The following is a 115,343-nucleotide window of genomic DNA, read 5'->3' on the forward strand; positions in this document are numbered from 1 at the left end:
CATCGTCCCGCGCACCACCGCGTGTCGGGGCTGAAACCGTGCGGAGCGAACTCCGGAGCTACGCGGTGAGCGCCTTCGACGCCTCGTAGAGCGCGATCGAGGCCGCGACGGAGGCGTTGAGGCTCTCCGTGGTCGCGGCGATCGGGATGGACGCGACCTGGTCGCAGGTCTCGCGCACCAGGCGGGACAGGCCCTCGCCCTCGGCGCCGACCAAGATCACGAGCGGGCCGTCGAGCAGGCTGGACTCGTGCAGCGAGACGTCGCCGTCACCCGCGAGACCCAGCACGAAGAGCCCGGCCTTCTTGTACTCCTCGAGCGTGCGGACCATGTTGGTGGCACGCGCGACGGGGATGCGCGAGGCGGCGCCAGCGGACACCTTCCACGCGGCCACGGTCATGCCGGCCGCGCGGCGCTCCGGGATGAGCACGCCGGACGCGCCGAACGCGGCCGCGGAACGCACGATCGCGCCCAGGTTGCGCGGGTCCTGGATGCCGTCGAGCGCGATGATGCGCACCGGCGAAGGGGCCTCGAGCAGGTCGGACGGGTGCGCGTACTCGTACGGCGGCACCTCGAGCGCGACGCCCTGGTGCGGCGAGCCGTCCGCGAGCGCGTCGAGCGTGGCCTTGGTGACCTCGCGGACCGCGACGCCCTGCTCGACGGCGAGGGAGACGATCTCGGTGACGCGGTCGTCCGCGTCGATCCGGTTGAACACGCTCAGCAGCGTCGCGCTCATGCCCTCGCGCAGCGCCTCGAGCACGCTGTTGCGGCCCACCACCAGGTCGACGGCGCGCGAGGTGCGGTCGCGCGGGGTGGTCCGTCCGGCGGTCGGGGGCCGCTTGGCGGCCTCCTTCTCGGCGCGCGCCTTGGCCTTGTACGCCTTGTGGTTGGGCCGCTCCTCCGCCTTGGGCGTAGGACCCTTGCCCTCGAGCGCCTTGCGGCCGTGGCCGCCGGTGCCGACCTTCGCGCCCTTCTTGGATCCCGCAGTTCGGGTCGCGCCGCGGCGCTTCGAGTTACCAGCCATGGCTACAAGGGTACGGGGCGCGCGGCGCCGCGCGCGTCCCGGGCGTCTCACCGTGCACCTCTCCACCCGAGACGATGCGAAAGTCGCCTCCCGCGGACGTGTGCCCGTTCACATCGGGGCACCTGTGTGGATCAGTGCCGAATCGGTGTGGAGAGGTGCCCGTGGGGCGGGCTCAGGAGTCCGCGGCGAGCGACCAGCGGGCGCCGTCGGCGGCGTCCGCGATGACGATCCCCGCGCCGGCCAGCCGGTCGCGGATCGCGTCCGCCGTGCCCCAGTCCTTCGCGGCCCGGGCGGCGGCGCGCGCCTCGATATCCGCCTTGACCAGGAAGTCGAGCGCGCCCATCGCGGAGCTCGAGGCCCCGGCCCTCTCCCCCGCCCACTCGGGCGCGGCGGGGTCCAGCCCCAGGACGTCGAGCATCGCCCGGGCGGCCAGGAGCGCGGAGGCGACCGCGGCATCGTCCCCCGCGGTGAGCGCGGCGTTGCCGGCCCGCACCGTCTCGTGGATCACCGCGAGGGCGCGCGGGACGCCCAGGTCGTCGTCCATGGCCTCGACGAACGCGTCGGGCAGCGCCGCGGCCGCGACGTCCGCGGAGGACACCGCGCCCACCTTCTCCGACGCGCGCGCCACGAAGCTCTGGAAGCGCGCCCACTGCGCGGACGCCTCGTCGAGCGTGGACGGCGAGTACTCGAGCATCGAGCGGTAGTGGACGGCGGCGAGCGCGAGGCGCAGGGCGGCGGGCTCGTGCGCGGCGAGCACCTCGGAGACCAGCAGGCCGTTGCCGAGCGACTTCGACATCTTCGCGCCGGACTGCGTCACCCACGCGGAGTGCATCCACAGGTGAGCGAAGCCGTAGCCGGCGGCGCGGGACTGCGCCTGCTCGTTCTCGTGGTGCGGGAAGCGCAGGTCGAGGCCGCCGCCGTGGATGTCGAACTCGTCGCCCAGGTAGCGCTGCGACATCGCCGAGCACTCGATGTGCCAGCCCGGACGCCCCGGACCCCACGGGGAGTCCCAGGACGCGGTGTCGGGCTCGCCGTCCTTGCGGGCCTTCCACAGCGCGAAGTCGTGAGGGTCGCGCTTGTCCTCGGTGGGCGAGTCCGTGGCCGGCGAGAGGTCGTCGAGCGCCTGGCGCGTGAGCGTGCCGTAGTCCGCGTAGGAGCGCACGTCGAAGTACACCGAGCCGGCCTTCTCATATGCGTGGCCGGCGTCGATGAGGCGCGAGATGATCGCGACGATCTCCGGGATGTGCCCCGTCGCGCGCGGCTCCGCGGCCGGCGGCTTCACGCCCACCGCGGCGTACGCGGCCTGGAACTCGCGCTCGTGCTTGAGGGCCCAGGCCCACCACTCCCAGCCGGCGTCGGCGGCCTTCGCGAGGGTCTTGTCGTCGATGTCGGTGACGTTGCGCACCAGGGTCACCTGGTAGCCGGAGCGCTCGAGCCAGCGCTGCAGCACGTCGAACGCGACGGCGCTGCGCAGGTGGCCCACGTGCGGCGCGCTCTGCACCGTGGGACCGCACAGGTAGATGCCCACCTTGCCGGGGGTGAGCGGCGTGAAGGCGCGCTCGTCGCGGGTGGCGGTGTCGTACAGGTGCAGGGTCACGCGCCCAGGCTACCGGTCGGGTGCCTGGAGGGACGATGCGGTGGTCCCGTTCGCGCCGTGGCGCGCGCGGCCGCGGTGTCAGCCCGCGACGATGAGCGCCGTTGCGATGGCCGCGATGCCCTCGCCGCGGCCCGTGAGCCCGAGCCCGTCGGTGGTGGTGCCGGCCACCGTCACGGGCGCCCCGCACGCGGCGGACAGCGCCGCCTCCGCCTCCGCGCGCCGGGGCGCGAGCTTGGGCCGGTTGCCGATCACCTGGACGCCCACGTTCCCGATCTCGAAGCCCGCCTCACGCACCAGCCGCGCCGACTCCGCGAGCAGCGCGACCCCGGCGGCGCCCGCCCACTCGGGACGCGAGGTCCCGAAGTTCGAGCCCAGGTCTCCCAGGCCCGCGGCGGACAGCAGCGCGTCGCAGGCGGCGTGCGCCGCGACGTCCGCGTCCGAGTGCCCCTCGAGGCCCGGCTCGCCCGGCCACTCCAGCCCCGCGACCATGAGGGGGCGGTCGCCGCCGAACGCGTGCACGTCCACGCCGATGCCGGTCCGGGGCAGGTTCACACGGTCTCCTCTGCGGGCGCGGACCGAACCGCGATGTGCTCGGCCAGCGCGAGGTCGCCGGCGTGGGTGATCTTGACGCCCCACTCGTGCCCGTCGATGGCGACCACGCGGTAGCCGAGGGCACGCGCGAGGGTGGCGTCGTCGGTCGCCTCGGCGCCGCCGCGCGCGTGCGCGTCGAGCAGCACGGACGCGCGGAACGCCTGCGGGGTCTGGACGATGCGGAACCCGGCACGGTCGACCGGGTCGCCGAGCGCGCCGTCGGGGCCGGGCGCGGTCACGAGGGTGTCGACCACCGGGACCACGGGGATGGCGCCGTCCGCGCCGTCCTCCACCGCCGCGGCGACCGCCCGCATGGTGGCCTCGGGCTGGAAGGCCCGCGCGGCATCGTGCACCAGGACCACGTCGTCGGGTGCCGGCGCGAGGGCCGCGAGGCCCGCCGACACGGACCCCTGGCGCGTGTCCGCGCCGGGGACGATGCTCGCGTCGAGTCCCTCGAGCGCCTCACGGAAGGCGTCGAGATGGGTGGGCGGCGCCGTCACCACCACGCGCGAGGCGACCCCCAGCGCGCGCCGCACGGCGTGCGTCACCAGGGGTTCGCCCGCGACGCGCACGAGCGCCTTGGGAAGGTCGGAACCCAGCCGGGTCCCGTAGCCGGCGGCCGTGACCACGGCCGCGACGGTCACGAGGCGAGGACCTCGTCGAGACGGGCCTCGGCGGCCTGCTCGTCGCACTTCTCGGCGAGCGCGAGCTCCGAGACGAGGATCTGGCGCGCCTTGTGCAGCATGCGCTTCTCGCCGGCGGACAGGCCCTTGTCGGTGTCGCGGCGGGACAGGTCGCGGACCACCTCGGCCACGCGGATCACGTCGCCGGATGCGAGCTTCTCGACGTTGGCCTTGTAGCGGCGCGACCAGTTGGTGGGCTCCTCGATGTAGGGCTCGCGCAGCACGCCGAACACCTTCTCGAGACCCGCCTGGTCGACGACGTCGCGGACACCCACCAGGTCGACGTTCTCGGCCGGCACCTCGATGGTCAGGTCACCCTGCGCTACCTTGAGCTTGAGGTAGGTCTTCTCCTCGCCGCGGATGATGCGCTTCTTGATGTCCTGGATCTGGGCCGCCCCATGGTGGGGGTAGACGACGGTCTCGCCAACGACGAAGTTCATGGTGGAGTAATCCCCTTCTCGACGGAACTCCATTCTACCATTTGGCATTTCCCCAATAACAGGCGCATTCCGCCTGGCAGTGGGCCGATGGTCCCCGAAACGGCGTTTTGGCAGCATTCTGTGCCACAAATGGGGCGCGGGCGCGTCGCCGCGGCGCCCGGCACGCGGTGGCCGCGCGACACGCCGAGCCACTATCCTTTCGGTGACTGTCACCCCGGAAAGGTCCCGCCGTGAAGCACCCCGTTCGCGTCCTCTCGCTCGCCGCCGCCGTCGCCCTCGCGACGGCCGGCTGCTCCGCCGTCAACCCGATCACCACGCAGCAGGCGTACGACGCCTCGGACGGCATGAGCGTGGAGGTGGGCGACGTCAAGGGCCTCAACCTCCTGGTCATCACCGAGGGCGAGGGCGAGCCGGCCGTGCTCATCGGCTCGCTGCACAACTACGGCGAGGAGCCCATCGAGGTCTCCGTGGGGCTCGGCACCGGCGAGGCCGTCGCCGTCGAGGTGCCCGCTGGCACGTCCGTCCAGCTGGGCGGCGAGGAGGACGAGACGCACGTCACCGGCACGTCGAGCGCGGCGCCCGGCGGCCTGCAGGACGTGGTCCTCATGTCCGAGCAGGCCGGCACCATCACCGAGACCGTGCCCGTCCTCGACGGCACGCTGCCCGAGTACGAGCCGGAGCTCGACTCGCTGTAACGCGGCGCCGCCGTGCACCCCTCCACACGCGACGTGCACCTCTCCACACAACTGAACCGGAGCATCGTCCCCTACCAGGCATGATGCGAAGAAGCGGGGCCGATGCACACGCACCGGCCCCGCTTCTGTGTGGAGAGGTGATCCCCCGGGTTCAGCCGAAGCGGCCCGAGATGTAGTCCTCGGTGGCCTTCTCCGACGGCGTGGAGAACATGGTCGGGGTGTCGTTCATCTCGATGAGCTTGCCCGGCTTGCCGGTGCCCGCGATGTTGAAGAACGCGGTGCGGTCGGAGACGCGCGCGGCCTGCTGCATGTTGTGGGTCACGATCACGATCGTGTACTGCGACTTGAGCTCCTGGATGAGGTCCTCGATCGCGAGGGTCGAGATGGGGTCCAGGGCGGAGCAGGGCTCGTCCATGAGGAGCACGTCCGGCTTGATCGCGATCGCGCGCGCGATGCACAGGCGCTGCTGCTGCCCGCCGGAGAGCGAGGAGCCGGGCTTGTCGAGGCGGTCCTTGACCTCCTCCCACAGGTTCGCGCCGCGCAGCGAGGACTCGACCAGGTCGTCGGCGTCCGCGCGGGAGATGCGCTTGTTGTTGAGCTTGACGCCCGCGAGCACGTTCTCCGCGATCGACATCGTGGGGAACGGGTTGGGGCGCTGGAACACCATGCCCACGTGGCGGCGGACCGTCACGGGGTCGACGGCGTCGGCGTAGAGGTTGACGCCGTCCATGAGGACCTCGCCCTCGACGCGCGCGCCGGGGATGACCTCGTGCATGCGGTTGAGCGTGCGGAGGAACGTCGACTTGCCGCAGCCGGACGGGCCGATGAACGCCGTCACCGACTTGGGCTCGATCGCGAGCGACACGTCCTCGACCGCAAGGAAGTTGCTGTAGTAGACGTTGAGGTTGTTGACGTCGATGCGCTTGGACACTGAGGCTCCGGTTCTGGCTAGCGGCCGGTCTTGGGGGAGAAGAAGCGTGCGATCAGGCGGGCGATCAGGTTGAGCGCCATCACGATCAGGATGAGGACCAGGGCGGCACCCCACGCGCGGTACTGCGTGATCTCGCCGATGCAGGTCGCGGTGTTGCAGGGCAGGACGCCCTTCTCGTACTCCGAGATGATGTACACCGGGAGCGACATCATGCGGCCGTCGAAGAGGTTGAAGTTCATCGAGTCGGTGACGCCCACCGCGACGAGCAGCGGGGCCGTCTCGCCGATCACGCGGGCGATCGCGAGGGTGACGCCGGTGGTGATGCCCGCGATCGCGGTGCGGACCACCACCTTGAGGACCGTGAGCCACTTGGGCACGCCGAGCGCGTAGGAGGCCTCGCGCAGCTCGTTGGGCACCAGGCGCAGCATCTCCTCCGAGGAGCGGACCACCACGGGGATCATGAGGACCGACAGCGCGATCGCACCCACGATGCCCAGCTTGGTGCCCGGGCCCGCGATGACCGCGAACAGCGAGTAGGCGAACAGACCGGCGACGATCGACGGGATGCCCGTCATGACGTCCACGAAGAACGTGATCGCCTTCTTGAGCCAGCCGCTGCCGTACTCGACCAGGTAGATCGAGGTGAGCAGGCCGATCGGCACGGAGATCACGGTGGCCGCGATGGTCATGAGGACGGTGCCCCAGATCGCGTGGAGGATGCCGCCGAACGCCGGCTCCGCGCCGAACACGCCGCGCATGGACTGCTGGAGGAACTCGAGGTTGAAGCCCGCGTCGAGGCCCTCGGCGTCCGAGATGAAGAAGCGGTCGAGGCCGTTGACCACCACGGTGACGGCGAGCCAGACCAGCGGGATCACCGCGAGCGCGAAGGCGCCGTAGATCACCGCGGTCATGCCCGCGTTCTTGAGGCGGCGCGATCGGGACAGGCCCATCATGGGGGCCGTGGACGTGAGGGTCGTCGTGGCGGTCATCAGTTGGCTCCGGAGAATTCGCTGCGACGGCTGACCACCCAGCGGGCGAGCATGTTGACGAGCAGGGTGATCACGAACAGCGCCAGACCCATCGCGATGAGCGAGTTCACGCCGAGCGCGTTGGCCTCGGGGAACTGCAGCGCGATGTAGGCCGCGATCGTGTTGTGCTGGTTGGGCTGCAGGATGTACGGCGAGAACGTGAGCCCGGGGCTGATGATCATCAGCACGGCCATGGTCTCGCCGAGCGCGCGGCCCAGTCCCAGCATGGTCGCGCCGATCATGCCGGAACGGCCGAACGGGAACACCGCCATGCGGATCATCTCCCAGCGGGTGGCGCCCATCGCGAGGGCGGCCTCCTCGTGCAGCTTGGGGGTCTGCAGGAACACCTCGCGCGACACGGCGGAGATGATCGGGATGATCATGATCGCGAGCACGATGCCCGCGGACAGCGCCACGCGGCCGGTGAAGACCTCGCCGGACTCCGGCGGCGCGAAGATCGGGATCCAGCCCAGGTAGTCCGCGAGGAACTGGTAGAAGGGCTGGAGGAACGGCACCAGCACCGCGACGCCCCACAGGCCGTAGACCACGGAGGGCACGGCCGCGAGCAGGTCGATGAGGTAGCCGAGGCCCTGCGCGAGGCGGCGCGGGGCGAAGTGCGAGATGAACAGCGCGATGCCGATCGCGACCGGGGTGCCCAGCAGCAGCGCGATCACCGAGATGAGGATGGTCCCGTAGACCAGGTACCCGACGATCTCGAGGAGGCTCTGCCCGTCCTCCGGCTTGATGAAGGAGACCGCGTCACCGAGCTCCGCGGCCGGCATCGACACCGCGGGCCACGCCTCCATGAGGAGGAACGTCGCGACGGCGGCGAGGGTGATGAGGATGAGCGAGCCCGCACCGGTCGACACCCACTTGAACGCGTGGTTCGCGGCTGCGCCGGGGTGGGTGCCGTAGTCGCTCGGCGGCGTGGTCTCTGGCGACTGCTCTGTGGTCGTCACGCGAAGGTCTCCCTTGGTTGCGGCCCCATCGTAATGGGCAAGGTGGTGGGCTCACCCGTCGAGGGCGAGCCCACCACCATCAGGTCCTACGAGCGGGTCAGCCCGCCGCGATCTCGTCGAGGATCGACTCGACGTGAGCGGACACGTCCGCGGGCAGCGGGGCCGAACCGGCGGCCTCGGCGGCAGCGGCCTGGCCCTCCTCCGACGCGACGTACTTCTCGAACGCGGTGACGAGCGCACGCTCGGTCTCGTCGTCGTACTGCTGGCAGACGATGTGGTACGAGACCAGGGTCAGCGGGTATGCGGTGGAGTCGGTGGTGGTGCGGTCGATCGCGTACGCGAGGTCGTTCTCACCGTTGGCCGTGTCCGACAGCGGCGACGCGGCGATGATGTTCGCGGCGGCCTCCGGGGAGAAGGGCACGTACTCCTCGCCCACCTTGAGGGCGACGGTGCCGAGGTCGCCGGCGCGCGAGGCGTCCGCGTAGCCGATGGCGCCATCGGTCGAGGTGACGGTGTCGACCACGGCGGAGGTGCCGTCGGCACCCACCGACTGGCTCGCGGCGGTCGAGAACTCCTTGGTGGCCTCGTACGGCCACGCGCCACCCGAGGTCTGCTCGAGGTAGTCGGTGAAGTTCTCCGAGGTGCCGGACGAGTCCGAACGGAACACGACGGTGATGTTCGACGACGGGAGCTCGACGCCCTCGTTCTGCGACGCGATGGCCTCGTCGTCCCAGGTGGTGATCTTGCCGTCGAAGATGTTCGCGATGGTCTCGGCGTCGAGGTTGAGGCTGTCCACGCCCTCGAGGTTGAAGATGACCGCGACGGGCGAGATGTACATGGGCAGGTGGATCGCGCCGGCGTCGCCGTCGCAACGCTCGACGGCGGCGGCGTACTCCGCCTCCTCGAGCAGGCCGTCGGAGCCGGCGAAGGGCACGGCGCCCGCGAGGAACTGCTCGATTCCGCCGCCCGAGCCGACCGGGTCGTAGCCCACGGTCACGTCGGCGTTGAGGGACTGGAAGCCCGCGCGCCAGGCGTCCATCGCGGACTCCTGCGACGAGGCACCGGCGGCCTGGAGGTTGCCCGACAGCTCGACGGCGGTCTCGGAGGTGGCCGCGGCCGAGGCGGTCGCGTCGTCGGCGGCGGGCTCGTTCGAGGCCGAGCAGGCGGCCAGCGACAGCGAGAGCGCTGCGGCGGTCAGGACGACGCCGCTACGGGTGAAAGCCTTCACTTCTGAATCCTCACGTTCATGGGACCCCGGCGGAGCGCCGGGCAGGGCCGGCTGATTGCCGGATGACCTTCACCGTAGGCACGTCAGGTAACGAGGTGCCGGGGGGATTCTGAACTGCGGGTGAACATCCGGTGAACCGGGGCGCTTGTGACCGGATCGTGACGATCCTGGGGTTCGCGCGGGCGCGGCGCGAGGCTTCGTCGGGGCCCGCGCGTTCCGTTGATACGGGAGTGCGGATCCGCGGCGACTTCTCTGCACGGGGCTATCAGCGGAGCGCCGCGGCGCAGTCACGCGGGTTCCGAGCCCGAGGTTTGTCTCGTTCCGTGCTCACCGCGCCGGCACACGTCGCGATGCTCGCGGTTTTCATGCACTCTGGGCGCCTCCGCGCCTCCACGCGCGTACTCGGATGGCTGCGCGGCGGCCGCTGCGAAAGCGTCGTGCCTGGTGGTAGCCCTGCGTGATGAAGCGCGGACCGTCCGCGGCGCCCACGACCCTGCCGAAGTTGCATGAAAACGGCGAGCGCCGCGACCCACACATGCTGGCGTCCGGGCGAGGCGCGCCCGCGCGTTCCGTTGAGACGGGAGTACGGATCCGCGGCGGCTTCTCTGCACGGGCTATCAACGGAGCGTCGCGGGACGATGCCCCGGCCGGTTCGGGCGCCGCCGCGGGACGATGCCCGGGCCGAGTCGGGTGGAGGCGCGCACCCCGTCGCGGCGCGCCTACCCCTCGAAGCTGTACCCGACCCCGCGGACGGTGAGGATGAGCTCGGGCTCGGACGGGTCGGCCTCGACGCGGGACCGGATCCGCTTGATGTGCACGTCCAGCGTCTTGGTGTCACCGAAGTAGTCCGAGCCCCACACGCGGTCGATGATGACCTGGCGAGGCAGCACCCGCCCGGCGTTCTGTGCGAGCAGGTGAAGGAGCGCGAACTCCTTGGGCGGCAGCGACTGGGTCTCGCCGTCGCGGGTGAGCTGCAGCCGCTCGGGGTCCAGGGTGATCCCGGCGACGGTGAGCCGCTCGGGCTCGTCGATGATGTCGCGCTGCCCCGCCGCGTACCTGCGCAGCACGGACCGGATGCGCGCGACCAGCTCGCGGCCGGAGTAGGGCTTGGTGACGTAGTCGTCGGCGCCGAGCTCGAGCCCGATGATCCTGTCGACCTGGTCGTCCTTCGCGGTGACCATGATGACCGGCACGTCGGAGCGCTCGCGCACCGCCTTGAACACCTCGGGGCCGGACATGCCGGGCAGCATGAGGTCGAGCAGGATCAGGTCCGCGCCGTCGCGGATGAACGCGTCGAGGCCGGCGGTGCCGGTGGCCGCGAGGGCGACGGTGAAGCCCTCCCGCTCGAGCAGGAACTGCAGCGAGTCGCGGTACGACTCCTCGTCCTCGACGACGAGGATGCGCGCCTCGGTCATGATGCCTCCTGGTGAACTGCCAGCTTGAAGGTGAAGGTGGACCCCACACCGGGCTCGGACCATAGCGCGACCGAGCCCGCATGCTGCAGGGCGATGTGCTTGACGATGCTGAGGCCCAGACCCGTGCCGCCCGTGTCGCGGGCGCGCGCCGGGTCCGCGCGGTAGAAGCGTTCGAAGATCCGCTCGGCGTCCGCGGAGTCGATGCCGATGCCGCGGTCGATCACGGCGACGGACGCGACGCCGTCGCGCGCGTCCACCGACACGGTGACCGGGCTGCCCTCGTCGGAGTACTGGACGGCGTTGTCGACGAGGTTGCGGAACGCCATCACCAGCAGGTCGCGGTCGCCGTAGACGGAGGGATGCGCGCGCACGTCGGTCACCAGGCGGATCCCCTTGGCCTCGGCCATCACGCGCGCGGCCTCGACCGCCTCGTGCACCACGCCGTCGAGGTGCAGCTCCTCCTGGTCGGCCACGGAGCCGCCGGACTGGAGGCGCGTGATCTCGATGATCTCCTGGATGAGCTTGGTGAGGCGGCGGGCCTCCTTGCGCATCTTCTTGGAGAACTTCCTCACCATCTCCGGGTCGTCGTACGCCTCCTCGATGGTCTCCGCGAGGAGGCTGATCGCGCCGATCGGCGTCTTGAGCTCGTGGGACACGTTGACCGCGAACTCGCGGCGCGACTGCTCCGCGGCACGCGACTCCGTGTTGTCGTTGACCAGCGCGAGGCACAGCTCGTCGTCGACGGGGGTGACGCGGGCGTGCACGAACCGGGGCGTCCGGAGCACACCGCGCTGCACCGCGATCTCCGACTCGATCGCCTCGCCGCGACGCCACGCCTCCTCGGCGAGGTCCGCGAGGTCGGAGTTGAGCGCGCCGTCGGGCCGCGAGACCCCCAGCGCGGCCGCCATCTGATTGCTGAACGCGCTGCGTCGGTCACGCCGGATCACCACGGCGCCGGCCTGCAGCACACCCATGAGCTGCCTGGTCCGGTGCGGGACCAGGGTGTTCTCCTGGATGACCTCCTGGGTCCGGAAGTACTGCAACGCGGCGGTGACGCCGACGCCGATCACCAGGCCTACCAGGGCGGCGATCCATACCTCGGGGCTCATGGCGCCACAGTATCCACCGCCCCCGGAGTTCACCCAATGTTCACGGCGACCACCGATTGTTCACCTGCCCGCCCGGGTGACGCGCGCATCGTCCCTCCGCCCGATGCCAGACTGGAGCCCTTGAGTCTGTAAGGAGAGTCATGCGCACCCTGTTCAACGCCGAGATGGCGGTCCTGGCCGAGGACCTCGTCGCGATGGCCCGCCACGTCGAGTCCGCGATCACCAAGGCCTCGGAGGCCATCCTCACCGGCAACCTCGAGCTGGCCCAGAGCGTCATCGCCGACGACGAGGCCCTCGACGAGCTCGAGACCCAGGTCGACGAGCGCTGCGTCCTGCTGATCGCCCAGCAGCAGCCCGTGGGCCTCGACCTCCGCACCATCATCTCCGCGCTACGCATCTCCGCGTCGCTCGAGCGCATGGGCGACCTCGCCGAGCACATCGCGAAGGACGTCCGCCGCTCGTACCCCGAGTCCGCGATCCCCGACTCGCACCGCGCGATCATCGAGCAGATGTGCTCCGCGGCCACCGAGGCCGCCGGCGAGATCATCCGCCTCCTCGAGACGCGCGACCTCAACGTCGCCGCCGCGATCGTGGAGGACGACGACCGCCTCGACGCCCTCCACGAGCGTGCCTACAAGAGCCTCGTGGACGGCACCTACACGGGCTCCGCGCAGAACACCCTCGACGTCGCGCTGCTGTCGCGCTACTTCGAGCGTTTCGGCGACCACGCGGTGGGGATCTCCCGCCGCATCGTCTACCTGGTCACCGGCGACCACTCGGGCTCCGACGCCAAGATCTGACGCGTCCCGGACATAGCCGAAGCCCCCGACCGGACGGTCGGGGGCTTCGTCGTTCAGGGGGACGATGCGCGGGCCGGGCCTCGTACGAGGCGCAACCGGCGCATCGTCCCGGCTGCTACTTCTTCTTGCCCTGGTTGGCGACGGCCTGGATGGCGGCCGCGGCTGCCTCCGGGTCGAGGTAGGTGCCGCCGGGGTTGGTGGGCTTCAGGGTCTCCTCGTCGAGGTGGTAGACCAGCGGGATGCCCGTGGGGATGTTGACGCCCACGATCGCGTCGTCCGCGATGTCGTCGAGGTGCTTGACGATCGCGCGCAGCGAGTTACCGTGCGCGGCGACCATGACGGTCTTGCCGGCCTTGAGGTCGGGGACCACGGCCTCCTCCCAGTACGGGAGGGCGCGCTCGAGGACGTCCTTGAGGCACTCGGTCTTCGGGATCGGCTCGCCGGCGTAGCGCGGGTCGCCCTCCTGGGTCCACGGGTTGTCGGCGCTGATCTCCGGCGGCGGCACGTCGTACGAACGGCGCCAGATCATGAACTTCTCCTCGCCGAACTGCTCGAGGGTCTCGGCCTTGTTCTTGCCCTGGAGGTCGCCGTAGTGACGCTCGTTGAGGCGCCAGTTGCGCTTCACGGGGATCCAGTGGCGGTCCGCGGCGTCGAGCGCGAGGTTCGCGGTCATGATCGCGCGGCGCAGGAGCGACGTGTGGAGCACGTCGGGCAGGATGCCCTCCTCCTTGAGCAGCTCACCGCCGCGCGTGGCCTCGCCCGTGCCCTTCTCGTTGAGCGGGACGTCGACCCAGCCGGTGAACAGGTTCTTCTCGTTCCACTCGCTCTCGCCGTGGCGGAGCAGGATCAGTGTGTAGGTCATGCGGTCAGCCTAGTAGGGGCGGGCGGCGGTGCGCGTGGCCAACGTCCCGCCCCCTCCCGAGTTCGCTCCGCACGGTTTCACGATCGACACGCGGGCCATCTCGGCCGATTCCGGGCGACACGCCGCTGCGCGCCGAGCGAGACCGTGCGGAGCGAACCAGGGGGCGGGGACCTCGGTCCCGGTGACGCATACCCCCACGGGTACACACTTCAAACGTGGCTGAACTGACCCCCGCCGCGCTGCTCCAGGCCGCCGCCGACCCGGTCCGCTGGGCCGTGCTCGAGCGCCTCGCCGCGGGGCCGCGTTGCGTGTGCGACCTCCAGGAGCACGCCGACGTCTCGAGCACCCTGCTCAGCTACCACCTCAAGGTGCTGCGCGAGGCCGGGCTCGTCACCTCGTCGCGCCGCGGCCGCTGGATCGACTACGCCCTGGCGACCGACGCATCGTCCCGGCTCGCCGCCGCCCTCCCGGTCTCCCGCGCCCTGGTGGAGGCGACGCCGTGACCGTCATGGAGCGCGTTCACACGGCCACGCCCATGCAGCGGCGGGCCGGGCTGGCCGTCGCGGCCGTCGCATGGTGGGTGCTGTACGCGGTCAACCTGCCGTTCTGGGACTGGCTGCTCGGCGACGTCGCGGGGCTCGACCTCTCGACTCGGCTGGGCTCCGGCATCCACTTCTTCCTCTACGACACCACCAAGATCCTGCTGCTGCTCACGGGGATCATCTTCGTCGTGACGGTGCTGCGGTCGTTCATGTCGGTCGAGCGCACGCGCGCGATCCTGGGCGGCAAGCGCGCCGGGGTCGGCAACGTGGTCGCGGCGTCGCTGGGCGTGGTGACGCCGTTCTGCTCGTGCTCGGCGGTGCCGGCGTTCATCGGCTTCGTGGCCGCGGGCGTGCCGGTCGGGGTGACCATGAGCTTCCTCATCGCGAGCCCCCTGGTCAACGAGGTCGCGATCGCGCTGCTGCTGGGCCTGTTCGGGTGGGGGCCGACGCTCCTCTATGTGGCCGCCGGGCTGGTGATCGCGGTGGTCGCGGGGTTCGTGATCGGGAGGCTGCGGCCGGAGACGTGGGTCGAGCCGTTCGTGTTCGAGACCACCCTGGGCGGGGAGGCCGTGGACCCGGGCTACGCCCTCACGTGGAACGACCGCATCCAGATGGGCCTCGAGGAGGTCCGCGACATCCTCAAGAAGATCTGGCCGTACCTCCTGGTAGGCATCGGGATCGGCGCCGCGATCCACGGCTGGGCGCCCGAGCGGTGGTTCGCCGACCACGCCGGCGCCGACAACCTGCTCGCCGTGCCGCTCGCCGTGCTGCTCGGCGTACCGCTGTACTCCAACGCCGCCGGGATCCTGCCGATGGTCGAGGCGCTGTCCGACAAGGGCCTGCCCATAGGCACGCTGCTCGCGTTCATGATGGCGACCGTCGCGCTCAGCCTGCCCGAGACCATCCTGCTGCGCCGCGTCCTCAAGCCGCGCCTCATCGCGATCTTCATCGCCGTGGTGACCGTGGGGATCATCGCGGTCGGCTACCTCTTCAACGCAGTGCTGCCTGCTTGAGTCCCCCGTACCGGAAGGAACCCGCCATGCACATCAAGATCCTCGGCCCCGGATGCGCGAACTGCGCCACCCTCGAGCGCGTGACGCGCGAGGCCGCCGGCGCGCTGGGCCTCGACGCGACCTTCGAGAAGGTCACCGACTACGGCGCCATCGCCGGCTACGGCGTGATGCGCACGCCGGGCCTCGTGGTCGACGAGAAGCTGCTGATGTCGGGCCGCGTGCCCACGGCCGCGACGGTCAAGGAGATGCTCGCACCGCTCGCCTGACGCGCCCGCCCGATTCGCTGCGCACGGTTCCACGCGCGACACCCCGGCAACCACGGGCCGGATTCGGCGACACGCCGAGTCTCACCCAGTGAAACCGTGCGGAGCGAACTGGCGGGGCGGGTCAGACCTCGATCACGCAGGCCGGGCTCTCGATCTCGCCCTCCGCGTACGGAAGGTCGACCACGTCGCCGATGCCCTGCTCCGCCGGGAGCCCCAGCACGTCCGCGAGCGCGAAGGAGCGGGCGCGATGGCCGCGCTCCTCCCCCACCACCAGCCGGTCGCCCAGGACCGCGAAGTAGCGGGGCCAATGCCCGGCGTCGAACGCGCCGCGGTACGTGAGCTCACCCTCCGGGGCGACGTCGAACACGCTGATGACGTCCGCGCCGCGCACGCTCACCAGCAGCACGTCGCCGGCCCCGCGCGAGGCGCCCGGCACCAGCAGCACGTGCGCGTCCTGCAGCTCGGCGCTGCGCGGCGCCGCGAGGGTCGACGGGGCCTCCGCGATCACCTCGGCGGTCGCGGACTCGGGATCCCAGCGCAGCGTCCGCAGGACGTGGTCCAGCTCGCACGTCACGTAGAGCAGGTGCCCCCGCACGGCCACGTGACGCGGCCCGGCGCCGGGCGGCAGGATCGCGGCGATGCCGTCGGGGTCGAGCAGCCCGTCGGCGAGCACCTGGTACCGGCGCAGCTCGTCGGTCCCGAGGTCCGCGACGAGCACGTGCCGCCCGCCCGGTGCGAACAGCGCCGAGTGCGCGTGCGGGCCCTCCTGGCGGTCCTCCACCGGGCCCGAGCCCGCGTGCCCGAGCAGCTGGGCCGGCGCATCGTCCCTGGGTAGCCCGTCCATCCCGAGCGGGACGACCGCGAGGTCGCCGCTCGAGTAGTGGCTGACGTAGAGCGTGAGCGCGTCGGGCGCGAGGAGCAGGTGGCAGGCGTCCGCGCCACCGGTCGCCAGGGTCGCGACGATGCGCGGCGCGTCCGGGCGTCTCACGTCGAGCACCACCACCTGGCTCGCGGGCAGCTCGCACGCGACGTACACCAGCGGCAGCGTCGGGTGCGCGACCAGGAAGGAGGGCGCGGGCAGCTCGAGGACCCGCTCCGCGTGCGGCGACTCAGGCACCGCCGACCGGAAGATCCCCTCGCCCAGCCCCGCCGGCGTGCCGAGCCCGGCCGCCGGATACGTGCCCCAGAGGAGCGTCACTGTGCGGCGTCGTAGGCCTCGCGGACCTTGGCCGGGATGCGGCCGCGCTCGGGGACGTCCACGCCGTTCTCCTTCGCCCAGGTGCGGATCGCCGCGGCGTCGCCGCCGGACGATGCACGGGTCGCCTTGCGCGCGGCGGCCTTGCGGGTCGCGGTGCGGCGGCCGGCGGAGATCCACGGCGCGAGCGCGTCGCGGAGGGCGGAGGCGTTGGCCTCGTTGAGGTCGACCTCGTACGACGAGCCGTCGAGCGAGAATGCGACCGTCTCCGTCGCGACGGAGCCGTCGATGTCATCGACCAGAACGACCTGAACCTTCTGCGCCACTGCATTTCCTTTCACGGGAGGTGAGGCGATATTCGCATTGCATTGTCATGCGCGTCAATTCGCCTCGCGGAACCGTGGAAAATGCCACACCCGAGGAAAGTCGGGAATTATCGGTCGCGAGTTTGCCCGAGAGCTCTCTGCGCGCCGATAACCGCGGCTACCCTAGGCCTGGCGAGGCTCCTGCGAGGAGCCCGCGGGAGCATCGTCCCTGGTGTCCGGCGTGCCGGCCTGCTCCGCCGCAGCCCTCGCGTCCTCCTCGGCGAGAGCGGCACGCTCATTTCTGTCCGCACGGATCACGGAACGCATCGCGAACCAGAAGATCGCGCCCACGCCGATCGACGGGATGATGCCGATCGCGACGGCCTGCCAGGTCTCCACGCCCGCTCCCTTAGTCGTCGGTGGGCTTGACGAGCGGGAACAGGATGGTCTCGCGGATGCCGAGCCCGGTGAGCGCCATCAGCAGGCGGTCGATGCCCATGCCCATGCCGCCGCTCGGGGGCATCGCGTACTCCATCGCGGTGAGGAAGTCCTCGTCGAGGCGCATGGCCTCGTCGTCGCCCTGGGCGGCCATGCGGGCCTGCTGCTCGAAGCGCTCGCGCTGGATGACGGGGTCGACCAGCTCGGAGTAGCCCGTGGCGAGCTCGAAGCCGCGCACGTAGAGGTCCCACTTCTCGACCACGCCGTCGATCGAGCGGTGGTCGCGGGTGAGCGGCGAGGTCTCGACCGGGAAGTCGCGGACGAACGTGGGCGCCGTGAGCGTGTCTCCCACGTGGTGCTCCCACAGCTCCTCGATCAGCTTGCCGTGGTTGACGCGCTTGGGGTCGACGGAGACCTCGAAGCGATCGCACAGCTGCTGGAGGTACGCGACCGAGGTCTCGGGCGTGATCTCCTCGCCGATCGCCTCCGACAGCGAGCCGTACATGGTGATGTTCGCCCACTCGCCGCCGAGGTCGTACTCGGTGCCGTCCGCGAGCGTCACCACCTGGGTGCCGAACACGTCCTGCGCCGCGCCCTGGACCAGGTCCTGCGTGAGGCGGCCGATGGTGGTGTAGTCGCCGTACGCCTCGTACGCCTCGAGCATGGAGAACTCGGGGCTGTGCGAGCTGTCCGCGCCCTCGTTGCGGAAGTTGCGGTTGATCTCGAAGACCTTCTCGATGCCGCCCACGGCCGCGCGCTTGAGGAACAGCTCGGGCGCGATGCGCATGTAGAGGTCGATGTCGTACGCGTTCATGTGGGTGATGAACGGGCGCGCGGCGGCGCCGCCGGGCTGGGTCTGGAGCATCGGGGTCTCGACCTCGATGAAGCCGCGCGAGTGCAGGCTGTCGCGCAGGCTGCGCATCATTGTCGCGCGGTTGCGGGCGGTCTCGCGGGCGAGCGGGCGGGCGATGAGGTCGACGTAGCGCTGGCGCACGCGGGTGTCCTCGGCGAGGTCCTTGTGCAGCGTCGGGAGGGGGCGGAGCGCCTTGGCGGCGACGGCCCAGTCGCTCGCGAAGACGGAGACCTCGCCGCGGCGCGACTTGATCGCGCGGCCCTGGGCGAACAGGTGGTCGCCCAGGTCGACGTCGGCCTTGAACGACGCGAGGGACTCCTCGCCCACCTCGGCGAGGCTGAGCATGATCTGCAGGCGCTCGCCCGCGCCGTCCTGGATCGAGGCGAAGCAGAGCTTGCCCGTGTTGCGGATGAACACCACGCGGCCGGCGACGCCGACCACATCCTGCGTCTCCTCGCCGTCCTCGAGGTGCGCGTACTGCGCCTTGACGTCCGCGATCTCGTGCGTCTTGGGCACGGTGACGGGGTACGCGCCGCGGCCGTCCGCGATGAGGCGGTCGCGCTTCTCGCGGCGCACGCGCATCTGCTCGGGGACGTCGTCCGTGGCGGTCGCGGGGTCGGCGGGGGCGGGCGCGGCGGTCTGCTCAGTCACGGTGAAGATTCTACGTGGGGTGCTGCGGGGGACGGTCCCCGTTAGCTGGGCACGGTCCGAGCGGCGACACTCCGCCGCGGAGGGACGATGCGCGGGTTCAGCCCCGCGTGTCGCCCGCCCGACCGTGCGGAACGGATGGGGGCTGGGCGGGTCAGGCCAGGTCGAGCCCGAGGTCCACGATCGGGCTCGAGTGCGTGAGCGCGCCCACGGACATGAAGTCGACGCCCGTCGCGGCGACGTCGCGCACGTTCGCGAGGGTGAGGCCGCCGGTCGCCTCGAGCCACACCTTGCCGGTGCCTGGCTCCCCCTGCTCGCCCGCACGGACCCGCGCGACCAGCGCGCGCATCGTCTCCGGCGGCATGTTGTCGAGCATGAGGAACCGCGCTCCCGCGGCGATCGCCTCGGCGGCCTGGGCCGCGTCCTCGACCTCTACCTGGACGGGCACGTCGGGGAAGCGCGCCTGGATTCGGGCGATCGCGTCGCCCACCGACCCCGCCGCCACGATGTGGTTGTCCTTCACCATCGCGCAGTCGAACAGGCCCATCCGCTTGTTGACGCCTCCACCCATCCGGACGGCGTACTTCTCGAGCGCGCGCAGACCGGGCGTGGTCTTGCGGGTGTCGAGCACGCGCGCGCCGGTGCCCTCGAGCGCGTCGGCCCAGCGGCGCGTGTGGGTGGCGACGCCGGAGGCGCGCGACATGAGGTTGAGGAGCGTGCGCTCGGCGATGAGGACCACGTGGCCGGGGCCCGCGAACCGCGCGATGACCGCGCCGGCCTCAAGCCGATCCCCGTCGGCCGCCTCCAGGGTGACCGTCGGAGCGGCGAGGCCGAGGCGCTCGGCGACCTGGCGCATCGTCTCCTGGATCGCGCCGATACCTGCGAGGACGCAGTCCTCGCGGGTGGCGACTACGCCGGACACCTCGACGTCGGCGGGGATGGTGGACTGCGTGGTGACGTCGCGGCCGGGGGCGGTGCCCAGGTCCTCGTCGAGCGCGAGGGAGACGATGCGCGCGAGGGCTGTCGCGTCGAGCGGCGCCTCCTGCGGCAGCTCCTCGGGATGCGGCGGGCGGGGCGCGTCGGGCGCAGCGGCGGTAGCGGCGGCGGTCATGGGGCCATTCTGCCTGCCGGGACCCGGGGCCTGGCCCGCATATACCCCCTCGGGGTATCCTGGCCGCTGATCGTCACCCACCCGGAGGAGCACGCGATGACCGAGATTCACCTGAGCGCCGAGGACATGGACCCCGTCGTCAAGCGCCTGCGCCGCGCGCACGGCCAGCTCGCGGGCGTGCTGAAGATGATCGAGGACGGCCGCGACTGCGCCGACGTCGTCACCCAGCTCGCCGCCGTCTCCAAGGCGATCGACCGCGCCGGCTTCACCATGATCGCGACGGGACTCGAGCAGTGCGTCCGCGCCGACGAGGACACCACCGAGGCCAAGGAGCGCCTCCAGAAGATGTTCATGTCGCTGGCCTGAGCCGGCTCTCCGGCGGCACCCCGCCGCCGGACCCGGACGGGCCTCGCAGGAGGCCCGTCACCCGTGCATCGTCCCCGCGAGATGTGATTCGGGACCAAGGTCGGAATATACCCCCGGGGGTATCTGTTAGCCTGGTTCCCGAAACTTCGACGGAAGGACCTCACATGCGCATCCTGGTGATCGGTGGAGTGGCAGGCGGCATGAGCGCCGCGGCCCGCGCGCGCCGCCTCGACGAGCACGCGGAGATCATCGTGCTCGAGAAGGGCAAGTACGTCTCGTTCGCGAACTGCGGCCTGCCCTATCACGTGAGCGGCGAGATCGAGCAGGACTCGTACCTGCTGCTGCACACGCCGGAGACCCTCCGCGCGTCGCTCGACCTCGACGTCCGCACCGAGCACGAGGTCATCGGAATCGACCGCACCGCGCAGACCGTCCTGGTCGCGACCCCCGCCGGCACCGAGACGCTGTCCTACGACGCGCTGGTGCTCTCCCCCGGTGCTGATGCGATCGTCCCGCCGATCCCCGGCATGGACCTGCCCGAGGTCACCCACCTGCGCACCGTCGACGAGGCGCGCTCGCTCGCTGCCCGCACCGCCACCGCGAAGCGCGCGGTCGTGATGGGCGCCGGGTTCATCGGCCTCGAGACCGCCGAGGCGTTCCGCCACCGCGGCCTCGACGTCACCCTGGTCGAGCTGGCCCCGCAGGTGCTCCCGCCGCTCGCGCCCGAGATGAGCGCGCTCGTCGAGAAGGAGCTGCGCGCGAACGGCGTGGACGTGCGCACGGGCGTCGCGGCGACCGGCGTGCGCGCCGGCTCCGCCGGGGACGATGCCGCGGTCACCGTCTCGCTCGGCGACGGCACCGAGGTGGCGGCGGACATCGTGGTGGTGTCCGTGGGCGTGCGGCCGAACTCGTCGCTCGCGGCCGAGGCGGGCCTCGAGGTGACCGACCGCGGCGCGATCGTGGTCGACGAGCTCCAGCGCACCTCGGACGCGCACATCTGGGCCGCGGGGGACGCGATCGCCGTGCGCCACGGCGTCACCGGCCAGGTGGGCCCGGTGCCGCTCGCCGGCCCCGCGAACCGTCAGGGCCGCCGCGCGGCGGACTCGATCATGGGTCGCACCGACAAGGCACAGCCGGTGCTCGGGACCGCCATCGTGCGCGCGTTCGGGCTGACGGCCGCCATGACGGGCGCGTCGCCGCGCATGCTGGACGCGGCCGGCATCGAGTACTTCGTGGTCCACACGCACCCCGGCAACCACGCGGGCTACTTCCCCGGCTCGCAGATCCTGCACCTCATGGGCGTGTTCTCTCCCACCGGGGAGCTGCTGGGTGCCCAGGCCGTGGGCCCGGACGGCGCCGACAAGCGCATCGACGTGCTCGCCACGGCGCTGCGGGCGGGCTTCTCTGCCGACGACATCGCGGAGCTCGAGCTCGCATACGCACCCCCCTTCGGGTCCGCCAAGGACCCCATCAACATGCTGGGCTTCGCCGCGCAGAACGTCATCAACGGCACCACCACCCTGTGGACGGCCGCAGACCTCCCGTGGGTCGTGGACAACGCGCTGCTCCTCGACGTGCGCAGCGAGCGCGAGTACGCCGGCGGCCACCTGCCGACGGCGGTCAACCTGCCGCACACTCACCTGCGCGAGTACATCGAGGGTGTGAAGCAGCTCGCGGCCGGGCGGCCGATCCGCGTGATCTGCGCCTCGGGCGTGCGCTCGTACTACGCGCACCGCGTCCTGAGCCAGCACGGCTTCGACTCGGCGACGTTCGACGGCGGCATGTTCACGCTGGTCGAGGCCGTCCCGGGCGTCGAGCTCGCGACGGGTGCGTTCCAGCCCGCCTGATCCGGAGCGCCGGCCCGGCGAGAACGGCGAGCGCGCGCGACCGCGCCAGTGGTGCGCGCACGCTCGCCGTTTTCATGCACTTTCGCGAGCCTGGTGACGCGCGACCGGCCCGCATACGGACGCCATTCGACCCGATCGGCGCCACATCTAGCAGGAAGATCGGGACAAGCTCCCATCTGGCACCCGATTCAGCACGCCAGCGCGCCGAACGGGCGCTCCCCACTCGCCGGAACCGATCGCGCCCTTCGCGAGAGTGCATGAAAACGACGAGGGTGGCGGTACGAGCCTCCGCACCCCGAGCGATGCGGGCGTCTCCGGCGTCGCGCGCAACACGGGTCGGTGTGTGCAGCGCGCGCGGTCGACGCCGGCCCGGCGCGGGTGGAGCATGGCTCCCATGAGCGACGTCACCTCCGCCGACGGCACCCGGATCGGACACGAGAGCCTCGGCACCGGCCCTGCGATCGTGGTCGTCGACGGGGCCATGTGCTTCCGCGACTCCGGGCCGGCGCGCGGCATCGCGGCCGCCCTCGCGACCCACCTCACCGTCCACGTGTACGACCGTCGCGGACGGGGCGCGAGCGGCGACACCGCACCCTTCGCCGTCGAGCGCGAGATCGAGGACATCGCCGCCGTGATCGACGCGGCGGGCGGGACCGCGGCGCTCCTCGGGATGTCGTCCGGCGGCGCCCTCGCGGCTCGCGCCGCCGCGGCGCTGGGCGACGCGGTGACGCATCTGATCGCCTACGAGCCTCCATTCATGCCGCCGCCGGCACGCGACGGAGCGGCGGCGTACACCGCCGCGCTCACCGCGGCGCTCGAGCGGGGCGATCGCGATGGCGCGCTGGCCGCGTTCTTCGCGCGGGTGGGCGTCCCCGACGCCGCCGTGGAGACGATGCGCCGGTCGCCCGGGTGGGAGGGCAACCTGGCGATCGCGCCGACCTTGGCGTACGACGATGCGGCGATGGGCGACTCGTCGGTTCCGGACGACCTCGCGGCCATTGGCGCACCCACGCTCGCGCTGGCCGGTTCGGCGACGCCCGACTTCCTGCAGTGGGGCGCGCGCGAGCTCGCCGCGACCGTCCCCGGCGCGACGTTTGCGCTGGTGGAGGGCCAGGGCCACGCGGTGGATCCCGACGCGCTCGCGCCCCACGTGGTCGGCCTCGTCGGGTAGCGGCCTACTCCCCCAGCTCGAGCGGCGCCTGCGCGAACTCCAGCGTGCCGTCCGGTGAAAGCCGCGCGGCCAGGTGGACCGCCCACTCGGGATCGGTCTCGGGGAAGTCCGAGCGCTGGTGGCCACCGCGGGACTCCTCGCGCAGCAGCGCGGCCTCGACCAGCACGGAGGCCGCCGCGACGATGTTCGTGGTCTCCCACTCCGCCACCTGAGGCACCACGGCCGTCACCGGGTCCGTGTGGAAGCGGGCGCGGATGCGATCCAACCGGGCCACCGCATCGTCCAGGGTGTCGCCGTCGCGAACCGGCCCCGCGCCCTCGTGGGCGATGGCCTGGACTCGCGGGCGCATCGTCGCCGGTACCAGGGCTGACTCGCCCGACCGCTCGACGGGCTCGAGCTGGGTGAGGACCCCGTCCGCCACCATCTCCGCGGCGTCGCGCGCCGCGCGGCGCGCGAACACGAGCCCCTCGAGCAGCGAGTTCGAGGCGAGGCGGTTGGCGCCATGGACGCCCGTGCACGCGGCCTCGCCGATGGCGTAGAGGCCGCGCTGCGTCGAGCGCCCGTGGAGGTCCGTGAGGATGCCGCCGGAGTGGAAGTGCTGCGCGGGCGCGACGGGGATGAGGTCGCGCGACATGTCCAGGCCGTGGCCCTCGAGGGAGCGCCAGATGGATGGGAAGCGGCGCTCGAGGAAGTCCCGGTCGAGGTGGCGGCAGTCGAGGAAGACGGAGTCGGACTCGTCCTCGCGCATCACGTCGACGATGGTGCGGCTCACCACGTCGCGGGGCGCGAGCTCGGCGAGCTCGTGGCGGCCCACCATGAACCGCTCGCCCGCGCCGTTGAGAAGGTAGGCCCCCTCGCCGCGGACCGCCTCCGAGATGAGCGGCAGCTGGCCGCGCGCGTTCGCGCCCTGCCACAGCACCGTCGGGTGGAACTGCACGAACTCGACGTCCGCGACCGCGGCGCCCGCGCGCAGCGCCGCCGCGAGGCCGTCGCCGGTCGACGAGGCGGGGTTGGTCGAGGAGCGGAACACCTGGCCGATGCCGCCCGTCGCGAACACCACGGCCTTCGCGAGCGCCGCGCCCACGCCGTCGCGCGAGCCCTCACCGATCACGTGGATGGTCGCGCCGCAGACGGGGCCCGGGCGGCCCTCCGCGTCGGGCGCGCCCGTGAGGAGGTCGACCACCATGGCGTGCTCGATGACCTCGATGCCGGGGTCGTTGCGGATCGCCTCGAGCTGCTCGACCAGGGCGCGGGAGACCTCGGCGCCGGTGGCGTCGCCGCCCGCGTGCACGATCCTGTCGCGGTGGTGGCCGCCCTCGCGCGTGAGGGTGAGGTCGCCGTCGGGGCCGGTGTCGAACTGCGCGCCGCGGCGCAGGAGCTTGCGGATCGAGTGGGGGCCCTCGGTCACGAGGACCCGGACGGCCTCCTCGGAGCACAGCCCCACGCCGGCGACCAGCGTGTCCTCGAGGTGCTCCTCGGGAGTGTCCTCGGGGTCCAGCGCCGCCGCGATGCCGCCCTGCGCCCACACCGTGCTGCCCGAGGACAGCAGCCCCTTGGTCACCACGAGCACGCGGTCCACCTTCTCGCGCAGGTCGAGCGCGGTGGTGAGGCCAGCGATGCCGGAGCCCACCACGATGACGTCGGTCTCGATGGTCCAGCCGGGCTGAGGCGCGGCCAGGCTGCGCACGAAGGCGGTCATGAACGCCAGGCTACCGGCGCGGATGCGGGACCCCGACCGGGACCCCGACCGTGCGGAATGGATTGGGGGTGGGGCTCAGCGCGCCGGGAACGCGTCCCAGCCGCGCTCGTGGAACGCGTGCACGGGCAGGCCGGACGGCTCGAGCCCGTCGGCGCCCGCGGGGACCAGCCCCGGCTCGTCGGACAGCTCGACCACGCGGTTGGCGGCGTCGACGAACACGACGTGGGGCTCGAAGGTCCGGGCCTCGGCGTCGGCGAGCATGCCGTAGCCGATGATGATGACCAGGTCCCCCTGGTGCACCAGGTGCGCCGCCGCGCCGTTGATGCACAGCACCCCCGAGCCGCGCTCCCCCGGGATCGCGTACGTGGTGAGCCGTGCGCCGTTGGTGATGTCGACGATGTCCACCTGCTGGCCCGGCAGCAGGTCCGCCGCCTCCATGAGGTCGACGTCGATGGTGACGGAGCCCACGTAGTGCAGGTCCGCCTGGGTGACGGTCGCGCGATGGATCTTGGAGATCATCATCGGGCGCTGGAGCGAGGTCATGAGGGATCCTTCCGACGCGGTGGCACGGGGCGGGCGGGGGCAGGCGGGCCGGGTGTCAGCCGAGCAGGGGCCCGATCCGCGTCACCACGTTGTCGATGAGCCGCGTCTCTCCCACGTGGGCGGCCACGGCGATCACTGCCTCTCCACGGTAGTCCCCGTCGAGCCCCTCGGCGGTGACGGGATCGAGCGCCGCGAGGTAGTCGAGCTTCACGCCTGGCTCGCGGGCGAGCGCCGCCTGGGCCGCGGACACGGCCTCGTCGAGGTCGGCACCTGCCCGGGCCGCGGCATCGGCCGCCATGACGGCCTCCGAGAGGATGAGCGCCTGTGCGCGCTGCGGCGCGGTGAGGAACACGTTGCGGGAGGACAGCGCGAGCCCGTCGGCGTCGCGCACCGTGGGAACGGCGACCACCTCGACCCCCATGGTGAGGTCGCGCACCATGGTGCGCACGGCGATGAGCTGCTGCGCGTCCTTCTGCCCGAAGAACGCGAGGTCGGGCTGCGTGAGATGCATGAGCTTGCACACCACGGTGAGCACGCCGTCGAGGTGACCGGGACGATGCGCCCCCTCGAACACCTCGCCGATGCGTCCCGCGTTGACCGTCACCACCGGCGGCCCGCCCGGATAGACCTCCTCGACGCCGGGCGCGAAGACCACGTCGACGCCCAGTGGCTCGAGGAGCGCGCAGTCCTCGTCCAGCGTGCGGGGGTAGGTGTCGAGGTCCTCGGCGTCGTCGAACTGGAGGGGGTTGACGAAGATGGTGACCACCACCTCGTCGGCGGCCTCGCGCGCGGCGCGCACCAGCGCGAGGTGGCCCTCGTGCAGCGCGCCCATGGTCATGACCACGGCACGCGAGGGCCTGTCCCCGGAGCGCCGGGCCGGCCGCACCGCCGGTCCCCGCAGCTCGCTCGCGGTGTGGACTACACGCATCAGTCCCCCATCCCTTCCGTGCCGAGCGTCGCGATGAGGTCGGCGTACTGCGCGGGCCCGATCCGGCCGCCGCTGAGTGCCAGGTCGGCCGTCGCGCGCGCCATGGCACGATACGCGAACAGCGCCTCGGGCTGCCCCTCCAGCGCGCGCAGGTGGGCCGCGACGGTGCCCGCGTCGCCGCGCACCACCGGCCCGGTGAGGGTCGACACGGCGCCGGGCGCGTCGCGCAGCGCGCCATCCACGGACGCGTGGATGAGCGGCCCCAGCACCCGTGCGGGCTCCTCGATCCCGATCCGCGACAGCACCTGGCTGGCCTGCGCGACCGCGGTCACCACGTGGTTCGCACCGTGCACCAGGGCCGCGTGATAGAGCGGCCGGTCCCACTCCTCGACCACCACGGGCTCGCCGCCCATCTCCACCACGAGCGCCTGCGCGATGGGCAGCATCCCGGGCGGCGCGGTGACGGCGAACACGGCGTCGATCAGGCGCGACCGGTCGAGCGACGTGCCGGTGAATGTCATGGCGGGGTGGATCGCCAGGGGGACGATGCCCGGGGTAGCGGTCTCGGACAGCACCTGGATCCCGTGGCGCCCGGACGTGTGGACCACCAGCTGCCCGGGCCTCCAGGCCTCGACCTTGGACAGGCCCGTGGCGACGGGCCCGATCGCGTCGTCCGGGACGGTGAGCAGCACCAGCTCGGCGGCGCGGACCACCTCGTCGGGGTCGGCGATGGGCACGCCCGGCAGCAGCGCCTCGATGCGGGCGACCGTCGCGTCGGACACGCCGGACGCGGCGACCACGTCGTGGCCCGCCTCCCGCAGCGCCGCCGCGAGCACGGCGCCCACGCGCCCCGCCCCCACCACGCCGATCCGGAGCCTGCCCGGCCGGCGCGTGTTGCCGTTGACCGCGTGACCGCGGACGTCATCCATGAGTCGCCTCCTGCTCGAGCCCGACCGCGCTCATCCACTGCTCCGGGGTCTGCCGGCGCCGGCCCTCCCGCGCCCGCTGGGCCTGGGCGTCCAGCAGGGCCACCGCATCGTCCACCGCGAGGTGCGCCGCGACGGGCTGCACCGGTCCCTGCGTCGAGTGCACCACCACGTTCGCGAGGCCCAGCGCGCGGCGCAGCGGGCCCTGCGTGAGGCCCAGGGACTGGGTGCGCTCGTGCGGGACCACGAACAGCTCCTTCTCCCAGCGGCCGCGGCGGATCAGCAGCGCGCGGTCGGTGGCGCGGACGCCGCGGAACCGCCACTGGAGCGGGTCGACGCGACGCGCGCGCTCGGGGCTGGTGGTGAAGCCGCCCTCGTCGCCACGACCGTGCAGCGCATGGCCGAGCGTGCCGGACGGGTCCGGGTCCCCCAGGTCGGGCAGCACCAGCCACACCGCGAGCAGCGCCTCCTCGCGCGTCGCGACGGGATGCAGCACGGACACGGACTCCTGGTCCTCGCCGTAGCCCGCGACGTTGATGGTGATGCGCCACCAGTCCTGACCGCGCCACCACCAGGGCTGATGCAGGCGGATCGCGGCGACGCGGCCCGGCGGGACGGTCTGCTTGCGGGTCTCCGTGAGGCCGTGGCGCAGGCGCAGCCCGTCCGCGGAGATGCCCGCCGTGAACCCGAAGCCGCCGTTGAGCCGCGTCCAGAAGTAGCCGAGCAGTCCCGCGAGCGCCGTCACGATCGCCACCACGCTGGTGCCCAGCACGGCGGCCACCGCGCCCCACACGTCATAGTCGAAGCCGAGCACCGCGATCAGCGCGACCACCGGCGTCGCGAGGAGGACAAGCGTCGGGGTGGACAGCGCGATCGAGCCGAGCAGCCGGCCCGCGGGGAGGCGGTAGACCTCGCGCTCCTCGGCGGCGGCCACGGCCGTGCGGGGACGCTCCAGCGGGTGGCCGATCAGGCCGGGGGACGATGCCGGGGCGACGTCCTCGCCCGGGGTGACCGGGGCATCGTCCCCGGTATCCGCGGTGCCGCGCACGCCGGCGGCGAGCGCGAGGATCTCGTTGCGGAGGGCCTCGGCGTCGCCGAGGCGGAGGAACTTGAGCTCGACGCCGGACTTCTGGCCGCCGGCGACCTGGATGGTGATGGCGGCGAAGCCGAAGACCCGGGCGAGGAGCGGCTGGACCACGTCGACGGCCTGGAGGCGGTCCAGTCGGGCCTGGCGCTGCTGGCGGGTGACGATCCCCTGGCGGAGGTAGACCGCATCGTCGCCGATGCGGAACTCGGTGCGGCGCCACTGCCAGTACGAGACCGTGATGGTGAGCGCGAACGCGAGGGTCGCCGCCGCGACCAGGCCCAGCAGCGGGAACTGGTCGAAGAAGGAGAACTCCTCGTCGCCGCCGTCGACCCAGTCGGGCAGGTACTGGTGGATCCAGTACGCGAGCAGCAGGCCCAGGATCGCCCAGCCGCCCAGGAACGGCGAGACCGGGTGCAGGCGCGTCCACTCGCGAGGGGCCTGATAGATGTGGCTGTTCATGGGTGTTCTTGGCCGGGTCAGAGGCCGGCGAGGCGGGCCTCGCCGCGCGTGGTGAGGCGGTCGCGGAGGCGGGCGGCCTCGTCCGCGGGGACGCCGGCGATCGACGCGTCGGTGCCGGGGCTGGCGGTGTGGAGCTGGACCGTCGCGATGCCGAGCGCGCGGTCGATCGGGCCGGCTTTCACGTCGACGAACTGCATGCGGCCGTACGGCACCACCGTGACGGAGCGGAACATGCGGCCCTTCTTCACCATGAGGTCGTCGGTGGTCTCGGCCCAGGCGTGGGCGGTGACCTGGCGGACGACGATCCAGCTCGCCCACGCGCCCGCGACGGCCAGGGCGGCCGGGGCCGTCCAGACCCAGGCGGCTTGGGTGAGGAGCGCAGTGATCGCGGTCGCGAGGATGAGGACGCCGAGCGTGATCCACAGCGTGATGAGGCGTGCCGTGATGAGACGGGGAGACACGGAGATCCACGCGGCGTTGTCGTACCAGCTCATGGTGTCCAGTCTGCCAGTGGTGGGTGTGGGTGCCGGCGCGGCACCCCGCGCTGCGCTCCGCTGCCCCGGCGCTCCGCCGCCCTCACGCGCTATGGGGAACTCAGCGACGGTTCGATGGGATTGCGTGCTGCTGCGGGGAACTGATTGGCGGTTGAGCTCGCCGAGCGTGCGAGCGCGGGCGTGCGACGGCGGTCCGGCGCCATCCGCGGCCGATCGTCGCTGAGTTCCCCCAGGCAACTCCGGACCGCGCGAAAGCGTCAGCCAGTTCCCCATAGCGTGTGCGGACGGGGGCGGGCGCGGCCGGCGCGCCAGCTACGGCGTGGTCTGCGGGGCCTGCTTGCCTTCCTCAGAGGAGGAGTCGTCCTTGCACCAGTGCTCGGCGATGAGCGCAGCCACCACCATCGCCAGCCCGCCCAGCGCGGCGATGAGCGCGGAGATCGCGACCTCGCGGCGCGGCGCGTGCGACCACTCGAGCGCGATCGCGAGGCCGTAGCCGGCGAACGCGCCCGCGAGGATCGTGCCCGTGTAGGCGCAGGCCTGCGCGAACACCGCGGTCCGGGCCGCGCGCAGGCCGCTGAGCCCCGGGTTCTTGCCGCGCCGGTACTGGCGCACGCCCCAGCCGAGCCACAGCGCGACCAGCCCCACGCCCACCGCGATCGCGGCGACCGTCCACGGCACCGCCATGGGCGAGGCGCCCGAGTTCACCGCGGTGAGCGACACGCCCCAGGCGACCGCGCCCACGATCACCGCGAGCACGCCCAGCCTGGCGCGGTTCAGCGGCTCCATCGCGACTCCCGGTGCGGCACGGTCACTGCTGCGCGGGCCACTGCGCCTGGACCAGCTCCACGCCCTCGGTGCCGACGGCCGTCGCGAGCGACTCGACGGTCCCGGCGCCGGGCACGTCGTAGTGCGGCGCGAGGGTCGCCCACGGCTGCAGCACGAACGCACGCTCGGTGGCGCGCGGGTGCGGCACCACCAGGTCCTCGGCCGCGAAGGCGCGGTCGCCGTACGCGAGGATGTCGAGGTCGAGCGTGCGGGGGCCGTTCTCGACGTGACGCTCGCGGCCGTGCAGCACCTCGATGCCCTGGCACGCGGCGAGCAGCTCGCGCGGCGCCATCGCGGTCATGATCTCGACCACCGCGTTGAGGAAGTCGTCCTGGTCGGGGCCGCCCACGGGACGGGTCCTGAACAGGGAGGATGCGCGCTGGACCATGATGCCGGGGATGCGGTGCAACTCCCACAGCGCCTCACGGAAGGTGGTGTCGACGTCGCCGACGTTGCCGCCGAGCGCGAGGTACGCGACCACGGGCTGGACGGGAGGGTTGTCGGCCGGGTCGTCGGAGTGGACGCGCGGCGCGAACGGGTCGCCCGACAGCCCCGCCGAGGAGCCGATCCGCTTGTCCGCCCACAGCGCCCCCGACCGCAGGTCGCGGCGGATCTTCACCATGACGTCGCGGAACTCGACGTGCAGCGGCGCCTGCGGCTTGTGCACCACCACGTCGACGCAGTGGACGCCCTCCATCTCGAGGATCGCGCGCGCGATGTGCTCCGCGACGGTCTCGAGGAGGTCGTTGGGGTCGCCACCCAGCACCTCGGCGGCGCGGTCGGCGATGTCGGAGTAGTTGACGGTCTTGGCGAGGTCGTCCTTCGAGGCGGCGCTGCGCGTGGACACGTGCGCGACCACGTCCGCGAGGAACAGCTGCCCGGACTCCTTCTCGGGCTGGTACACGCCGTGGAAGGCGGTCACGCGGATCCCCTGGACGATGATCTGGTCGAGCTCGACCCCATCCTTGAGGTACGGGCTGATCGTGGGCGTCGTCATGCCTGTCATCCTTCCGTTCGTGCGGCGTTCTCCCAAGCCGACACGACGCGCAGGGCGTCGACGGCGGCGCGGGCGTCGTGGACCCGCACCGCCCACGCGCCATGCGCGGCGGCGAGGGTGGTGACGGCGGTGGTGGCGGCCTCGCGGGCGGTCGGGTCCGCGGCGTCGACGCCCGGGCGGGCGATCGCGGCGCCGAGGAACCGCTTGCGGCTCGCGCCCACGAGGACGCGGCGGCCGGCGGACCAGTCGCCCATGCGGGCGAGGAGCGGCCAGTTGGATTCGGTCACCTTGGAGAAGCCCAGGCCCGGATCGAGGACGATGCGGTCCTCGCCCACGCCTGCGGCCACCAGGGCGTCGACGCGCGCCTCGAGCTCGCGGCCCACCTCCGCGACCACGTCCCCGTAGGCGTCGAGCCGGTCCATCTCCGTGGAATGGGCGCGCCAATGCATGGCGATGAACTCGCAGGCGAGGTCGGCGACCGTCCCGGCCATGGCATCGTCCGCCAGGCCGCCGGAGACGTCGTTGACGATGCTCGCGCCGGCCTCGACGGCGGCGCGCGCGGTCGAGGCGTGCATGGTGTCGATACTGGTCGCGACGCCGGCCTCGCTGAGGGTGCGGATGACGGGCACCACGCGGCGCTGCTCCTCGTCGGGGCTGACGCGGGCGGCGCCGGGGCGGGTGGACTCGCCGCCCACGTCGACCAGGTCCGCACCGTCGTGCGCGAGCTGGACGCCGCGGGCGATCGCGACGTCGAGGTCGGCGTACAGGCCGCCGTCGCTGAAGGAGTCGGGCGTGACGTTGAGGATGCCCATGACGAGCGTCACGACGCCTCCCTCTACTTGCCGACGATGAGGCTCATGGCCTCCGCGCGGGTCGCGCCGTCGCGCATGATGCCGCGCACGGCGGAGGTGACGGTGCGGGAGCCGGGCTTGCGGACGCCGCGCATGGACATGCAGAGGTGCTCGGCCTCGACCACGACGATGACGCCGCGCGCGCCCAGCTCGACGACCAGCGCGTCCGCGACCTGCGTGGTGAGGCGCTCCTGCACCTGGGGGCGCTTGGCGAACACGTCGACCAGGCGGGCCAGCTTGGACAGGCCGGTGATGCGGCCGTCCGTGCCGGGGATGTAGGCGACGTGCGCGACGCCGTGGAACGGGACGAGGTGGTGCTCGCACATCGAGTACAGCTCGATGTCCTTGACCAGGATCATCTCCTCGTGACCCAGCTCGAAGACGGCGCTGAGGACGTCGGCGGGGTCCTGGTGGAGGCCTCCGAAGAACTCCTCGTAGGCGCGCGCCACCCGGCTGGGGGTGTCGCGCAGGCCGTCGCGGTCGGGGTCCTCGCCCACGGCGGCCAGGATCTCCCTGACCGCCGCCTCGATGCGGGGCTTGTCGACGGTCACGGTCAGCTGTCCCCGCGGTCCAGGACGTCGGGCTCGACCAGGTCGGGCGCGGGGACGTGGTCACCCGGGTCCGCCGGGGTGACCCCGGCATCGTCCCCCTGCTCGCCGGTCTCGCCGGCGGGCTTCTCGATGGCGCCACCCTTGACCTCCGCCGGGGCGGCGGTGATCCAGGCGCCGGAGATCCACTCGTCGCGGTTGGCGATCTTCTCGACGGGCTCGAAGATCGAGGCGAGCTCGTTCTCGCCGAGCGTCTCCTTCTCGAGGAGCGCCTCCGCGAGGGTGTCGAGGATGCCGCGGTTCTGGGTGAGCGCGAGGGTGGCCTCGGCCATGGCGTTGTCCATGAGCGCGCGGACCTCCTGGTCGACCGTCGAGGCGACGGACTCGGAGAACTCGCGGCCGTGGCCCATGTCGCGGCCCAGGAACACCTCGCCGGAGCTGCCGGTGAGGCGCACGGAGCCGATCTTGGTCGACATGCCGTACTCGGTGACCATCTGCTTGGCGATCTCGGTGGCCTGCGAGATGTCGTTGGACGCGCCGGTGGAGGGGTCGCCGAAGACGAGCTCCTCCGCGATGCGGCCGCCCATCGCGTACGCGAGGTTGTCGAGCAGCTGGTTGCGGGTCTTGGAGTAGCGGTCCTCCTGCGGCATCACCATCGTGTAGCCGAGCGCGCGTCCACGCGGGAGGATCGTCACCTTGGTGACCGGGTCCGTGTGGCGCATCGCCGCTGCTACCAGGGCGTGTCCGCCCTCGTGGTAGGCGGTGACGCGCTTGTCGTGGTCGTTCATCACGCGGGTGCGCTTCTGGGGGCCGGCGATGACCCGGTCGATCGCCTCGTCCATCTCGTCGGAGCCGATCTGCTGCTTCTCGCGCCGTGCCGTCAGCAGGGCCGCCTCGTTGAGGACGTTCGCGAGGTCCGCGCCGGTGAAGCCGGGGGTGCGGCGCGCGAGGGCGTCGAGGTCCACCTCGGGGCTGATGGGCTTGCCCTTGGCGTGCACCTCGAGGACCTTGACGCGGCCCTTGAGGTCGGGCGCGTCGACGCCCACCTGGCGGTCGAAGCGGCCGGGGCGCAAGAGCGCGGGGTCGAGGATGTCGGGCCGGTTGGTCGCCGCGATCATGATGATGTTGGTGTGGGCGTCGAAGCCGTCCATCTCGACGAGCATCTGGTTGAGCGTCTGCTCGCGCTCGTCGTGACCGCCGCCCAGGCCGGCGCCGCGGTGGCGGCCCACCGCATCGATCTCGTCGACGAAGATGATGGCCGGGCTGTTCTTCTTGGCCTGCTCGAAGAGGTCGCGTACGCGGGACGCGCCCACGCCGACGAACATCTCGACGAAGTCCGAGCCGGAGATGCTGAAGAAGGGCACGCCCGCCTCGCCCGCGACGGCGCGCGCGAGCAGCGTCTTGCCGGTTCCGGGCGGGCCGTACAGCAGGACGCCCTTGGGGATCTTGGCGCCCACGGCCTGGAACTTGGCGGGGTTCTCGAGGAACTCCTCGATCTCCTTGAGCTCCTCGACGGCCTCGTCGACGCCGGCGACGTCCTCGAACTTCACGGTCGGGGTGTCGGGGGTGACCAGCGAGGCCTTCGACTTGCCGAAGCTCATGAGGCGCCCGCCGCCACCGCCCTGCATGTTCGACATGAGGAACCAGAAGAGGCCCACGAGCAGGAGGATCGGGAGGAACGTGAACGCGAGGGTGGCCCAGATGGAGGTCTGCGGCACCTCGGAGTTGTAGCCCTGCGCGGGGTCCGCGGCCTTGACCGCGTTGACCACCTCTTCGCCCTGGGGCTGCACGTAGAAGAACTCGACCCGGCCGTTGTAGTCGGCCCACTCCGAGGGGGTGCCGTCGGGGAAGTCGGCGGAGTCGATGAGCGTGATCTCGACGCGCTGATCCCCGTCGACGATCTTCACCTGCTCGGCGACCTGCTTGTCGAGCATCTCGAGACCGACGGACGTGTCCACCTTCTCGACCCGCGGCGACAGCAGGCCGGACACCATCCAGCCCACCAGGAGCGCGGCCAGGACGTAGAAGAGGATGAGGCGGAGGTTGAGGACGTTCTTCATCGTGTCCCCGACTCTACGCGGTGGGTCAGACAGTGAGTAAAGGTTTCGCTCAGGGCTTGGTGCACATGTGGGTAACGCATTAGCGGGGGCTGCAGTTGCGCCTCCCCGCGTGCACCTATCCACACCGTTTTCGCACTGATCCACCAGGCAGCCTCGATATGCGGCCTCGGATGACCGTTTCATCGGCCCATCGGGAATCCATGTGTGGATGGGCACACGGTGGGGGGACGATGCGGCGGTCACCTGGGCAGGCCGAGCGTCTCCTTCACCGCGGCGACGATCAGGGCGCGATCGCCCATCACGTCCGAGTAGGTGAACCTGAGGAACGGGTATCCACCCCGGGTCGCCACGTTGTTGCGCCGCAGATCCTCGCGCCATGCCTGCGGGTTGTCGTGGAACTCGGCGCCGTCGGTCTCGACGATGAGAGCGCGGTTCACCATGAGGTCCACATGGCCGAGGCCCGGGATCTTCACCTGCGACTCGACGTGGAATCCCTCGTCCGCCAAGGCGACCCGCGTCAGGGTCTCGAGGTGCGACTGGGCGCCACCGTCGCATCGTGCCGCGATCCAGTCGCGACGGGCAGGGTCCGTGTGCACCCACGTCTCGAGCATCTGCTCGGTCATGAGCTCGCGGTGCAGCGCGGCGTCGACCGCGACGATCTGCTGCAGCCGGCCCGCGCACAGCCCCAACAGGTCGAGGGCTCGGGAGACGTCGTTGCCGAGCGAGCCCTCATCATGCCGATGGAGCACCACGCCCTTGATGGGGCGCCTGTCGTTGGCGCGCCGCGCGCGATCGCGAGGGATCGATAGGTGGCTGCGTCGGTCGTCCTCGATCACCGGGAGCTCGAGTGCGCGACACGCGCTGAGGCAGGAGAGGTGAGCGCGGTACGCGGCGCGAAGGATCGCGTCGACCGTCGCATCGGGCAGCGCGTAGACGCCGTACCGCGGTCGGGCGACTCGGCCGTCGCGAACCGCGCGCAACAGCCGACCTCGTGTGACGCCCAAGTTCTTCAGGTCCTCGGGGCGCGCGGCACCACCCAGGTCGTCGATGGCGCGGACAGGATCCATGCGATCCAGGCTGAACGCGACGCCCGGCACGCGCATCGACGTCGGGCAGATCTGTGGAGCAGCGGCATGCTGCCCGACGGTGGGGACATCACCTTCGCCGGGAACGCCGCGTGCCTATCCACACACGGTCCCCCGAATGGCCCGCGAAACGAGCATCTGGTGCGCGTTGCGGCCGGTCTTGGTGGATAGGCGCCAAACCTGTGTGGATAGGCGCTCGGGAGGCGGGGGTCAGCCGCCGTAGACCTCGGGCTTCAGCACTGCCACGAACGGCAGCGTGCGGTAGTTCTCCGCGAAGTCGAGGCCGTAGCCGACCACGAAGTCCGGCGGGATGTCGAAGCCGATGTACTTGACCGGCACGTCGACCACCGCGGCCGCGGGCTTGCGCAGCAGCGCCGCCACCTCCACCGAGGCGGCCCCACGGGTCCGCAGGTTCCCCAGCAGCCACGACAGCGTGACGCCCGAGTCGATGATGTCCTCGACGATCAGCACGTGGCGACCGGTCAGGTCCGCGTCGAGGTCCTTGAGGATCCGCACCACGCCCGAGGACTTGGTGCCGCTCCCATAAGACGAGACAGCCATCCAGTCCATCTGCACCTGCGGCGGCATGCGGCGCGCGAGGTCGGCCATCACCATGACCGCGCCCTTGAGCACGCCCACCAAAAGCAGGTCCTTGCCCTCGTAGTCGGCGCGGATGGCGGCGGCCATCTCGTCGAGCTTGCGCCCGATCGCGTTCTCCGAGACGAGCACCTCCGAGAAGTCGCTCATGTCGTACTGGAAGCTCACGCTCGGCTCTCCTCGGGAGTTCGGGCCGTCAGGACGGGGTGGGGGCATCGGGATGGCTGATGACCAGCCTGCCATATTCACGCCTGGCCTCGTAGCCGCCGGGGAGCGAGATCGCGCCCTGGCCCTTCCACGAGGTCACCAGCGAATCCAAGGCCGCCACATGAGTAGCGGTGAGCGGTCCGGCGCCGCGGTTCTCGGCCAGCATCTTGAGCATGCGGGTCCGGATCGCGTCGGGCAGGGCGGCGAGCATGTCGCAGCGCCACTCGTCCTCGCGCACCGTCGAGACCGAGGACCCCATCGCGGAGCGCGCCTGCCGGTCGAGCTCGTCCGCGTCCGCCTGCAGCAGCGCCGCCGACCGCGCCAGCCCCGACACCACGCCCGGCCCCAGCACCTCCACCAAGGACGGCATCACGCGGGTCCGCAGCGCGGACCGCCGGGGCCCATCCTCGGAGAAGTTCGTAGGGTCGTGCCACGGGTCCAGCCCCAGCGCCTGGCACGCCGCCACGGTGTCCTTGCGCCGCACCGTGAGGAACGGGCGCACGATCCGCCCGCGCCGCGCGGGGATCCCCGACAGCGCCCGCGCCCCGGAGCCCCGCGCGAGCGCCAAGAGAACCGTCTCCGCCTGGTCATCCATCGTGTGACCCGTCACCAGCAGCGGCGCGAGCCCACCCTCGGCGTCCATGCGCGCCTCGAGCGCCGCGTATCGTGCCTCGCGCGCCGCGGCCTCCATGCCGCCCGCGCGCCCGACCGTCACCCTCTCGACAAACACCGTCGAGAGACCGGCCCGCTTGACCTCCAGAGCAGCCCGCTCCGCCACCACCGCGGAGTCCGGCTGCAGCCCGTGGTCCACGATGATCGCGCCCGCGAACAGCCCCTGCTTCCGGGCGACAAAAGAAACGGCCGCGGCGAGCGCCAGCGAGTCCGGCCCGCCCGAGACGGCGACCCACACGCGCGTCCCGAGCTCCAGATCGCCGAGCGCGTCGCGCACCGCGACCCTGCACGCGGCTACGGCGGGATGGGGTCCCGTCAACGGATTGCCCTCATCCCTCACAGCCGCATTCTGCCAGCGCGCCGAGGAAGTCGTCGAACGCGCCGATGGGCCCCTCCTGCCCGTACCCCATGCCGTCCGCGAGGATCGCGACCGCGAGCGGCCGGCCATCCGCGGTCATCAGCACGCCCGCGATCGCGGTCACCCCGGTGAGCGATCCGGTCTTCGCGCGCCAGTACCCGGCCGGCGGCAGCCCCTCGTATCGGGTCTCCACCGTCCCCTCGAGCCCGGCGAGCGGCAGCCAGTCGAGCAGACCCGCCAGCGACGGCTCGTCGCGGGCGGCCAGCAGCGCGCTCGTCATGGTCGCGGGCGAGATGAGGTTGCGGTCGGAGAAGCCGGCGCCGTCGTACAGCTCCAGCCCGTCCACCGTGACCCCCAGGGCCTCCAACGCCGCGGTGATCGCGCGCGCCTCCCCCGCCGGGGTCGCCCGCTCGCCGCTCGCGAGCGCGAGGTTCCGCGCCACCTGCTCGGCGACCGTGTTGTCCGACACGGAGAGAAGGTGCCGCGCGACCTCCGCCAGCGGCGCGGATCGCACCGCGGCGACCTCGACCGCCCGCGCACGGGACGATGCCCGGGTCGCCTCTCCCTGCACCGTCACGCCCCGCTCCTCGAGACGTTCCAGGAAGAGACCCCCGGCATGCAGCGACGGGTCTGCGGCCCGGGCCACGTAGTTGCCCTCGGTCAGGCGGGCGCCGTTGACCGCGAGACCCGACACGGGACCGGCGTAGCCCAGGTTGAACGCGTACTCGGGCCATTCCTTGGGCCACGCGGGGCCCGGGAACGCGGTGTCGTCCACGCGCAGCTTCACGGCCCCGCCGCCGGTCACATCCGGACCAAGAGCCGACACCACCTCGTCGGCGAGGTCGCCCAGCCCGGCCCAGCCGTTCGCGGCGTCCTCCGCGGAGGCGACGTCGCCGTGGTGGCCCTGGTCCGCGGCGAGCATGACGTCGCCGCCGGCGACCAGCGTGAGGATGCGCGAGGTCGCGTCCCACGTCACGGTGGTCGAGGTGGTGGAGTCGGCACCCATCTGGGAGACGGCCGCGACGGCGGTGATGAGCTTGGTGGTGGAGGCCGGGGTCTGCGGGTCCGCGGCGTCGAGGTCCGCGTAGACGGTGCCGTCCAGGTAGTCGACCACCGAGATGTTGGTCGACGTGCCGGTGCGCGAGTCCTCGCGCACCGCCTCCGCGAGCGCCTGGACCTCCGTCGCCGACGGCCGGGGCGCGTCGGCGGACAACCCGGCCGCCGCATCGTCCCCCTGCACTGGCGCGGGCGCGACCGGGGATGCCGTGATGAAGGGGGCCTGGGGGATCTCGGCGGGCTGCGCGGTGAGGAAGCCGGGGACCACGTCCTGCGCGTCGAGGTAGAGGTAGCCCCCGCCCAGCGCCAGCACGCCGACGCCTACCCCTGCGATGATTCCGCGCACCCACGACCTCCGAACATGCGCCAGACTAGTACCGTTCCTCACCAGGACCTCTGACCTATCGCTTAAGGACGCCAGGCATGGAATTCGACGTCACCATCGAGATCCCGAAGGGCTCGCGCAACAAGTACGAGGTGGATCACCACACCGGCCGCATCGTGCTGGACCGCATGCTGTTCACCTCGACGCGCTACCCGGATGATTATGGCTTCATCGACGGCACGCTCGGCGAGGACGGCGACCCGCTGGACGCCCTGGTGCTGCTCGAGGAGCCCACGTTCCCCGGCTGCCAGATCCGCTGCCGCGCGCTCGGCATGTTCCGCATGCGCGACGAGGCCGGCGGTGACGACAAGGTCCTGTGCGTGCCGGTCGGCGACCAGCGTCAGACGTGGCGCCAGGAGCTCACCGACGTCTCCGACTTCCACCGCCTCGAGGTCCAGCACTTCTTCGAGGTCTACAAGGACCTCGAGCCCGGCAAGTCCGTCGAGGGCGCCAAGTGGGTGTCGCGCGAGGAGGCCGAGGAGGAGATCCGCTCCTCGTTCGAGCGCGCCAAGGGCACCCCGTTCGCGCACATGAACCCGCTGTACCCGCCGCAGGAGCACTAGAGGTTCTGCGGCCACCTCGCCAGTCTCCACACGGTTTCTGCAGCTGCCGGCCCGCTGGTCGGGCGTTACGTCGCGAGTTGCAGCGGAATGGACGATGCGGCGGCTGGGTGTGTGGAACCTGGCGGCTCAGTGCCTGGGCGGACGGGTTTCCCCCGCTCACCGCGCGAGCACGACGCCCGGAATCCCGTCCCACGCGGTGTCGGTGGTGAGCACGTCGCGACCCAGCCGCTGTCCCAGCGCGAGGCACAGCCGGTCGCCCAGCGACAGCCCGGACCCGGCGCGCCACAGCCGCGCGGCCGCCTCACCGTCCGGCCCAGACACGGGCTCGATGTGGAGACCGTAGCTGAGCAGGAGCTCTCGGGCGAGCGGCCAATCGGCTCCGGCCTGGCCGACCTTCTGCGCCACCTCGGACCAGTTCGCCGCACCACAGACGCCGTCCTCGAGACGCGCCGCGACCATCGCCGCCCCCGGCTCTCCCTTGAGGAAGGCGAGCAACGCGCTCGCGTCGAACACCGTCACGCGGAAACGTCCTCGCGTGCCGCGGACGCCCGGCGCTCGGCCATGAGCTCGCCCACCACGTCATGTCCCGCGAGCTGCGACCGGATGGCAGCCAACGCGGCCTCCTGCGACAGGATGAGCAGCCCATCCTGCTCGCGAGCGCCCTCGAGGGCAATGAGCGTGGTCCCCTCCGACCAGCCGAACCGCTGACGCACGTCGGACGGCACCACGGTACGGCCCTTGTCGCCGATGCGGATCACGTGAGTGGTACTCATGTAGGCAGTTTCCCACCGCTCACCATCGATTGCCACTGCCTGTGGAGCGCGGGCAGCACGGTGCCGTGGCGCGCGCCGCCCCGTCCGCCGCGCTCCACACGGATTCTGCACCTGCGGGCCGGGTTGGTCGGGCGTTGCGGCGCGAGTTGCAGCGGAATGGACGATGCGGCGGCTGGGTGTGTGGAGTCTGGCAGGTGGGCGCATGGCTGGGGATGGCGCGATGGATGTCCCCAGCCCGCTCCCACGTGAGCGTTGTCCACGGATCGGTGCCACGCGGCTCACCCGCATGGAACTGCCGGACACGCTGTCCGCATGGACCCGGTCATCGAACTGACGAAGCGAGGCGGCGCGGCACGCCGCAAGGACCTGCTCGCGAAAGGCGTCACCCGCGCGCTGCTGAGCGCGGCGGTAGCGGAGGGCGCGGTGAGGCGCCCCATGTACGGCATCTACGCGCTTCCCGATGCCTCGACCGCGCAGATCCTCCGCGCTGCCTACCGCGCCGACCTCGCGTGCATGAGCCTGTGCGTGGACGCAGGCTTGCCCACTATGGACGGCGACACCCGCACCCACCTCTGGGTGCCCCGCAACCGCGCGCGCCGGGCGGACGACAGGCGCCCCGTCAACGGCGTCGTCATCCATCGCCACGACCACGTCGCGACCACCGCCGACGAGAGGCTCGCGGTGGGACTCGACCTCATGGGCCTGTGCCACGACCGCATGGCGCAGATCGTCGCGATCGATGCGGCGCTCCGGCTCGGCAAGCTCACACCTGCACGCATCGAGGCCTTCACCCACACAGACAGGGATCGGCTCCGCTGGCTGCTCGCGCATTGTGACGGGCTATCACAGTCGATCCTCGAGACCATCGCTCGGGTCACCCTCGTCGCGGCAGGGTTCCGCGTGGTCTCGCAGGCCAAGGTCCCGGGCATCGGACACGTCGATCTGCTGGTGGAGGGGAGGGTGATCGTGGAGCTCGACGGCAAGGAGCACCACGACAAGCCTGGCGCCTGGGAGGAGGACATCCGCCGCAACAACGCCGCCGCGGCCGCCGGGCTCCATGACCTTCACTTCACCTATGCCACGGTGATGTACGACCGGCCCGCGATGGTCCGGATGGTCCGCCAGGCGCTGGAACGCTGAGCGGCCGCGAGCCCGCGCGCAACCGCCGCGCCGCCTGCTCCCCTTGAGCCACCCGCGCCAGGTTCCACACAGGATCCCGGCTCAGCCCGGATTCACATGCAACTCGCGCCGCATCGCCCGACCAGCACGAGCGCAGTTGCAGAATCCGTGTGGAGCGCGGTCAGCGGCGGGCGCGGGGATGCTGATCAGAGGCCCGCTCGCGCCGCCTGCTCCCCTTGAGCCACCCGCGCCAGGTTCCACACAGGATCCCGGCTCAGCCCGGATTCACATGCAACTCGCGCCGCATCGCCCGACCAGCACGAGCGCAGTTGCAGAATCCGTGTGGAGCGCGGTCAGGGAGCCGCGCTCACGGCCTCCCGATGAAGGGCATCATGTTGCCCGTCATCCAGGCGTACAGCGGGCGGATGCCGGCCGGCTTGGAGTAGTTGACCGCCTCCATGACCTGCCCGTTGCCGATGTAGATCGCCACGTGGAAGATCGTCGACGGGTCCGAGGTGTCCGTCGCGTAGAACACCAGGTCGCCCTCGCGGATCTGCGAGTAGGACAGGTGCGTGGTCGCGAGGTACTGGCTGCGCGAGGACCGCGTGATCCACTGCCCCGCCACCGACCAGCTCTCCGACGTCACGCCCGAGCAGTCGTACTTGGGGCCCGAGCCGCCCAGCAGGTACTCGCGCCCGACCAGCGTGACCGAGTGCTGCGCCGCCGTCACGCCCTGCGCCGCCGTCGAGTTCCAGCTGGTGCCGGGCGTCTCGGGCTTCGGGGTCGACGTGGTGGTCGGCTTGGGGGTGGAGGTCTTGGTGGGCGTCGGCTCCGGCTCGGACGTCTTGGTCGCGGTCGGCTTCGGCGTCGAGGTCTTCGTGGGCTTGGGCGTCGAGGTGGACGATGCGCTGGGCTTGGGGGTCGACGTCGGACGGGGCCGCGAGGCCTCCTCCGCGGCGGCGGCCTCCTCGGCCGCCTTCTGGCGCGCCTCGGCCTCGGCCTGCGCGGCGGCGGCACGCTCGGCCTCGAGGCCGGCCTGGCGCTGCTCCTCGAGCGCCACCGTCACACCCCGCAGCTCGGCCAGGCGCGACACCGCGTCCGCCCGCGTCTCGTTCGCGACGGCGACGGCCTCGTCGGCGTGGTCGCGGGCGTCCTGCGCCTCGGCGTACGCGGACTTGGCCTCCTCCGCGGCGGCAGCGGCGGACGTCGCGGCCTCGTCGGCGTAGGTGCGCATGGTCGACGCGACCAGCTCGGCGGCCTTGACGCGCTGCACCCACATGTCGGCCTCGTCGGAGCCGCGGTCGAACGCCTCGGTGCGGGCGATGACGTCGTCGACGGTCTCGGCGCCCACCACGGCGCCGATCTGGCTCATCGAGCCCGAGTCCCGGTAGGCGGCCTGCGCGACGGACGCGAGGTTCCCGCGCGCCTCGGCGAGCTCCTTCCCCGCCTCGGCGGCGCGCTCGTTGGCGGCGTCCAACGTCTCCTCGGCGGCGTCCGACGCGTCCTGCGCGTCCGAGTAGTCCTCGCCCGCGAGCAGCGCGTTGGCCTCGGCCTTGTCGCGCGCCTCCGCGAGGGCGGCGATCGCGTTGTCGAGCTCGTCGATGCCGGCGGCGAGGTCGTTGGCGGCCGCGCGGGCCTCATCGATCTCGGCCTGGCCCGGGTAGTCCTCCGCACGCGCGTGGTTGGTGGGCCCCGCCACCACCACGGCGCCCGCCACCGCGAACATCGCCGCGAGCGCGAGCATGCGCTTCAGCCCTACCGTCACGTCTACCGCCCTTGTCACATCAGTTCACATCTGTCACACGAGTCACGTCCGCCCCGATACTAGGCGGAACCCCCCGCATACGTGAAGCCCCCTGTGCCGCATCTCACGCCGGCGCATGGGGACCTCTCCCCCTGACATCGGCGCGCGTACACGCGGACTTGACCCCCGCATCGTCCACCCTGGACAAACCGGGTCTTCCGCCCATCCCGCACCGTGACTACTCTGGCCGCGAGGGGGCAGGCATGGCGCGCAAACGCTCGGGGGGACAGGGCTGGCTCGCCCGCGATCATCGCGGGATCTCCGGCTGGGGGCTGCTGGTGGCCGCGTTGGTGGTCATCGGGATCGGCGGCGCGTACGCGTACGCCCAGGCACAACCGGCCGCCACGGCCGCGCCGGGAGCGAGCACCTCGCCGGTGCCGAGCTTCAGCGCGCCGTCGCACGTCGCGCCGATCGCGCTGTTCATCGGCGACTCGTACACGGCGGGCGTGGGCGCGACCGAGGAGAAGGACCGCTGGTCCACGCTCGTGTCGCAGGAGATGGGCTGGCGCGAGGTCAACTACGGCCGCTCCGGCACCGGCTACGCGGCCACCGCGGGCCTCACCGGCTGCGGGCGGACGTTCTGCGGCGACTACCGCGCGTCCATCTCGGAGGCGGTGGGCGACCAGGTGCGGCCCGACATCGTGGTGATCTCCGGCGGCTACAACGACGGCTCGCGCTGGAACGACAACGTCGACCAGACCATCGCCGCGATCGACTCGACGTTCCTGGCGGCGCGGCAGGCGTACCCGGAGGCGGAGATCATCGCGATCGGCCCGCCGTGGCTCGACATCGAGGCGGAGTGGAAGACCGAGTTCGACATGGCCGTCTCCGCCGCGTCCGGCGTGGTCGACGGCACGTTCATCTCGCTGGTCCGCCCGCCCGTGCTCGACGACCCGGCGATGGCGCTCGGCGACGGCGCGCACGTCAACGACCTGGGACACCAGGCCATCGCCGACTGGGTGATCGACCAGCTGTCATAGGGACGATGCGGCGGTCGGGTCTCCCGGCGTCGCGCCTCGCGCGCACGCGCGCCCTCTAGGCTGAGCGCCATGGATGACGACGGCATCGAGACCGACGCGCTCGCCGCTGACCAGGGGCCCGGCCCCGGCGCGCCGATCCCCGCGAGCGCCGCGTGGCGCGAGGGCGACCACCCGGGACGCCGCATCTTCTTCGCGCTGGGCGACCTGTCGCTCGAGGCCGACCCCATGGGCACGCTTCCCGACGTGGTGCTGGCCTACGAGACCTGGGGCACGCTGAACAAGGCGAAGGACAACGCCGTCTACGTCGCGCACGCGCTCACGGGCGACAGCCACGTGTTCGGGCCCGCGGAGCCGGGCCACCACACCGGCGGCTGGTGGAACGCGATGGTCGGGCCGGGCAAGCCGATCGATCCGGAGCGCCACTTCATCGTCTCCGCGAACGTGGTGGGCGGGTGCCAGGGGTCCACCGGGCCGGCGTCCGCGCACCCCGAAGACGGGCGGCCGTGGGGCTCGCGCTTCCCCTACGTCACCATGCGCGACATGGCGCGCGCCGAGATCGCCCTCATGGACCACCTCGAGATCGACCGCTGGCGGCTCATGACGGGGCCGAGCATGGGCGGCATGCGCGCGCTCGAGTGGATCGCGATGGCGCCGGAGCGCGTGGGCGCGATCGCGCCGGTGGGCTCGACGGGCGCGACCACGGCGGACCAGATCGCCTGGTCGACGGCGCAGCTCGCCGCCATCCAGGCGGACCCGAAGTTCCGTGGCGGCGACTACTACGACGCCGCCGACGGCGACGGCCCGCACGTGGGCATGGGCATCGCGCGCATGATCGCGCACACCACCTACCGTTCCGCCGGCGAGCTCAACGAGCGCTTCAACCGCTCCTACCAGGGGGATTCCGACCCGCTCGGCAAGGGCGGGCTGTTCGCCGTGCAGTCCTACCTTGAGCACCACGCGCGCAAGCTCGCGCGCCGGTTCGACGCCAACACGTACGTGCGGCTCGCGCAGGCGATCCAGTCGCACGACGTGGGCCGCGACCGCGGCGGCGTCGAGACCGCGCTGGCCCGCTACACGGACCCGGCGCTGGTGATCGCGATCGACTCGGACCGCCTGTACCCGATGGCGAACTCGCAGCGCCTCGACGCGGCGCTGTCCGGCTCGAACGGCATCAAGGTGGTCCACTCCCCCGTGGGCCACGACGGCTTCCTGGTCGAGGCCGCCCAGATGATCGCCTTCATGGACGAGTTCGAGCGCTCGCTGTAGCGCCTCCCGAGTTCGCTCCGCACGGTTTCAGTTCCGACACGCCGCCCAGCACGGACGATGCGCGGGCCGGCCCCGCGTGTCGCAGTCCAGACCGTGCGGAGCGAACCTGGACGGCGGCCCACCCAATACACCCCATTTGCGTGACATGTCCCCCACGCCGGGACTACCGTGCTGGAAGGACCGCGACACGGCTGGAGGGGGCGTGCCATGGGGGGACGGGATAAGGTCGTCGACTCGCTGCGCGGAATCGCGTGCATCCTGCTGGTGACGTTGCATGTGGCGCAGAACCGGTTCGGTGAGGCCGATTGGCTCGAGTGGTACGGCGACACCTTCATCTACATCCGGATGCCGCTGTTCGCGTTCCTGTCGGGAGTGGTCTACGCGTGGCGCCCGCTCACGGACGCCGCGAAGTACGGCACCTACATGGGCAAGAAGGTCCGCCGGCTGCTGATCCCGTACGTGATCTTCGTGCCGCTGATCGGGCTCGCGCAGGTGCTGCTCGGCTTCGGCACCCCGCCGCCCGACGCGATCTACAACTGGTTCCTGTACTCGCTGCCGCCGTACTGGTTCCTGCTCGCGACGTTCTGGGTCTACGCGGTGGTCGCGCTCGCCGACTCGTACAAGCTTCTCGACACCAAGCTCAAGGTCGGGATCCTGTTCGGGGCGCTGCTCGCGGTCAACCTCATCTTCAACATGCAGGACGCGTCGGGCTTCCTGCAGTTCACCAGCGCCGTCTACCTGGGGCTCTTCTTCGTGGCCGGGCTCGCGGCGACGCGCTTCGGCTGGAAGAACATCGGGCTCACGGGCGCGTGGATCACCGCCGGCCTCACCGTGGTGCTGTTCGTCTACACGCAGTTCGCGGTGCTGGGCGTGTGGGAGGCCGCGGAGAACCAGCGCCAGGATCCCTTCGGCATCCTGCTGGGCATCAGCTTCCCGCTGGCGTTCATCGCGTTCGGCTTCAAGAACGACTTCCTCGCCTGGGTGGGCGGCTACTCGTACGGCATCTTCCTGCTGCACCCGTTCGCGGTCGCCGCGACGGCCGGCGTGCTCAAGGCGATCGGCATCAATCCGCTCATCCCGTCGCTGATCCTCATGACCGCGGCCGGCCTGTTCGGCTCGATCCTGGGCGTGATCCTGCTGCGCAAGGTCTCCGTCGGGCGCATCATGCTGGGCGAGCGCGGCAAGAAGCCCGCCGTCCCGGCGAAGGTGCCCGAGGCCGCGTAGGCGCTGCCCCGCCCGCCACCCAGTGACCGGCCGGACGCCTATCCACACGCCCCGGCCCCGATCGACGCACAGGCGAACGCTTACGTGCAGATTCGGCGCCTCCTGGTGGATCAGCGCCAAATCCGTGTGGATAGGCGCGAGGGGGGGGGCACCGCGAGCCAGCCTCACCCCAGCTCCTGGATCACCCTCTCCGCAATGGCCGCGTGCCCGTCGTCGTTCACATGCTGCCCATCACCCGCGTCGAAGCTCTCATCCAGCACGCGGGGCTCGAGCAGCGAGATGTACTCGGCCCCGACGGCCTCGGCCGCGTCGCGCACCGCCTGGTTGAAGTCCCGCTGCCAGGAGTCCTCGGAGAATGGCCACGAGGGTCCGACCGCCACGATCCGCGCGTCGGGGAACCGCTCAGCGGCTGCCTCGAACGTCCCCGCGATCGCCTCGGCGACGGCACCCGAGTCCGCGCCCCACGCGTCGGTGTCGCTCTGCCCGCCGGCGATCACCACCACGTCCGGCTCGACCCCGTCGCGCGCCGCCTCCGCGATCATGTCCGAATAGGGCGGGCAGTCGTCGAGACCGCAGCTGTCGAACGTGCCGGAGGTGGCGTACCCCGTGCCGCCGCGGCCGTAGTTGGCCTCCTCCCAGCCCTCGTCGACGGCGACCAGCGAGGTCCACCGCTTGGACTCCGGCGCCGCGCCCACGCCCACCGTGTACGAGTCGCCGATGAACAGCGCCACCTGCACGGACGCCGTCGGCGACGGCGTCGCCACGCCTACCGCCGTGAGGTCCTCGGTGGAATCGGCGCGGACGGGGGCCCCGGCATCGTCCCCCCGCGCGCTGAGGGCGACCGCCACCACCCCGGCGACCGCCAGCACCACCAACAGCGCCCCCCACACCGGAAGCCCCGCCCATTCGCGCGTGAAGAACGCGCCCACGCGGCTCATTGGATCCCCTCGATCACGCGCTGGGCGATGAGGCGGTGGCCCTCGTCGTTGACGTGGACGCCGTCGCCGGCGTCGTAGAGGCGGAACTTCACGGCCCGGGGCGCCATGAGGGAGACGAACTCGCCGTCGACGGATTCGGCCGCCTCCTGCACGGCGTCGTCGAAGTCGAACTTCCAGTGGCCGTAGGGCTGGCCCGGCAGGTGGGGCCCGACGGCGATGATCCGGGCGTGCGGGAACGTCGCGCGCGCGGCCTGGTAGGTGGCGTCGACGTCGGCGATGACGGCGTCGGAGTCCTGCCACCACAGGCCCGCGTCGTTCTGGCCGCCGGAGATGACCACCACGTCGGGCTCGACGCCGTCGGCGGCGGCCTGCTCGATGGTGCCGGCGAACTTGTCGCAGAACTCCTCGCCGCAGCCCTTGAACCCCGAGGTCGACGAGTAGCCCGTGCCGCCGAGCCCGTAGTTGAGCTCCTCCCAGCCCTGGTCGGCGGCGACCAGTGTGCTCCAGCGCGTCGCATCGGAGGAGGCGCCGGTGCCCGCCGTGTACGAGTCGCCGATGAACAGCGCCCGCACCGCCGTGTCAACGGGGCTCGCGGAGGCGGAGGCCGCGGCGCGGGAGCTCGCCGCCGAGTTCGCCAGCCACAGCGCGGCCACCGCGGCCAGGACCAGGGCGAACGCGATCGCGGCCCACACCGGCAGCCCGGCCCACGTGCGCGTGAGCCAGGACTCCCTGCGTCCGCCGAGTCCGGCCATGGCGTCCCCCTCGCCCCCGCGGCCAGCCTACAAAGCGGATGGGGCTATGCAAATGTCCGATACGTGACAATTTCGTAAGGAATGCCAGGCAGGGGGACGATGCTCGGGTTGCGTGGCGCTCCCCGTGGCACTCCCAGCGGGGTGAGGCCTACGCCACCTTCCAGCCGGCGCTCCACCGGTGCGTGGTGAGATAGCCCTCCCGCACGCCGGTCTTGCGGAGCTTCAGGGTCTTCCCGTGGTCCGCCGCGGTGATGGTGTACGACCAGCGGGTGGCGCCCTTGATCTTCACGCCGTTGCGGAACCACTGGTACCTGTACTTGTCGGGGGTGGGGCTCCAGAAGCCGTAGGAGGCGGCCTCACGCACCGTCGGCTGACCCGTGAAGATGTTCCTCATCCCCCACTCGAGCTCGGGCCGGCCCGCGATCATGAAGGTCTTCGGGATGTACTTCGACGCGCTCTTCCGGTTGACGGTCTTGAAGCCGTCCTTGCGCGCGGTCACCTTGACGGAGATGTTGGAGCCTTCGTCGTCCCGCGTCAGCTCGTACTTGCGCTTGGTCGCATACAGGATCGTCGACGAGCCGCGGTACCACTGGTAGCTCAGCGTGACGCCCGCGGGCCACTCCCCGGCCGCGGCGCGGAGAATCGCGCCCTCCGTCCGCCCGCCGCGGATGACCGGCGTCGGGGTCTTCGCGAGCTCCTTGAGGACATACGTCTCGGCGCTGGTGCGGGTGACGGTCGTGTATCCGTCGCGCGAGCCGGTGACCGTGACGCTGAAGCGGTGACCGCGGTCTTCCTTGACCAGCGTCCGCGTCCTCTGCGTGGCACCCGCGATCGCGACGCCGTCGCGGAACCACTGGTACCGGAGGCTCGCCTCGGGGAACCAGCCGCCCGGCCTGGCGGTCAGGACGTACCCCGACCGCGGCGTCCCCTTGATCACCGGGGTCGGCGTGGTGGTGAACACGTACGGGATGTAGACGGCGTCGCTCACCGTGGTCGCGGGCGCGTAGCCCTCGGCGGTGCCGGTCACCTGGACGGAGATCTCCGTGCCGCGGTCGTGCGGCCACAGGTGGAGCGTGGACGTGGAGGGGCCTCCCATCGGCTCGCCGTCGCGCAGCCACTGGTAGGTGAGCGTGGCCGCGGGTGTCCACTCCGCGACCTCCGCGGACAGGTAGGAACCCGAGATCGGATCGCCGGTGACGACCGGCGTGGCGGTTGCGGCGAAGTCCGGCAGCGGCTCTTCGGCCGCGGCGGGCTGCGCCGCCACCACGCCGAGCGCGACGGCCACCGCCGCCACGAATCCGACCAACCGTCGCGACCTCGTCGCCACCATGCCCACCGCCCCCTTCGCGTGGGTCACACCATGTCAGAACGCGTGCATGCCTGCAAATAAGCCACTGCGCGGCACACCTGACACTGGCGACGGAGGTCGATCCGGCGCGCCGCCGCTTCGGCACGATGCCCGGGTTCAGCCCCGCGCGTCGCTGCGAGTTCCGTTCCGGGTGCGGCGAGCGGGAAGGGACTGCGGCGGAGCGTCCCTCAACAGTCCGTCACCTCGGGAGACCTGGATGCCACGACTGCTGCATAGATCGACGTTGCCGACGGCGACGTCCCTTGCTCCCACTTCAGGGACCGTGCCGCAGGCGACGCGTCGCCCCGTCGCCCCCGCGCCATGGGTGGCCAAATATCCCAGCGTGCCCGCGGGACACCAAAGCGAAGCGCCGTGTGGTTTCAACCTGAGGGCTTAAGAGAGCCAGATTCTGCCACACAGGGCAATAATGGGCCTCGTGGCTCAGAGTATCCAAGAGCAGGTACTTCAAGCATTTTCGCACCACTCGATCGGTGCGCCCCAGGTGTTCGAGCCCGACCAGTACACGAAGGGCAGCGCGACGCGGGAACCATGCGATCTGGTCTGGACTGGCCGCGACGTCATCTTCTTGTTTACGATGCGAGATTCGACGCGCAGTTTCGAGAAATCCAATGACCACAATCTCCGCCAACTCGATGGATGGATGCGCGTCTGGAGCGACTCGCTCCGGCTTCTCGGCTCGAATGAATGGCGGACCTTCAACTTCGCCCCAACAGACTTTCGCCGAGTCGTACTCGTTTCCGTTGTTGGGGGTGCGAACGCAGGTGCGGAAGCAATCGTCGTGCCACCGTCACAGCGCCGACTCGCGTCAGGAGCGGTGACCTCGATTCGCGCCACCGTGCCGGACTCGGGACTTATCAAGCTAGCAAGGCGCGGCGGCACAGCGCTGGACCTGCTCGCAATTATCGATGCCGTCCGTGCATCAGGACGTCGATGGGCGGCGCACGAGTTTGAGGACGCTATCGAGCGCGCGCATACGTCTGCGTTTGCCATCGCCGAGGCATCCGCGCCGAGGCCGCCGGACTATGACCTCTACCTCAGCATGCTCGAGCAAATTGCGCGCGGGCTCCGCACGCAGCGGCTCACGACGAATGGTTCAGATCTTGATGTCGCCCACGGGCTCGCAGCGTTAGGAGACATCAATTGGCAGCAGACCGCGCGGCTCGCACTCTCCGCGACCGAGGTGTATCGAATGGTTCGCGATGTTCCGCAAGGCGAATACGGCCCCATGCTAGGAATCGTCGAGCAGAAGTTGCCGCCCTATCGGTTCCTGCTCGGAGCGTTTGATCTCGGCAAGCGCGAGGCGTCGGAGGCCTTCAGCCAGGCGATTATCGACACCGTCAACCGCGTCCGCACCGAGACACCCGAAACCCCCGCGATCGCCCTTACCTGGGGGATGACCGGCAGGCCCGTCGTCGCATTTGACACGAGCATGATCATCGCGGAAGCCCAGACCTCGCGGTCCAACGCCTTGCGCTACGTAGTCGCAATCGAACACGCCGCAACCTAGCCATCCTGGTGTCAGGTGCGGGCTACGCCCTGTTGCCGGACAACCTCGCCGAGCACACAGGTCGGGGGCGCGCGAGTTGCGCAATCTCCCGCCGTCCCCCTACAGTCACACCCATGTTCCGTCGAATGTGCCGCTGACCAGCGCACGTTCGGCGTGCCCCCGCACGGGGGCTGCCTGCGAGTGAGGCCTTGAGAGCCCCCGCAGCACTCACCGCGCGTGTCGCACCGCATCCCTGAGGGCTGCGGGCGGTCGGCGCGCTTGCACGCCCGACGGCCGGTGCCACCCGACTCCGGGATGCGGATCCGAGTCCCACCAACGACAAAGATCCAGACACCCAGGAGCCATCATGACCAACCCCGCCTACGCCTTCGAGACCCTCCAGATCCACGCCGGCCAGACCCCCGACGCGGAGACCGGCGCCCGCGCCCTCCCCATCTACCAGACCACGTCCTTCGTCTTCGAGGACACCCACCAGGCCGCGGCCCGCTTCGCGCTCGGCGAGCTCGGCCCGATCTACACCCGCCTGGGCAACCCCACCACCGAGGCCGTCGAGAACCGCATCGCCGCGCTCGAGGGCGGCGTCGGCGCCCTCCTCGTCGCATCCGGATCCGCCGCGAACACCCTCGCGATCCAGAACCTCGCGCAGGCCGGCGACCACATCGTCGCTAGCCCCTCCCTCTACGGCGGCTCGTACAACCTGTTCCAGCACACGCTCCCCCGCTTCGGCATCGAGGTCACCTTCGTCGACAACCCCGACGACCCCGCCGCCTGGGCCCGAGCAATCAAGCCCAATACCAAGGCCTTCTTCGGCGAGTCCATCTCCAACCCCAAGCAGGACCTCCTCGACATCGAGGCCGTCGCCGCAGTAGCCCACGGACACGGCATCCCCCTCATCGTCGACAACACCGTCGCCAGCCCGTACCTCATCAACCCCATCGCCTGGGGCGCGGACATCGTCACCCACTCCGCCACCAAGTACCTGGGCGGGCATGGCACCGCGATCGGCGGCGTGATCGTCGACGCGGGCACGTTCGACTACGCGCAGCACCCTGACCGCTTCCCCGCCTTCAACTCCCCCGACCCGAGCTACAACGGCCTCGTCTACGCCCGCGACCTCGGCGTCGACAGCCCCCTGGGCGCCAACCTCGCCTACATCCTCAAGGCCCGCGTCCAGCTGCTGCGCGACACAGGTGCGTCGATCAGCCCGTTCAACGCGTTCCTCATCGCCCAGGGCATCGAGACCCTCAGCCTCCGCGTCGAGCGCCACGTCGAGAACGCGAAGAAGGTCGCCGACTTCCTCGAGGGCCACCCCCAGGTCGAGTCCGTCGCCTACAGCGGCCTGAGCAGCAGCCCGTGGCACCACCTCCAGCGCAAGTACGCCCCCAAGGGCGGCGGCGCGGTCCTCGCCTTCGACATTCGCGGCGGCAAGGAGGCGGGCCAGGCGTTCGTCGACGCGCTCGAGCTGCACTCCCTGGTGGCGAACATCGGCGACGTCCGCTCGCTCGCCATCCACCCCGCCACCACCACGCATTCGCAGCTCACGGAGTCGCAGCAGCGCGACGCCGGCGTCACCCCCGGCCTGGTCCGCCTCTCGGTGGGCATCGAGCACATCGATGACATCCTGGGCGACCTCGGCACCGGCTTCGAGGCCGCGGCGGCCACGGCCGCCACGCGGGACGATGCGGCGGTCGCCTCGTGAGCGACCACGTCGAGACCACCTGGGATCCGGTGGGCCGGACGCCGAAGCCGATCCCGGCATCGTCCGCCTGGCGCCCGGGCGACCACCCCGGGAACCGGAGGTTCGTGGACCTGGGGTGGCTGCCGCTCGAGGCGGACCCGCGCGGCGGCATCGACGTCACGCTCGCGTACGAGACGTGGGGCACCCTCAACGCCGACGGCACCAACGCCATTTACGTGGCGCACGCCTTCACGGGCGACAGCCACGTCGCGGGCGAGCGCGAAGAGGGCCATCTCACGGGCGGCTGGTGGAACGGGCTCGTCGGGCCGGGCAAGCCGATCGACACGAACCGGTACTTCGTGGTGAGCGCGAACGTGCTGGGTGGATGCCAGGGCTCCACGGGGCCCGCGCACCCGCACCCGGAGGACGGGCGGCCGTGGGGCTCGCAGTTCCCGTACGTCACGCTGCACGACATGGTGGTCGCCGAGGCCCGCCTCGCCGACCACCTCGGGATCGACGCGTGGGCGCTCGTGATCGGGCCGTCGATGGGCGGGATGCGTGCGGTCGAGTGGGCGGCGAGCTTCCCGGAGCGGGTACGCGCGATCGGGGCGATCGGCGCGACGGCCGCCACCACCGCGGACCAGATCGCGTGGCACGCGACGCAGGGCGCGGCCATCCGGCTGGACCCGCACTTCCGCGACGGCGACTACTACGACGCCGCGCCGGGCGAGGGCCCGCACACGGGGCTCGGGATCGCGCGGGCGATCGCGCACACCACCTACCGTTCGGGGCCGGAGCTCAACGCGCGGTTCGGCCGGGACGCGCAGGACGGCGACGTGCTGCGGCCGGAGGGGATCTTCGCTGTGGAGTCCTACCTGGACCATCACGCGGACAAGCTCGCGCGCCGCTTCGACGCGAACACGTACCTGCGGCTGCTGCACGCGATCAACACGCACGACGTGGGCCGCGGACGCGGCGGCGTCGAGGCCGCGCTCGCGCGCTACGACGGCGAGGCTTTGGTGGTCGCGATCGACTCCGACCGGCTCTACCCGCTCGCCGACTCGGAGCGGCTCGCGGCGGCGCTCCCCCGCTGCGAGGGCGTCACGCTGCTCCACTCGGAGGTGGGGCACGACGGCTTCCTGGTCGAGGGATCAGGGTTGGACGATGCGGTGCGCGTCATCCTCGCGAAGGTAGAGGAGGGCGTGAGGGTGGGCCGATAGCCGCCGGGGGTGGCGCGGCTCCCGTCGCGGGACGAGAGCCGCGCGGCCGTCAGCGAGTCTGCGTGCCGTTGGAGATGAGGTTGACTCCGCCCGACTTCGCCGTGAGCGTGTAGTCGACCTTGGTCGCCTTCGCGACATCGGTCTTCACCGCGAACTTGAGGTTCGTCGTGGACCGGTGATCGTTGTCGAGCGGACCCGTGTAGTGGTACTTGACCACCCAGTAGTCGCCAACGAGGACGCCGACCTGGTCCGCGACCCAGCCCGCTCCAATGCCCGAGGCGAAAGACTTGTTCGAGCTGTAGGGCATGACGGCGCCGTCGGATTCGGCATACGGGATGCGGAACTCGACCACGAGGTCGGTGATCGCGGGACCCACCGGCCAGTAGGGACCGGTCCATGCCTGGGACACGTCGAACATCCACGCGTCGACCTTGGGCTTGTTGTCGTACCACTCCTGGAATCGGATGGCCGACCCGTTGGCGAAGCTGGCCGAGTTGGCGGCAAGAGCAGCGCTTTGGACCGTCGTGGTCGCTGGTAGCACAGTGGATCCTGCGGACGACCCCCGGCCGGTTGCCGAGACGGAGGCCGCAGAGAGATCGCTGGTCTTCGGCACGGTGACCGTCAGCGCGTTCGTGCTGGGCGAGCTCGACGAGACTCCGGCGAGCTGCCAGGCGAACGTGAAGACGGTGTTGGATCCATCCGCGGCCTTGCCCGAGTACCCCCAACCCGCGCCGGACGCGATGGTGGGAGCAGCGCCGGTCACGCGCGCTGTCGGCAGCGAGAACTCGAGGGTGACGCCGCTCACGGGCGCTCCAGCGCCGGACGTGGTCGAACCGCCGTACACGACCGTGCCCTCCACCACGAAGTCGTTGGCATTGATCGCGGCTTTCACTCCGGCGAGCGCGAGGGTGCTCGCGGGCAATTCCTCCTCACCGGTCGAGGCAGCGGCCGGCGGCGAGGCCGTCGCGACCAGGATGGCGGGCGTGGTCCATGCGATGCCTTGGATGACGCGGCGGCGTGACAGGGCGCCGGAGGGCGCGCTGGTGTGCTCGATGGTCATGGGGGGCGACCTGTCTTCCTCAACGGGGCGGTACCCCTCAGCGAGTACCGCGGAAGGTCAGATTACAGTGTCATTCCTGCGCCTCGAAGCACTCGCACGTGCCAACGCGCCGCAACCAACGCACCACCTAGGCGGTGAAGTCGCCGCCTATCGTGACCGAACGCTCGAGCGTCGAGCCGTTCGGCACGCCCGTCAGCACCACGACGACATCATCGGCATCAGCGATCGCCACGTGCCCGGTGAAGTTGAGAGTGATGGACCCCGAGACTGTGCCGGACGCCTTGAGCGTCGTCGTGTGGACCTTGTTGCTGTCCTTGGAGTCGGAGATCTGGGTGTAGTTCGCAGCGGCAACCGACGCGTTGCCGTTGTTGGCGGCCTTCCACGTCACCACAAGCTGCGAGTTCGCGGCCAAAGTGACATCCGCCGGGAGCGTGATCTTCAAGGAGTTCTGCGTGAACGACTTCGTCGAAAGGTTGAGGACGTTGGGGTCGCCAGCACGCGTCAGCGGCTTCTGGGCGAAGTTGACCGTTGCCCCCTCCGCAGTAGCCGTGGCGCCCGACTTCGCCGACCCTGTGAGCGTCGCCGTCACCGGATAGGGAGTGTCACCAGCGGGCGCGAAAACCGCGGTCAGCGCCAGCGACGGAGTCGCCGGTGCGATCGCAGCCGCATACGTGGCCGTGTAGAGCCAATTGGTGCCGGAATCGACCGGTCCCGAGAGCACCCAGCCGTTCAGGGTCGAACTCACGAGCGCACCCACCTTTGCCTTCGGCAGGGTGATGAACACCTCCACGCTGCTCAGAGACTGGCCGGTCGTCGGCGCTTCGTTTGCCGCGATGAGAGTGAGCGCGCTGTTCACCGTCGACGACGCCTCGAACTTTGAACCGGTGAACGTGGGGACACCCAACTCGGGTGAGTTGTTGGCGCCTGCAGGCGCCGACGTCGCCAACAACACCGCGGGCGTCGCCCACGCGGCCCCCTGCACAATGCGGCGCCGTGAAACACCAGCCGCGTGGTAAGTGTTGGTCGACTCGACAGTCATGAAGTACCCCTCAGCAATCATGAAGGCGCCCCTCAGTGGACGCGTTTGCCCTGAGGGTAGCGGCACTCGCCGCCATTGACCACAGAGTTCACACGGAAGTTACTCAACGCGCAGGATTCATGCGGCGTTCATCGCGGCGTAGGTGAGCATCACCACCACCACCGCAATCGAGGCGATGATCGCCCAGCCCGGCATCCCGCCGTGCTCGCGCAGCAGCCAATTGCGGTGCCCCATCGGCGTATAGGAGCGATGACGCCGTCTTGCCATGAGTGACCCCCCAGTGACCCAAACGCTGTTATGGAGGCTAGCGAGGGTCTGGCGATCTGTGAAGAGGCGCGCTGGTCAGTCTGCAGAGACAAGCCACAACTCCACGAGCGCTGCCACAAACGCCTCGACGTCAGCCGCGATCGTGTCGGCCTCAACGCCATACGCCTCGGCAACGTCGACCACAATCGCTTCCAAGTCCCGCATCCCATCGATCCGCACCCAGATCTCCAATGAAGAACCCTCGAAAAGGTGCGGCACCTGCTGCGACTCAATGCGTGCGAGGTTCAGTACCACGGCATAGTCATCGTGGACCACCTCGGCAATCCCTGGCGCCCGGGTGAGCGTGCCGGTCATCGCGGGTCTCCGTCGAGAATCGACGCGTCGGTCACGCCGCGACGCGCCAGCACGCGGCCCCAGAGAGCGCGAGGTGTGGCGCGCACACCCCGGACGATGCGCGCCCACCGCCCGCGGATCGCCGCGCCTCGGCCCGCGGGCACCTCGGGATGGACCCGTCGAAACTCGGACTCGCGTGGCCACATCATGCGGACGACCATGCCGGGCTTCGCGCGCCAGTTCGCGCGACTGATGAGGACCAGCCACTGAGCTGTCGTTTCACCACGACCGCCCACGCGCGCCCGCCATGCGTCAAGCGCGGGATCGGCGCCATGAGGCGTCACCGGAGGAAGCGCCACGCACAGACGGTCCAGCACTGGCCGCGCAGTGTCCGCCGCCCCACCCGTAATCGCAAGCGCCACCACATCCGCGCGAGCGATGTCATTGAGCCGAGGCAACACCTCATCCACCAGACGGCGGATCTCAGCGACGTGCCGCGGCGTCTGCGAGGGCGTCCTGAGCGCGTGGAGAGCCGCGATGAGGATCGCGCCGGAGCGGTCGACCATGTCGACCTCGACGTCCGCAAGCGCCAAGGGCTGTCGGCGCTGCCACAACTCGTCGAAGACGTGCTGCGGGGCAGCGAGAAATCCGGGGAACTGGACGTGCGCGTCGATGTCACACGGCCAGCCGTCGTGGATCAGTGTCACCGAGTGGATCGCCGTGGGGCCCATTCCGTCACCGGCCGGTCGCTCGTGCCAGCCGCACCCCCGAAGCGCGTCGACGTACGCGTCGAATCCGTCTGGAGACACCATCACGTCGGCGTCGGCGCTGACGCGTTCCGCTCGCAGGCCATGGGCTGCAGCGCTCGGCCCCTTGATGACCAGCGCGCGAATGCCCGCACGCCTCGCGACGTCGACCGCGAGCGCGTGCGCGAGCGGCACGGCATCCGCGATCGCGAGCGCGGCGTTCACTCGGACGCGTCCACCGTCATCACGCCCCGCGAAACGAGCACCGTGATGATGTCGCGAGCCATGTCGCCCGCGTCGATCCCCTCGGGTTCACCGAACTCCACCACCAGGCGGCGGCTCAGTTCGCCCACGGCGATTCCGCGGCGTGCTGCGAGCACGGCCTCGGTGGCAACAGGCGACAGGAGGGTGACGTCGTTGCCGGCCAGCACCAGCATCTCGCCGCCCCGCTCGAGGGCGTCGTCCCACGCGGACCGGACCACCGCCTCGTCCGGCAGCCGGTACGGATCCAAGGCCGAGTCCACGGCCACGTCGCTCACCGCGCCCCCTCGAACAGCGACGGCATGAGAGGAAGCAGGTCACGCGACTCGGCGTACCGAATGCGCACGAGCCCGCCTATCGACTCGACCAGGTCGGCAAGCGTGTGGAGCTGCTGCGGCAAGCGCGAGAGGTACGACACCTGTTCTGCCAAGCGCGCAAGTCCGTGCAGCAGCGGCAAATCCTCGACCACGGGCGTCGACCCGACGGAGGAGTCTCGCTCGACCAGCGCCAGGCGCACCAGGCGCAGCCGCCCCGGGGGCGGCGCCATCAGGTCGAGCGACTCGGGCCCCCACTGCTCCTTGGTGGGGCTGACGCCGTCGAGCACCGAGAGCGGCTTGGGATACGGTAGCACCGTGCGACCCACGTCAATCGCGAGGGTCTCGTCGGTGACGTAGCCGTAGTGCGCGCCCAGGGTGCGCGACAAGGTGGTCTTGCCGGTGCCGGAGGGGGCGATGAACCCCACCACGTCGCCGTCCGGTGACGCGATCCCGGCGGCGTGCAGCATCACGAGCGAGCCGACGCGCTGCTCGATCGCTCGCACCGTGACCGCCGAGGACAGGTAGTGGAGCGCGCGATCCACATCCGGGTAGGCGAGCACACCGCGCGCACGCGCCTCGGCCAGCACCGCGGGGTCGCTGTCCACCATGACGTCCACCCGGGCATCCGCGTCGCCCGCAGGGACAACGCAACGTCCCCAGGCCCGGTGACCGGCGGCGGCGAGCGCGTCGCGCTCGGATCCGTCGCAATGGATCGCGACAGTCACGCCGAACGCGTCCACCAGGCACGTCGCAACGTCGTCCGCCGCGCGGGGGGCGGCGGCCTGTGCCGGAGCCATCGCGGCCCACAGATCGGCGATCCAGACGGTGGCCTCGTTGATGCGCGCGCCCACCGCGCGAGCGCGGTCCTCGAGCCGCTCCCACAGCGGCAGCTCCCAGTCGGTCGGCAGCTCACGCCGCTTGCGGGTGCGCTCCAGGATCGCGGCGTGCTCGCGCAGCGGCGCGATCAAGCTCAGGCCGTCGTAGAGGTGCGCGAACTCGGACATGGTGAAGGACCGCCCGAGCGCGCGCGGGTAGCGGCGGACAAGCTCGTCCCGCTCGACGCCGGTACCGACCACGAAGAGGTCGGCCGCCTCGACCATTGCGTCGCTGAGCGAGCGCGCGGTGAAGCCCTGGATGCTGCCGCCCTGCTCGAGGATGACGTCTCGAGCGAGGTCCTGCATGGTCGCGCCGTCTTCCGCGTTGAGACCGGCGGAGGTGATGCGGATGCGGTCGGCCCCCACGCCGCGCGCCCACAGGTGCTTGCGGAGAAGGCGCTCCCCCACCACCGAGCGGCCGGTGTTTGTGGCATCGACGATCAGGACGCGGAACGCGACCCCCGACTCCCAGGGCATGTCAGGCGCGCGGTCGCTCGGCGGGCGTGTCGGACCCGATGACGTCGTCCCACGGGACTGCGCCACCGGCGCGCGGCGCCGTTGCGGGGGACGATGCGCCGGTGTCGTTCTTGCCTCGCTTGCGGTCGCCCTCGGTCGAGTAGTCGTAGGCGTACGCGTACGCGTCCTTGTAGGCACCCTTGCGCGGCATGGCGTCGACGATGATGCCGAGCGCGCGGCCGTTGACGCGGTCGAGGTTCTGCAGCGCACGGTCGAGGACGTCGATGGTCGTGCGTCCCGAGGATGCGACGACGAGCGCGCCGTCGGTGCGCGCGGTGAGCACAGCGGCATCAGTGACGGGGATGAGCGGCGGCGTGTCGATGAGGATGAGCGCGTCCTGCGGGAAGCTATGGAGCAGTTTGTGCATCGCGTCCGAGGCAAGGAGCTCCGACGGGTTCGGCGGGATCGCGCCGGAGGCCAGCACGTAGAAGTGGTCGGTGTCGCCGTAGGGCTGGAGCACGTCTTGGGCGCGCGCACGCCCCACGAGAACGTCCGTCAGGCCTGCATCTCCGACGAGACCAAGGTTCTTCGCCACCGTGGGCCGACGGAGGTCGGCGTCGATCAAGACCGCGTCGCGACCCGACTCGGCGACGGCCTCGGCGAGCTTGATGATGGTGGTCGACTTGCCATCGCCGGGAAGCGAAGAAGTGACGACAATCACTCGCGGCGGGTTGTCGACGTCCATGAACTGGAGGTTCGTGCGAACCTGGCGGATGGCCTCGGTCATCGCGAAATCGGACTTCGCGTTCGCGACGCCTTTCTTGGCGATCGCGTCGTCGTACGGCAAGGCGCCCAGCACCGGGATGTCGAACTCGCGCTCGACATCCTCAGGCTTTCGCAGCCGGCGGTCGAGCGTGGACTTGATGAGCGCGTAGCCCACGCCGAGCGCCAGACCGACCAGTAGTCCAAGCGCCACCGCGAGTTTGACGTTCGGGCTGGACGGGGCGCCAGGAAGCACAGCACTGTCGAGAGTTTGAAGGCCAACCACGGACTGGGCGTCACCGTCCCCGGCGCCCGAGTTCTCGATGTCTGCGACGGCCTTCGTCATACCGGCGATCCACGCCTCGACGAGGTCGCGGGCCTCCTCGGGGCTGGAGCCGTTGGCTGCAACGCGAAGGACCGCGGTATCGAGGGGGTTCGACACCGTCACCCGCGCGACGAGTCCGTCGGGGCTCGACGCAAGGCCCAGTTCGTCGATCGCGTACGCGGCGACCTTGCGAGACTTGGCAATGTCGAGATAGCTCTTGACCCGAGACTTGGCGTAGTTGTCGCCAACTAGCGCGCTACCAAGGTCTTCACTCGCTCCCGTCGTGATAATGGCCGAGCCTGTCGCGGTGTAGACCTTGGGTTGCGTGAGCGTCCAACCGAATGCGGCAGCGCCGCCGAGGACGGTGATGAGCACGATCACCACCCAATGCGCGCGGAACACACGCATGTAGTCCTGGAGTTCCATTCGAGCCCTCAAATCGTTGGCGGTCGCACGCAATTCTACGGATCGCGACCATCACCAGGATTCAACTCGCGCGGACTGTGCGGGCGATCTCGCGACAGCACGTCAGGACTGCCCCCCCAGATGGGTCACGACCTCGACCTGTCCGACGGTGCAGCAAGGGCCGCGCTGGCGGATCCGTTCGGTGACGCAGAGGTTGTTGATCGCCTCGGCGCGGGCATTGTCGTGAGAGTCGCCCACGGTCCACGTCGACCGCCTCGCCCCAATTTCCGCGACCCAGCGGGTGTAGATCAGCGACTGGTAGTGTCAACTGCTCTTTCGGCAAACGAAGGCCTACTACGCTGACCGCGAATCACCCCAAGCGGTACCTGCTGGACGGGCAAACTGAGCGGAAGGAGTCTGACCCGCTTCCGTGGACACCTGATCTGAGGCGATGATCGTCTTGGAAGGGAGTTCCACGAATGCCCGCACCGAAGTCGCCGGAGTTCCGGCGTCGAGCATTGGACCTTGTCGCGCAGGGTGAACCCGTCGCGGCGACCGCCCGCAATCTCGGGATCAGCGAGTCGTGTCTGCGTCGTTGGATATCGCAGGACGAGATCGACCGTGGCGACCGCGAAGGCCTGACCAGCGCCGAGAAGCGCGAGCTGGTCGAGCTGCGTCGCAAGAACCGGGTCCTGGAAACCGAGATCGAGATCCTTGGGGCGTCGCCTCGGCGTACTTCGCACGCGAGAACATCCTCCCAAAATAGGGTTCCGGCTCGTCCACGAGCTTGCCGCCGACGGCTTCGACGTCGCGGTGGCGTGCCGGATCCTGAAGGTCTCCCGTACCGGGTACTACGCCTGGCGGACCCGCCCGCCGTCGGCGCGCGCCGTCGCCGACGACGCGCTCACGACCACGATCGCGCGCATCCATCTGGACTCCCGCGGCACCTACGGCGCACCCCGGGTCCACGCTGAGCTGCGGCTCGGACTGGGGGTCCGGGTGGGCCGCAAGCGCGTCGCCCGCCTCATGAGACAAGCCGATTTGCAGGGCGTATGCCACCGCAGGAAGCGTCGAGGCTGGAAGCCGGCCCCGGCCCCGCACGACGACCTCGTCAAACGCCAGTTCCATGCCGACCGCCCCAACCGGCTGTGGTTCTGCGACATCACGCAGCACCGCGCGAAGGACGGCTGGGTCTACTGCGCCGGCGTCATCGACGCCTACTCCCGACGGATCGTGGGCTGGTCGATCTCGGACCGCATCACCGCGGACATCGTCGTCGACGCCCTCGACATGGCCCGCTGGCAACGCCGACCTCAACCAGGCACGATCGTCCACGCCGACCGAGGCGCGCAGTACACGTCGTGGGTATTCGGGCATCGACTGCGCCAGGCCGGGCTGCTGGGATCGATGGGGCGCGTGGCCTCGAGCGTGGACAACGCCCTGATCGAGTCGTTCTGGTCGACCATGCAACGCGAGCTGCTCGACCGCCACGACTGGGAGTCGCGCACCGAGCTCGCATCCGCGATGTTCGAATGGATCGAGGGCTTCTACAACCCCCGCCGCCGGCACACCTCGCTCGGCGACCTCAGCCCCGTCGAGTACGAAGCCCTTCACACCCGTGCCGCCATCGCGGCATGATCAACACACCACCCGTGTCCACGAGACCGGGTCAGGCTCCGAACGAGAACTCAGCCGATTCAGACTCCCCTACTCCACCGACCGAATCGCCTCGTCCCACGAGGTTGCGAAGCTCAAAGCAGCACCCGAGCCCCCGAGCCAGGTTCGTGCGTACCGCGAGAGCTTCTGGTTCGCGTTGTCAACAGCTACCACGTGACGCCCCATTTGCAGCGCGATAAGCATGGCGTGGAGGCGGTCAGTTACCACGACCTCACCCAGCGCGAGCATGCGAATCCCCCGGCGCAGACGCAGGGCAGCGATGCGCTCCCACCGCGCGGGCGATGGATTGAGCTGACGCTGGCCGGCCGGGCCGAGCCCCGCCGCGCGTTTCCGTGCCCACGTCGTTGCCCTCAGCACGGGACGGTCGACGGGCCAATCAAGCGCACCTGCCCCAAAACGGGCCGCAGACTCGTCATCCGCACGCCCCAACACCACAAATCGCGCGCGCGGCGCCGGTGCGTCAATCCGACCGAGAAAGTGAACCGCGTCGGGCGCCAACAGCAATCGTCCGCTCACGAGTTCTCGAACCGCGCTGAACGACTCCTCGTCGCGCACAGCGATCCGTGCCGCGGTCCGTGCACCCAACCCAGCCTCGAAATTCCTTCGGGCGTGTTCGTCTTCGAAGAACACGGACTGTGGACACTGTATTAGCACCTGGTCGTCGGGCATTTCACGCGCGAGTCTAAACCTGTTGTCCTCATGGTGGGCGTAGCGGCCGCCGATGTTCCCACCGCCATTGATCGCAACAGCTCGCACCTCCAAGCGCGAGATACCGCGCGGCAACGTCCCGATTGAATACGCAGAGCCAATATCAATACCGGCTTCGCGCGCAAAAGTCGCTTGACCCAAGAAGATCGCCGAATCGCCAACGTTGGGATAGTCTGGCACGTCAGCAAAAGACAAACTTGAGATACCCTCAAAGAGCTCGGAGAATCGCTCCATCGCGATGCGATGCATGGTTTCGGTGTACGGCACGATGTATAACTCCTCTAAATGCGGGTGTCAATCAGGTTGCACTGAGCAACAACAAGATCGCGAACCGGATGGATTGCCCCTGGCGACGCACTACCAACACCGGTCCCGCACCTCGATCAGCAATGCCGCGACGGGATCATACCCCAATAGTCGCTGTCGGCGGCCATGCCGTCGACAGCGCGCCTAATGTATGATCACCCGCCAGTCGAAAGCACGCTAGACGGGAGCGCGCCCGCTGTCGACCCTGAAGCCCTCTCCCATGCATCCGTGCGGAGAACGAACGGGCGTCCGAGGCCTAATACGTAGGGTTAGAGTGTGCGCGGTCGGTAGCCATCAACACAATCGGACCTAGTCTGATCCGTTGCAGGGCGCGCAACCCTTCGCTGAGCAGCGTTAGCCCGAGGTCTCGCGGGACTCAGAGTCGTCGCAATAGACTCTTGACTTGATTCAGCAATTCCCACAATGGCGCCCGTCGCACAAATGACCGGAGCGCACGTTCAAGCTCTCGGTCCGAAGTGCCGCTCGTTTCGAGCGCGAGTAGGTTCTCGCGCGCGAACATGGCGACACGATTGCCTGAACGGAGGCGACGGAGACTCGAAGCGTCGATCACCTGCGGGAGTGTCCTACAATGATCCAGCGCGCCTGCAGCACGAAGGCTAATCATCGTGCGTACGCACTTCTCGCATTCGCCGCAGTTGTACAGACCCCCCCGGTTCTCCCAGCAGATGCGCAGGTGGTCCAGAGCGACCTGACTAACTGCAATTGACGAGACCTTTTCCGGACGCGTCCTGTCCTCGCCGTCGTGAAGGAATTCCAACTCCGAAGAGGACCATAGGGGGTCCAAATCCGGATGCGTGCCCCAAGGAAACAGCTCTGTGACGTGGTGCGATGCCGGTATCAGCACCTCGCGGAAATGGTCTGCGAGCAGGTGGCCCACTGCTGCAAGAGCGGCGCCGTGATACTGGTCTCCCCAAGCGACATACGGGTCCGAGAGTTCCCGAACATTCGTGCGGACAACGACGAGTTTCATCCCGAGTGCGGCTGCGGCCGCCCGTACTTCATGAAGCGCCCTGTCAGCCAGGTCAACATCCGCGAGCGGGATATCGAATCCGTGAACGAAAATCAGGTGCGTGATTACATCAGCATGGGCCAGGACCGAGTAGAAGGAATCCACTCCACCGCTGAAGAAGCAACCAACACCCGCGCTCGGCACCGCAGGAGAGCCTGTCGTGGCGCTAATGTCGACCCGCGACAGATCGCTGAACCAGTGTTCAAGCAGTTCTTGAGCGCGTTGCGCGTTCGCAAGCGCAACGCCGTCAAAATCGCCCTGAAGCACTAGCGACGATCCGACGCGCATCGCGATCGGAAGTGCAGCTGGTAGAGCCGGCGCTGAAGACGGCTTCAGCGGCACGTCGGCTTCGAACCAGAGTGTCACCGCATCGTCGGGCCCGAACACGACGTCGAACTCGAGTCGATTTGGCCCGCGTAGGCGCGCTGCAGACACTGAAACCTCGCGCGTCGTGGGCTGCGACGGCATAGAAACCATGCGGAGAGCGTACTAGACGGGGCGACGAGCCCTCGCCACCCGTTCGGGTACCGTTGCCTCCCGTGACCCACCATGATCCACACGGCGTAAGACCCGCCCACGCCGACGTCAAGGCGCGAGCACTACGCGGCGCGAAGTGGACCGTCCTCGACAAGTGGGGCTCGCGCTTCTTCTCCTTCATCGTCTTCGCCGTGCTTGCATACTTGCTGACGCCTGAAGCGTTCGGAGTGGTCGCAGCAGCGCAGGCGGTAATTGTTCTCGTTCAGACCATCACTGAACAAGGCATCGGCGCAACCGTAATAGTTCAAGACCGGGACGACTCCGTTTCACGAAGCACCGCTTTTTGGATGTCGCTCGCATCCGGCGTGCTTGGCGCGGCCATACTCTGGGTCTCCGCGCCACTCGTCGCGGAGATCATGCACTCGCCGCAGCTTGAGTCAGTACTTCCTGTAATCTCCGGTTACTTCATCGTGCGAGCACTCGGCACTGTGCCGGATGCTCTGTTGCTACGTCGCCTGCAATTCAAGGGTTTGGCAATCCGCACCATCGTCGCAACTACGCTCTCGGGTGCTATCGCCATTGCGCTGGCTTTCCTTGGATTCGGAGTTTGGGCGCTGGTTGCCCAGGTCCTCGTCCAAGCCACCGCGTCGACCACCATGGTCTGGATCGCTTCGCGGTTTCGGCCCCGTCTTCAATTCGACTTTCACTCGAGTCGCGACGTACTCCGTTTCAGTTGGAAGGTGCTTGTCGTCGACCTGCTTTCCACAGGCGTAGGACAAGGAGACAAATTTGTCGTCGGTGCCGTGCTCGGCCCTGTCGCGCTCGGCTATTACACAATAGCCGCCCGCATCCTTAACGTTGTCGTAGACGCATTTACCGGAGTCATGTCTTCGATGGCGGTCCCAGTATTCGCGCGACTCAAAAAGGATCCCGAATATACCGCCAGAACTCTCACCCGAGTGACGACCCTATCATTGGCTGCAACGGTTCCAGCATTTGGGTTGCTCTTCTTGCTCGCTCCAGTCCTGGTTCCCACGGCATTCGGCGCCCAATGGACCCCCAGCGTGCCGGTCCTTCAGGCGCTGTGCATTGGAAGTATCGTTAGTTCAATTACATACTTTGATCGTGGTGTGCTGTACGCAGCCGATCGGGCGGACCTTGAGATCATCGCGGTTGGCGTACTTGCCGTTGGCACGGTGCTCGCCGCCTATGTGGGCGCACAGTACGGCCTCGTCGCGGTCGCTATTGCGGTCACAGCGCGTATGTTCCTAACGTTGCCACTGCGGCTATGGTTGCTGAAGATCGCGATCGGACTGAGGTTGCGCACATACGTCTGGAGCTGGAAGGCGCCGGTCGCAGGCGCGGTCGCCCTTTTCTTCACGGCCGCGGTGCTGTCACAACTCTTGCGCGATTCACGCGAACCCGTTGAAGTTCTAGTGACTTCGGCCGGGGCTCTCCTCGCCTACAGTGTGTGCATTGCATTGCTCGACCGCAAGCTGATCCACATGCTTCGTGGGCTTGCCGCTCGTAGCTAGGGTACCGCGCGGCGAAGACACGCACTCAGTCTGCACGGCAACTGCGTGACGACCTGCGCATCCCCGAGGTCGCCCGCCTGCATGCCGAGAACTGCGGCGTGTTGACGGCGCTCTCTGAAATTCCCCAGTTCTGCTCTCTGAATGGGACTGCCCCGGCTTTGGTTGACATCTGAACTTTGAGGATTCGTCCTCACTGGAAGGATGTCCCTGTGACCAAGCCCTACCCCCAAGAGTTTCGCGATGACGTCGTGGCGGTCGCCCGCCGCGCCCAGGCACCGCTGAGCCAGATCGCCTGACTTGGCTCACGCGCCGGCCGTCGGCGATGGCGCATCCGGTGTACCTGGGGTGATGGTCGGCGCTTAGTGCGTTTTCACGCACTAAGGGGATGGCGTCTAGGGTCTCGGTGTGGCGTTCATCAGGCGGGTGCGGACCGCGTCGGGAGCGACGGCGGTCCAGATCGCCGAGTACGCCGGCGGGCGGCAGCGGATTGTGCGTCATGTCGGGTCGGCGCATACGGAAGCCGAGCTGGGGATCTTGCTTGAGCAGGCCGGCCAGCTGCTCGGCGATCCCGATCAGGGCGCGCTCGAGTTCGACGTCACCCCCACCCCGCTGGTCGCGGACCTCGTGAGTCCGCGACGCGACGACCTTGTTGACGTGGAGCCGCGCAGCACGGCGGCGCGTCGTGATGGGTCTGGTCGGGTCGTCGGCACCGACTCGCGGCTCTTGTTCGACGTCCTGGCCCGCGTGTACGCGTCCTTGGGGTTCGACGCCGTCGACGACGACGTGTTCCGCGACCTGGTGATCTCGCGGATCGTGGAGCCGACCTCGCTGCTCGATACCGGGCGCGTGCTCACGGACTTGGGGCGTACACCGGCGTCGTACGCGACGATGAAGCGCACCCTAGGTAGGTCGATGGCGGGCGGCTACTGCAACACAATCGCCGCCGCCTGCTTCACCCACGCGATGAACGCCGGCGACATCTCGCTGGTCTTGTATGACGTCACGACGTTGTACTTCGAGGCAGAGAAGGAGGACAGCCTGCGCAAGGTCGGCTACTCGAAAGAGCGTCGCGTCGACCCACAGGTCGTCGTCGGACTCCTCGTCGACCGCAACGGCTTCCCGCTCGAGATCGGATGCTTCGAAGGCAACAAGGCCGAGACCCTCACCCTGGTGCCGATCGTGCGCCAGTTCCAACAGCGCCACGGCCTGGCGGAGATCGTCATCGTCGCCGACGCGGGCATGCTGTCCGCGACGAACCTACGCGAGCTCGACGACGCAGGGCTGAACTTCATCGTCGGGTCCCGCGTCACGAAGGCACCAGTGGACCTGGAGTCCCACTTCCGGTGGCATGGCGACGCCTTCGTTGACGGGCAGGTCATCGACACCATCACCCCACGCACCGGGCATGCTCGCAAGGACGGCGCGTCGAACCCGCTGGTCAAGGCCGAACCCATCTGGAACGCCGACCACCATGAACGCTCGTGGCGGGCCGTGTGGGCGTACTCCGCCAAGCGCGCCGTGCGCGACAACCGCACCCTGACCCTGCAAGAGCAGCGGGCCCGTGACGTCGTGTCCGGTGACAAGGCCGCACGTACGCCCCGCTTCGTGAAGACGACCAACGGTGCACGCCGGCTCGACGAGGCATCACTGGCAAGGGCGCGACGGTTGGTCGGACTCAAGGGCTACGTCACCAACATCCCCGCCACTCCCATGCCCGCCCGTGAGGTCATGACCAGCTACCACGCACTATGGAACGTCGAACAGTCGTTCCGGATGTCGAAGACCGACCTACGCGCCCGGCCCATGTTCCACCACACCCGCGACGCGATCGAGGCACACCTGACCATCGTGTTCACCGCCCTGGCCGTCAGCCGCGAGATCCAAGCCCGCACCGGACTCGCGATCCGCAACGTCATCCGTCAGCTACGGCCGCTACGGTCCGCGACCATCGCGATCAACGGCACCGAACAGACCTTCACACCCGAGATCCCCGAAGCCGAGCAAGCCATCCTCTGAATCGGCCTGCGTTTCGTTCCGTCCTATCGACAAGGATGGAACCCATGACTCGTTACACCCCGGAGATGCGTGAGCGCGCGCTGAGGATGCTCGCGGAGGCGATCCCGGATCACCCGAACTTGTGGAGCGCGATGCGGCACGTCGCCGGGCTGCTGGGCATGAGCCCCGAGACGCTCCGCGTGTGGCATCGCCGCCTCGAGGTCGACGCCGGCGTCAAGCCGGGCGTCCCTAGCGACGCGGCCGAGGAGATCAAGCGGCTTAAGCGTGAGAACGCCGAGCTGCGCAAGGCCAACGAGATCCTCAAGGCTGCGAGCGTGTTTTTCGCCAAGGAGCTCGACCGCCCCTGACCGACATGATCCGGTTCATCGACGAACACCGCGATCAGTTCGGGGTCGAGCTCATCTGCCGCGTCCTCAGACGGGCAGTCCAGGGCTTCCTCACCTCGCGCGGCTACCGCGCGGCGAAGACGCGCACGCCGTCCGCGAGGCAGCTGCGTGACGACCTGCTCATCCCCGAGGTCGCGCGCCTGCACGCGGAGAACTACGGCGTGTACGGCAGGCGCAAGATGCACGCGCTTATGCGTCGGCAAGGGTGGGACATCGGCCGCGACCAGACTGAACGCCTCATGCGCGCAGCCGGCGTGCGTGGTGTGAAGAAGTCCAAGCGGACCTTCACGACCAAGTCCGATCCGAAGGCGGTGTTGCCGCGGGACCTCGTCAACCGCCACTTCGCGGCCGACGCACCACGACGGCTGTGGGTCGCGGACATCACCTACGTCGCGACGTGGTCCAGCTTCGCCTACGTCGCATTCGTCACCGACGTCTTCTCCCGTCGGATCGTGGGCTGGAACGTCGCGTCGACCCTCAAGGCCGAGATCCTGCCCTTGCAGGCCCTCGACATGGCCGCGTGGGACGCCGGCGGCGACCTCACCGGTCTGACGCACCACTCGGACCACGGCTCGAACTACATGGCAATGGTCTACACCGACCGCGTCGTCGAATTCAGTGCGAAGCCGTCGACGGGAACCGTCGGCGACAGCTACGACAACGCCCGCGCCGAGGCGATCAACAACCTCTACAAGACCGAGCTGATCCGCCAGCGCGGACCGTGGAGGACGGCTGAGCAGGTCGAGCTCGCCACCCTCGAGTACGTGTGGTGGTGGAACAACCAGCGCCTGCACGGCGAGCTCGGGATGCGCACACCGCTCGAGGTCGAAGAGGCCTACTACGCTGGCCTCGAATCACCCCAACCGGTACCTGCCGGACAGGGAAACTCAGCGGAACGAAACTCAGGCCGATTCAGTTGCAGAAGAACGTCCTCAACACCAGGCGCTGGGATACCCGCGAGGAGCTGCGCCTCGAGATGGTTCGCTGGATCGAGACCAAGTACAACCGACGCCGCCGACAGCGCGGCCTTGGCAAACTCACCCCCGTCGAGCTTGAGATGATCTACACGACCGCAATCGCGGCCTGACGACTACAACCCCCGATCGTCAACCGAACTCGGGGCAGTCCCCGCTAACCTACCCGCGCGACCTGGGGAACTTCGCCGAGCAACTCTGGGGAAATTCGGCGAGCGCCGTCAGTGTAAGGGGGCTCTTCGCAGTTGACGGTCCCGCGACACACTCATGCACTCCTGCCCAGGCGCCGCGCCACGTAGCGAGCTTGGCTAGCACTGAGGCGCTGCGCGCTTTCGAGGATCCCGCGCCGTACGCGTTCCCGGTCGACCGCTCTCAAAGAAGCGAAAGCGCCGTCGGCCGACGACTCCGACGCGCCGACCGCATCTACCTCGATACCTAGTTCGTGCGCCACGGCATGCCGGTAGCTCTCCATGAGTGCATCATCAACTGACGCTCGCAACCACTCTTTGTCGCGGCTCGTCTGAGAGGCGTGAATTCGATAGAGAATCCCCGGAAGCGCCAGTTGCTGAATGCTATGGCCGTGGGCCACGAGCCGAAGCCAAAGCTCGTAGTCCTCCGCGATCGTGTCGGCGTAGCCGCCTACGTCCGCAAGAGCCGCCCGTCGGCCCGTCATAGTCGGATGGACAAGGACGTTGGTCGCCAGAAGATGAAGCGGCACCGCTTCGCGCGAAAGTGGTATCGGCGCTGCCATTCCGATCGGCAATCCTCGTCGATCTATGTGGATTGCAGACGAGAAGACTATCGCCGGCGCGTCGCCTTCAAATGCCGAGAGCTGCTGACGAAAGCGATGCGGCATGCACACGTCATCAGCATCCATCCTGCCAACGAACTCGCTGTCAGTAGTACTCATCAGGCGCTGAAGTGCACCAGCGACGCCCAAGCCCTGTGATTCCCGGCGCAATGAAAGACGCGGATCAGTGATTGTCGCGAGAACCTGCGGCGTCTCGTCGGTGCTTGCGTCGTCGAGTATCGCGAGCTCCGAGTCTTTCGGAAGTGCCGCAAGCGTCGATTTCACAGCGCGCGAAACGTAGGGTGCGGCATTGTGGACTGGCATCAGCACGGTCAGCCTCGGCAAGTCAAGAACCTCCTCGTATTTGAGCGCTCGGTGCGCCTGATGCTGTGTACTCCCTCGAGAGGCAACGGCACAGTCCAGAAGTGAACGTCTGGCATTGGACCTGTTGATCGCCACTTGATTGATGGCAAGCCCTGCGGGCGGCCTGGCCATACTGCTGCGCAACCACCACTAGCTACTGGTCCGGTTGCGCCGATGTCTTGCAGTACGCACGTTTCGCGCACTAGCGTGCGCAAGACGACGGCTAGCCTGTTGCCCGTGACCGAGGTCGAGCGAACGCGAGACCAGGGAACTCGCGTACGCCAATCCCGCGAGGGCGACTATCGCTAGGACGAACCGTGCTACTGACCTAGTGTTGTACTGAAGCGATAGGGCAAAGGACATGTAGTAAAGCATGAGCAGGAGGTTCGGCACCATCCGGCTCCCCCGGGCTGCAACTACGTTCACAAGTGCGTAGGTGCTAAGAGTCGCGGCAACCACCGCAACCAACAGCAGCCAGATAGAAAGGGAGGAGAGCTCTCCAACTGCGTTGAATGGAATGAAGTAATGAACGCGGAGTTCGGGGCTTCTAGCCGCCCAAGCGGCCGCGGACGACGGCAATGGATTCATGCTCAGCCACAGGTCCGACCAGGCAAATTCATGCAAGTCGGCGACATAGCCCGTCAGAGGTACAGCGAAGACCAGATTGCCCAGGACCAGCGAGCCGCTTGACGACCAGTCGACCACCGAACCCGTGACCACTGCGGTGACATACGGACCCAGCCCGTGAGATCCTGCGGCGGCTTCGCGTAGCGACACGACTAGCGCAAGCGCCAGAAAACTTGCCAAGGCTGCGCTGACGACTCGCGTAACCGAGGCGCGGCCGCGCACAGAATAGCCAATGGCTAGCGCCATCAGCGGCAATAGCGCGAGTTGCCGACTTGCCATTGCGAATGTAGCCAGAACCTGCACAGCAATGAGGACGCTAGCCAAGAATCGCGCCGCGCCACGGGTCGTCTCCGCCACGAGTACCGAGATGGCGAATCCTGACGGGAGGAGGAATCCTGCGTACGCGGCCAGAGCAGGGATAGCTGGCTGCGGGATGTACGTGCTTCGCGACAAGAGATTTTCAGCGCCATAAACGAGAACGCCAGCCAGCGTTAGCAGCGATGCGCCAATTAGAAGTCCTAGCGCAGCCGATCCGCTAATGACTAGATCTCCACCTTCTCGCCACCGAAACGCCTTACCGCCCGGTCGGGCACGGCTGACAATCGCGCTTGTCGCGATCGCTGCCCCGCCAGCCAGCCAGAACACGATCACTGACCGGCCAATGTCCGCGCTCTGCCAAACAATCGCCGACGGGCCATCGGACGCGTTCTCTGCAAACGACTCATATCCCACAATGGCTACCGTGCCGAGCAGGACCGCCGCGAGGCCAGGCACCGCCACTAGCGCGGCAATGTTGTCTCGCCGAACCATTGAGACAAATATCGAGACCGCGGCAATGAGCACAATGGCGCCAATGAGTTGGAGTTCGATAATCGTTAGCACCTGCTACCAGCCGACGTCGAATCAAGTTCCCGCGCGCTTGGAACTTCATCCGCGCTACGGCGCTTCGTTCCCCTCCAGACGCCTGCACCCGCCTCGGAGTAGCGATGCCCGCGTTTTTGCCGTGTCTCGTGCCTCACCTCGCGCGTGCCTCGGCGATCGCAGTGGCGTAAGTGTCAATCAACACATCGGTGGTTGCTGCCGGGCTCCACTCTGACTCGTAGAGTATGCGTGCCCGGGCGCCCATCGCTTCTGCGGACGCCACATCTGCAAGAATCGTCATCATTGCCTCAGCAACATCGGCGACTACGGGCTTCACGACCAGCGCCGAGTCAGTAGCCCGCAAGGTCCCCTCGAGACCGCAGTCTTCCGTGATGATCATGGGAGTGCCCAGCGCAGCACCCTCGATGACTACCATGGGCGCGATTTCGCCAACGGATGGCAGCACCATGGCCGAACTGCTCGCTAGTAGTGCCATCACATCGTCCCGCTGAAGCGCGCCGCGTATGTCAAAAGCTTGCTCATGGCCAGATTCGGCGATGAGTCGCTCTACCGCGCGCAGTGAGCCCTGATCCGGCCCCGCGATTACAAACCGAACATTGGGTTGACCGCGCAGAACTTCCAGGCCAGCTCTCACAAACACTTCGGGCTGCTTGCGCTGCTCAAGCCTGCTCACGAAAACGAAAGTGGGCATACCCTGCGGATTCCTCGTAGGCAAACCGTCTGCGCTTACGGAATTGGTGACGTGTTGCATGGTCGATCGCGCTACACCGTAGTCCGCCAATTCCGATCTTTCGACGTCAGTGAGCGTGAGCCAACTACCGATCGAATCGAGATATGCGTCGCGATTGAGCTTGTCGAACATTCGAGTGGACAATGACCGCGGGGGGCCGATCATACCGTGACACTGCGCGACGATCGGAACGCCCAGACGATTGAGCGTACGTACGGCTGTTGTAGTGAGGTAGTCCCTTGACAGGTGGACATGTGCGACATCTACATCTGCTGCCAAGCCTTCAATCGTGGCACGCACACCAGGTGAGTAGAGACCCCGCAGGCCGGCTCCGGGAAAGAGAGTGCGTGCGTGCAATAGAACGGCTTCCGCGTGAAGCTGCTCGGCATCCGGGACCCGGCCGAGCCAACTGCCCACAAGTTCAACGGAATATCCAAGTTCCCGTAGCGCCCTTGTCTGGCCAAGCGCTACCGTCCATACGCCGCCCGAGACCGCGTCCGGTCCGGCGAGACCTCCGACCTGAAGAATCCGCACGACCTAACCTTCGGCGCCGACGTGTGCCACTACTTGGGTCGACCGCAGACGAGTCTGCTCGCGATACTTGACTCCGATCTGCCAGTAATAGCCAGAAAGCGCGATCGCGTAGTCACGCCCAGCCCGTCCATCAAGGAACCCGAGCCGAATGACATAGGAGTAGACGAAGAAGACGAGCGGCTTCGCAGGAACTCGAGCCCAGACACGTCCCAGTGTGGAGCGGTTGGCTGCTACATGCTCACCCGTACCGGGCGTCGCAAGCAGGTGCGCCTCCCATTCCGCGTAGCGATTGTGGCGGTCAAACCACGTGCCGACGGGGTCCTTGTCATCGTGGCTCAGTCGCCCGCGCAGCCGTCCGATTGGCTTCTCGGACTGCGGCTGATAGTGGCCTTCGACCTCGCGGATCCCGGGCGCGTCAAGATCGTCAACCTCGGGGAATCGGCAAACACGCGTATCCAACAGGGATCGCTTGACCACCCGATGTCCGTGATCAAGGAAGCGACCGGCAAACTTGTAGTGAAGTACGAGATCGTAGGCGCCAAATGTGCCTGCTTGAAGTTCATCGGTTCGCGCGTGGAGCTCGTCAATCAGTTCAGCCGTCGGCGACTCATCAGCGTCGAGCAGAAGCACCCAGTTGTTGCGCGCGCCGCTGTTCTCTAGCGCCCACTGCTTCTTCTTCGGATACGTCCCGTCCCAGGAGAACTGGACGACCTTCGCGCCGAACTCTTGTGCAATAGCAGCGGTATCGTCGACGGAGTGCGAGTCAACTACAATAACTTCGTCGAAGTTTTCAAGGCGGCGAAGGCACTCCGCGATTCCCTCGGCTTCGTTCTTTGTGAGGACGATTGCAGAGATAGGCAATCTGATCAAAATACTCCCCCATTTGCTGCTTCGCTGAATTCGAGTGCAGTGCAGGACTGATCGCTAGTTTGCTCCAACCGGCACGGAGCACCAACGCCGCGGACTGGCGCTGACGACGGCCTTGTACCCGACAGTCACACTCCGGGCAATTGTACGGCCTCCATCGTGCGCGTCGGACGCAGTGGCCCGGATGCGGCGAACGCCACCATCGTCCGCGCGCAGATTCGATCATCCGGCATCCTGACAGCGCGTGCCCGAAACTGCCGCCAAATCATCGTCCGCTCAGCAACGACGCATTAGCCGCTCCTCCCCGACGCACGACCCGACCGCCTCGCGCCTTGCACTAACCTTCGTGTATACGAGATACGAGAATGAGCAGTCCGTCCCAACTAGCCGGTCCCGATACCTTCGAGCTATCTCGTCCGCAACCAACTTGGGGGAATAGACCATGCCGAAGAAAGCCTTCATCACAGGCATCACGGGCCAGGACGGCTCGTACCTAGCCGAACTGCTGCTCAGCAAGGGCTATGAGGTCCACGGCCTCATCCGCCGTGCGTCGACATTCAACACGCACCGGATCGACCACCTGTACGTGGACCCGCACGACCCGTCCGCGAAGCTATTCCTCCACTACGGCGACCTCTCCGATGGCGCACGCATGGTCACGCTCCTCGCGGAGATCAACCCCGACGAGGTCTACAACCTCGCGGCCCAGTCGCACGTTCGCGTGAGCTTCGATGAGCCCGAGCACACCGCCGACACCACCGGCACGGGCACCATCCGCCTCCTCGAGGCCGTGCGCCTCTCGGGAATCAAGACTCGCTTCTACCAGGCATCCACCTCGGAACTCTACGGCGCGACGCCGCCGCCGCAGAGCGAGACGACGCCCTTCTACCCGCGCTCGCCGTATGCCGCCGCGAAGCTCTATAGCTACTGGATCACCAAGAACTACCGCGAGGCGTACGACATGTTCGCGGTCAACGGGATCCTCTTCAACCACGAATCCCCGCGCCGCGGCGAGACCTTCGTGACGCGCAAGATCACACGCGCCGTGGCGCGTATTCAGGCCGGCGTCCAGAAGGACATCTACCTGGGCAACCTCGACTCGATCCGCGACTGGGGCTACGCAGCCGAGTACGTCGAGGGCATGTGGCGCATGCTGCAGGTCGATGAGCCCGAGGACTTCGTGCTCGCCACCGGAGTCGGCTACACGATCAAGGACTTTCTCGAGACGGCCTTCGGTCACGCGGGCCTCGACTGGCAGGAGTTCGTGAAGTTCGACGAGCGCTACCTGCGCCCCACCGAGGTCGACGCCCTCATCGGTGATCCGTCGAAGGCCGCCGACAAGCTCGGCTGGGTCCCGACGATCGACGGCAAGGAGCTGGGCAAGCTCATGGTCGACGCAGACATCGAGGCCCTCGAAAAGGGTGCCGAGTGGCGCGACACCGTCAACCTCGCCTCGTGGACCACGAACGACTCCCTCCAGGGGCTCAAGTGACCGCGGTCGACGGCGTCGAGTACTCACCGGCACCGCTCGACCGCGACGCGACGTTCTACGTTGCTGGCCATCGCGGCCTGGTGGGTTCGGCGATCGTCCGGCGGCTTGAGAGCGCGGGCTTCACGAACATCGTGGGCCGTTCCTCGTCTGAGCTCGACCTCAAGGACCGCGACGCGACCTTCGCCTTCTTCGCCCAGACCAAGCCCACCTACGTGGTGCTGGCTGCAGCGAAGGTCGGCGGGATCATGGCCAACAGCACCTATCCGGTGGACTTCCTGTCCGACAACATCCGCATCCAGACCAACGTGATCGACGCCGCGCTAGCACACGACGTCGAGCGGTTGCTCTTCCTGGGGTCGAGCTGCATCTACCCGAAGTTCGCACCGCAGCCCATCCCCGAGGACAGCCTGCTCACCGGTCACCTGGAGCCCACCAACGACGCATACGCGATCGCGAAGATTGCCGGCATCCTCCACATCCAGGCCGCACGCCGTCAGTACGGCAAGGCGTGGATCTCGGCGATGCCGACCAACCTCTACGGCCCGAACGACAACTTCTCCCCGCAGGGCTCTCACGTGCTCCCGGCGCTCATCCGCCGTTACGACGAGGCCGCGAAGTCGGGTGCGGCCGCCGTGACAAACTGGGGCACGGGTTCGCCGCGCCGCGAGTTCCTGCACTCCGATGACATGGCCGACGCCTGCCTCCACCTGCTCGAACACTACGACGGTCCGTCGCAGGTCAACGTGGGCACCGGCAGCGACCTCGCCATCAAGGAGATCGCGGAGACCATCGCGAGCGTCACGGGGTTCGAAGGCAGCACCGAGTGGGACACCACGAAGCCCGATGGCACCCCGCAGAAGTTGCTCGACGTCTCGCACCTCGCGGAACTCGGGTGGAGCGCGCAGATCTCCCTCGAGGAGGGCCTGCGCCGCACCCACGAGTGGTACCAGGAGAACGCCGCGCATCTGCGCGGCTGACCTCGAGGCGAACGGGGGCTGGCGCATCTGAACGATGCGCCAGCCCCCGTTCGCGATATCAGTACGCTCCGCGACCGAACAGCACTGCGCCGACCGTACGCATCACGATGACGAGATCGCCCGCAAGGCTCCAGTTCTCGGTGTAGTACAGATCGAGCCGCACGCTCTCGTCCCACGATAGATCGCTGCGTCCGCTGACCTGCCACAGGCCCGTGATGCCCGGTTTGACCAGTTGCCGCCGCGCGACCCGTGCGTCCTCCCACTGGTCTACCTCCGACTGCAGCGGCGGGCGCGGTCCTACGATCGACATGTCGCCCTTAAGCACGTTGATGAGCTGGGGCACCTCGTCGATGCTGAAGCGACGCAGCACCTTGCCGATGGATGTTACGCGAGGGTCGTCCTTCATCTTGAAGAGGACCTCGTTGCCCTCAGCGCGCTGCTGCTCGCGTAGGGCGTCCAGCCGCTGTTCGGCGTCGACGTACATCGACCGGAACTTCAGCATGGCGAACGGTCGGTGATCGCGCCCAATGCGTTCCTGGCGGAAGAACACGGGTCCAGGACTGGTGACCTTGACGAGCGCCGCGACCACGAGCATGGGGATCGACCCCAGAGCAAGTAGGGCCAGCGCGGTGAGCCGGTCGCTGATCGACTTGAGGTAGTACTTGCCACCCTCGAACCGGGGGATATCGACGTGGAGCAAGGGCAGTCCCTCAACAGGACTCATGTAGACGCGAGGTCCGGCAACGTCGACCATCGCGGGGGCAACGATGAGGCCGATGCCCGTGCCTTCGAGCTCCCACCCGAGCTGACGAGACTCACGCAGCGACATCGCATCCGTCCCAGAGAGCAGCACGTACTCGGCGTTTTCGCGCTTGGCGACCTCCGCCGCTTCCTCCAATGATCCGAGGAGTGGCACGTCGTGCAGATCCTCGTCGACGAACCGGTGTCCCGTGGGGAGGCACGCGCCGATCACGCTGTAGCCCGCACGCCGCGAGCGCCGGATACGGCGGATCATCTGCTGCGACGTGAGCATCGGTCCGACCACAATCACCTGGGCCAGCAGTTCGCCACGATCCCGTTGGGCGTGCATCCACGACCTCCAGGCGGCGCGGTAGACCAGCAACGCAACGGTGCCCACAGGGATCGCGAAGAGCAGGTATCCCCGGCTCACCTGCCACTGCGTGAGGAACCCAACGATGGCTACCACCGTGAACGTGTGCCACGATGCCGCGAGGACGCGCTGGAACTCTTGCGGCCCGTGGCCCAGGATCAGCGCTTCACGCGACCGCGTCCATCCGAGAGCGAGCACCCACAGTGCGCTCACGACCACGGTGACCTGCCAATATGCGGGCGTGTCGCGGCCAGTCACCGACACGAAGGGATCCCAGCCGAACCGCGCTGCATGCGCGCCGACCATGACGAGAGTCACCACAACGACATCCGTCAAGAAGAGCCGGGACTCGTATTTGCGTGCCCAGCCGCGTGCTCCGAACATCCTCTGCGTTGAGGCACGTCGAAGCGCCTCGCCCCCCATGGCCGTCATGTGCGCAAGGGTACCTGGATGGGGTCTTGGCTCGATACAAGGGTCAGGTCGCCACGCTCTCGCATGGCAAAATTAGTCGGCGTGGGGGACGCTCCCTTGCACGCGCGCGACAAGAACCCCGGGGAGACACGTGGAGCTACAGGACTATCTCAGGATCCTTCGGAAGAACTGGATTCTCATCCTGCTGCTGACCGTTCTCGGGGCGGGCGCTGGCCTTGCCTATTCGATGGTGGCGACTCCGACCTACGCGGCTTCCTCCAAGGTCTTCGTGTCCACCTCGGGAGGGTCGACAGTGTCGGATCTCGCGACGGGCAACACGTTCGCTCAGCAGCGCGTGAAGACCTACGCGGACCTCATCAACACGGCAGCCGTGCTCCAGCCGACCATCGACGCCCTCAGCATCGATATGAGCGTCGCGCAACTGCGAGGCAAGATCTCCGCGACGTCACCCCTCAACACCTCGGTGATCGACATCTCGGTCTCCGACTCCGACCCGGTCTTCGCGGCCTCGCTCGCCACGGAGGCCGCGAACCAGCTCATCAGCGTCGTCGAGGATATTGAGACGACCGACAGCGCGGACGGGTCCCCCGTCAGTCTCACCGTCGTCCAGGAAGCCGAGGTGCCACAGGCGCCGATCAGCCCCAAGAAGGCGCTCAATGTCGCGCTCGGACTGCTGCTCGGTCTCGCTATTGGTGTCGGGATTGCACTGCTCCGCACGACGCTCGACACTCGGATCCGCGGCGAGCGTGACCTCGAGCGCATCACCGACGCGCCTGTGCTCGGCGGAATCGTGTTTGATCCCAAGGCGAAGCAGCGTCCGCTCCTGGTCCACGAGGACGCGCGCAGCCCGCGCGCAGAATCGTTCCGGACCTTGCGCACCAACCTTCAATTCCTCGACACGGAGCGCTCGACGCGCAGCTTCGTCATCACGTCCTCAATCCCGTCCGAGGGGAAGTCGACCACGGCGGCTAATCTCGCGATCACTCTGGCGGATGCCGGCGCCCGGGTCCTCCTTGTGGGCGCCGACCTGCGTCGTCCGAAGATGGCGCAGTACATGGGCATCGAGGCTGGCGTGGGCCTTACCGATGTCCTCATTGGGCGCCTCGACGTCGAGCACGCGGTGCAGCGTTGGGGGCGCAGCGAGCTGTACCTTCTGCCCGCCGGGTCGATTCCCCCGAATCCGTCTGAGTTGCTCGGGTCCTCGCGCATGGACGAACTCATCAAGCAGCTCGACGAGCGGTTCGACGTGGTCCTTTACGACGCCCCACCGCTGCTTCCGGTGACGGACGCTGCCGTTCTTGCCAAGCTCGTCGGCGGTGCGGTCGTCATCGTTGCCGCCGGCAAGACCCACGCGCCGCAACTCGACAGCGCGCTCCAGTCGCTCGAGACCGTGGGCGCACACGTTTCGGGACTGGTGCTGTCGATGCTGCCGGCCCGAGGACCCGATGCTTACGGATACGGCCGGTACGGGTACACGTACGAAGAAGAAGAAGCCAACAAGTAGTTGATGCGACGAGGGCCCCACGCTACGGCGGATTCTTGGGGCCCTCGTCGTCTCTCGCCCTCTAGCAGCCGGTGGCCCCCTCCGCGAGGCGCTCGATAGCTACCTCTCGCGGTCCCGGTGTCTGGACGTACTCGGGCGGAAGCACGCCGTCTACGTGCGCGTCAACCTCGAACTGAAGCGTGGTCGACGCGCCCGGCGCAAGCTCGATCCGAGCGGTCGCCAATGTCCGACCGGCTTGATGCTCGGGGCGCACCTTGATCTTGTCACCATCCAACGTTGCGCGAGTGATGCCTGTGCCGACGGCGGGATAGACGAGGACATTCGCGTGAAACTCAGCTAACGGGACGAATATGCCCTCGCCGGCGACATACTCGGGCAGCGACTCGGCGTCACCATCGAAGGTATGGGTATAGGTAATCGAGATGGTCTGGCCCGCGATCGAACCGTCCGCGCACATCCGGTCGGTCACGGTCGCTTCAGCGTCGATGTAGTAGCCGATCTTCGAGCCCGATCCATCGTTGACAAACACCCCGACCGTGCCTTCGCGCTCGAGGAATGCACCCGCGATCCGGGTGGGCTGGAGGAGGTCCTGCTCGTGCGCGGCTGAGGACCACACCATCAATCGGCCTGCGTCAATCGCGCGCTCGACCCCCTGGACCGCAGACCCGCGGCCCGAGGTGATCTCGCCGAACAACGCCGCGGAGGCGCGCGCGAAGAAGTCATCCTGGTCGGCAGGATTGGCGTACTCGAAATACGCGTCGCTGAGCATGACGTCCGCGAGGTTGTCCGAGGTGATCTCGAACGGACCCACCGCAACTGGGGCGGCGCCCTCGAGCATCCACCCGAGCGCGATCGGGTCGATCGACACGACGCCGTCGACCTCGTCGCCTCCGCCCGCGGTCCAGAATCGGGTCATCAACTCGGCTGCACGCGGGAACTCGGGTGTGAAGTTCACATCCTGGGGGAACATCTGCATCTGGTCACCGAAGATGCGCGCCTCATCCGTGGAAAGGCCACCCACTCCGTCGTACTTCACGAGGCTGCTCGCTGGACGAAAATCGCCCAGTTCAATGCGCCCGTCCTGGACGGCGATCTCGATGATCGCTCCTGGGATCCCGCCGGAGGCGCGCGGCTCGGCGTTGTTCTGCACCATCACCAGATAGGTGCGCTCGCCCTCTCCACCGAGCATCGACGGCAACAGCTCAGCCGCCGCGTGCGCGGAGCCCACCAGTCCGGAGAGCTCGTCGACCTGCTCGCGCAGGTCGAGGAAGGGCGTCGCGACCTGGTCGACCGTGTGCGCGAGGCTGACGTCGCCGAGAGCCGCGGACTGCGCGTCCAGTGCTCCCACAGCCGCCGCCAGAGGCTCGCGGTAGGGCTCGAGAACGTACGGGTCGATGCGGCCGTTCTCGAAGCCGGGCACGGCGAGCGCGTCGAGGCTGTCCATCTGCGCGAGGGGCGCGAGCGCCTCCGTCGCCATCGCGTCGACGGCGTCACCGGCGGCCATGAGCGGCCGCACCTGGTCCGAGACCCACGGCATGCGCGCCGCGAGCGACCAGTGGAACCCGGAAGTGGCGTCCGCGAACGCACGCGCGGACTCCTCGAGGCCGTCGACCTCCGCGGCGAGCGCGGAGGCGTCGCGGTTCGAGACGGCCTCCTTGGCGGCGGTCGCGTGCGCGGTGAGAGCGTCGGAAGAGTCGAGCATGGTCTTCGCGTCCCACGTGAACAGCGCGCCCACTCCCACCACCACGACCCCAAAGCCTCCTACCATCCACGGCCACACGCGGCGACGCTTGCGGGCGGGTTGCGGCGCGGGCTGGCCTGCGGCCGACTCGGGGGTGGCGTCGCTCATCGGTGTCCTTCAGGTGGGGGGCTGCGGCGCCCAGGTTACCCGTGTCCAGGCACGGCAACGGCCTCGGGTCCGCCGTCCGGCGGACCCGAGGCCGTGTGAAGCGTTACGCGTTCTGCGCGGCGCGGCGACGCGCGCCGATGAACACGGTCGCGGCGCCCGCGACCAGCAGGCCGGCGGCACCCGCCGCGAGGCCGACGTTCTCGAAGCCGGTGCCGGAGAGCTCGTCGCTCGAACCCGCGGTCCCGGCGGCGACGACCTCGATCGAGGCGGTGTCCACGGCCTCGCCGTCGACGATCGCCGTGAGACCCAGGGTGCCGGCGGTGCTCGGCGCGGTCACGGTGAAGCTCGCGGCCCCTCCGGAGATGGTCTTGGTCGCGGACGTCACGGTGCCCGCGATCGAGGCGTCCGCGCCGGACGTGGTGGCCTGGAGCGCGGCGTCGGAGCCCTCGGGCCCCTCGACGTCGCAATCGAACGGCTGGCCCACCTCGATGATGGAGACGTCGCAGCCGATGGCGTCCTCACCGCTGGTGTAGTCCTCAGCGAATGCGGCGGTTGGAGCAAGAATGGCCGCGCCTGCCAGCGCGGTCACGGCAAGGGTACGTACGAACATGGTGGAGCCTCCCAGCACACGGCGCCCTCAGCAGCGCCGTTTTGACAACCCATGCATCATAACAACTGTTCACCCATCATTTCGGGGCCCGAGGTAAACATCCCGTTACGTCCGCTTCTCAGCACGTGGAGGATTGCTCGAACGCCAACTGCGGCTGGTTGGGCCGAGGCCCCGGCGTCATCTGCAACCCCGGCAGGCCCAGCCCCGCCTCGGTCGCCTGCAATTCGTAGACAAGGTTCACCTGCCCGCCGGGCTTGAGCTCGATCCGCCTCTGCGACATCGCGCGCCCGTCGTGGACGTCCTCGACCACCTCGGAGTCCTCGCCGTCGCGGGTGACGCCCGCGAGCGAGAAGCCCGCCGGCGGGTAGACCACCACATTGGCGTGGAACTCCCCGCGGGGCACGTACTGAGGGATGCCGATGATGTAGCCCGGCAGATCCTTGACGTCACCCTCGTAGCCGTGGCGCAACTCCACCTCGACGCTCATCGAGTCGATCGATCCGTCGTTGCACTGGTAGGCCGTCACCAGCACGTCGGACCCGATGTAGTAGCCGATCTTCGAGCCCGACCCGTCGTTGAGGAACACGCCCAGGGTGTCGGAGTTCTCGAGGAACGCCCCGCCCACGCCGGTCGACGCGAGCAACGCCTCCTCATCCGCGTCCGCGGACCACAGCAGGAACCGGTGCGCGTCGATCGCCTGCTCCACACCCGACACCGAGGCAGCCTGCCCGCCCACCACCTGCGCGAATAGCGCGGCGGCGGTGCGGGCGAAGAACTCGTCCTGCTTGAGCGGGTCGTCATAGAGGAAGTACGCCTGGTTGAGCATCACCTGCGCGAGGTTCTCCCCCGTGATCTCGATCCCGCCCGCCTCCAGCGGCGCCGAGCCCTCGAGCATCCACCCCAGCGCGACAGGGTCGATCGACACCACCGCGTCCGGCCGCTCGCCGTACTTCAGCTCCCAGAAGTCGACCAGGATCTCCGCGGTGCGGGGGAACTCCGGGGTGAAGTTCGCGTCATGCGGGTACGTCTTCATGCGGTCCGAGTAGATCCGCTCCTCGTCCTCCGTGATCTCCACCCGGCCCGCGTCGTCGATGAGGTCGCGCGCCGCGGCGTAGCGCCCGAGCTCCATGCGCCCGTCATCGACCGTCAGTTCGAAGTACGCTCCGGGGAGCCCGCCCGTGGTGCGCGGCTCGGCGTTGTTCTGCACCACCACCAGGTAGTGCCGCGCCCCCTCGCCGCCCAGCATGGACGGCAGCAGCTCCGCGGTCGCGTGTGCGCCCTCGACCAGCCCGCCGAGCGTCTCGATCTGGCGCTCGAGCCCTCGCACCAGGTCGTTGACCGGCAGCCACGACCGCGACGTGTCCACCGCCGCCAGGGTCTGCGCTTCCGTGGCGAGCGTCTCGGCGGCCACCGCGAGCGGCTCGCGGTACTCCTCGAGCACGTACGGGTCCACGCGGCCGCCCTCGAAGCTGGGGACCTCGAACGCCGCCAGGCTGTCCTGGCCCGCCAACGGCGCCAGGGCATCGTCCGCCACCGCACCCACGGCCTCCCCCGCAGCGACCAGCGGCGCGGCCTGCAGCCGCAGCCACGGGAGGTGGGACGCCAGCCACCAGTGCGGACCCGAGGTCGCGGACTCGAACGTCCGCGCAGCCTCCTGGACCTGCGCCACCTCGCTCGAGAGCGCCTCCGCGTCCGCCGCGGTCAGCGCCTCCTGCGCCGCCTCCGCATGCTGGTCGACGGCGGTCGCCGCCGAGGTGAGCCGGGCCGCGTCGTAGGTCAGCCACGCGAGCATTCCGCCGAGCACGAGCAGCACCACACCCACGACCATCCACGGCCAGCGGCGCCGCCTTTTGCGCGGGCGCGCCTTGTCCGCGGCCGCGACTTCCTCGGCCATGTCCCCTCCCTCAGCGGTGGCGGTAGGTCAGGAGACCTCCACCGTCGTGTCGAGCCCCAGCACCGTCACGAACGCGTCGATCGCGGCGTCCTCCGCGAGCACCGCCTCGCGATACGCGCGGCCGTTCGCGCCCAGCGCGTCCGCGCGCACAGCATCCGCGGCGAGCGCTAGCGCGCCGTCGACGAGCGCGTCCGGATCGCCCGACGTCACGACCTGGCCGGCGTCGGCGGCGCGGACCTCGTCGGCGGTCACGCCCGACGGGTCGGTCGCGGCGAGCACCGGCCGTCCCGCGTCGAAATACGAGGTGAGCTTCGACGGCACCGCCATCTCGGAGACGCCGGGCGCCTCGTGCACCAGGAGGATGTCTGCCGCGGCAAGCGCGCCGCGGAAGGCCTCGTCGTCGAGCGGGGCGAGGAAGTCGAGGTTGCTCAGGCCCTGAGCGGCGTCCTCGAGCCGCGCGCGCTCGCCGCCGTCGCCGAGCATGACGAATCGAAGTTTTTCGCCGCGCTCCTCGGCACGGCGCGCCGCGGTCACCACGTGCTCGAGGCCCTGCTTCACGCCCATGTTGCCCGCGTGGAGGATGACGGTCTCCCCACCCCAACCGCGCTCACGTCGCGCGGCCGCGCGGTCGATGGGCGCGTGCGGTGCGAGGTGCGTCCAGTTGCGGACGATGGAGACCTTGTCAGGGTCCACGCCATAGTCCTCGACCACGGCGCGCTTGAAACGGTCGTGGATGACGATCACGCGATCCGAGCCGCGCAGCATCGAGCCCTCGACCGCGTGCAAGATCTTCGCGACGGCGCCACCGCCGGACGTCTCCTGCTGGCCACGCCCGTAAAGGTCCTGGATCCAGACCGCGAGCTCCGCGTCGCGGTGGGTGACGCGGGCGCGCAGCCGCGCGATCGCGGAGCTGAACAGCGCCGGCGACACGAGCAGCACCACGTCCGGCTTGCCCCACGGCGCGAACACCGACCGCGCACCAAGCGTGATCTCCGACAGCAGCCGCGGCACCCCCTGGGGGCGGCGCGGCACATAGTGAAGGACGCGGCGCACGTCGACGCCCGCGTCGTCCTCACGCGACTTCCACTTCTTGAAGCCGGGGTAGATCTCCCACTCGGGGTAATGAGGCTGCGCGGTCAGCACCCGGATCGCGCGACCGCGCTTCGCAAGCGCCCGGGCCAGCGCACCCGTATACGGGCCGATGCCGGTCCGCTCGGGCGGGTAGTTGATGCCGACGATCAGGACGTCGCTGGACTCCGCGGTGGCGCTCACTCGTTCCCCTCACGCGAACCCACGGGCGGGGTCACACGGGTCAAGGGTATTGCGCGGCCGCCCTTCACTGTCGCCCTCAGCTCGACTCGGACGAGTCGCCGCCGCCCACGACGCGGACGCCCGCCGTCACCGGCTCGGCCTCCCCGTCATCCTCGACCTCGGGGATCGCCACGGACTCGTCGGCCGCCTCGATGCGCTCCTTCTCCGTGGCCTCCGCAAGCTCGCGCTCGACCTCCTCGAGGTCCCCGGCGAACTCGGACTCGTCGATCTCGGGCACCGGGATCGAGTCCTCGTCGTCCTCGTCCGCGACAGCCTCGGGCTCGGCGGACTCGTCGGACTCATCCTCGGCGTCCGCCTCGGCCTCGACCGCCTCGATCGCCTCGTCCGCGTCGTCGACCTCCACCACCTCGTCGGCGTCCAGGGCGCCCTCAACACCCTCACCGTCGACGACGCCCTCGGATCCGCCTGCCGGCGGCTCCTCCTCCGCGGTCTCGGTGGCGTCGAGCGCGAGGTCCAGCGCGTCCTGCTCGACGGGCGGCACGCTCGCCCGCGACTTGCCGCGTGGGCGCGGCGGCTTCCTCCGCGCGCGCTCGCCTCCGCCGCCGGACGCGGCGGGGCCGGGACTGTCCAACGGCTCGTCCTCCTCGGCCGCGGCCTCGGCGACGGGCTCAGCCTCGGGCTCCGACGAAACCTCCGCAACCTCCCCGGCGGCGACCTCGTCTCCCGGCGAGGCCACCGCATCGTCCACCGTCGCGACAGGCTCGACCGGCGCATCGTCCCCCGCAACGTCCGCAGCGACGGCGGCCAGCTCAGGCTCCGGTTCGGCGGGCGGCGCCTCGAGGGCCTTCTTGTCCCCCGACGCGTACACGTACGCCCCCGAGCGGTACGGCGACCGGTACGCGCCGCGCACCGGCACGCCGTCGAGGATCACGCCGATCGCGCGACCCTTGACCTTCTCCAGGTCGCCGATCGCCTGCTCGAGCTCGTCGATGGTGGTCCGCCCGGCGCGCGCCACCACCAGCGCGCCGTCCGTGCGCGCGGTCAGCACCGCGGCGTCCGTGACGGGCAGCAGCGGCGGCGTGTCGACCAGCACCATGGTGTCCGGCGGGAACGAGTACAGCAGCTGGTGCATCGCGTCCGAGGCGAGCAGCTCCGACGGGTTGGGCGGGATGGAGCCCGACGCGAGCACCTGGAAGTGCCCCGTGGTGCCGTACGTGTGCAGCGCCTTGTCCAGCGCGATCCGCCCCACCAGCACGTCCGTGAGCCCGATCGCGTCGGGCAGGCCCAGGTTGGTCGCGACCGCGGGACGGCGCAGGTCCGCGTCCACGAGCACCACGTCGCGGCCCGCCTCCGCGATGGCCTCCGCGAGCTTGGCGATGGTGGTGGACTTGCCGTCGCCCGGCAGCGCCGACGTCACCACGATCACCCGCGGCGGGTGATCGATGTCCACGAACTGCAGGTTGGTGCGCAGCTGACGGATGGACTCCTTCATCGCGAAGTCGTCGCCGCCGGCCGTCACGCCGGCCTTCGCGATCTGCTGGTTGAACGGCAGCGCGCCCACCACGGGGATGTCGAACAGGCTCTCGATGTCCGCGGGCTTGCGCAGGCGGCGGTCCTGCGTGGACCGCACCACCGCGACCACGATCCCCACCACCAGGCCGATGATCAGGCCCAACGCCACCGTCAGCTTGACGTTCGGCGACGTGGGGACGTCCGGCAGGGACGCGGTGTCGAGCGCCATCAGGCCCACCGCCGCCGGGGAGCCGCCCGTCGCGGTCGCCTGCGCGTTCTCGATCTCCGCCACCACGGACGTGGTCGCCACCACCCACGCGTTCGCGAGGTCGCGTGCGGCCTCCGGCGTGGGGCCGTGCGCGTAGATGCGGATCACCGCGGTGTCGGTGGAGTTCGCGATGGAGACCTGGTCGAGGAGCTCGTCCGCGGTGAGGTCGGAGCCCACCATCTCCCCCGCCCGCGCCGCGACCGTGCGCGACTTCGCGATGTCGACGTAGCTCTTGACGTTCGACTCCGCGTCGTTGCCCACGATCGATGATCCGTCGCCCGCCGAGGCGTCCGTGGTGATCACCGCGGAGCTCGCCGCGGTCCACACCTTCTCCTGGACCATGGTCCAGCCGAACGCGAGCGCGCCGCCCACCAGCGTCATGGCGAAGATCGCCAGCCAGTGCGAGCGGAAGATCCGCATGTACTCCTGGAGCGTCATGAGTCCCCCCGGTCTCTCGCGCCTCGCGCCAGTGTAGGACCACGCATCCCCCGCGTGGAAGATCCGTTTTCACCGCTATTTGACAGGTTCGGGCGGACGATGCGGCGGGTGCGCTTGCGCGCCCCGTCCAGCAGCCCGGCCGCGGGTCCCGTGACGAGGTAGCAGGCCACCACCAGCGCCATGCCCTTGCTCATGGATTGGAGCAGCGGCCCGCGCATGAGGATGAATCCGTAGCCGGCGAGCAGCGGCAGCAGCAGCGCGACGAAGGTGGTCTTGCCGAATCCGACGTGGTCGCGCGTGAGGTCCAGCCTGTCCTCCAGGCGCCGCGCGCCCCACCCGAACAGCAGGAACGCCGCCCCGAGCCCTATCCAGCCGAAGTCGATCCACACCTCGAGCGGCAGCGGCGAGCTGAGGTTGGTGATCGCGAGGTCGAAGTGTTTGCCCAACAGGACGCCGGTGTCCTCGCCCTTGCCGCTCCAGAGGGATCGTGGGACGAAGAAGAGCACGGCGGACCCGGTCTGGAGGCCCCGGGTGAAGCCCTCGTCCTGGACGTAGTCGACGCCGTTGGCGGTCATCACCACCTGGTCGTAGTCCTTGGTGGAGATCTTCTCCGCGACGGAGGTCACCTGCACCTGAGAGCCCTGGCCCACCGCGTCGTAGCGGGTGACGTCCGTGTACGGGAAGATCACGAGGGCGCCGAGGATGCCGAGGGTCACCGCCGCCGTGAATCTGCGGCGGCTGAGGCCGGGGATCGCGTAGGCGATGCCGACGAGGACGGTGAGGGCCCAGTAGCGGGCGGTCACCAGCGGGTTGTTCACGATGACGTTGAGGCCCAGCACGAGCGCGAACCACAGGAAGTCGGTGGCCTCGCGCTTGCCCTTGTCCAGCAGCACGATGATCCAGCCGATCAGCGCCACCAGCGCCGGCCCCACGCTCGCCGCGAGGATGATGGTCGCCATCGCCTGGTTCCCGTCGGACCGCAGGCCGGCGTCTACGTACGCCTGCGTGAGCGCGGCGCGGCTCTGGAAGAACACGGCGGGGCCGCCCAGCGAGCCGACGTAGATCCCCGTGGACAGCGTCGCGAACACGCTGAGCCCCACCAGGCGCGGCCGCGTCATGACGCGGCCCTGGGCCCGGACATCGTCCGGTGTGGTGGTGGCGGCCTTGGGGCCGCCCGTGCGCTTGGCGAGGTGGTGGCCCAGCTCGAACGCGATGGCCGCGGCGAGGAACAGGAGGCCGGCCTCGGCCATGTCCTCGATCGCGACCAGGAAGTACCCGAAGCTCTGCGTGTTGAGCTGCGCGAGCGGCACCACGCCCGCGGAGATGTAGAGGAACATCCAGAACGTGCCGGCGACGATGTGCGGGCGGGGTTGCGCGATCAGGATCGCCAGGCGGATGGCCGAGGCGCACGTGATGAGCAGCGCGATCGGGTACAGGCCGGGCGAGATGGACGCCTGCTCCTCGGTGACCGGGAGCAGCAGGATCGGGAGCGCGATCGCGAGGATCGCGAAGCACAGCGGGATCGCGTCGAACGCGGCGCCGCCCAGGGTGCGGGCCCGGGCGAAGGCGCGCGACAGCCGGGTGTGGGCGGGACCCAGCTGGGCCTTCCCATGCTCAAGGCTGTGCCGCACCTCCGTCACCGATATCCCCCTTCTCGGCGTGAGGCCTTCTCAGGGTCAGGGTAGTCGCGCGGGCTTGTTGCGGATAGGGGTGGATTTTTCGGGTGAATCACCCGTGACGCGCATCAATGTCGCAGGTATGGTTGCACTGCGTCACGATTCGGATGAACGTGACGTTCTAGCAACCGGACGGATGCGCGGATGAGACGACAGTTCGTCACACTCCTGGGGGCGCGCGGGACGGCCGGCCTGGCACAGGCCGCGGTACTCGTGCTGGTCGCCCGGTGGATGCACGTCGCCGACTACGGCGCGCTCATGGGCTGGGCGGGCGCGCTGCTGGTCGCGGCCACCGTCGCGGACCTGGGCGTGAGCGGGTACGTGCTGGTGCAGCTGCCCAAGGGGCGGCTCGACACGGTGCGGCGGGCGCTGAGGCTCAATACGGTGACTTCTCTCTTGGGTGGCGTGCTGTTCGCTTTGCTTGGCGTCTTTCTTGCGCCCGCCGGGCTGGCTGCCGCTTTTGCCGTGCTCGCCGTGGCCGCGTTCCTCGAGAAGAACACCGAGACGCTCACGTACGTGCGCATCGCGCAGGGCGACAAGGTGATCCCTGCGGTGTCGATCCTGCTGCGGCGGCTGCTCAACCTGGCGCTGACGCCGCTGCTGTACTTCGTGTTCGGGGTGCCCGCCGCGCTGGCCTATGCGCTCGGGTACGCGATCGCGTGCGCCATCGCGCAGGTCCACGCGCGCCGGCCGGTGCGCCGGTCCATCCCCGCGGGCGAGCTCGAGGGGACGTGGGCGGTGCTGCGGCACTCGCTGCGCATCATGGTGGAGCTCGCGGCGGGCGGGGCGCGGACGCTGGACACGGCGGTGGTCGGGTTCGTGGCCGGTGGGGCGGCGGCGGGTGCGTACGCGGCGGGTACGAGGCTGGCCAACCCCTTTGTCATAGTCGCCGGGACGCTGTCGAACGTGCTGATGCCGCACGTGTCGTTGGCGGATCACGAGGCGTCGCGGCGTATTGCCCGGAGGCTCGCGCTGGCGACCGTAGTGCTGGGGGCCGTGGTGATCCCGGTGGCGTGGCTGATCTCGCCGCTGCTGCCGTGGCTGCTGGGACCCGGATACGAGGAGTCGCAGCAGGTGTTCGCGTGGGCGCTCCCGGCGATCTTCTTCGTGGGGATGTCGACGGCCTTTGCCGGCTACCTGCAGGCGCTGGGCCGGTCGGGCTTCGTGGCGGTCGCGGCGGGGGTCAACGCGCCGGTGCTGCTGGGGGCCGTCGCCCTCGGTGCGTCCCTGGGGGGCGCCGCGGGGGCCGCCCTGGGGCTGTGCGCATCGTCCGCGCTGTACGTGGTGGTGCTGGGGGTGAGGTCGCTGGTGGCGACACGGGCGCCGGAGACTGTTTCTAGTTGACCCCCCGACCGCTCTCCACACGGATTCTGCAACTGCACCCCTTCTGGTCGGGCGATGCGGCGGGAGTTGCAGGTGGATCCCGGCTGAGCCGTGATTCTGTGTGGAGACTGGCACGGGGGCCCATGTGGAGAAGGGCGTGCGCCGCTATCCTCGGGCCATGACCACCGTCCTGACCGTGTGCACCGGCAACATCTGCCGCTCGCCCGCCGCGGAGCTGCTGCTCGCGCGCGCCCTGGGCGACCTGGCGACGGTCTCGAGCGCGGGGACGCACGCGCTGGTGGGCCACGGGGTGCCCGGCGAGATGCTCCACGAGCTCTCCACCGACGGCATCGACGGCTCGCAGCACGCGGGCCGGCTCCTCACGGAGCGGATCATGAACTCCTCGGACCTCATCATCACGATGACCGCCGAGCACCGCCAGCTCGCCGTCCGCACCGGGCCGGCCGCGCTCAAGCGGACCTTCACGCTCGCGGAGCTCGCGGCCGCCGCCGGCACCGGAGCGGTGCTCGAGGGCGACACCCCGGCGGAGCGGCTCGCGGACATCCCGCGGTCGATCGCCGCGCACCGTCACGTGCTCGCCGGCTACGAGCTCGACGACGTCCCCGACCCCTACCGCCGCTCGCAGCAGACGTACCACGACGTCTACGACCTCATCCGCGGCGGCGTCGCCGAGTTCGCCGACTGGGTCTACGAGGGCTGATCAGGCCGCGGGCTGGGGCGCGCCCGTCTGGGGCGTCGCGACCATGTCCTCGACCTGCTGCGCGGCGTGCTCCCACGTCCACCGTTCCCGCGCGTACTCGCACAGGGACGCGGCGGCGCCCCCGGCATCGTCCCTCGCGGCGCTGCTGAGGCCCTCGGCGAGCTTGTCGACGTCCTGCGGGTAGGTGCGGGCGACGCCGTCGTGCTCGGCCTCGAGCATCGCGACCACCCGGTCGCTGGTGACCACGCCGAGGCCCGCGGAGGCGGCCTCGGAGACGGCGATGCCGAAGGACTCGTCGTCGGAGGCGAGGATGAAGACGCGGTGCGTGCGCAGCAGCTCGCGGCGCTGATCCTCCTCGACGGTGCCGACGAAGGTGACGTGGTCGGCGATGCCGAGCTCCGCCGCGAGCGCCTGCGGGTCGTACGGCAGCCCGGGCTCGATGGGGCCGCCGACCGTCATGTCGTGCCCGCGGTCCTTGAGGCCGCTGGCCGCGTAGGCGCGCAGCGCGAGGTCGAGGCGCTTCTTGGGCGCGACGCGGGACAGGAACAGCACGCCGCGGCGCTCCTTCCAGGGCGTGTCGATGAGGTGGAGCGCCGGGTCGACACCCAGCACCATGGTGTCGGTGCGGGTGTAGCCGCGCTCGCGCAGGTAGCCCTCGTCGCGCCGGGAGTCGGAGACCACCACGTGCGCGTGCTTGAGCGTGGGCCCGAGCATCACCTTGTCCCACACGGCGTTCATCGCGGGGTGGCGCGGGTGGTGGTCGGGGGTCCACACGCCGTGCGGCGCCGCGAGGAACGGCACACCCTGACGGCGCGCCTCCCGCATCCCGAACACCGAGGCGAAGCTGTACACGCCGTGGATGTGGACCAGGTCCGCGTTGCCCACGGCCTCCTTGATCGCTGCGTGAAGACCCCGCCCGTACGCCCACTGCCCCGGCCCCATCAGAGGGATGAGGGTGACGTCCGCGCCGGGGACCCGGCGGTCCTCGTCGGACTCGACCAGCAGGTCCGTCGCGACGACGCTCACCTCATGCCCCCGCGCCTTCTGCACGGGGACCAGCCCGCGCAGCAGCGTGGTCGGGCCGCCCAGCCGACGGCTGGTGCCTGGCGCGATGTGCAGGATCCTCATGTGTACCCCTCCTCAGCCCTCGCCCACCCCTCAGCCGGCGAGGCTCCTGTGTGATGTGCCTGCTAGTAGGCGCCCTTGCCCGCGACCACGGCCCAGACGGTCCTGAGCAGGATCACGGCGTCCAGGCCGAGCGTCCAGTTGTGCGTGTAGTGCAGATCCAGCCGCACGCTCTCCTCCCAGGAGAGGTCGGAGCGGCCGCTCACCTGCCACAGGCCGGTGATGCCGGGACGGACCAGCTGGCGGCGGAACACGTCCGCGTCCCACAGCTCGGTCTCGGAGGGCAGCGGCGGGCGCGGGCCCACCAGCGACATGTCGCCCTTGAGGACGTTGAACAGCTGCGGGAGCTCGTCGAGCGAGTAGCGGCGGATGATCTTGCCGACCGGCGTGATGCGGGGATCGTCGCGCCGCTTTCCCAGGACCCCGTTGCCGTCATCCTGCGCGAGCGCCTCGGCGCGGCGCGCGTCCGCGTCCATGTACATGGAGCGGAACTTGAGCATCTGGAACGGCTCGTGGTCGAGCCCCACGCGCTGCTGCTTGTAGAGGACGGGGCCCTTGCTGGTCACCTTCACCGCGATGGCGATGGCGAGCATGGGGAGGGCGAGCAGGAGGACGATGCCGGCCGCACCCACCTTGTCGGCGGCGTACTTGAGCGCGCGGCTGGGTCCCGAGAAGTGCGGAGGCTCGACGTGCATGAGCGGCAGGCCGGCGACCTGGCTCACCAGCACGCGGGGAGCCGCGACGTCCACCACGGTGGGCACCACGATGAGGCCGATGCCCGTGTCCTCCACCGCCCACTCGAGCCGGCGGGCCTCCGCGAGCGACACGTCGTCGTTGCCCGCCAGCACGATGTACTCGGCGCCGGCGCGCTGGGCGGCGACCGCGGCATCGTCCACCGAACCCAGGACGGGGACGTCGGGGAGGTCCTCCGCGAGCGGGCCGACCGTCGGGTTGGAGCCCGTGGCCGTGCCGCGGGCACCCGAGAGGCAGACGCCGACGATGCTGTACGCGTGGTCGTAGTCGCCGTTGAGGCGCCGGACCATCTGCGCGACGGTGCGGCGCGGGCCCGCGATGATCACCGGCTGGCGCAGGCGGCCCGACTTGCGTTGCGTGTGCAACCACGCGCGCCACGCCCGGCGGTAGCCGAACAGGACGAGCGTGCCGACGGGCAGCGCGAACAGCAGGTAGCCGCGGCTGAGCGCCCAGCCGCCGAAGAACCCCACGACCGCGACGATCGCGAACGTGCGCAGGCCGGCGGCGAGGACGCGCTGATACTCGTCGGGGCCGGAGCCGATGATGCGGATGTCACGCGACCGGGTCCAGCCGAGCTCGAGGATCCACAGCACCGAGATGCCGATGGTCGCCCAGATGTACGCCGGCGCCGCGGGACCCATGAGCGGGATGAACGGCTCCCACCCGAAGCGGAGACCGTGCGCGATCACCATGGTCATCGCGACCACGAACGCATCCGTGAGCGCGATGCGGCGTTGGACGCTGCGCTGCCACTGCCTGGAGCGCTGCCCCACCGGCGCGGTTGCCGCTAGCACCATAGGTTGTCCCCCCGGTCAGCCCTTGTGCGTTGTGGTGGCTACTGCGCGTCCTCGGGCTCGTTGCGCCGAGCCGCGACGATCACGGTGGTGGCGCCCGCGAGGAGCAGCACGCCCGCCCCGAGAGCCATGGTGGTGCCGGCGAAACCGGTGGCCGAGAGGAGCTCGGCCTCGGTGGTGACGGTGCCCGTCTTCTCGGGCGTGCGCGTGTTCTCGACCACGACGGTGCCCGTCTTGGGCGGCGTGGTCTTCGTCGGGGTGCTCGTGGTCTCCGACGGTGTCGGGCGCGGCGGGATGGTCCCGCTGTCCGGACTCGGTGCGATGTATGCGAAAGCGGCGGCCGGGGTCAGGGTGATCCCGCCTGCCAGAACTGCGATTGCGATGGTGCGACGGATGTTCACGTCACTTCCCCCTCATGCCCTCAGCGAGCACGGCCCCCCGGCTGGCTCGGTTTCGACAGTAGCACCGCGTGTCCGGTTTGTCCGCTGTTTTCTGTTCGTCCGGATGGGGATTCGCGGGATTCTTGCGCCGGGGGTCCGTGGGGTGGTGCGGGCCGTGCGGCTGGGGTGGGATCGGGGCGGGCCGCCTCCATCGAGTTGATCGGATCGCGCAGATCTTCGGCGCGTTTTGTGCGCGGGTGTATCACCGGAGCTGATGAGCGCCGTGCGGCTCGCATGGGGCGCCGCGCCGAGCGCGCCGGCCTCGGCAACCTGATCCGATCGAGCAGATCCGAGGCCTGTTTTCTGCGCTGGCGTATCAACGGCAGCTCGGTGCCTCGAGGGCCGAGCTCACGCCGCAGGAAGCCGCGCCGCGATCGTCTCCGCGAGCATCCGCCGACACCACTCCGGCCGGTCCCGCAGCTCCTTGAAGGAGAACCTCACCGGGAGCCAGCCGATCGAGGCGAACTCGGTGTTCCGCTCGCGATCGCGCGCGACGGCCTCGGGGCTGGTGTGGTCGGCATCGCCGTCGCATTCGAGGTCGATCCTCGCGGCACGGTGGATCCCGTCCGGCCTCCGCCGCCGGCCCTGCACCACCATCGGGACCTGCCACTCGAGTTCGGCGAACTCCTCGCCGGTGAACACCTCGCGCTTGGCCATGACCTCGGTGGGCGAATGCGCGCCGGCAAGGAACTCGCCCATGATGGCGTCGAACTCGGCGCGATCGGGCAGTCGCCTGCGTTCCTTGGCCGCGCGGATCAGTGCGCGCGGGCGCACGATGTTGAGCCAAAGCGCCTCGTAGAGGATCGACTTGCGGCGCTCGGGTGGCGCACAGGCCCACGCATCGAGGAGCGCGATCGCCGCCGGGGCGCACTTCGCCACCTTGCCCCACCGCGGGACGGTCGGCAGCGTGGTCCTCCTGAGGTGCACCCACGCGGGCACGTGCGCGCTCCATTCGAGCGGCCCGATGCAGCACACGTCCTCAGGCGCCGGATAGCGGGCGTCGAACAGGTGGAGCGCGGACTCCCCCGTGATCAGCACCTTGCGCTTGGTCCACACCCAGACCGCCTCGCAGCGCATGGCGTGATCGTCGTTCAGGTTCGCGTGCACGTACACACCAGGGAGCAACGCCACCAGGAGGCCCTCACGCGTCGCGAGCTCGAGCCCGTAGCGCCCGATCTCCTTGATGAGATCCCCGCGCCGCACCGCGCGCTCTCGAAATCGCGAGGGCTCCCCGCCGATGCGGGCGAGCAGCACGTCGATCTTGCGCTGCACCTTCGCCGATCGCCCCATGCAGGAATGGTGAGGCGCGGTGGGACCTCGGTGAAGGCGCGGTCGCGGATCTGTGGAGAACGCGGGTGGGCGCTGCGTCCGGGGACGCGGGCCGCGGGCTGCGACGCACGAGCCGCACGAGCCGCACGAGCCACCCCTGCCAAGTTGATCCGATCGTGCAGATCCGGGGCCGCTTCTCTGCGCCGGTGTATCAGCGGGAGGTCGAGCGCCCGGACGGCGGACCCACTACTCGGCCGCCACCACCGCACCTTCGAAGAGCTCCGAGCACGCCCGCATGCCCGAATCCGAGCCGTCCGGCAGCGGGTCCGCCTCGACGCACGCCACGGCGCCGATGGTGAACTCCGGATCCAGGATGTTCGCCCGGTGGCCCGCGGATCCCATCCACAGCTCCACCACCGCCTCGGCGCTCACGTCCGTGCGCGAGAGGTTCTCCCCCGCCTTGGCGCCCTCGTGGCAGGTGGAGACCAGGACGTCGTGCTCGAGGTCGGCATCACCCGCGAACGGCTCCGCGCGCTCCGCGGCCTTCTGGGCCAGGCACTCGTTCCACTTCAGCGGCTCGAGCTTCGCCTCCACCCGGGCGTCGTTCGCGATGTCGAAGAGGGACCGCGCGAGCTCGTCGGGCGGCGTGGGACCCGCGGAGCAGCCCGCCAGCACGGCCGCCCCGATCGCAAGCGAGGGCAACACGCGAGCCAGCCCACGCATCGTCAACAGCCGTCCTCGAGCCACACCTTCACGAACGCCGCGCTCTGATACGCGTAGTGATACGCCCAGTACCAGGGGTCCAGGTGCTCGCCGGAGCTCAGGTACGCGATGTCGCCGTCCCAGCATCGTTCCATGATGACCCGAGTGCGCGTGAGGTGCGGCGTGGTGGTGATGACGGCCACCGACTCCCAGCCCTCCTGGTCCACCAGCGAGCGGAGCCAGCGCGCCTCGCCGCGCGTGGTGAACGGGTCGGGCTCGGAGCAGAAGACCTCATACCGCTGAGCCGAGTCGCACGCGGCGGCGGCCTCGTGCCACTTCCCTCGCTCCTCGTCGTCCTCGCCCAGCGAAACGACCATGGTGTCGGTGAGTCCGTCGGCGATCATCTGCTCGGCGAGCTCCATCCGGGTGTCCGTGGGCGGCCCGATGACGTAGACGGCGTCGACGGCGCGCGGTTCGTCATGCGCGGGGAACACGTACAGCGGCAGCCCGATCAGAACCACGAGGCCTGCGAGCGCCGCCGCCAGGATGAGGAGCCGTTTCACGTGCGGCACCCTAGCGCGGCCAGGTTGCGGCGAGGTGACGGGCGTCTCTCAGGGGGACGATGCCCCTAGCAGCCCCGCTCCACCGCCACCTTCGCGAAGGCGGCGGTCTGGTAGAGGTACTGCTGGACCCAGAGCTCGAACCAGAGCGGCTCGCCGGACTCGAAGTACGCGATGTCGCCGTCCCAGCAGCGGCCCATGATCACGCGCGTGCGGGAGATGTGCGGGGCCACGGTGATGACGCCCACGGACTCCCAGCCGTGCTCCTCCTGGAGATCGCGCAGCCAGCGGGCCTCGCCGCGCGTGGTGAAGGGGTCGGGGGTGCCGCAGATGATCGTGTAGTCCTGCGGGCTCTCGCACGCCTCGACGGCCTGCGGCACCCACGCGCGCTCCGCGGGGTCCTCGCTGATGGAGACCACCACGGTGTCGGTGAGGCCGTCCGCGACCATCTGCTCGGCGAGGTCCATGCGCATGTTCATCGGCGAGCCGAGGACGTAGACGGCGTCGACCGCGCGGGGCTCGTCGTGGGCGGGGTAGACATAGAGCGGCAGGCCTACCAGCACGAACGCCGCCACCGCCGCGACCAGCGCGAGCAGCACCTTCCCCAGCCTCCCCATGGGGAGAAGGTAACCCGCGGGCGCCGCCGGGCGGAATGGGCGGTTTACCCCCAGGCCTCGTCCCCGACCACCACGTCGCGGCCGGTCTCCGCGGACTCGAGGATCGCGAGCGACAGCGCGTGGTCCCACAGGCCCTCGGCGAGCGGGTACGGCGCGGGGCCCTCGCCGCGCGCCCAGAGCCCCATGTCGAGGAGGATCTGCGCGACCGCGAGGTCGTCCTCCGACATCCGCGAGCCGTGCCACGCGTTCCGGTAGATCACGGAGCCGTCGAAGCTGCTGTGGAACAGCGCGTTGCCCTCGAGGCTCAGGTCCACCCCGGTGCGGCGGTGCTCGATCCGGCTCTCCACAGGGCCGTCGGCGGTGAAGCGCAGCACGGAGTCGTCGGCGATCTCGCCGTGCGAGCCCCGGATCACGATCCGCCGGTGCAGGGACGGGTTCCACCACTGGTTGTCGACGAAGTCGTACAGCCCCATCCCGGCGTGCCCGAGGTCGAGCGTCGCGACCGTGGTGGTGCGGGGCTGCGGCTCGGGCACCGTCCCGGACGGAGCGACCCACCCCGCGGGGGTCAGCGGATCCACCATGGGCGCGGTGAAGGTGCGGGCGGTGACCCGCGCCCCGGCGCCGCTCACGGGGGAACCCGACCCGAGCATCGTCCGGATCAACGAGACCGCGTGATAGAGGTGCGTCGAGGACAGCTGCACCTGGTGCGGCGCCCCGATGACGCCCCTCGCGAGGAGCGCGAGGCGGGCGGCGTGGCCGGGCATGCGGGTGTACTGCTCGGCGACCTGGACCAGGCCCGAGTCCCCCACGTCGGACCACAGCGCGCGGAGCCCCGGCAGGTCGGGCGCGGGCGGGGTCTCGGCGAGCACCGGGACCCCTGCGGACACCACGTCCCTGATCACGCCGGGCGACGCCTCCCACGGCACCGCGACCACCACGAAGTCGGGGCGCAGCGCGAGCGCCTGCTCGAGGCCCGCGACCGGCAGGCGGTCGTGCAGGTGCGCCGAGAACGGGGCGGCGTCGCGGCGCGACTCGACCAGGGCATCGTGCGCCCGGGACGGCGTCCGCCCCACGATCGCGACCGACTCGAGCGCCTCCGGCGCCATCGCGGCCAGGCGCAGCATGAACCGCGTGCGCCAGCCCGTGCCGACCACCGCGAAGCGCACCGGATTCACGAGGAACGCTCGACCAGCAGCTGCGCGAGGTGGCGGCCCTGGACGCCGGCGAGGTCGTCGGCCTGGGTGCGGCAGGACACGCCGTCGGCGAGATAGATGCTCCCGGACGGCGCGGAACGCAGGGCGGGCAGCAGCGAGTTCTCCGCCACCGCGACCGACGTCTCGTAGTGGCCCTTCTCCGTGCCCCAGTTGCCCGCGAGCCCGCAGCAGCCCGCGGTCTCCGTGACGGTCGCGCCGGCGCGCGCGAGCAGCTCGCGGTCCGCCGCGTACCCCATCACCGAGTACTGGTGGCAGTGCGGCTGGACCACCGCGGTGACGTCGCTGAGGTCCGGGACGCGCCAGCCGTCGCGGGGCTTGGCGGGCGCGCGGCCGGTGAGGACCTCGGCGAGCGTGTAGGTGGACGATGCCACGGCCAGGGCACGCGGGTCGTCCGGCAGGAGTTCGGTCAGGTCCCCGCGGAGGACTCCCATGCAGGACGGCTCGACGCCCACGATGGGGACGCCGTTGACCGCCCAGGGGCCCAGCACGGTGAGCAGGTGCTCGAGGTGGCGGCGCGCGCCGTCGAGCTGGCCCGTGCTGATCCAGGTGACGCCACAGCAGGCGTCGCCGGCGACCACCACGACGTCGAGGCCGGCGTCCTCGAGGACCTTCACGACCGCTTCGGGGATCTCGGGGTCGAGGCCGTCGGTGAAGGAGTCCGCCCAGAGGACGACGAGGTTGTCGAGCCTGGTGGCTTTGGCGGGGTTCGCGCGGCGCGTGCGGGCCGTCTCGCTGCGGCGGAACGGGACCTTGAACTCGGGCAGGTTCCGGCGCGTGTCCATGCCCGCGATGGAGACGGCGAGCTTCTGGATGGGGCGCGGCCTGAGCACGGCGCTGATGAGGCGCGGCGCGAGGCCCACCACCTTGAGCCAGCGCGGCAGCCACCCGATCGAGTAGTGGGTGACGGGGCGCACCTTGTTCTTGTAGGTGCGGTGGAGCACCTCGGACTTGTAGGCGGCCATGTCGACGCCGGAGGGGCAGTCGCTGCTGCAGGCCTTGCAGCTGAGGCACAGGTCGAGGCTCTCGCGGACCTCGGGCGCGGTGAGGCCGCCGATGAGCGTGCCGTTGAGCGCGTCCTGCAGCACACGGGCGCGACCGCGGGTGACGTCCTTCTCGTCGCCGGTGGCCTGGTAGCTGGGGCACATGAAGCCCGAGCCGGAGCCGATCGAGTCCGCGCGGCACTTGCCCACGCCCGTGCAGCGGTGGACGGCCTCGGCGAGGTCGCCGTGGTCGTGCTCGAGAGCCAGGCCGATGCTGGGGGTGCGCTTCGCGGCCGGCCTCCTCAGGTGGGCGTCCAGCGGGTCCGGGTCGACGATCACCCCGGGGTTGAGGAGATTCTCGGGGTCGAAGAGGTGCTTGACGCCCTTGAAGAGGTCGATCGCCTCGGGGCTGTACATGGTCGCGAGTAGCTCGGAGCGGGCGCGGCCGTCGCCGTGCTCGCCGGAGAGGCTCCCGCCGTGCTGGGCGACCAGGGCCGCGGCGTCCTCCATGAAGGCGCGCAGCGGGCGGCCGTCCTCCTGCAGCGGGATGCCGAGCCGGACGTGGATGCAGCCGTCCCCGAAGTGCCCGAACGGCTGACCCTCGACGCCGTGGCGTTCCATGAGCGCGTCGAAGTCGCGCAGGTACGCACCGAGCCGTGCCGGCGGGACGGCGGCGTCCTCCCAGCCGGGCCACGCCTCCTGGTTGGTGGAGGTGCGACCGGCGAGACCGGCGCCGTCCGCGCGGATCGCCCACAGGCGGGCGGCCTCCTTCGAATCCTCGACCAGGCGCCAGCTGTCCGTGCCGGAGTCCGCGGCGAGCGCGGCCAGGGTGGCGCGCGCCTCCTCCTCGGTGTCGCCGCCCACCTCGACGAACAGCCAGCCCTCGCCGTGCGGCAGGTCCGGGACCGGGCCGGTCGCGTCGGCGACGCGCCGCACCAGCCGGGCATCCAGGCCCTCCACCGCCTGGGGCGAGTGGGCGAGCATGGGGACCACGGCATCGGCCGCCGCGGGCATGTCCGTGTACCCGAACGCCGCCGTGAGGCGGACCGGCGGGACGTCGACCAGGCGGACGGTGGCCTCGAGGATGGTCGCGAGGGTGCCCTCGGAGCCCACGAGGAATCGCGCGAGGTCGCCGCCAAGCTCCGGAAGGAGGTGCTCGAGCGAATAGCCGGAGACCTGGCGCGAGAAGCGCCCGAACTCGGTGCGGATGAGCGCGAGGTTCGCCTGGACGAGCTCCTCGAGACCCGGGATGGCGGACGCGCCGCGGGCGCCGGCCGTGAAGCGGCGGCCCAGGCCGTCGAGCGCCTCGAGCGCGACCACGTTGTCCGCGGTCCGGCCGAACGCGACGGCGTGCGGGCCGCAGGCGTTGTTGCCGATCATGCCGCCGAGCGTCGCGCGCGTGGAGGTGGACGGGTCGGGTCCGAAGCGCAGGCCGTTGCCCGCGACTCGCTTCTGGAGCTCGGAGAGGATGACGCCGGGCTGGACGCGCGCGGTCTTCGCGTCGAGGTCGACGTCGAGGATGCGGGTCATGTGGCGGCTGGTGTCGAGCACCAGGCCCGGGCCGATCGCGTTGCCCGCGACCGAGGTGCCGCCGCCGCGCATGGTCACGGGGACGCGGGCGTCGCGCGCGGTCGCGAGGGCGGCCTCCATGTCCGCGGCGTCGCGCGGGTATGCGACCACCTGGGGCGGGATGCGGTAGTTGGAGGCGTCCGTGGAGTACTCGGCGCGGCGGCGCGGGCTCGCGTCCACCTCGCCGTCGATGGCGCGATCGAGCGCGGCGGCGAACGCGGCCGTCTCGGAGGACTCGGTGGTTCCTGAGGGGGTGCGCGGCGCCGTGGTGGTCACGCGCGCCATTCTTCCACCCCGTGTCCGCTCGCTTGCCAGGGACGTCGGGCCCGGGATCGGGGTGGGGGCCGGGCGGGGTCGGGGGTCCGCGGCGGGTTCCCCGTTCCGATTGATAGGCCGGAGCAGGTTCTGGGCGATTCTTCTGCACCGCCGTATCAGCGGACGGAGGCGCGAGCGGCGAGGCGCCTCATGCCGGAGCCCTGGTGACACATCAGGGTCCGCTGCGGCCTGGTGACACGGTGCTCTACGCACGCGTGTGCGAGCACCACCGTGCCGCGCCGAGGCGACGAGCACTCACGTGCGATGGGGACACGGCGCCGCGATGCTCCATTGGCCGCGATGCTCCATTGATAGCCCGGTGCAGAAAATCCGCGGCACATCTGCCCTCGTGTATCAACGGACCGTCGGGGCCACGCGCATGCGAGGGACCTCGCCCGCACCACGCCCATCTATTGCAAATGTGCCAAATAGGACGCACGATGGGAGCGGAACCCGGGGGAGGATCATGCAACCGTTGCGTGCGTTGGCATTCGCGACCATGGTCGCGGCCGGGGTCGCGGGGGGCGCGGCGGTGGCCACGTCGCTCCCTGCGCTCACCAGCCCCGCGATCTTCGTGGACGGGTTCGGCGACATCAACGTCAACGTCTCGTGCGGCTCGCAGATGAACCTCGACATCGCCTACCAGGTGGCGCCCGAGCTGGAGTGGGAGTTCGTGGTGACCACGTCCGAGGGCGACGTGTTCTTCCTCACCGACACCGACGGCGACCTCATGGGCTTCCACCCGGTCATCCCCGCGGAGGACCTGCCGGACGTCAACTACACGTTCACGGTCGACGGCATGTACGGCGACGAGAGCTACCCCGGCCTGTTCTCGGGCAGCGTGGTCTGCACCACCGAGCCGCCCGAGCCCTCGATCACGCCGTCGCCGACCATCACACCCGAGCCCTCGGTCACCCCGGAGCCGACCGTCACCGCCGAGCCCACGGACACGGCGGAGCCCACCACCACGCCCGAGCCGAGCGAGTCCGCGACCGACGGCACCGACGGCGGCGACGTGGGCGTGCTCGACGAGACCGCGGGCGGCGCCTCACCCGTGCCCGGCGAGGCGGGCTACACGGGCTAGGTGGAGACCACCGACGGCCCGGGCTCCAGCCCGAGCGACTCCATGAGCGCGCGGACGCGGCCGTCGATCTCGTCGCGCTGCGCCTCGGAGGGGCCGGGCTCGATGGACCAGTCCTCGTAGCGCTTGCCGGGGATGTACGGGCAGGCGTCGCCGCAGCCCATCGTGACGATCACGTCCGCCTCCTGGAGCTGCGCGTCGGTCCAGCGCTTGGGGTGCTCGTGGGTGATGTCGATCCCGACGGCGGCCATCGCGGCGACCGCGCCGGCGCTCAGCGCCTCACCCGGCTCCGAGCCGCCCGACCACGAGGTCGCGCGCTCCCCGGCGTAGTGCGCGAACAGGCCGAGCGCCATCTGGGACTTGCCTCCGTTCTTCACGCAGAGGAACAGGACGGCGGGCTTGTCGGTCATGAGATTCCTTTCAGAGGGACGATGCGAGGGTTGCGGCGAGCCGCGTGACGCGCGGCTCGAGGGCGTCGAAGGCGGCCGCGAACGCGCGGCTGGTGCCCTCGGCGACGGGGTCGGGGATGGACCAGTGGAGATCGCCGCCGCAGTCCTCGTACGCGAGGTCGCACACGGCGATCACCAGGTCACCGGGCTCGCGGGTCGCGTCGAGGGCGGCGGGCGCGAGGGCGACGGGCTCGAGACCGCGGCGGCCGAGCTCGTCGAGGGCGAGCGGGTGGATCCGCGCGGCGGGCGCGGTCCCGGCCGACGCCACGGGGACGATGCGCCGGGCGCCCAGCATCGCGGCGGCCAGCTGGGAGCGGGCGGAGTTCGCGGTGCAGGTGAACAGGACGCGCGCCGGGCGCGGGGCGTCGCCGGCCCGGTCGCCGTCGAGGGCCGCCGCGACCAGCGGGCTCCACGCGAGCGTGAGGTAGGAGCGGCGGCCATCCGCGTCGGAACGCCGCCGCGTCACCACTCCAGCGTCCTCGAGCACGCGCAGGTGGTGCGCGAGCAGGCTCGAGCTGAGCTCGGCGCGCGCCGCGAGCTGCCCGGGCGAGAGGTCGCCGTCCGCGAGCGCGTCGACCAGCGCGAGGCGATGCGGGTCGGCGAGCGCCGCGAGGACGGCGAGACGGTCGGTCACACCGCCAATATATCTCAACCCACGTTGAGAGAACACCCATCCCCCGCCGAACCCGGCCCCGTACGAGGCGCGACATTCGGCGCGGCGGTGCGGGCGCATCGGCCTCTCAGGCGCAAGACTTGAGCCGATAACGCATTCCCTTTTGTCACATCCTTCACGCCCGTATAACGGCGTCACATGCGTGTATGTGGAATTCTTCACAGCTTTGACGGTGGTTTCCGGGGGCCGGACCATGGTCCCAGCTGGGGAGCTGGGCGTCATTGTTGACGCCGGATCACCCTTCCCAGCAGGAGGGGATCATGAAGCTGAGGAAGACTTGGGTGGGTGCGGTCATCGCCGCGCTCACCATGATGGTGGCATCGCCCGCCATGGCGACGCAGGGCGACCCGCAGCCGGGCAACGACGGCGTCCACAAGGTCTGGGTATGCAAGTACTCGGGCACGCCGTACGTCGACGAGGTGCTCAAGCCGGGCAAGAACCCGATCGCCGTCGACGGCAACGCCACGACCGGCACGTACTTCAACGACGGGCAGGGTCAGTCCTACGTGCTCGACCAGGTCACGGACGAGAACACCGAGCAGGGCGAGCGCTACACGGGCGGCAAGACCTGCCCCGAGGGCCGCTCCTTCGACTGGAACTGGCAGTACCCGGCGCCCACCTGCGACGCGCTCACGGTGACCTACCCGGCCGCGCTTCCCGCCGGCCAGGCCAACGACGTCAACGTGCGCATCAAGAACCTCGCCACCGGCGAGGAGAAGACGCTGAACTTCCACAAGAACGGCGGCACCTGGACCGGGACGCAGACCTTCACGTTCGCGTCGCACCCGAGCTGGCCGGGCTGGAGCTACTACGCGGTCGTGTGGACCCAGGTGGCCGGCACCAACTACCACTGGCAGGGCACCGTCACGTGCGGTGAGCGCGAGAAGCCCACGAAGCCCGACACCAAGGTCGAGAGCACCCAGTGGGAGGTGTCCGACTACATGTGCGAGTCGGAGACCGTGACGCTCACCCGCGAGACCACCACCACCACGTACACGTGGGACGAGAACGCGTGGGAGTGGAAGTCCTCGAAGTCGACCGAGACCGCGACCGACTCGCGTGCGATGACGGAGCAGGAGAAGGCCGCGCAGTGCGAGCAACCGCCCGTCGACGTCTGCCTCAACCTTGACGGCATCCAGACCGAGGTGCCCGACGGCTACAAGTCCGACGGCAACGGCACGTGCTGCAAGTGCACGCCGCCCCCCGTGGTCGACAAGTGCCTCAACATCGACGGCGACCAGGCGACCGTGCCCCAGGGCTACACCCGTGACGGCAACGGCGACTGCTGGACCGCCAAGCCGGACATGAAGGTCGAGAAGACCGAGTGGTCGGTGTCCGACTACAAGTGCACCCCCGACAAGGTCACGGAGACCCGCAACGTCACGACCACCACGTACACGTGGGACACCGTGACCGGCACGTGGACGTCTCACGTCGAGACGACCTCCGAGACCCGCATGCGGGCCATGACTTCTGAGGAAGCCGCGCAGTACTGCCCGCCGGCGCCCAAGAAGGTGTTCGTCTGCAAGTACGTGAAGACGCCTGGCGGCTCCTTCGAGGTGGCGCAGACCGGCAACAACCCGATCTCCGTGTCCACCAACGCGATCCCCGGTTGGGATGACTCGAAGTCCCTCGAGGACAACCCGAAGTGGTTCGCGGACGCTCACGAGCTGTCCATGGTGATCGGCTGGGACGAGGTCCAGGGCGACGGCCAGAACAACGAGCCGTCCATCGACGACTGCCTCATGCCGCCCAAGGTCGAGGTCAGCGACTGGAGCGGTGAGCCCCAGTGCGGCGTGGACTTCTACTTCGAGTCCGCGACCGAGACCACCACGTCCTACCTGCTCAACAAGGTGGACGGCGTGGGCACCTGGGTTCCCGTGGTGACCTACAAGCAGCTCGAGCGCAAGGTCTACGTCGAGGCCGTGCCGTGTGAGGATGCCTCGGCATCGGTCACGGTGACGCCCGCGACGTGCGACGCACCCGGATCGGTCGCGGTGGCGACTGCTGAGAACGCGAGCCTCTCCGGTTCGCTCGACCAGACGCCCGGCACCCACGAGGCGACCTTCGTCGCCGACGACGGTCACGCGTTCGAGGGCGGCGACACGACGCTGGTGGTGGAGTACACCGTTGAGGACCAGCTGACCGAGGGCTGCGGCGAGGTGGAGGTGAGCCCGGCGTCGATTGACGGGACCCTGGTGGGCGAGGTCTGCACCGCCGACGCGCCGTTCCTCCAGTACGACATCAAGCTGGACGACCCGGACAACGTGTCGACCGACGACGGCACCGCGACCATCACGTTCGTCCACCCGAAGAACCCGGCGAAGAACTGGTCGACCACCGTGGACATCGGCTCCGGCCGGATCCTGTGGCCGGGAGCCAGCCTCGACGCCAACGGCGTGGCGAACAACTGGCCCGGGTACAGGTACGTGCCCTCGAAGGACGCCTGGGTGTCCGTGGGCAACGGCAACTACGGCTGGACCCGCTCGGACAACACGCAGGTGATCATCCAGGTCAACCCGAGCAAGTCCTTCACGGTCTCCTACCCGCCGGCCACGCCGGTGTGCAACTCGGAGCCGCCTGAGACGGTGGTGAGCGTCCTCGACGCCCCGCCTGCCACCCCGGTGACGGGAGTGGCGAGCTACACGGGCTGATCCCTCGGTGTAGCGCCCGGCGTGGCGCGGCCTTCCTCAGCGGGCCGCGCCACGCCGGGCATCTTCATGTCCCCGGGGCGGGGGGGACGGCGGGCACGGGGGACGATGCGCGGGCCGCCCGGGCGTCCGATGCCCTGGCTCTGCGGCTCCGTTGATACACCGGCGCAGAAATCCGGCGACTTCTCTGCACTGGATGATCACTTGACCGCGAGGCGGCCCGGCCCGGCAGCGGCGCCGCCACCCACCGCTACGCAGCGTCGATGTAGACCGGCGTGCCCAGCGGGATCCCCGCCTCCGTGACCATCTCGGTGATCACGTCGTTGGGCACGCGGATGCAGCCATGGGAGACGGCGCGGCCGAAGGAATCGGGATCGTTGGTCCCGTGGATCCCGATCACCGCATCGCCGCCCGCGAAGGAGTCAAGCACGGGCGAGTAGCCCGACAGCCCGTACGCGTACGGGCCGTACGCGCCGTCCGGGTCCGGCGGCTGCAGCAGCTCGCGGATGAAGTAGACGCCGCCGGGGGTGGGGAGCTCGTCGGTGCCGAGCCCGATCTCCGTCGTGAGGACCTTCTTATCGCCGTCCCACACGGTCAGCGTGAAGTCTCCGAGGCTGATCTCGACCGACATGTCCGTCGCGCTCACCGTCGCGTTGTCCGCGGAGATCCATCCCGTCGACCCGTTGGGCCGCACCGGCAGGTACACCTCGAGCCACGACCCCTGGATCTGCTTCACCAGGAACACCAGCGGCGTCGCCTCGGGCACGGTGAGCACGTCCTCGGCGCGGATCACCTGCTGCTCGCTGCCGTCGGGCTCCGTCAGCACGGTCACCTTGGTGCCGCGGACGGTCGCGATGTAGGAGGGCTCGGCCTGCTCGGTCGCGGACGGCTCGGGCGTCGGCGTGGTCGAGGCCGTCACCGCGGGCACGGGCGCCGCGGTGGACGATGCCGCGGTCGCCTCGGGCTCCGAGGCGGGGGTGCACGCGGCGAGAGCCAGTGTGGCGACCATGGTGAACAGCGCGACGACGCGGCGCATCGGACCTCCCTCAGACCCTCGGCGTCACCACACTACGACGCGGCCGCCCGACCCGGGTAACTTCCCGGGTCGGGCGGCCGGCGCATCGTCCCTCGAAAGGTGTCAGGCGGTGACGAGCTCCCGCTCCTCCGGCTCGATGGCCGGGGCGTCGCCGCGGGACTTGTCGTCACGCATGAGGAAGCTGGCGATCACCGTCACGCCGATGATGACCACGGTCATGATGAGGTAGGCGTTCGCGAAGCCGATCGACTCGTACGCGGCGCCGAACGGGAGCGAGAACGCCGCCACACCGATCGACTTGGCGACTCCGAAGCCGAGCATGTACGCCGTCGCGGAGATCTTCACGTCGAACATCCGGGTGATGTACTTCATGACCGACACCAGCATCAGCGGCATCTCGATGGCGGCGAGCAGGCGCCACGCGATGAGCGCCTCGGTGGTGGTGACCAGCGCGGAGCCGAGCACGCGGACCACGAGGATCGCGGCGAAGAGCTGCAGGCCGCGCTTGGCGCCGATCTTGTTGACGAACCACGGCGCGATCAGCATGACCGCGGCCTCGGTGAAGATCTGGATGGTGACCACCTGCGAGAACAGGGTGACCGGGTCGCCGTGGCTGACGTGCTGCGCGAAGTAGATCGAGAACTGCTGGTCGAACACGTCGTAGAGCGCGGCGGTGCCGAACATCAGGACCACGAACCCGATGAAGCTGCGGTCCGTGAACAGGCGCTTGATGGTCTCCTTGGAGACCTTGGTCGACGAGGTCTCGCCGGCCTGTGCGCTGGCCTTGGCCTGCTCCGGCACCTTCGCGACGAACAGCAGCACTCCGAGCACGATCGCGCAGAACGATGCCGCCCACCAGATCGAGTCCGGGTTGACGTTCGCCCACATCCAGCCGGCGACCAGGGTGATGGTTCCACCGGCGATCGAGCCGAACAGGCGCGCGTGGCCGTACTCGAACTCGTTGGCGCGGGAGGCGCGCTCGTTGAAGGCCTCGACCACGGACACGCCGGCCAGGAGGACCAGGGCCATGAACATGCCGCCGACCACGGCGGCGCCCACCATGTTCCACTCCATCAGCGGCGGGAACACGAACGCGAAGAACGGGCCGACCATCGCGCCGCACAGCACCACGAACGCGAACAGGTGCTTCTTGAGGCCCAGGCGATCCTGGAGGTAGCCGTACAGCGGTTGGAGGCACAGCGCCGTGATCGCCATCACGGTGTTGATGAGGCCGATGTTGCCCTCGCCCATGCCCTTCTCCGACAGCCACAGGCCGTGGAAGGAGAAGAAGATCTGCCAGATGGCGAAGTAGAAGAAGTACAGGCCGCCGTAGTTCCAGAACACGCCGCGCTTGAGCGAGTCGCGCAGGGTGGAGGTGGTGGTGGCTGTCTTCTCGGGGGCGTTCGGGGCGGGAGCGTCGGCGCTCATGCGGTCATTCCTTCGGGGGGAAGCACCTCGATCGAGGTGGGGGTGGGTCGTGAGTCCGGCTGGGGGGTACCCCAGACGGGCCTGCCGTCGGCGTCGAACGGCAGCACCTGCGCACGGGCCTGACGGTTGGGCTCCCACAGGGGGTTGCCCACCAGCTCGGTGTAGGTGCGGGCGTGGTAGACGAGGACGGTGTCGCCGTCCTCGGTCTCCGTGAAGCTGTTGTGGCCGGGACCGTAGATCCCGTGCTCGGGGGCGGAGGTGAGGACCGGCTCGGTCTCCTTGGTCCAGCTCGTGGGGTCCAGCAGGTCGCTGGCCGCGTCGGCGGTGAGGAGGCCCATCGCGTACTCGACGCCCGTGCCGGACGCGGAGTAGGTGAGGTAGATCCGTCCGTCGCGCTGGAGCACGGACGGGCCCTCGTTGACCCAGAAGGTGACGGTCTCCCACGCGTGCTCGGGCTTGGTGAGAAGCGTCGCGGCGGTCGCGAGCGTCCAGGGGTTCTCCATGCGCGCGATATAGAGGTTGGAGTGGCCCTTGACCTCGAAGTCCTGCTGCGCCCACACCAGGTACTGGTCGCCGTCCTTGACGAAGCTGGTGGCGTCAAGGGCGAAGGACTCCCAGCCGGTGTCGACCTGGCCCTTCTCCGTCCACTCCCCCGTCATCGGGTCCTCATCGAGGCACTCGAGCACGAAGATGCGGTGGTTGAAGGTGTCGTCGGAGTCGGGGGCGTCGACCGTGATGTCGGCGTTGGGCGCCGCGGCGTAGTAGAGGTACCAGGCGTTGTTCACGCGGTGGAGCTCGGGCGCCCAGATGAGGTGCGACTGCGCACCCTCGTGATGCTTGGTCCAGATGGTGACCTCGCGGGCGGCCTGCAGGTCCTCGAGGGACGCGGCGCGGCGCAGGACGATGCGGTCGTACAGCGGGTACGAGCCCGTGAAGTAGTACTGGCCGTCGTGGCGCAGGACGCACGGGTCCGCGCGCTGCAGGACGATCGGGTTCGGGATCGGTGCACTCGACATGGGGACTCCTCTGTGAACGGTAACAGGGTACCTTTTTGTCGCACTCTGTGACCAATTCAGAATAGTTGGTGGTGTGCAACTATTACGGGACCTGGTGCCCAAATCGGACAAGGTGAGGGGCGCATCGTCCCGTGGCGCGGTGCTGCCGGGCCCGTCGGGCGCGCTCGACAGCGCCCCGCGCTCCACTCTCTCCCCTCCACATCCCATGCGATCCGGGATACGATCCGTGGCACCCGTGATCCCCGAACGCGAGGAGGCAGCGTTGCCCGCCGAAAGCAAGGCTGACCAGGCATACCGCATCCTGCGCGAGGGCCTCGGACGTGGGGAGTTTCTTCCAGGCCACCGGCTGGTGATCGACCAGCTCGTGCGCGCGCACGACATCAGCTCGGTGCCGTGGCGCGAGGCCATCAGACGCCTGGAGGCGGAGCGCTGGGTCGAGATCATCCCGAACGCCGGTGCGGTGGTGCGACCGGTCGGCGAGGACGAGCGTCGGAGCACCATGCGGATCCTCGCGCGACTCGAGCCGCTGGCGATCGCGCTCGCGGCGGACCGTCTCACGCCGACCGACCTCACTCAGGCGCGGGAGCTCAACAAGGACGCCCGCCGCGCCCTCGCGGACTTCGACGCAGCGCGCCACGCGGCGCTCGTGCGCGACCTCCGATCGCTATTGCGGTCCCGCTGCCCCGACGCACGCCTGGTCGCCATGGTCGATGAGGAGGCGCTGCGCCTGGAGCTCGCGGACCGCGTCTCGCCCGCCCACGCGCCCGGGCGGGTGGCGGCCAGCTTCGACGAGCACGCGGAGCTGCTGGACCTCATCGATGCCGGCGCGTCGCCCGAGCGCATCGAGGCCGTCGCTCGCGAGCACCTCGAGCGCACCCTGGGCGCGCTCGAGGCGACATCTGCGCTGGGGTGACCCCGGCATCGTCCAGGCCGGGTACCGCGGCCAGACTCCACACACGGACCGTGGATGAAGCGCTTCACCGCTGCAACTCGCGTCGCGTTCCTCGAGGAACGCGACGCGAGTTGCAGATCTCGTGTGGAAAGCGGTCGGGGTGGGAGCGTCAGGCCGGGGCGACCTGCGCGAGACCCGCGGGCGGCAGCACGTCGGTCGAGGTGGGCGCCGGGCGCGTGAGGGGAACGGGCGTGCCCCAGACGGGCTCGCCGTCCACGAACGGCAGCACCTGTGCGCACGCCTGACGGTTGGGCTCCCACAGCGGGTCGCCCTCCAGCTCGACGTACGTGCGGGCGTGGTACACCAGCACGGTCTCCCCTGAGGGCGACTCGGTGAAGGAGTTGTGGCCCGGGCCGTAGATGCCCACCGACGGGTCGGACGTGAAGACCGGGTCCTGCGCCTTGGTCCAGGACGCGGGGTCCAGCGGGTCCGCGTCCGCGGACGCCGTGAGGAGGCCCATCGCGTACTCGGGGCCCGTGCCGGACGCCGAGTAGCTGAGGTACAGCCTCCCCTCCTTCTGCAGGACGGAGGGCCCCTCGTTCACCCAGAAGCGCACGACCTCCCAGTCGAGCTCCGGCTTGGTCAGCATGACCGCCGGCGTCGCGAGCGTCCACGGGTTCTCCATGCGCGCGATGTAGAGGTTCGAGTTGCCCTGGATGGCGAAGTCCTGCTGAGCCCACACCAGGTACTGAGCGCCGTCCTTGACGAACGACGTGGCGTCGAGCGCGAACGACTCCCAGCCGGTGTCGACCTTGCCCTTCTCCGTCCAGGTGCCGGTCAGCGGGTCGTCGTCGAGGCACTCGAGGCAGTAGACGCGGTGGTTGAAGGTCGCGGCGGTGCCGGGCTCGTCGGGCGAGGGCGCACCATCGGGCGCGGCCGCGTAGTAGAGGTACCAGGCGCCGTTTACGAGGTGGATCTCGGGGGCCCAGATGAGCTGCGACTGCGGCCCCTCGGCGTGCTTGGTCCAGACGGTGACCTCGGCGGCGGACTGCAGGTCCTCGAGGCGCTCCGCGCGACGCAGGACGATGCGGTCGTACAGCGGGTACGAGCCCGTGAAGTAGTACTGGCCGTCGTGGCGCAGGACGCACGGGTCCGCGCGCTGGAGCACGATCGGGTTCGGGATGAGTTCCGTGGGCACGGATGGGCCTCCTCGTCGTTGAGACAGGGACTGATTTGCAACGTTGTAAAAGAGTGTAGGGCACGCCGGGCGGGTGTGGGAACGGGCGGATGAACCGCGCGAGATCCCGGCACCGGCATCCGCGCCCGCGGAGGTCCGCGACCCTACGATGAGCGCGAGGGGGTGGGCCATGGACGGCGCGACACACGAGGCCATTCCGACGGTGCGCGAGCAGCTCAGGGACATGCTGCGCGCGATGGCGAACGGGGCATCGCTGCGTGGCGTCGCGCTCGTGGTCGCGGGAGCGGTGGTGCTGGCGCTGCCGACCGCCACCCAGTGGGTCGCCCAGGTGGTGGCGATCGGCGCGCTCGGCGTCACCGGCCTCATGGACCTCTTCTACGCGATCACCGGTCGGCGCTGGCTGGGACGCCGGATCAACAGGATCGTCGCGGCGCTACGCGGCCTCATGACTACCGCCATCGCGGCGGCCCTCGCCTTCGTGGCGTGGTGGGATCCGACCGGCGGCACGCTGAGCCTCGCCGCCGTGGTCGCCGCGCTCGGCATCTACGTGGCGTTCCGCGGGCTCATCGGCGTCATCGACGTGCTGGTGCGGCCCCGCCGGCGCGAGCGCCTGGTCCGCCTCGCGGCCTCGGGGCTCGCGCTCGCGGCGGGCATCCTCGCGGCGCAGGTGCCCGAGGCGATCGCCCGCACCGTGCTCGTCTCCGCCGCGACGGCGGCCGTGATCGTCGGTTTCCTGCTCATCGCGTGGGGCATCCGCCGTGCCGAGGGCGGCAGCGGGCTCGACCCGTCGCGCGCCTCGATCGGTCAGGTGCTGTGGGACTGGGTCCGTGGCTCCGACGTGGGCGACGAGGCCCGCGCCGAGCAGGTCGAGGCCCTCTACTTCGAGAACCCCGGACGCCTCAACAAGCTGGGCACCTGGTGGGTGATGCTCGCGCTGTCCGTGGCGATCGCGACGTTCGCGGTGCTCGCGGACTCGACCGCCGTGGTGATCGGGGCGATGCTGGTCGCGCCGCTCATGACGCCGATCGTCGGGCTCGCGGGCGCCCTGGTCAACGGGTGGGCGCGGCGCGCGTTCCACTCCGCGGGCCTGGTGGCCGGCGGCGTGGTCGCCGCGATCTCGCTGTCCTACGGCCTCGCCTCGTGGTCACCCGTCGCGATCGCGTTCGACACCAACTCGCAGATCGTGTCGCGCGTCACCCCCAGCACCGTCGACATGCTCATCGCCCTCGCGGCCGGCGCGGCCGGCGCGTACGCCACCGTCAACAAGCGCGTGGCCTCGGGCATCGCGGGCGTCGCGATCGCCGTGGCGCTCGTGCCGCCGCTCGCGGTGGTGGGGACGAGCCTCAGCGGCGAGCGCTGGGCCGATGCCGGAGGCGCGTTCCTGCTGTTCCTCACCAACTTCGTCGCCATCGTGCTCGCGGCGTGCGTGGTGTTCATCGGGACCGGGTTCGCGCAGCCCGACGTCCTGCGCAGCAACCCGCGCAGGCTGCTCCTCACGCTGTCGCCGTTCGTCATCCTCGCGGCGATCGTGCTGCTGCCGCTCATGCTCCGGTCCGAGGGCCAGCTCGCCACATCGTCGCTCAACCGCAGCGCGGAACGCGCCGTCGAGGAGTGGCTGGGCTGGGACACCGAGTTCGCGATCCGCAGCGTCAGCGTGTCCGGCACGGAGGTATCCGTGGCGGTCGAGGGCCCCGGCGACACCCCCGCGCCCGAGGACCTGCAGGAGCGGCTGCTCGACGCGTTCGACGCCGCGGTCGCCGTCCACCTCGAGGTCATCCCGGTCGAGGTGACCACCCTCCCGGCGGTCACGCCCTCGCCGTCCTTGGGATAGGTGCGCGCCGCCGCCCGGCGTACCGTGAAGGTATGGGCACGATGCGGCGGTCGCCGTACGCGGTCCTCCTCGCCGCGGCGATGCTCGCCGGGTGCACGTCGAGCCCCTCCCCGTCGGTGACGCCGAGCGCGACGCCCGCGCCGACCGTCACCGCGACTGCGACCGTGACGGCCTCGCCGTCGCCGGCCCCCACCTCCTCCCCCGCTCCGCAGGATTGCGCGACGTTCGGGACCTCGGCTGCCGGCGCATCGTCGCCCGACTGGGCCTCCTCACTCGCGAGCGGGCTGTGGGGCGTGACGCAGCGTGTGGGCGTGCACGAGTGCTACGACCGCTGGGTGCTCGAGTTCGCGGGCGACGGCGAGCCGGGGTGGCAGGTGACGCCGCACGACGCGAGCACGTTCGCGACCGACGCGTCGGGCGAGGACCTCGCGCCGCCGCTGGCGGGCGGAGCGTCGCTCGAGATCCTGGTGGGCGCGTGGTACGACGGCACAGCGATCTCCCAGGCGGGATACGCGGGCCCGCTGTCGGTGACCGGGTCGGGCGCGATCCGGGAGGCGCGGATCGTGGGGGCGTTCGAGGGCATCACCCAGGTGGGCCTCGGACTCGATGAGGCGAGGCCCTACCGGGTGACGTGGCTCGAGGATCCCCCGCGGCTGGTGGTGGACGTGTTCACCGGATGAGCGGCCGTCGCTGAGTTCCCCGCTGGAGCGCGAGACCTCACGAAACCGTCGGTGAGTTCCCCATGGCGCGCGGGGGCGCGGCCTACCCGACCTCCACCACCCGCACCTCACCGGGCTCGAGCGTCGCCGCGCCGCCGTCCCACTCGACCTCGGCCGCAG

General features: G+C 69.8%; 103 protein-coding genes and 3 pseudogenes (1 of these 106 running past the window's edge). 32 read left to right on the top strand and 74 right to left on the bottom strand.

The annotated features are described in order from the left end of the window. Window positions 1-58 precede the first annotated feature (58 nt). From rlmB to AOM01_RS09745, 5 genes are all read right to left on the bottom strand, one after another. Window positions 59-1,021 (bottom strand): 23S rRNA (guanosine(2251)-2'-O)-methyltransferase RlmB, encoded by a 963-nt coding sequence (gene rlmB / locus AOM01_RS09725; RefSeq protein ID WP_062292591.1) that lies wholly within the window; start codon window positions 1,019-1,021, stop codon window positions 59-61. A 172-nt stretch (window positions 1,022-1,193) separates the two neighbouring features. Beyond that, window positions 1,194-2,618: a cysteine--tRNA ligase gene (gene cysS / locus AOM01_RS09730; RefSeq protein ID WP_062292594.1), complete on the bottom strand. Its 1,425-nt coding sequence runs from the start codon at window positions 2,616-2,618 to the stop codon at window positions 1,194-1,196. 78 nt (window positions 2,619-2,696) lie between these two features. Continuing rightward, entirely contained in the window at window positions 2,697-3,170 is a 474-nt protein-coding gene (gene ispF / locus AOM01_RS09735) for a 2-C-methyl-D-erythritol 2,4-cyclodiphosphate synthase (RefSeq protein ID WP_062292596.1), read from the bottom strand. After that, window positions 3,167-3,853 (bottom strand): 2-C-methyl-D-erythritol 4-phosphate cytidylyltransferase, encoded by a 687-nt coding sequence (ispD, locus tag AOM01_RS09740; protein WP_156155928.1) that lies wholly within the window; start codon window positions 3,851-3,853, stop codon window positions 3,167-3,169. Before ispD ends, ispF begins: the two co-directional genes overlap by 4 nt. Next, window positions 3,850-4,332 carry a CarD family transcriptional regulator gene (locus AOM01_RS09745; protein WP_062292602.1) on the bottom strand — a complete coding sequence of 161 codons (483 nt, stop codon included), beginning with the start codon at window positions 4,330-4,332 and terminating at the stop codon, window positions 3,850-3,852. The genes ispD and AOM01_RS09745 overlap by 4 nt, the downstream gene beginning before the upstream one ends. 230 nt (window positions 4,333-4,562) lie before the next feature. On the opposite strand from AOM01_RS09745, the gene AOM01_RS09750 reads away from it, so the two are divergent. After that, a complete protein-coding gene (locus AOM01_RS09750; protein WP_062292605.1) occupies window positions 4,563-5,027 on the top strand; it encodes a hypothetical protein in 465 nt (154 codons plus the stop codon). A gap of 151 nt (window positions 5,028-5,178) precedes the next feature. Here the strand turns inward: AOM01_RS09750 and pstB are convergent, their stop codons facing one another. The 6 genes from pstB to AOM01_RS09780 form a co-directional block, all read right to left on the bottom strand. Further along, the gene (gene pstB / locus AOM01_RS09755) at window positions 5,179-5,958 is read right to left on the bottom strand and encodes a phosphate ABC transporter ATP-binding protein PstB (RefSeq protein WP_062292608.1); all 780 of its coding nucleotides are present in this window, start codon (window positions 5,956-5,958) and stop codon (window positions 5,179-5,181) included. 17 nt (window positions 5,959-5,975) lie between these two features. Next, window positions 5,976-6,947: a phosphate ABC transporter permease PstA gene (gene pstA, locus AOM01_RS09760; RefSeq protein WP_062292611.1), complete on the bottom strand. Its 972-nt coding sequence runs from the start codon at window positions 6,945-6,947 to the stop codon at window positions 5,976-5,978. Then, window positions 6,947-7,945, bottom strand: a complete 999-nt coding sequence (pstC, locus tag AOM01_RS09765; RefSeq protein WP_062292613.1) for a phosphate ABC transporter permease subunit PstC — start codon at window positions 7,943-7,945, stop codon at window positions 6,947-6,949. The genes pstA and pstC overlap by 1 nt, the downstream gene beginning before the upstream one ends. A 97-nt stretch (window positions 7,946-8,042) precedes the next feature. Continuing rightward, a complete protein-coding gene (gene pstS / locus AOM01_RS09770) occupies window positions 8,043-9,173 on the bottom strand; it encodes a phosphate ABC transporter substrate-binding protein PstS (RefSeq protein ID WP_062292616.1) in 1,131 nt (376 codons plus the stop codon). Window positions 9,174-9,892: 719 nt separating this feature from the next. Next, entirely contained in the window at window positions 9,893-10,588 is a 696-nt protein-coding gene (locus AOM01_RS09775; RefSeq protein WP_062292619.1) for a response regulator transcription factor, read from the bottom strand. After that, window positions 10,585-11,697 (bottom strand): sensor histidine kinase, encoded by a 1,113-nt coding sequence (locus tag AOM01_RS09780; protein ID WP_062292621.1) that lies wholly within the window; start codon window positions 11,695-11,697, stop codon window positions 10,585-10,587. Before AOM01_RS09780 ends, AOM01_RS09775 begins: the two co-directional genes overlap by 4 nt. Window positions 11,698-11,837: 140 nt before the next feature. Between AOM01_RS09780 and phoU the strand changes: the two genes are divergently transcribed. Continuing rightward, window positions 11,838-12,497, top strand: coding sequence for a phosphate signaling complex protein PhoU (gene phoU, locus AOM01_RS09785; protein WP_062292623.1), 660 nt, complete (start codon window positions 11,838-11,840; stop codon window positions 12,495-12,497). Between the two features lie 115 nt (window positions 12,498-12,612). On the opposite strand, the gene AOM01_RS09790 is transcribed toward phoU, so the two are convergent. Next, the gene (locus tag AOM01_RS09790) at window positions 12,613-13,359 is read right to left on the bottom strand and encodes a phosphoglyceromutase (protein WP_062292625.1); all 747 of its coding nucleotides are present in this window, start codon (window positions 13,357-13,359) and stop codon (window positions 12,613-12,615) included. A gap of 215 nt (window positions 13,360-13,574) precedes the next feature. Between AOM01_RS09790 and AOM01_RS09795 the strand changes: the two genes are divergently transcribed. The 3 genes from AOM01_RS09795 to AOM01_RS09805 are packed head-to-tail and all read left to right on the top strand — an operon-like array spanning window position 13,575 to window position 15,180. Further along, a complete protein-coding gene (locus tag AOM01_RS09795) occupies window positions 13,575-13,862 on the top strand; it encodes an ArsR/SmtB family transcription factor (protein WP_228374270.1) in 288 nt (95 codons plus the stop codon). A gap of 5 nt (window positions 13,863-13,867) precedes the next feature. Next, window positions 13,868-14,914, top strand: coding sequence for a permease (locus AOM01_RS09800; RefSeq protein WP_062293116.1), 1,047 nt, complete (start codon window positions 13,868-13,870; stop codon window positions 14,912-14,914). A 26-nt stretch (window positions 14,915-14,940) separates the two neighbouring features. Next, window positions 14,941-15,180 (top strand): thioredoxin family protein, encoded by a 240-nt coding sequence (locus tag AOM01_RS09805; RefSeq protein ID WP_062292631.1) that lies wholly within the window; start codon window positions 14,941-14,943, stop codon window positions 15,178-15,180. Window positions 15,181-15,301: 121 nt separating this feature from the next. Here AOM01_RS09805 and AOM01_RS09810 read toward each other — a convergent pair whose 3' ends face one another. From AOM01_RS09810 to nadC, 5 genes are all read right to left on the bottom strand, one after another. Then, window positions 15,302-16,378, bottom strand: coding sequence for a lactonase family protein (locus AOM01_RS09810; RefSeq protein ID WP_062292634.1), 1,077 nt, complete (start codon window positions 16,376-16,378; stop codon window positions 15,302-15,304). Next, on the bottom strand, window positions 16,375-16,701 hold the full coding sequence (locus tag AOM01_RS09815) for a histone-like nucleoid-structuring protein Lsr2 (protein ID WP_062292636.1): 327 nt from the start codon (window positions 16,699-16,701) through the stop codon (window positions 16,375-16,377). The genes AOM01_RS09810 and AOM01_RS09815 overlap by 4 nt, the downstream gene beginning before the upstream one ends. 162 nt (window positions 16,702-16,863) lie before the next feature. Then, window positions 16,864-17,079 carry a hypothetical protein gene (locus AOM01_RS09820; RefSeq protein WP_062292639.1) on the bottom strand — a complete coding sequence of 72 codons (216 nt, stop codon included), beginning with the start codon at window positions 17,077-17,079 and terminating at the stop codon, window positions 16,864-16,866. 10 nt (window positions 17,080-17,089) lie between these two features. Continuing rightward, complete coding sequence (gene lysS / locus AOM01_RS09825; protein ID WP_062293119.1) at window positions 17,090-18,553, bottom strand: lysine--tRNA ligase; 1,464 nt, start codon at window positions 18,551-18,553, stop codon at window positions 17,090-17,092. 220 nt (window positions 18,554-18,773) lie between these two features. Further along, window positions 18,774-19,730, bottom strand: a complete 957-nt coding sequence (nadC, locus tag AOM01_RS09830) for a carboxylating nicotinate-nucleotide diphosphorylase (RefSeq protein ID WP_082110154.1) — start codon at window positions 19,728-19,730, stop codon at window positions 18,774-18,776. Between the two features lie 105 nt (window positions 19,731-19,835). Between nadC and AOM01_RS09835 the strand changes: the two genes are divergently transcribed. The 3 genes from AOM01_RS09835 (at window position 19,836) to AOM01_RS09845 (ending at window position 23,114) form a co-directional block, all read left to right on the top strand. After that, the gene (locus AOM01_RS09835; protein ID WP_082097458.1) at window positions 19,836-20,096 is read left to right on the top strand and encodes a metal-sensitive transcriptional regulator; all 261 of its coding nucleotides are present in this window, start codon (window positions 19,836-19,838) and stop codon (window positions 20,094-20,096) included. Between the two features lie 164 nt (window positions 20,097-20,260). Beyond that, a complete protein-coding gene (locus tag AOM01_RS09840; RefSeq protein WP_062292644.1) occupies window positions 20,261-21,943 on the top strand; it encodes an FAD-dependent oxidoreductase in 1,683 nt (560 codons plus the stop codon). A gap of 394 nt (window positions 21,944-22,337) precedes the next feature. Next, window positions 22,338-23,114, top strand: a complete 777-nt coding sequence (locus tag AOM01_RS09845; RefSeq protein WP_062292646.1) for an alpha/beta fold hydrolase — start codon at window positions 22,338-22,340, stop codon at window positions 23,112-23,114. Between the two features lie 4 nt (window positions 23,115-23,118). Here the strand turns inward: AOM01_RS09845 and AOM01_RS09850 are convergent, their stop codons facing one another. The 15 genes from AOM01_RS09850 to dacB all read right to left on the bottom strand — a co-directional run bounded on the left by AOM01_RS09850 (window position 23,119) and on the right by dacB (window position 38,852). Continuing rightward, window positions 23,119-24,813, bottom strand: coding sequence for an L-aspartate oxidase (locus AOM01_RS09850; protein WP_062292649.1), 1,695 nt, complete (start codon window positions 24,811-24,813; stop codon window positions 23,119-23,121). A 75-nt stretch (window positions 24,814-24,888) separates the two neighbouring features. Beyond that, entirely contained in the window at window positions 24,889-25,356 is a 468-nt protein-coding gene (gene panD / locus AOM01_RS09855; RefSeq protein ID WP_062292652.1) for an aspartate 1-decarboxylase, read from the bottom strand. A 55-nt stretch (window positions 25,357-25,411) separates the two neighbouring features. After that, entirely contained in the window at window positions 25,412-26,284 is an 873-nt protein-coding gene (gene panC, locus AOM01_RS09860; RefSeq protein WP_062292655.1) for a pantoate--beta-alanine ligase, read from the bottom strand. After that, complete coding sequence (locus AOM01_RS09865) at window positions 26,284-27,213, bottom strand: Rossmann-like and DUF2520 domain-containing protein (RefSeq protein WP_062292658.1); 930 nt, start codon at window positions 27,211-27,213, stop codon at window positions 26,284-26,286. Before AOM01_RS09865 ends, panC begins: the two co-directional genes overlap by 1 nt. Beyond that, window positions 27,206-28,756: a PH domain-containing protein gene (locus AOM01_RS09870; protein ID WP_062292661.1), complete on the bottom strand. Its 1,551-nt coding sequence runs from the start codon at window positions 28,754-28,756 to the stop codon at window positions 27,206-27,208. The genes AOM01_RS09865 and AOM01_RS09870 overlap by 8 nt, the downstream gene beginning before the upstream one ends. A 17-nt stretch (window positions 28,757-28,773) precedes the next feature. Continuing rightward, on the bottom strand, window positions 28,774-29,250 hold the full coding sequence (locus AOM01_RS09875; protein WP_062292664.1) for a PH domain-containing protein: 477 nt from the start codon (window positions 29,248-29,250) through the stop codon (window positions 28,774-28,776). A 312-nt stretch (window positions 29,251-29,562) separates the two neighbouring features. Beyond that, complete coding sequence (locus AOM01_RS09880; protein WP_062292667.1) at window positions 29,563-30,036, bottom strand: DUF3180 domain-containing protein; 474 nt, start codon at window positions 30,034-30,036, stop codon at window positions 29,563-29,565. Between the two features lie 22 nt (window positions 30,037-30,058). Further along, window positions 30,059-31,072: a 2-amino-4-hydroxy-6-hydroxymethyldihydropteridine diphosphokinase gene (gene folK / locus AOM01_RS09885; protein ID WP_062292669.1), complete on the bottom strand. Its 1,014-nt coding sequence runs from the start codon at window positions 31,070-31,072 to the stop codon at window positions 30,059-30,061. 5 nt (window positions 31,073-31,077) lie between these two features. Further along, window positions 31,078-31,896 (bottom strand): dihydropteroate synthase, encoded by an 819-nt coding sequence (gene folP, locus AOM01_RS09890; protein ID WP_062292672.1) that lies wholly within the window; start codon window positions 31,894-31,896, stop codon window positions 31,078-31,080. Window positions 31,897-31,907: 11 nt separating this feature from the next. Next, the gene (gene folE, locus AOM01_RS09895; RefSeq protein ID WP_228374271.1) at window positions 31,908-32,474 is read right to left on the bottom strand and encodes a GTP cyclohydrolase I FolE; all 567 of its coding nucleotides are present in this window, start codon (window positions 32,472-32,474) and stop codon (window positions 31,908-31,910) included. Window positions 32,475-32,476: 2 nt separating this feature from the next. Further along, window positions 32,477-34,531 (bottom strand): ATP-dependent zinc metalloprotease FtsH, encoded by a 2,055-nt coding sequence (ftsH, locus tag AOM01_RS09900; RefSeq protein ID WP_062292677.1) that lies wholly within the window; start codon window positions 34,529-34,531, stop codon window positions 32,477-32,479. A gap of 239 nt (window positions 34,532-34,770) precedes the next feature. Continuing rightward, window positions 34,771-35,598: a type IV toxin-antitoxin system AbiEi family antitoxin domain-containing protein gene (locus tag AOM01_RS09905; protein WP_169746544.1), complete on the bottom strand. Its 828-nt coding sequence runs from the start codon at window positions 35,596-35,598 to the stop codon at window positions 34,771-34,773. A gap of 228 nt (window positions 35,599-35,826) precedes the next feature. After that, window positions 35,827-36,363, bottom strand: coding sequence for a hypoxanthine phosphoribosyltransferase (gene hpt, locus AOM01_RS09910; protein ID WP_062293125.1), 537 nt, complete (start codon window positions 36,361-36,363; stop codon window positions 35,827-35,829). 46 nt (window positions 36,364-36,409) lie between these two features. Continuing rightward, window positions 36,410-37,369: a tRNA lysidine(34) synthetase TilS gene (tilS, locus tag AOM01_RS09915; protein WP_228374272.1), complete on the bottom strand. Its 960-nt coding sequence runs from the start codon at window positions 37,367-37,369 to the stop codon at window positions 36,410-36,412. Between the two features lie 52 nt (window positions 37,370-37,421). Continuing rightward, the gene (gene dacB / locus AOM01_RS09920; protein ID WP_062292684.1) at window positions 37,422-38,852 is read right to left on the bottom strand and encodes a D-alanyl-D-alanine carboxypeptidase/D-alanyl-D-alanine endopeptidase; all 1,431 of its coding nucleotides are present in this window, start codon (window positions 38,850-38,852) and stop codon (window positions 37,422-37,424) included. Window positions 38,853-38,929: 77 nt separating this feature from the next. On the opposite strand from dacB, the gene AOM01_RS09925 reads away from it, so the two are divergent. Continuing rightward, window positions 38,930-39,454, top strand: coding sequence for an inorganic diphosphatase (locus AOM01_RS09925; RefSeq protein WP_062292687.1), 525 nt, complete (start codon window positions 38,930-38,932; stop codon window positions 39,452-39,454). Between the two features lie 156 nt (window positions 39,455-39,610). Here AOM01_RS09925 and AOM01_RS09930 read toward each other — a convergent pair whose 3' ends face one another. Next, window positions 39,611-39,973 (bottom strand): type II toxin-antitoxin system VapC family toxin, encoded by a 363-nt coding sequence (locus AOM01_RS09930; protein ID WP_062292690.1) that lies wholly within the window; start codon window positions 39,971-39,973, stop codon window positions 39,611-39,613. Next, window positions 39,970-40,227: an AbrB/MazE/SpoVT family DNA-binding domain-containing protein gene (locus AOM01_RS09935; protein ID WP_156155929.1), complete on the bottom strand. Its 258-nt coding sequence runs from the start codon at window positions 40,225-40,227 to the stop codon at window positions 39,970-39,972. Before AOM01_RS09935 ends, AOM01_RS09930 begins: the two co-directional genes overlap by 4 nt. A 312-nt stretch (window positions 40,228-40,539) precedes the next feature. Between AOM01_RS09935 and AOM01_RS09940 the strand changes: the two genes are divergently transcribed. Beyond that, entirely contained in the window at window positions 40,540-41,367 is an 828-nt protein-coding gene (locus AOM01_RS09940) for a DUF559 domain-containing protein (protein ID WP_062292696.1), read from the top strand. A gap of 346 nt (window positions 41,368-41,713) precedes the next feature. On the opposite strand, the gene AOM01_RS09945 is transcribed toward AOM01_RS09940, so the two are convergent. Then, window positions 41,714-43,111 (bottom strand): C40 family peptidase, encoded by a 1,398-nt coding sequence (locus tag AOM01_RS09945; protein ID WP_156155930.1) that lies wholly within the window; start codon window positions 43,109-43,111, stop codon window positions 41,714-41,716. A gap of 242 nt (window positions 43,112-43,353) precedes the next feature. Between AOM01_RS09945 and AOM01_RS09950 the strand changes: the two genes are divergently transcribed. The 3 genes from AOM01_RS09950 to AOM01_RS09960 all read left to right on the top strand — a co-directional run bounded on the left by AOM01_RS09950 (window position 43,354) and on the right by AOM01_RS09960 (window position 46,620). Continuing rightward, window positions 43,354-44,130: an SGNH/GDSL hydrolase family protein gene (locus AOM01_RS09950; protein WP_062292701.1), complete on the top strand. Its 777-nt coding sequence runs from the start codon at window positions 43,354-43,356 to the stop codon at window positions 44,128-44,130. Between the two features lie 69 nt (window positions 44,131-44,199). Beyond that, a complete protein-coding gene (metX, locus tag AOM01_RS09955; RefSeq protein ID WP_082110158.1) occupies window positions 44,200-45,396 on the top strand; it encodes a homoserine O-acetyltransferase MetX in 1,197 nt (398 codons plus the stop codon). A gap of 207 nt (window positions 45,397-45,603) precedes the next feature. Beyond that, window positions 45,604-46,620, top strand: coding sequence for an acyltransferase family protein (locus tag AOM01_RS09960; RefSeq protein WP_062292704.1), 1,017 nt, complete (start codon window positions 45,604-45,606; stop codon window positions 46,618-46,620). A gap of 164 nt (window positions 46,621-46,784) precedes the next feature. Here AOM01_RS09960 and AOM01_RS09965 read toward each other — a convergent pair whose 3' ends face one another. The 3 genes from AOM01_RS09965 to AOM01_RS09975 form a co-directional block, all read right to left on the bottom strand. Then, a complete protein-coding gene (locus AOM01_RS09965) occupies window positions 46,785-47,558 on the bottom strand; it encodes an SGNH/GDSL hydrolase family protein (RefSeq protein ID WP_082110159.1) in 774 nt (257 codons plus the stop codon). Further along, a complete protein-coding gene (locus AOM01_RS09970; protein WP_062292710.1) occupies window positions 47,555-48,310 on the bottom strand; it encodes an SGNH/GDSL hydrolase family protein in 756 nt (251 codons plus the stop codon). The genes AOM01_RS09965 and AOM01_RS09970 overlap by 4 nt, the downstream gene beginning before the upstream one ends. 148 nt (window positions 48,311-48,458) lie before the next feature. Continuing rightward, window positions 48,459-49,640, bottom strand: coding sequence for a hypothetical protein (locus tag AOM01_RS09975; RefSeq protein WP_156155931.1), 1,182 nt, complete (start codon window positions 49,638-49,640; stop codon window positions 48,459-48,461). 454 nt (window positions 49,641-50,094) lie between these two features. Between AOM01_RS09975 and AOM01_RS14410 the strand changes: the two genes are divergently transcribed. From AOM01_RS14410 to metX (AOM01_RS09990), 3 genes are all read left to right on the top strand, one after another. After that, a complete protein-coding gene (locus tag AOM01_RS14410; protein ID WP_156155932.1) occupies window positions 50,095-51,186 on the top strand; it encodes a hypothetical protein in 1,092 nt (363 codons plus the stop codon). 346 nt (window positions 51,187-51,532) lie between these two features. Continuing rightward, entirely contained in the window at window positions 51,533-52,885 is a 1,353-nt protein-coding gene (locus AOM01_RS09985) for a bifunctional o-acetylhomoserine/o-acetylserine sulfhydrylase (protein ID WP_062292717.1), read from the top strand. Beyond that, window positions 52,882-54,084, top strand: coding sequence for a homoserine O-acetyltransferase MetX (metX, locus tag AOM01_RS09990; protein ID WP_228374273.1), 1,203 nt, complete (start codon window positions 52,882-52,884; stop codon window positions 54,082-54,084). Before AOM01_RS09985 ends, metX (AOM01_RS09990) begins: the two co-directional genes overlap by 4 nt. A gap of 49 nt (window positions 54,085-54,133) precedes the next feature. Here the strand turns inward: metX (AOM01_RS09990) and AOM01_RS09995 are convergent, their stop codons facing one another. From AOM01_RS09995 to AOM01_RS10025, 7 genes are all read right to left on the bottom strand, one after another. Further along, window positions 54,134-55,144 (bottom strand): hypothetical protein, encoded by a 1,011-nt coding sequence (locus tag AOM01_RS09995; RefSeq protein ID WP_062292721.1) that lies wholly within the window; start codon window positions 55,142-55,144, stop codon window positions 54,134-54,136. Between the two features lie 127 nt (window positions 55,145-55,271). Beyond that, complete coding sequence (locus tag AOM01_RS10000; protein ID WP_156155933.1) at window positions 55,272-56,183, bottom strand: hypothetical protein; 912 nt, start codon at window positions 56,181-56,183, stop codon at window positions 55,272-55,274. 342 nt (window positions 56,184-56,525) lie between these two features. Beyond that, window positions 56,526-56,804 carry a PqqD family protein gene (locus AOM01_RS10005; protein ID WP_062292727.1) on the bottom strand — a complete coding sequence of 93 codons (279 nt, stop codon included), beginning with the start codon at window positions 56,802-56,804 and terminating at the stop codon, window positions 56,526-56,528. Then, complete coding sequence (locus AOM01_RS10010; protein WP_062292731.1) at window positions 56,801-57,754, bottom strand: nucleotidyltransferase family protein; 954 nt, start codon at window positions 57,752-57,754, stop codon at window positions 56,801-56,803. Before AOM01_RS10010 ends, AOM01_RS10005 begins: the two co-directional genes overlap by 4 nt. Beyond that, entirely contained in the window at window positions 57,751-58,068 is a 318-nt protein-coding gene (locus tag AOM01_RS10015) for a hypothetical protein (RefSeq protein ID WP_156155934.1), read from the bottom strand. Before AOM01_RS10015 ends, AOM01_RS10010 begins: the two co-directional genes overlap by 4 nt. Beyond that, entirely contained in the window at window positions 58,065-59,459 is a 1,395-nt protein-coding gene (locus tag AOM01_RS10020; protein WP_062292737.1) for an arsenate reductase/protein-tyrosine-phosphatase family protein, read from the bottom strand. The genes AOM01_RS10015 and AOM01_RS10020 overlap by 4 nt, the downstream gene beginning before the upstream one ends. Window position 59,460: 1 nt before the next feature. Further along, window positions 59,461-60,951 (bottom strand): tyrosine-protein kinase domain-containing protein, encoded by a 1,491-nt coding sequence (locus AOM01_RS10025; RefSeq protein ID WP_062292740.1) that lies wholly within the window; start codon window positions 60,949-60,951, stop codon window positions 59,461-59,463. Between the two features lie 458 nt (window positions 60,952-61,409). Between AOM01_RS10025 and AOM01_RS14825 the strand changes: the two are divergent. Together AOM01_RS14825 and AOM01_RS10030 are read left to right on the top strand one after the other, a co-directional pair. Then, window positions 61,410-61,625 (top strand): annotated as a pseudogene (locus AOM01_RS14825) (transposase); the annotation flags it as partial. A 19-nt stretch (window positions 61,626-61,644) separates the two neighbouring features. Then, window positions 61,645-62,568 (top strand): IS3 family transposase, encoded by a 924-nt coding sequence (locus AOM01_RS10030; RefSeq protein WP_082110160.1) that lies wholly within the window; start codon window positions 61,645-61,647, stop codon window positions 62,566-62,568. Window positions 62,569-62,637: 69 nt separating this feature from the next. Here AOM01_RS10030 and AOM01_RS10035 read toward each other — a convergent pair whose 3' ends face one another. Together AOM01_RS10035 and AOM01_RS14415 are read right to left on the bottom strand one after the other, a co-directional pair. Beyond that, window positions 62,638-63,582 carry a polysaccharide pyruvyl transferase family protein gene (locus AOM01_RS10035; protein ID WP_062292746.1) on the bottom strand — a complete coding sequence of 315 codons (945 nt, stop codon included), beginning with the start codon at window positions 63,580-63,582 and terminating at the stop codon, window positions 62,638-62,640. Window positions 63,583-63,997: 415 nt separating this feature from the next. After that, entirely contained in the window at window positions 63,998-65,128 is a 1,131-nt protein-coding gene (locus AOM01_RS14415; protein WP_156155935.1) for an adenine nucleotide alpha-hydrolase family protein, read from the bottom strand. Between the two features lie 62 nt (window positions 65,129-65,190). Here AOM01_RS14415 and AOM01_RS14200 point away from each other — a divergent pair, with 62 nt between their 5' ends. The 4 genes and pseudogenes from AOM01_RS14200 to AOM01_RS14735 form a co-directional block, all read left to right on the top strand. Continuing rightward, on the top strand, window positions 65,191-66,663 hold the full coding sequence (locus AOM01_RS14200) for a lipopolysaccharide biosynthesis protein (RefSeq protein WP_169746545.1): 1,473 nt from the start codon (window positions 65,191-65,193) through the stop codon (window positions 66,661-66,663). A 405-nt stretch (window positions 66,664-67,068) separates the two neighbouring features. Next, window positions 67,069-68,679 carry an IS1634 family transposase gene (locus AOM01_RS10050; protein ID WP_062292755.1) on the top strand — a complete coding sequence of 537 codons (1,611 nt, stop codon included), beginning with the start codon at window positions 67,069-67,071 and terminating at the stop codon, window positions 68,677-68,679. A 35-nt stretch (window positions 68,680-68,714) separates the two neighbouring features. After that, a pseudogene (locus AOM01_RS10060) lies at window positions 68,715-69,910 on the top strand (IS3 family transposase); the annotation flags it as partial. Window positions 69,911-69,981: 71 nt separating this feature from the next. Beyond that, a pseudogene (locus tag AOM01_RS14735) lies at window positions 69,982-70,152 on the top strand (IS3 family transposase); the annotation flags it as partial. A gap of 152 nt (window positions 70,153-70,304) precedes the next feature. On the opposite strand, the gene AOM01_RS14210 reads toward AOM01_RS14735, so the two are convergent. The 4 genes from AOM01_RS14210 to AOM01_RS14220 all read right to left on the bottom strand — a co-directional run bounded on the left by AOM01_RS14210 (window position 70,305) and on the right by AOM01_RS14220 (window position 74,826). Further along, window positions 70,305-71,174, bottom strand: a complete 870-nt coding sequence (locus AOM01_RS14210; RefSeq protein ID WP_169746546.1) for a glycosyltransferase family 2 protein — start codon at window positions 71,172-71,174, stop codon at window positions 70,305-70,307. A gap of 168 nt (window positions 71,175-71,342) precedes the next feature. After that, window positions 71,343-72,701 carry a hypothetical protein gene (locus tag AOM01_RS14420; protein WP_156155936.1) on the bottom strand — a complete coding sequence of 453 codons (1,359 nt, stop codon included), beginning with the start codon at window positions 72,699-72,701 and terminating at the stop codon, window positions 71,343-71,345. 133 nt (window positions 72,702-72,834) lie between these two features. After that, window positions 72,835-73,965: a glycosyltransferase gene (locus tag AOM01_RS14215; protein ID WP_082110163.1), complete on the bottom strand. Its 1,131-nt coding sequence runs from the start codon at window positions 73,963-73,965 to the stop codon at window positions 72,835-72,837. 3 nt (window positions 73,966-73,968) lie between these two features. Further along, on the bottom strand, window positions 73,969-74,826 hold the full coding sequence (locus AOM01_RS14220) for a glycosyltransferase family 2 protein (RefSeq protein WP_228374274.1): 858 nt from the start codon (window positions 74,824-74,826) through the stop codon (window positions 73,969-73,971). A 448-nt stretch (window positions 74,827-75,274) separates the two neighbouring features. Between AOM01_RS14220 and gmd the strand changes: the two genes are divergently transcribed. After that, window positions 75,275-76,324, top strand: a complete 1,050-nt coding sequence (gene gmd, locus AOM01_RS10080; protein WP_062292770.1) for a GDP-mannose 4,6-dehydratase — start codon at window positions 75,275-75,277, stop codon at window positions 76,322-76,324. Then, window positions 76,321-77,301, top strand: coding sequence for a GDP-L-fucose synthase family protein (locus tag AOM01_RS10085; protein ID WP_062292772.1), 981 nt, complete (start codon window positions 76,321-76,323; stop codon window positions 77,299-77,301). The genes gmd and AOM01_RS10085 overlap by 4 nt, the downstream gene beginning before the upstream one ends. A 58-nt stretch (window positions 77,302-77,359) precedes the next feature. On the opposite strand, the gene AOM01_RS10090 is transcribed toward AOM01_RS10085, so the two are convergent. Continuing rightward, window positions 77,360-78,844: a sugar transferase gene (locus tag AOM01_RS10090; RefSeq protein WP_062292775.1), complete on the bottom strand. Its 1,485-nt coding sequence runs from the start codon at window positions 78,842-78,844 to the stop codon at window positions 77,360-77,362. Between the two features lie 130 nt (window positions 78,845-78,974). On the opposite strand from AOM01_RS10090, the gene AOM01_RS10095 reads away from it, so the two are divergent. Continuing rightward, on the top strand, window positions 78,975-80,348 hold the full coding sequence (locus AOM01_RS10095; RefSeq protein WP_062292778.1) for a tyrosine-protein kinase domain-containing protein: 1,374 nt from the start codon (window positions 78,975-78,977) through the stop codon (window positions 80,346-80,348). A gap of 61 nt (window positions 80,349-80,409) precedes the next feature. Here AOM01_RS10095 and AOM01_RS10100 read toward each other — a convergent pair whose 3' ends face one another. From AOM01_RS10100 to AOM01_RS10125, 6 genes are all read right to left on the bottom strand, one after another. Then, window positions 80,410-82,197, bottom strand: coding sequence for a DUF4012 domain-containing protein (locus tag AOM01_RS10100; RefSeq protein ID WP_062292780.1), 1,788 nt, complete (start codon window positions 82,195-82,197; stop codon window positions 80,410-80,412). Window positions 82,198-82,300: 103 nt separating this feature from the next. Then, window positions 82,301-82,786, bottom strand: a complete 486-nt coding sequence (locus tag AOM01_RS10105) for a hypothetical protein (protein WP_062292783.1) — start codon at window positions 82,784-82,786, stop codon at window positions 82,301-82,303. Window positions 82,787-82,925: 139 nt separating this feature from the next. Then, a complete protein-coding gene (locus AOM01_RS10110) occupies window positions 82,926-84,701 on the bottom strand; it encodes a DUF4012 domain-containing protein (RefSeq protein WP_062292786.1) in 1,776 nt (591 codons plus the stop codon). Window positions 84,702-84,728: 27 nt separating this feature from the next. After that, window positions 84,729-85,973, bottom strand: coding sequence for a glycosyltransferase (locus AOM01_RS10115; RefSeq protein ID WP_228374275.1), 1,245 nt, complete (start codon window positions 85,971-85,973; stop codon window positions 84,729-84,731). A gap of 76 nt (window positions 85,974-86,049) precedes the next feature. Continuing rightward, window positions 86,050-88,191, bottom strand: a complete 2,142-nt coding sequence (locus AOM01_RS10120; RefSeq protein WP_062292789.1) for a tyrosine-protein kinase domain-containing protein — start codon at window positions 88,189-88,191, stop codon at window positions 86,050-86,052. Continuing rightward, window positions 88,188-89,831 carry a hypothetical protein gene (locus tag AOM01_RS10125; RefSeq protein WP_062292792.1) on the bottom strand — a complete coding sequence of 548 codons (1,644 nt, stop codon included), beginning with the start codon at window positions 89,829-89,831 and terminating at the stop codon, window positions 88,188-88,190. Before AOM01_RS10125 ends, AOM01_RS10120 begins: the two co-directional genes overlap by 4 nt. Before the next feature lie 180 nt (window positions 89,832-90,011). Here AOM01_RS10125 and AOM01_RS10130 point away from each other — a divergent pair, with 180 nt between their 5' ends. Together AOM01_RS10130 and AOM01_RS10135 are read left to right on the top strand one after the other, a co-directional pair. Next, window positions 90,012-91,211: a lipopolysaccharide biosynthesis protein gene (locus AOM01_RS10130; RefSeq protein ID WP_062292794.1), complete on the top strand. Its 1,200-nt coding sequence runs from the start codon at window positions 90,012-90,014 to the stop codon at window positions 91,209-91,211. 157 nt (window positions 91,212-91,368) lie between these two features. Then, window positions 91,369-91,911 (top strand): arsenate-mycothiol transferase ArsC, encoded by a 543-nt coding sequence (locus tag AOM01_RS10135; RefSeq protein ID WP_062292797.1) that lies wholly within the window; start codon window positions 91,369-91,371, stop codon window positions 91,909-91,911. Here AOM01_RS10135 and AOM01_RS10140 read toward each other — a convergent pair whose 3' ends face one another. The 9 genes from AOM01_RS10140 to AOM01_RS10180 all read right to left on the bottom strand — a co-directional run bounded on the left by AOM01_RS10140 (window position 91,912) and on the right by AOM01_RS10180 (window position 102,219). After that, window positions 91,912-93,039 carry a glycosyltransferase gene (locus AOM01_RS10140; protein ID WP_062292799.1) on the bottom strand — a complete coding sequence of 376 codons (1,128 nt, stop codon included), beginning with the start codon at window positions 93,037-93,039 and terminating at the stop codon, window positions 91,912-91,914. It abuts the gene before it with no gap. A gap of 62 nt (window positions 93,040-93,101) precedes the next feature. Beyond that, window positions 93,102-94,586, bottom strand: coding sequence for a sugar transferase (locus tag AOM01_RS10145; RefSeq protein ID WP_062292801.1), 1,485 nt, complete (start codon window positions 94,584-94,586; stop codon window positions 93,102-93,104). A 38-nt stretch (window positions 94,587-94,624) separates the two neighbouring features. Beyond that, window positions 94,625-94,984: a hypothetical protein gene (locus AOM01_RS10150; protein ID WP_062292804.1), complete on the bottom strand. Its 360-nt coding sequence runs from the start codon at window positions 94,982-94,984 to the stop codon at window positions 94,625-94,627. 387 nt (window positions 94,985-95,371) lie between these two features. Continuing rightward, complete coding sequence (locus AOM01_RS10155) at window positions 95,372-96,313, bottom strand: putative endonuclease domain-containing protein (RefSeq protein ID WP_062292806.1); 942 nt, start codon at window positions 96,311-96,313, stop codon at window positions 95,372-95,374. A gap of 225 nt (window positions 96,314-96,538) precedes the next feature. Further along, window positions 96,539-96,997: a CAP domain-containing protein gene (locus AOM01_RS10160; protein ID WP_169746547.1), complete on the bottom strand. Its 459-nt coding sequence runs from the start codon at window positions 96,995-96,997 to the stop codon at window positions 96,539-96,541. A gap of 20 nt (window positions 96,998-97,017) precedes the next feature. Next, entirely contained in the window at window positions 97,018-97,557 is a 540-nt protein-coding gene (locus tag AOM01_RS10165; RefSeq protein WP_062292811.1) for a YdcF family protein, read from the bottom strand. A 65-nt stretch (window positions 97,558-97,622) separates the two neighbouring features. Then, complete coding sequence (locus AOM01_RS10170) at window positions 97,623-98,171, bottom strand: YdcF family protein (RefSeq protein ID WP_156155937.1); 549 nt, start codon at window positions 98,169-98,171, stop codon at window positions 97,623-97,625. A 44-nt stretch (window positions 98,172-98,215) separates the two neighbouring features. Then, the gene (locus AOM01_RS14425; RefSeq protein ID WP_156155938.1) at window positions 98,216-99,346 is read right to left on the bottom strand and encodes a Gfo/Idh/MocA family protein; all 1,131 of its coding nucleotides are present in this window, start codon (window positions 99,344-99,346) and stop codon (window positions 98,216-98,218) included. Next, complete coding sequence (locus AOM01_RS10180) at window positions 99,343-102,219, bottom strand: FAD-binding and (Fe-S)-binding domain-containing protein (protein WP_082110167.1); 2,877 nt, start codon at window positions 102,217-102,219, stop codon at window positions 99,343-99,345. Before AOM01_RS10180 ends, AOM01_RS14425 begins: the two co-directional genes overlap by 4 nt. A gap of 514 nt (window positions 102,220-102,733) precedes the next feature. Here AOM01_RS10180 and AOM01_RS10185 point away from each other — a divergent pair. Then, a complete protein-coding gene (locus AOM01_RS10185) occupies window positions 102,734-103,333 on the top strand; it encodes a hypothetical protein (RefSeq protein WP_156155939.1) in 600 nt (199 codons plus the stop codon). Here AOM01_RS10185 and AOM01_RS10190 read toward each other — a convergent pair. Both AOM01_RS10190 and AOM01_RS10195 read right to left on the bottom strand, forming a co-directional pair. Next, on the bottom strand, window positions 103,330-103,740 hold the full coding sequence (locus AOM01_RS10190) for an arsenate reductase/protein-tyrosine-phosphatase family protein (protein WP_062292820.1): 411 nt from the start codon (window positions 103,738-103,740) through the stop codon (window positions 103,330-103,332). The genes AOM01_RS10185 and AOM01_RS10190 overlap by 4 nt on opposite strands. Before the next feature lie 10 nt (window positions 103,741-103,750). After that, complete coding sequence (locus AOM01_RS10195) at window positions 103,751-104,413, bottom strand: metalloregulator ArsR/SmtB family transcription factor (RefSeq protein WP_228374277.1); 663 nt, start codon at window positions 104,411-104,413, stop codon at window positions 103,751-103,753. Window positions 104,414-104,712: 299 nt separating this feature from the next. On the opposite strand from AOM01_RS10195, the gene AOM01_RS10200 reads away from it, so the two are divergent. Further along, a complete protein-coding gene (locus AOM01_RS10200; protein ID WP_062292825.1) occupies window positions 104,713-107,106 on the top strand; it encodes a hypothetical protein in 2,394 nt (797 codons plus the stop codon). A 247-nt stretch (window positions 107,107-107,353) separates the two neighbouring features. Here AOM01_RS10200 and AOM01_RS10205 read toward each other — a convergent pair whose 3' ends face one another. The 3 genes from AOM01_RS10205 to AOM01_RS10215 all read right to left on the bottom strand — a co-directional run bounded on the left by AOM01_RS10205 (window position 107,354) and on the right by AOM01_RS10215 (window position 110,583). Then, the gene (locus AOM01_RS10205) at window positions 107,354-108,139 is read right to left on the bottom strand and encodes a L,D-transpeptidase (RefSeq protein WP_062292828.1); all 786 of its coding nucleotides are present in this window, start codon (window positions 108,137-108,139) and stop codon (window positions 107,354-107,356) included. A 102-nt stretch (window positions 108,140-108,241) separates the two neighbouring features. Next, entirely contained in the window at window positions 108,242-109,567 is a 1,326-nt protein-coding gene (locus AOM01_RS10210; protein ID WP_082110169.1) for an oligosaccharide MFS transporter, read from the bottom strand. Beyond that, window positions 109,564-110,583: a glycoside hydrolase family 43 protein gene (locus AOM01_RS10215; protein WP_062292831.1), complete on the bottom strand. Its 1,020-nt coding sequence runs from the start codon at window positions 110,581-110,583 to the stop codon at window positions 109,564-109,566. The genes AOM01_RS10210 and AOM01_RS10215 overlap by 4 nt, the downstream gene beginning before the upstream one ends. Window positions 110,584-110,845: 262 nt before the next feature. Here AOM01_RS10215 and AOM01_RS10220 point away from each other — a divergent pair, with 262 nt between their 5' ends. After that, window positions 110,846-111,496, top strand: coding sequence for a GntR family transcriptional regulator (locus AOM01_RS10220; protein ID WP_062292835.1), 651 nt, complete (start codon window positions 110,846-110,848; stop codon window positions 111,494-111,496). Window positions 111,497-111,644: 148 nt separating this feature from the next. Here AOM01_RS10220 and AOM01_RS10225 read toward each other — a convergent pair whose 3' ends face one another. Beyond that, window positions 111,645-112,673: a glycoside hydrolase family 43 protein gene (locus AOM01_RS10225; RefSeq protein WP_062292838.1), complete on the bottom strand. Its 1,029-nt coding sequence runs from the start codon at window positions 112,671-112,673 to the stop codon at window positions 111,645-111,647. 169 nt (window positions 112,674-112,842) lie between these two features. On the opposite strand from AOM01_RS10225, the gene AOM01_RS10230 reads away from it, so the two are divergent. After that, window positions 112,843-114,504: a DUF389 domain-containing protein gene (locus tag AOM01_RS10230; protein ID WP_062292840.1), complete on the top strand. Its 1,662-nt coding sequence runs from the start codon at window positions 112,843-112,845 to the stop codon at window positions 114,502-114,504. Window positions 114,505-114,536: 32 nt separating this feature from the next. After that, window positions 114,537-115,184 carry an AMIN-like domain-containing (lipo)protein gene (locus tag AOM01_RS10235; protein WP_062292843.1) on the top strand — a complete coding sequence of 216 codons (648 nt, stop codon included), beginning with the start codon at window positions 114,537-114,539 and terminating at the stop codon, window positions 115,182-115,184. 82 nt (window positions 115,185-115,266) lie between these two features. Here AOM01_RS10235 and AOM01_RS10240 read toward each other — a convergent pair whose 3' ends face one another. Further along, window positions 115,267-115,343 carry the final stretch of a beta-galactosidase gene (locus tag AOM01_RS10240; RefSeq protein WP_062292846.1) on the bottom strand. Its footprint extends 1,894 nt past the window's final position, so 77 of the gene's 1,971 nt are visible here — the last part of the coding sequence; its start codon lies off the right edge, out of view; the stop codon is at window positions 115,267-115,269.

It is taken from the genome of Demequina phytophila, from assembly GCF_000971135.1.
Classification (GTDB): domain Bacteria; phylum Actinomycetota; class Actinomycetes; order Actinomycetales; family Demequinaceae; genus Demequina; species Demequina phytophila.

Coding starts and splice junctions, on each gene's coding strand:
- rlmB (WP_062292591.1), bottom strand. CDS start 1,021: ATGGCTGGTAACTCGAAGCGCCGCGGCGCGACCCGAACTGCGGGATCC.
- AOM01_RS09745 (WP_062292602.1), bottom strand. CDS start 4,332: ATGAACTTCGTCGTTGGCGAGACCGTCGTCTACCCCCACCATGGGGCG.
- pstA (WP_062292611.1), bottom strand. CDS start 6,947: ATGACCGCCACGACGACCCTCACGTCCACGGCCCCCATGATGGGCCTG.
- AOM01_RS09775 (WP_062292619.1), bottom strand. CDS start 10,588: ATGACCGAGGCGCGCATCCTCGTCGTCGAGGACGAGGAGTCGTACCGC.
- AOM01_RS09780 (WP_062292621.1), bottom strand. CDS start 11,697: ATGAGCCCCGAGGTATGGATCGCCGCCCTGGTAGGCCTGGTGATCGGC.
- phoU (WP_062292623.1), top strand. CDS start 11,838: ATGCGCACCCTGTTCAACGCCGAGATGGCGGTCCTGGCCGAGGACCTC.
- AOM01_RS09790 (WP_062292625.1), bottom strand. CDS start 13,359: ATGACCTACACACTGATCCTGCTCCGCCACGGCGAGAGCGAGTGGAAC.
- AOM01_RS09800 (WP_062293116.1), top strand. CDS start 13,868: ATGGAGCGCGTTCACACGGCCACGCCCATGCAGCGGCGGGCCGGGCTG.
- AOM01_RS09805 (WP_062292631.1), top strand. CDS start 14,941: ATGCACATCAAGATCCTCGGCCCCGGATGCGCGAACTGCGCCACCCTC.
- lysS (WP_062293119.1), bottom strand. CDS start 18,553: ATGCGCGTGCGCCGCGAGAAGCGCGACCGCCTCATCGCGGACGGCCGC.
- nadC (WP_082110154.1), bottom strand. CDS start 19,730: ATGACCGCCGCCGCTACCGCCGCTGCGCCCGACGCGCCCCGCCCGCCG.
- AOM01_RS09840 (WP_062292644.1), top strand. CDS start 20,261: ATGCGCATCCTGGTGATCGGTGGAGTGGCAGGCGGCATGAGCGCCGCG.
- AOM01_RS09845 (WP_062292646.1), top strand. CDS start 22,338: ATGAGCGACGTCACCTCCGCCGACGGCACCCGGATCGGACACGAGAGC.
- AOM01_RS09850 (WP_062292649.1), bottom strand. CDS start 24,813: ATGACCGCCTTCGTGCGCAGCCTGGCCGCGCCTCAGCCCGGCTGGACC.
- panD (WP_062292652.1), bottom strand. CDS start 25,356: ATGACCTCGCTCCAGCGCCCGATGATGATCTCCAAGATCCATCGCGCG.
- panC (WP_062292655.1), bottom strand. CDS start 26,284: ATGCGTGTAGTCCACACCGCGAGCGAGCTGCGGGGACCGGCGGTGCGG.
- AOM01_RS09865 (WP_062292658.1), bottom strand. CDS start 27,213: ATGGATGACGTCCGCGGTCACGCGGTCAACGGCAACACGCGCCGGCCG.
- AOM01_RS09870 (WP_062292661.1), bottom strand. CDS start 28,756: ATGAACAGCCACATCTATCAGGCCCCTCGCGAGTGGACGCGCCTGCAC.
- AOM01_RS09875 (WP_062292664.1), bottom strand. CDS start 29,250: ATGAGCTGGTACGACAACGCCGCGTGGATCTCCGTGTCTCCCCGTCTC.
- AOM01_RS09880 (WP_062292667.1), bottom strand. CDS start 30,036: ATGGAGCCGCTGAACCGCGCCAGGCTGGGCGTGCTCGCGGTGATCGTG.
- folK (WP_062292669.1), bottom strand. CDS start 31,072: ATGACGACGCCCACGATCAGCCCGTACCTCAAGGATGGGGTCGAGCTC.
- ftsH (WP_062292677.1), bottom strand. CDS start 34,531: ATGAAGAACGTCCTCAACCTCCGCCTCATCCTCTTCTACGTCCTGGCC.
- AOM01_RS09905 (WP_169746544.1), bottom strand. CDS start 35,598: ATGGATCCTGTCCGCGCCATCGACGACCTGGGTGGTGCCGCGCGCCCC.
- hpt (WP_062293125.1), bottom strand. CDS start 36,363: ATGAGCGACTTCTCGGAGGTGCTCGTCTCGGAGAACGCGATCGGGCGC.
- AOM01_RS09925 (WP_062292687.1), top strand. CDS start 38,930: ATGGAATTCGACGTCACCATCGAGATCCCGAAGGGCTCGCGCAACAAG.
- AOM01_RS09935 (WP_156155929.1), bottom strand. CDS start 40,227: ATGAGTACCACTCACGTGATCCGCATCGGCGACAAGGGCCGTACCGTG.
- AOM01_RS09940 (WP_062292696.1), top strand. CDS start 40,540: ATGGACCCGGTCATCGAACTGACGAAGCGAGGCGGCGCGGCACGCCGC.
- AOM01_RS09950 (WP_062292701.1), top strand. CDS start 43,354: ATGGCGCGCAAACGCTCGGGGGGACAGGGCTGGCTCGCCCGCGATCAT.
- metX (WP_082110158.1), top strand. CDS start 44,200: ATGGATGACGACGGCATCGAGACCGACGCGCTCGCCGCTGACCAGGGG.
- AOM01_RS09960 (WP_062292704.1), top strand. CDS start 45,604: ATGGGGGGACGGGATAAGGTCGTCGACTCGCTGCGCGGAATCGCGTGC.
- AOM01_RS09965 (WP_082110159.1), bottom strand. CDS start 47,558: ATGAGCCGCGTGGGCGCGTTCTTCACGCGCGAATGGGCGGGGCTTCCG.
- AOM01_RS09970 (WP_062292710.1), bottom strand. CDS start 48,310: ATGGCCGGACTCGGCGGACGCAGGGAGTCCTGGCTCACGCGCACGTGG.
- AOM01_RS09975 (WP_156155931.1), bottom strand. CDS start 49,640: ATGGTGGCGACGAGGTCGCGACGGTTGGTCGGATTCGTGGCGGCGGTG.
- AOM01_RS09985 (WP_062292717.1), top strand. CDS start 51,533: ATGACCAACCCCGCCTACGCCTTCGAGACCCTCCAGATCCACGCCGGC.
- AOM01_RS09995 (WP_062292721.1), bottom strand. CDS start 55,144: ATGACCATCGAGCACACCAGCGCGCCCTCCGGCGCCCTGTCACGCCGC.
- AOM01_RS10000 (WP_156155933.1), bottom strand. CDS start 56,183: ATGACTGTCGAGTCGACCAACACTTACCACGCGGCTGGTGTTTCACGG.
- AOM01_RS10005 (WP_062292727.1), bottom strand. CDS start 56,804: ATGACCGGCACGCTCACCCGGGCGCCAGGGATTGCCGAGGTGGTCCAC.
- AOM01_RS10020 (WP_062292737.1), bottom strand. CDS start 59,459: ATGCCCTGGGAGTCGGGGGTCGCGTTCCGCGTCCTGATCGTCGATGCC.
- AOM01_RS10025 (WP_062292740.1), bottom strand. CDS start 60,951: ATGGAACTCCAGGACTACATGCGTGTGTTCCGCGCGCATTGGGTGGTG.
- AOM01_RS14415 (WP_156155935.1), bottom strand. CDS start 65,128: ATGGTTTCTATGCCGTCGCAGCCCACGACGCGCGAGGTTTCAGTGTCT.
- gmd (WP_062292770.1), top strand. CDS start 75,275: ATGCCGAAGAAAGCCTTCATCACAGGCATCACGGGCCAGGACGGCTCG.
- AOM01_RS10090 (WP_062292775.1), bottom strand. CDS start 78,844: ATGACGGCCATGGGGGGCGAGGCGCTTCGACGTGCCTCAACGCAGAGG.
- AOM01_RS10100 (WP_062292780.1), bottom strand. CDS start 82,197: ATGAGCGACGCCACCCCCGAGTCGGCCGCAGGCCAGCCCGCGCCGCAA.
- AOM01_RS10110 (WP_062292786.1), bottom strand. CDS start 84,701: ATGGCCGAGGAAGTCGCGGCCGCGGACAAGGCGCGCCCGCGCAAAAGG.
- AOM01_RS10120 (WP_062292789.1), bottom strand. CDS start 88,191: ATGACGCTCCAGGAGTACATGCGGATCTTCCGCTCGCACTGGCTGGCG.
- AOM01_RS10130 (WP_062292794.1), top strand. CDS start 90,012: ATGAGACGACAGTTCGTCACACTCCTGGGGGCGCGCGGGACGGCCGGC.
- AOM01_RS10135 (WP_062292797.1), top strand. CDS start 91,369: ATGACCACCGTCCTGACCGTGTGCACCGGCAACATCTGCCGCTCGCCC.
- AOM01_RS10140 (WP_062292799.1), bottom strand. CDS start 93,039: ATGAGGATCCTGCACATCGCGCCAGGCACCAGCCGTCGGCTGGGCGGC.
- AOM01_RS10145 (WP_062292801.1), bottom strand. CDS start 94,586: ATGGTGCTAGCGGCAACCGCGCCGGTGGGGCAGCGCTCCAGGCAGTGG.
- AOM01_RS10155 (WP_062292806.1), bottom strand. CDS start 96,313: ATGGGGCGATCGGCGAAGGTGCAGCGCAAGATCGACGTGCTGCTCGCC.
- AOM01_RS10170 (WP_156155937.1), bottom strand. CDS start 98,171: ATGGGGAGGCTGGGGAAGGTGCTGCTCGCGCTGGTCGCGGCGGTGGCG.
- AOM01_RS10180 (WP_082110167.1), bottom strand. CDS start 102,219: ATGGCGCGCGTGACCACCACGGCGCCGCGCACCCCCTCAGGAACCACC.
- AOM01_RS10190 (WP_062292820.1), bottom strand. CDS start 103,740: ATGACCGACAAGCCCGCCGTCCTGTTCCTCTGCGTGAAGAACGGAGGC.
- AOM01_RS10200 (WP_062292825.1), top strand. CDS start 104,713: ATGAAGCTGAGGAAGACTTGGGTGGGTGCGGTCATCGCCGCGCTCACC.
- AOM01_RS10205 (WP_062292828.1), bottom strand. CDS start 108,139: ATGCGCCGCGTCGTCGCGCTGTTCACCATGGTCGCCACACTGGCTCTC.
- AOM01_RS10210 (WP_082110169.1), bottom strand. CDS start 109,567: ATGAGCGCCGACGCTCCCGCCCCGAACGCCCCCGAGAAGACAGCCACC.
- AOM01_RS10215 (WP_062292831.1), bottom strand. CDS start 110,583: ATGTCGAGTGCACCGATCCCGAACCCGATCGTCCTGCAGCGCGCGGAC.
- AOM01_RS10230 (WP_062292840.1), top strand. CDS start 112,843: ATGGACGGCGCGACACACGAGGCCATTCCGACGGTGCGCGAGCAGCTC.
- AOM01_RS10235 (WP_062292843.1), top strand. CDS start 114,537: ATGGGCACGATGCGGCGGTCGCCGTACGCGGTCCTCCTCGCCGCGGCG.